The organism is Paenibacillus sp. FSL H8-0259 (genome assembly GCF_037963255.1).
GTDB lineage: Bacteria > Bacillota > Bacilli > Paenibacillales > Paenibacillaceae > Paenibacillus_AQ > Paenibacillus_AQ phytohabitans.
Genome location: NZ_CP150147.1, coordinates 2,652,891 through 2,768,233, shown reverse-complemented (window position 1 = coordinate 2,768,233; position 115,343 = coordinate 2,652,891). Strand labels below are relative to the sequence as shown.

Genomic DNA, 115,343 nt, shown 5'->3' with positions numbered 1-115,343 from the left:
TTCTCAGTCAGTGTAATGCTCTTGGCCTGACTGATAATGTTAATAGCTTTAGCCGAGGCATCTGCCTTCTCAACCGTTACTGTAGTGCCGGTGGAGAATAGTACATTGCCGTTATTATCCTTCACGGTATTGAAGGTGCTGCTGCCGTTCAGGCCATATTGGTAGGAACGGACCACTTTCACCTTCGGAGCTTCTTTGTTAATGTTCTTTACCGTGGCTTCGACGGTATTTGTATTCCCGGCCGCGTCCTTAATCTCAAAGACGAAGGTGCCATTTTCCTTGAAGGTGTAGGCATTTTTGCCGCCATTGTTAGTAATCGTTACAGGCTCAGAGGTGCTCTGAAGATAAGCAACCACATTACCGTTCGTACGCTCCATGTTCGAGTATTCAACCGTTCCCTCTGGAGGCGTACCGTCAATATTCTTTACAACCAGATACAGGGTATCTGTCCGGTCCGGATCACCGAGATCGGTCAGATCGAAGCTGTAATAGCCATTCTCATAGATCTTGAATGAGTTTCCGGTCCGCACAGGCACCGAAGGGTTAATCTTCGAAGGCATCACGCGGATACCCGGCGGAAGCGTGAACTCAATATCTGCCCCAACCGTGGCATTTACCGGACTGTTCACGCTGAGCGTTGCAAGCGCATAGACGGGCTGTTCGGTTGTAGAAGCGCCTTCGATATCAAGCTTGGCCGCTTCACTGATCAACCCGCCCGGTGTTCTGTACTTGACCCACACCTGCAGCTGTGTCGGATCACCAGTCGGAACCTTCACGGCTACGAAGTTGGTATAAGGCTTCCAGTTGATCCAGCTTGCACCGTTATCAGGTGATACCGAATATTCATATCCCGTTTTGTCCTCTGTCTCGAGGCTCAGCTTCACAATCGCTGTGTATCCATCCTTTGCATCACCGGACAGATAGATAAGAGAAGACTTCGCATCGGATACAGGTGCCTCCGGTTTGGAAGATGCTGATACCTTGAAGGTTCCTCCGCTTGCCGTCACAGAGCTGTTGCCTGCCCCGTCAACCGCGAGTACATATAACCGGTATTCAGCAATTTGTCCCGCGTCCAGCGATTTGTCGTCTATGGACACCGAACCGCCTGACGGAACGTCCTTCCATTCTGTAGAGGACTCTGTAGGTACTTCTGCACCTGTTTCTTGTTTGACCCATTTATATTTGCTGACAAGTCCTGTTTTGCTATAGAATTCCGACACGCTGATCCGCGTTTTCTGCTGCGGCAACGGGTAAGCAATAGCATCAGGGCTGAAATACACCACTGGTGCTTCATTGTCAAAATAATAAGCTTTCGAATAGTAATACGTTCTGTCGCTGTGCTTCACCATAAGATGAATGTATTGCGTTCCGTTCAGTTCAGATTTAGCCGGAATAACATAGCTATAGGTGGCTTCACTTACAGAAGCATTAAGTCCCATCGCTGACAGCCTGGAATCCGTGTTATCTTCTGTTGCCTCCGCTGCGGCATCTGCTGCCGGTTCAGTAGCGCCTGCTGAAGCAGCAGGTGTAGTTGCCGGCTCGGCACCGCTCTCTGGTGCCGGAGTTTGTTCAGCCGCCAGCGGGGTCAGTTCAGGCTGAACCGGTCCTTCGGACAGGAGCTTAAGGATAGCCACTGGTCCGATGTTTGCCGTAACTTCCGGTTCTGCCGGAGCATTCGGCTCTGCTGGAGCTTCAGGCTGGGGAGTCTCTTCCCCGCTGCCTAAAGAATTGTCCACGGACAGAGGTTGTATCAGCTCCGTACTTGCTTCAAGGCCTCTATATTCATTGTCGGACTCAGGATGAATAGAGCTGCTGCTGATGGCATAGCCCACATAATCCGGGGTCACTCCGCTGATCTGGAACATAACATCATGACTCCGAACGTAGTCAGGATTAGCTTCCGGTGTGAACTGCGTCGGAATCGTAGCCTCTGAACTCACGACAACCGCCTTTTCCTGTGGTGTCTTGACCGTTTCGTTGCCCGCATTATCGAGTGCCTTCAGATAGAGCCAGTAAACGCCATCCTCATCAATATCCTCATAGGTAGACCGGGTTACGGTATTCCCGGAGTATGATGTATCGGCCCACTTAATGTCCTGTGGTGAATCCCCGTCCTTCACCCATTGATACTGCACGCTCTTGACGCCGCTATGCGGGTCCTTTACAAGTGCTTGCACAGTGGTGCTGTCCTCGGCGGCCATTGTAATGGCAGGTCCCTGATTGTCCAGCTTCAGGATACCTACTTCATGGGTCCAGTTGGAATCATCCTGTTTGAAATCGTCAACCTTCCAGACACTCAGGTCGCCGTATTGTCCAACAGCGGCCAGCGCCTGATTGTCAGCATAGAAGATTTTATCTGCCTTCGAACCCGGTGCTTCTGCAATCCAGGCATCATACTGCGCCTGATGGCTCGCCACATAAGCTTTTTTCTTCTCGTACTGCATCAATTCTCTGGCTGAATCCCAGGTCATATCCGCTGTCCAGGTATGCAGGTACCATTCCCCGCTGTTTCCTTCCTCGAACGCTTCAGGCGGAGGAGAGAGCAGGTTGGTCTTGTTATTCACTACCGACAGCTGTACATTCTGGAATTCTCCGGGATACAGCTCTTCCGACGGTTGTTTGGCAGAGAGCGCGTAACGCTTGAGTGCCGCGTTATTGTCTCCGGATACAGAAGCAAACGGATCCGCTTTATCCTGACTCCACCAGTAGTAGACAAGTCCAACGGAAGGTGATGCTTCCGCACTCATATTCGAAGGCCGGTAGATTCCGCGGCTCGGCCGTTCTGCACCACGGTCTGCTTCAGTCGGATCAAGGTGGGGTACTTTAATCGAAGGATCATTGGCATCGATCGTTACCTTACCTTTTTTCGAATAGGCTACATCACTCGCGCCCTGTGCCTCGAACCGGTATCCGATAATCGGTTTTGTATTGTCGATGAACAGGTTCGCCCAGTCTATCTTAGAGTTGGCGAGCGAGAAGTCACTGCCGTAAGGATCAATTTTCTCTTCATGTGTTCCATCGAAGTTAGCGGGCTGAATCATCAGGTTGCCTGCGTAATCCTGGATTACATCCGTATCCATATTGATAGGCAAGCTGCCGCCCTTGGCATCATTAGATACGGCAACGGCCTTGAGCAACGGTGTTTCCACAGTTAGTCCGCCAGGTACTGTCATGCGGAAGGTCCAATTTCTTGTATTCTTGCCTGCAACATAATAGGCTTTCATTCCGTTATTGAAAAGAATAAAGGTTTTCTTCTCATCCCAGCCGGTTTTGGCAATTGCCTCTTCCGTCATCTGCAGGGTGAAATCAATAACATCTCCCTTATTCAGCGTAACACCGGTCAGAATCTCCGGTTGAATGCCGTTAGCAGTCTTGGAATACTTCGGACGCACCGCATCCACGATAACGCGGAAGCCGCCCCGATCGAAATCAAACGGGTTCCCGCTTTTATTGTTCAGCCAGGCATTGCTGCTCTTGCTCGGCACAGTGTTGAGATTTATAGTAGCTTTATTCCCTGCCGCATCCCTGAGCACGGCTTCTTTCAATTTATTCTCCAGTGACAGATCCATTGGTGCTCCGCCGGTAGTCCCCCCGGTAATTAGCGGTTTCAGGGGTAGATTGCCGCTGTTATGAAAAGGAACTCCGGTATATCTATAGGAAAGTGTTTTCTGATACGTAGTTAGATTGTCCTCATTAAAGGTAATATTCTGCAGATACTGCTGCTGTCCGGCAGCCGGAAGTCCGGTGTCCGGATCATTAATGAACAGCTTTTGCCGCAGGAAATAATCGGAGTTTGCTTTCACTACCGTAGCCGGTCTGACGGGCTCGTTGAAATTGTAGCTGAGTGTGATGTTCTCATCTCTTTTGACATAAAGCTCTTGCTGATTAATATTCTCGTTCAGCCGTTCTGCTCCGTTGCCGGTGAAGGTATAGCTGTCAATGACGGGACGCTTGAGATCCTGGAACTTGAGATAGAAGCCCCGTACCCCTGCTGCTTCACCGTCGTCATCGCCTTCACCATATACCCATACTTTAATTTTGGAGGTAGGTGTAATACGGGCTGTAGCCGTTTTGTTATATTTCTGGCTACTGCCGGTTCTTTCTTTGATAATATCCCTTCCGTCGATGGTCACCGTAATTGCCGAATGACGTGTCCACAGGAACCCGGAGTGACGCCGCAGAACCGCAAAACCTGTAATCATCTCTGCTTGTCCGCTCTCCGCCATGGCCTTCAATAACGGATTTTTGGCTACGTCAACCTCGAACGTGACCGTTGCTTCATTATCATCGAGACCGGCATAGATATCACCGGTTGTCCAATCCATTCTGGCATCTTTGTCCGTCTCAGTCTGGGCGAAGCCTTCTTCCATATTGTTGTAAAAGTTACCGAAGGCGTTCTCTGCAGGGTAGCTCAGATTCCCCACATGCGCTCCGTTCTTAAACGTTACTTCAAAATCATCACCCGCAGCTTCTGCCAGGCCACTAAAGGAGCCGGGTATTAACGACAACAACATGCTGAGAATCAAACTTAGCGAGGTATATTTCTTCAATCTCCTGCTTATTAACAATGTGATGCTCCCCCTTATTCGTTCATCATTTCCTGTCCGGCGTGTAGCAAGATTCGCTGCAGTTTCTATTAGCTCCCTTAGCTCCCGCATTCTCCTTTCGCTTGCCTTCCCGCGGACCAAAAACAATTAAATTCTAATTACTGCAATTATCATATCTGCGATCCATTCTATCAGGCCGCTCTAAACAATCTCTTAACAATTCTCGACAAAAGTCGTTTCAAATGGTCCTGAATAGGGTAAATGTCCCGAAAATATGAAAAAAGTCGCGTTTTCTTTAAAAAAAATGTCTAAAAACACAAAAAAAGCAGCCCCAGATGAACTGGTGCCGCTTCCTAACATCCCTATATCTTATCGATCCCACAAACCATCCGCTAAAATAAAACCTTTACTTCCCTACCGGAGCCCGGCCAATTGCCGCGCCTACCTTATGCAGGATATCCGCCATGGAGGCAGCATCCTTCACATCATATTCGTCAATGTTCAGCCGCAGCACCGGGCAGGCACTGAACTCGTTAATCCACTGGGAATACCGGCCATGCATATGCTCCCAGTAGGAGACATCGGTCTGAATCTCCATCTCGCGCCCGCGTTCATTGATCCGGGTCAGAATTGAAGGCAGACTGCCTTCAATGTAGATCAGCACGTCAGGATGCGGGAAATACGGAGTCATCACCATAGCCTCGTACAGGCTGGTGTAAGTTTCATAGTCGGTTTTTGACATCGTGCCCTGATCGGCATGCATTTTGGCAAAAATCCCTGTGTCCTCGTAAATCGAACGGTCCTGCACGAACCCTCCGCCCAGCTCGAACATTTTCTTCTGCTCCTTGAAGCGTTCCGCGAGGAAATAGATCTGCAGGTGGAAGCTCCACCGCTCAAAGTCATGGTAGAACTTCTCCAGATACGGATTATGATCTACCTGCTCAAGTGACGTCTGAAACTGCAGGCGTTCCGCCAGTGCTGCGGTCAGGGTCGATTTGCCGACGCCCACCGTGCCGGCTACCGTGATAATTGCATTGTCCGGGATGTTGTATGAGTTCATTTCATAAGCTCCTTTAATTGTTCCGCGATTGCGGCGAAGTCTTCCGGGTTCTCTACAAAGTCCACCTTGTTGCCATCGATGGTAATAATGACCGTAGAGGGTTCGCGGCGGGCCAGTGAAGCCATCGCATCGTCATAATCCTCGATCAGCTGCTGCAGATAAGCAGGCGCAATGATCTCTTCGAACGTACGGGCGCGTTTGGCAATTCTGGCCAGCAGCGTATCCAGATCGGCACGAATGTAGAAGATGATATCCGGCTTCGGAAAATCATCAGTCAGGATATGATAGATCTCCCGGTATTTGTCCCGTTTCGATCCCTTCAATGTCCGTTCCCCGAAGATCAGATTCTTATAAATATGATAATCCGAAATGACCGGCTTACCTTTATCTATGTACTGGGTCGTAGTGTCTTCAAGCTGCTTAAACCGGTTGCAGAGAAAAAACATCTCCAGCTGGAAGCTCCAGTCGTCCATATTCTGATAGAACTTGTCCAGAAACGGATTTTCATCCACGATTTCTTTAATGACCGGAAGCTGCATTTCGCTGGCGAGCATCGTGGCGAGGGTTGTTTTACCGGCTCCAATTGGGCCCTCCACGGCTATAAAAGGTGCATGTTTCATTAACGCTGATTTCCTCCTCAAATACGGACAATGCCGGGTACAGCTTATTAAATATCGGTGCACAAATCAAATTCCACAAAAAACAGACTAAATCATTGTAACACAGGAGAGCCGGCTATGAACGGTTAATTTTCAAAGAAACTTTCCGCCCTCATACAGCGTCTATATGGAAGGAAATATATTCTTTTATTTACCTATATCAGTAAAAATAACATTGAAGGTAGAGGGTGCTTTTATGAAAAAAAGAAATCTGCTTGTGAGCTTGATCATGGGTCTGACCGCGGTTCTGAGCATTGGTAATCCTGAGACGGGCTCAGCTGCAAGTGCTTCCGGGGTCGCCTCTTATGGAGCCAATTATCTGATTAAGGATGATGGTTCCCTCTGGGTCTGGGGTGACACCAAATCTGTCCCTACACAGGTTCAGGGGTTAAGTGATGTACAAGCTTCTTTTCCCCTGTGGAACAGCGCGCTGGTTACGGCCAGGGACGGCTCTGTCTGGAACTGGGAGACCAACGCCCGGACGTTGGAAATAGAAGTGACTCCGATCGCTGAATTAACGAATATGACGGACTTCTTAAGCCTGGATAGCCGCCGTGTAGCAATCACCGGAGAAGGCAAGGTGTTTATTGCTGTGACGACACCTGACGGTGCGGAGACGACTTCTTTTTCACCAGTCCCCGGTATAGATCAAGTTGCTGCTGTCTCCGGATACAGCGAGAGTAACGGGCAAAGCTCTTGGCGGCGTTTCCTGTTCTTGAAGACGGACGGTACGGTATGGACCACCTTTGACGAATTTGCCACCCTCACGCCTGTAGCTAGTCTGACGGACATCACCCAGCTTGAACAGAATTACGCACTCCGCAAGGACGGCAGCGTCTGGACGTGGCCTATCCAGAATTTTTATCAACCGGAGACTCTAGGCGATGCTTCTAAGCTTACAGCCACCCGCATGCCCGCCTTATCCAGCGTAAGTATTCTGCGCAACAACGGACGTACCCGGCTCGCCATTGACGGGCAATCCCGTTTATGGTTCTGGGGCTCAACGGTTACAGGATACTCCGATGGAACTACTTATGCGGATCAACCCGTTCCCGTCCTTTTCTCAGGAATCAGCAAGGTGACCGATGCTTACATCGTCGAACACTCTATTGTTGCGCTGACCTCAGACGGCAAGGTATATGCGGCTTCTACTGAGACGACCCGGATGTCCCCGGACGCTCCGTTCACTCAGCTCACTTCCGATGTTCAGTCCATGAAGGGCGGCGGAAGACATATTATTATGCAAAAGAAAGACGGAACGCTCTGGGGCTGGGGTGTGAACAAGAATGCTCAGCTCGGATATGGTACCTATGAATTTAATTACCCTGCTCCCGTCCCGATGCAAAAACCGATTTCTGTCACCCTGAATGGTGAATCCGTCGCCTTCACGAACGGGGTAATTACCCGGAACGGGCAGAATTTCATTCCGCTGCGCTCGTTGTTCAGCAAGATGGGGGCCACCGTCGGCTATTCTATGGATAAAGTAGCAACCATCACCGGCACTGCGGAGGGCAAATCGCCGCTATCCATTGTGATTAATACTAAGAGCGGAGCCACGACAGTAAACGGTAAAAGCGTTACGCTGCTTACCCCGCCTTTTGTAGTCAATGGTACAGTCTATCTGCCGCTGCGCTTCATCAGCGAACAGCTCGGGGCCACGGTTGAATGGCTGCCGCAGGAGAGCAGAATTACAATAAGTATGAAATAGGGGGAGCAGCAGTCTATGCAAGTTAACGAATGGTATGTTTATCACATTGTAACCCGGAACAAAATGGACCTTGGGCAAATCATCAGCTTTGACAGTAACCAAAAAAACACCTTATATCACTTCTTTTTTGAGAAGGAACAGATGAACTCCAAGGGTGAAGACTTTATGCAAATTTTGCACGGTCACTATACAAATGACGGATTAAGCATGGATAAAGAGAATGCAGATGTCGTTATTAGATATGCGGACCAGACCATCCGGGCGATAAGAGAAGCACTCATTGAAATGGTTAGATTGCAGGAATATCCTGAATATCCTTCCCGGTTGTCGTGCTTATATGCTGCGAAGAGCTATGAAGACGCTCTGAAATGGAAAGAAATCTTCGTATCTCATCATCGAAAAGTATTGCAGATCGTTCAACTTCGCGTGAACGGGAGGATCTTTGAAGGTGACGGTACTCTTTTGCCAAAGGAGGATGGCCTCCCTTTCTCCCGCAAAATCGAACAAGCCCGGGAATATTGGAAAGGCAATAACCATAACCAGCTTCCTGAGCTGCTGATTAACGGTATAATCAAAGTCGTCGAAATCATAGATGAATTCTAACGTAGTATAATGGTAGTTAAATAAAACAGCGACAGCCAGGACTTTAATTCCCCGTCCTTTGCTGTCGCTGTTTCAGTTTCCAGGTAAGCCTATTACTGATTTATCTGCTGACACCACTCAGCCGGGCCGGCCCGTTGTACAGGTCAGCTTAATTTCAGATTGTGCTTACCCGACAGGCCCGCCAAACCGCGAAGCCCTAGCCGCACATGCATTTGCCAGCCGGCTCCGCAGCGAAGTCAGCCAATCCGGCTCATTCTCTCCCAGCTCCGCTGCGGATCTCAAGATCCGTGCGTAGCCGTACAAATCGGCGAACCGTCTGCACGCTGCCATGGTGGGTCCGTCCTGCGGCAGCGGGCGGCGGCTGATATAGCCGTTCATGAATATTTGCTTCTTGCGCTCATATTCCTCCGGCGCTGCCTCTCCCTCCAGGCTATCCAGTGCCTGTTCAATATCCATAGCGTACCAGTGGTACATCGCATCATCGAAATCAATGGCGTTGATGTTATCCGAGGCCTCGTCATAGAACACATTGTCGGGCTCAAAGTCATAATGGATCAGCCCGTAATTCTCAGGCGTGACAGGTTGTCCGTCAAAATATTCTTCCAGCAACCTTGCCTCGGCCACAGCCGCTTCTTCCCCGGGAAAATCAGCCAGTACGGACAGAATCCATTCCAGCACAGCTTTGTGCGTCCATCTGCCAGGCTGTACAGGCGTATATTCATTGGACAATTGATGAAGCCGGCCCAGCGCTTCACCATATTTATATACGATGTGATCACTAAGCTCTGTGCTGCCCAGTTGTACCCCAGCTACCCGCTTAAACACGGAAGCGTAGTATGGCCCCCACGGGGTCTGTGCTTCAATAAGCTCCAATCCTGTACGCGAGGATACTGCTTCAAGCGCACCATACCCGTGCTCACGCAGGTAAGCGATGAACTCAAGCTCTGCCAGTATATTCTCCTTCTGCTTCTCAGTTACTGGCGCGAACCGCAGCAATTGGCTATGCCCTGCATTCTCAAACGGATACACCGCATTAGAAGATATCCGGTAATACTGGAACAGATGCAGCGACTCCGGATCATGTTCCCAATTCCCCAGCAGCATCGCCGCCAGTTCCTCATTCTTGTGTAGATATTGTAATTTCAGCATGCATAGCAGCTCCCTATAGGTTAGTCAACAGAGGAAGACGCAGCATTAACTTGAATCACCATTCTTGGGCTCGCAGTCTTCAGCTTTCTGTCTCTATCCTCTGTCCTTTATCTTTACTCATTGTTCTTCGCTGTTCCTTCTTCTGTCTTGCGCTTCTCTCACCGCATCTGCAGCAGCTGCCCGTTCGTATAACCCGGCTGATCTTAATCATGCCGCTCACTCCCTTCACGTTCAAATCATTCTCTGTTCAATGCTACGCCAGATGCAGATTAAGGGCAATGTAACAAACTTTTTTAAGTATGTTTTACAAGTAAATCTCGCCGAAAAGAAGCCAGAACACTTCACATCAGCAGTGTCCCTTCTCCCGCAGCAAAAACTCACTTTAGGGAGTTTTTAGGTTTTTTGTTTCCTTTGACTGTTTTGATTCTTTTGATTCTTTCACTTTCTTCGCTTCCTTCGCTTCCTTCGCTTCCTTTTGGAGCTCAACGGAGCTAAATTGTTGTACTTTTCGCAAGATTTTCGCCCATTTGGCGGCTGCATACAGAAATTGTTGTACTTTTTACAAGATTTGCGTCCATTTGGCTGTCGCATTCACGAATTGTTGTACTTTTTACAAGATTGTAAGCTGATCAGCCGATCTGAGCTTCAAAATGTTGTATTTTGTGCAAGATTCCCCTTATTTAGCCGATTCGCGCCGCGAATTGTTGTATTTTATGCAACATTTCCGGTAGGTCGGCGGATTAGGGGGCAGCAGGTAGTGGTGGGCTGTAAGTAGCGGATAGTACGCTGGGTTGTATTGATGTATTGTACGGTGAACAATATGGCGTGTTGACGCTGAGGTTTAACGTAGGTTGTATGTTGAGTAGTATAGTGTGTTGTATGGTGAGCAGTATCGCGTGTTGTACGCTGAGCTTTATCGTGGGTCGTATGGTGTGTTGTATGGTGGGCTGTATGCTGACCTTTATGTGGGTTGTATGGTGGTTGTATGGTGGTTGTATGGTGGTTGTATGTTGAGTAGTATCGTGGGTTGTATGGTGAACAGTATGGCGTGTTGTACGTTGAGCTTTATCGTGGATCGTATGGTGGTTGTATGTTGAGTAATATGATGTGTTGTATGGTAAGCAGTATGGCGTGTTGTACGCTGACCTTTATCATAGGTTGTATCGTGGGCTGTATGTTGGCTGTAAGTAGTAGTATAGTGAGCATTTGATGGGCAATACGCAGTGTGCAAACAGTAAACAGCAACCAGCAGATAGCAGGCTACCACAGCTGGCACCTGAGCCTCTCCCCCCTCAAACCGCAAAAAAGCGCCCCATCAGCCGCAGCTGATGGAACGCTTCTATACTAACTTAAGACAATCGTCTGCTGAAATCGCTATACTCGAACTCGCGGATGACCTTGATGCCTTCTTCCTCATTGTAGGAAGCAATGGCCGGCAGGTTCACGCCGTTGAACATATGGTTCTTCACCATGGAATAATGCGCCATGTCGAGGAAGATAAGCTTGTCACCGTATTTCAGCGGCTCCGGGAAGGAATAATCCCCGATTACATCCCCTGCCAGGCAGGTCATGCCACCGAGTCTGTAGGTGTGGGCGAATTCGCCCGGCATTCCGGCACCGATGATGCCTGGACGGTAAGGCATCGCCAGCACATCCGGCATATGGCATTCGGCCGAGGTATCGAGAATCGCGATATCCATACCGTTATGCATCGTGTCGAGTACTGTCGCCACCAGGTAACCGGTGTTAAGGGCAATTGCTTCGCCCGGCTCCAGGTAAATCTCCACGCCATAAGTTTCCTTCATATGCCGAATGCACTTGATCAGCGTCTCCAGGTCATAGTCGGGACGGGTAATATGATGCCCGCCGCCGAAGTTCAGCCATTTCATGCCGTGCAGATACTGGCCGAACTTCTCTTCCACAACCTTAAGCGTACGCTCCAGCGTGTCTGAATTCTGTTCGCACATCGTATGGAAATGCAGCCCGTCGATGCCGTCCAGCTCCTCCGGCCGGAAGTTCGGCAGGGTTACGCCCATACGGGAGTAATTGTAGCAAGGATCATACAGCGGAACTTCAATCTCGGAGTACTCCGGATTGACGCGGATGCCGCAGCTGATCTTCTTCGGTGCGTTCTGCACCCGTTCCTTGAACCGGCTCCATTGGTCAAACGAGTTGAACACAATGTGGTCGGTGTAACCGAGCAGCTCATCGAACTCGCGGTCTACATAAGCCGGCGCATACACATGGACCTCTTTGCCCATCTCCTCGAAGCCCAGGCGGGCTTCGAACAGGGAGCTGGAGGTTACGCCATGCAGGTATTTACCCACCAGCGGGTACATGGAATGCATGGAGAAGCCTTTTTGCGCGAGAAGAATCTTCGCTCCGCTCTGCTCCTGCACATAGTTCAGAGTTTCCAGGTTCTTCGTCAGCAGACGCTCGTCCACGAGATAGGCAGGGGACGGCAGCGCGCTGATATCAATATCTATATCTTTATTCTTCATGACTTAAGCCCTAATCCAGCAGCGTCGGCGAGAAATCTTCTTGCCAAGGCAGCCCGTGTTTGTTGAGTGCATCCATGAACGGATCCGGATCGAATTCTTCGATGTTGTGTACGCCCGGTTTGTTCCAGATGCCTTTGATAATCATCATAGCCCCGATCATTGCAGGAACGCCGGTAGTGTAGGAAATGGCCTGGGAGCCAACCTCTCTGTAGCACTCTTCGTGATCGCAGACATTGTAGACATAATAAGTTTTTGGCTGGCCGTCTTTGGTACCTTGAATGATACAGCCGATGTTCGTTTTACCTTTGGTTCTTGGTCCCAGGGAAGCCGGGTCAGGCAGAATGGCCTTCAGGAACTGCAAAGGAATGATCTCTTTACCTTCATAATTAATCGGCTCGATCGAGGTCATGCCAACATTCTCAAGCACCTTCAGGTGAGTCAGGTAGTTCTGCGAGAACGTCATCCAGAAGCGGATTTTTTTCACGCCAGGGATATTAACAGCCAGGGATTCCAGCTCTTCATGGTACAAAAGATAGATATCCTTCGGACCAATCTCCGGGAGATCGTAGACTTTTTTCTCGGACAGCGGTGCAGTTTCAATCCACTCGCCATTCTCGAAGTAGCGTCCGTTCGCTGTAATTTCGCGGATATTGATTTCAGGATTGAAGTTGGTCGCAAACGGATAACCATGGTCACCGGCATTTGCATCCACAATATCAATCGTATGAATTTCGTCAAAATAATGCTTCTGCGCATACGCCGTAAATACACCGGTTACGCCTGGGTCAAAACCGCTGCCGAGCAGCGCCGTAATTCCGGCCTTCTCGAATCTTTCCTTGTACGCCCACTGCCAGGAATATTCGAATTTCGCGGTATCCTGCGGTTCATAGTTAGCTGTATCTACATAATGCACTCCGGTAGCCAGGCAGGCATCCATGATCGTCAGATCCTGGTATGGGAGAGCGACATTAATCACGACATCCGGCTGGAAGCTCTTGATCAGTTCAATGACTTCTTCCGTGTTGTCAGCATCAAGCTTGGCCGTAGAAATCTTCGTCAGGCCCCCGTCCAGTTTCTCCTTCAGAGCATCGCATTTTGACACCGTACGGCTGGCAATGCAGATCTCTTCGAATACATCCGGGTTCTGGCAGCATTTATGAACAACAACGCTCGCTACACCGCCAGCGCCAATAATTAACGCTTTTCCCAAATTAATAACCCCCTAATTTTGCTTAAGTTATTAGTTATTAGCCTTGCTGCTCTGGATCCGTTTCGTTGTCAGTCGTTTCGTTTCATCAAGCTGAACAGGCTACATCCTATGAAAAATCAACAAGGCTGATTATACAGAAACCTTTTCAATAAATCAATAAAAAACGACAAAAATTGATATGTTCCGTGTAAAATCTGTTGGTTTCTCCATTAATACTCTGTAATTCACTGCAATACACTGGAATGCTTCGTTTTCCTGCGCTTATTAGCTTCATTCAATCACGGGCTCATCAGGAGCACCGGACGATTAACCATGTACAAGGCCAACCGGATAATTGTATCACAGCAGAAGAAATCTTCATACGATTTATTTTAAAATTAAGTGGAAACGGTTGGTCTGCCCTCTCTATTCCGATGAAATCCGCTCACCTCCAAGTGTTTGTGTAAAACTGCAAATACCGCACATTATAGTAACTTACCCCTTTTTCGCGCCGCACTAACTGCTTGACCGGCACAGCTGCGTCAGGAAGTGCCGGCAGCAGCTCCATGAGGTTATTATGTGTAACGCAGGTAATCCAATACTCTGAACGCAGAAATAAACCCCGCAGACCAGGAGTCCGAGGGGCATTATGCTTTTATATAAATTTGCCGTGCATGCGTAATTTCGCCCAACACATTTGTCGCCATAAGAAAAAGTACAACTGCAAAAGCCAGAGCACCGCAAGGCTGATGCCAATAGCAGATAAGAGAGTGCAGGACTGGAGCTTGGTGATCTTTTGAAGCTAACGCGCCAGACTATAACTGCATTTACTGCAACTAAATTCACCATCCGCTGTAAGATAACAAGTTTAATTGCACTCTATACAGTTATATTAGCTGACCTGTCTCAAAAAATCATCTTTCGCTGTTTTTAGTTGTACAGAATACAGTTAACCACCCAAATCCGGTTTTTATCCGTCTTTTAAGTGTACGAAATACAATTATCCGCTCCAAGCAAATAAGTACAGGAATAAAAAAAATAAGGAACGGCATCTCTGCCGTCCCATTCATCACAGTTATTATAAACAAGCAGGTCCGTCTGCCGCTTCACCCAGCGTTCCCCCGAACCGGATCGGCTTCCCCTCCGCCAAACAGCCACCTCAGCGCCGGCGGGAACTGCCGGCTGAAGAACATCAGGTCATGGGTCCCCTGCGGATCACACTCCAGCAGTAAATCACCGCCGCCGAAGCCTTGTTCCAGCAGCAGCTGATGCGCCGCCCTGGAGCGTCCGGCCATTTCCTTCTGCGCGTTGGTCTTATAGCAGCCTTCCAGCTCTCCGTAGTACATATATATCCGCTGCCCTGCTCTGTCTACCGGATGGTCGCGCATGTAATCCAGGATACCTTCATACCAGAAGGATGCCGATAACAGGCCTATCCGCCCGAACACTTCAGGATAGCGGTAAGAGGCATACAGCGAGATCAGTCCGCCGAGAGAGTATCCGATAATCCCCGTATACCGGGCTTCTTGTAACGTTAGATAATGGCTGTCGATATAAGGTTTGATCTCCTCGGCCAGTGCCCGCAGATAATCGTCTCCACCGCCGCCGAACGAAGGTGCTCCAGGAGTCACTTCCGGCAGCGGCCACGGGGTATAATCATGATTCCGGTCCTTGGATGCAACGCCGACAAGGATCAGCTCATTCAGCTGCTGCGATCTGAACAAATGGTCCAGGTAATTCGCCGTATGCTTCATTACACTGCCTTCGTCCTGCAGGTACGCTACCGGAAACCGCCTGTGCTCTGTACCGTAGCTGAATGGCAAACGTATAGTCAATTTCCAGCCGTGAACCTCTATGTGAATATACTTTATTCCCATCCTGTGACTTCCCCTTTAGGCCTCCGTCAGCAAGCGGTGCGTTTATCTGGCACGGTTTCTGAACAGCAGGAATATGAAATATGGCACACCGATGATGGAGATTACAATGCCTACCGGCAGCTGAACGGGAGCGAATACGGTTTTGCCGATAAAATCACCAATAATCACCATCAGCATTCCGATCAGGCCGCACAACGGCACGATGTACCTGTAGGTATTACCGATCAGCCGCCGTGCAATATGCGGAGCAATCAGTCCGACGAAGCCGATGCTGCCCGACACGGACACACAGGCGCTGACCAGTCCGACACAGCACAGCAGCAGAATCTGCCGTTCCCTGCCCACCGCCACGCCCACGCCTTTGACACTGACCTCATGCAGCTGCAGCAGATCGAGCACCGCCGCGCGGCGCCAGATTACCGGAGTCAGAATGAGCAGCCACGGAAGTGTGGAGAGCACCTGTCTCCAGTTCGCATTATACACGCTCCCGGCCAGCCAGACGGTAGCCATCTCGAAATTCTCCGGGTCCATTCGCAGGGAAACATATAGCGTTACCGCACCGAAACCGGAGGCCAAAGCGATCCCGACAAGAATTAATTGCTGCGGGTGGAACTCCCCCTGATTTCTTGCGAACAGGTAGAGAAGAACGATGGAGCACAGGCCCCCTATGAATCCGAACATCGGCATACTCATGACCGAGATCCAGCCGGGCGCTTTCATGGTACCGCCAACAAAGAACATGAACACGACGACAAAAGCCCCGGCAGCGGCATGAATGCCCAGAATTCCCGGGTCTGCCAGGGAGTTGCGGGTAATGCCCTGCAGTACAGCCCCGGCGATTCCCAGCCCGAAGCCGACCAGTGCCCCGAGCAGAATGCGCGGAAGCCGGAATTCGAAGATGACGAGATCATGATCCGCCACAGGATGAATCCGCAGCAGAGTGCGCACGACATCCTTCGCCGAAATATCAAAGGTGCCATTGGTCAGACTGACATACATCCCGCAGACAATCAGAACAGAGAGCAGCAGGAACAGCCCCCAGAAGGCCAGTGCCTTGGATTTGGGCTTCATTAACAGCGAGTTCTTCGCGTCCTTAGAATTGTTCGAATCCTTGGAATGTTTACGAATGATGGCCTCCCCCTCTCGTTTTGATCAGATAGAGGAAGAAGGGGACGCCGAACAATGCGGTAACCACACCGACCGGTGTCTCAAACGGAAAGTTAATATACCGGCTGATCAGATCGCACAAGGCCAGGAAGAGGGCTCCGGCAAAAGCAGTGAACGGAATGATCTTGCGGTAATCCTGCCCGACCAGAAAGCGTACAATATGCGGAATAATGAGGCCGATAAAAGCGATTTTGCCGGCTATCGCTACGGAAATCCCGGTCAGCAGCACCACACTCAGCATCGTCAGCATCTTGATGGTTCCCACCCGAAGTCCAAGGCCTGCGGCCGTTTCGTCTCCGAGTGAGAGCATCGTCACCGGTCTTGCCATCAGCAGTGCGAGCACCAGACCGGCGGCGGCAAACGGAAGCGCAAGTCTGATCACAGCCGGGTCCATCATATGCAGCCGGGCATTGTACCAGAAGCTGATATTCTGCGACACCTGAAAGTAGACAGCCAGCGCCTGCGAGACTCCGCCGAGGAAGGTGCCGATGATCGTGCCGAGCACAGCCAGTGTCAGCGGTGATACGCCGCCGGGAAGCAGCTTGGCCGTACCGAAGACGAGCAATGCCCCCAGCGCAGAGCCGGCCAGCGAATACACAATCATGGTCATGGAGGAAGCGCCCGGCAGGAATACCATGCACAGCGTAACGGCAAACACTGAGCCGTCGCTGATCCCCATAATGGATGGAGAAGCGAGATAATTCCGCGTCATCCCCTGCATCAGGGCTCCCGACACCGCCAGGAATGCCCCGATTAGCAGCGCTCCTGCTGTGCGCGGAATACGCGACGTCCGCACAATAACATGATCAATATTCTCAGGATCGGCGTGGAAAATGGCATTCAGCACCGTACCGAAACTCATTGGCTTCGTTCCGTAAGCTACAGATAACACGCTAATAATAATGATAAGGACAACCCCCAGCACCAGCAGGGAGGCCGTCTTAATTCCGCCTGTCCATTTCATGTCATCCCACTCTTTATGTACATTTGTATTGATAATGATTATCAATTACGAGTATAACGAAGCGGGGTCCCCTGCACCATGGACAAAATGCGGAACAACTATGGACGATTGGCCGGAAGCAGCTGAAGGATCTGCCGCAGCATCCGCAGCTGCGCATATGCGGAATCCTCACGCCAGGGATCAGAGCTCAGGACATGTACGTGATGCCGCTGGACTGCAGGAATCTTCATCCACTGGGGGTCGTTCTGCAGCTTCCTCCACTCCCCTAGCGTGTCATATTCCTGACGGATCAGCATCAGTAAATGGTCCGCTGGCAGCTCCGCGAGCATCGCCGGAGTGACCGGAACATTATATACCTCTGCCTCACACTCATAAGCCGGGTGCAGTTCCAGCTCACGGTACAATATGCTCGCCATTCCCTCGTTGCAGTGCAGGAACAGCTGGCTGCCCAGCATACGGATAACTGTAACCGTCTGCTGGCCCAGCCCTTCGTGCAAGCGGTCTTTAGCGGCGTTCACCTCCCAGTCGAAGGCAGCAAGCCATTGCTCGCGCTGCCACTCTTCACCCAGCAGCCGTGATAATTCGTGAAATTGCCCGCGCCAATCTGCGCTGTCGCTGGTCAGATAATTCACAGGAGCAACCTGCTCCAGCGCTGTCCGTTCATCATCTGCCAGACCTGCCGGGGCCAGGATAAGTTCTGCGTTAGACTGCTTAAGCACTTCAATATTGGCCTGCCAATCCTGATTGTTGCGGTAGGCGCTGATATGGACAGGAATATCGGCGCGGTAGTTCCGGTAGTAATATTCGGTCCATTTCGGATGCAGTGCCGCCGCATATGGAGTGATATTCAGCGGCAGCAGCTGTCCAAGCAGTCCGGGCGTGTAGGCGGCCAGCTTGCGCCGCCGGCTTTTCATATAGACTGCGGGCGGCATGCCGATCATCTTCTTGAATTTGCGGCTGAAATAGAATTCATCGGCATAACCAACCCTGTGGGCGATGTCCCGCAGCTTAACGCCGCTCTCCGCCATCAGGCGCTTGGCCTGCCCGATGCGCAGCTCGGCTGCGTATTCCAGCGCGCTTTTGCCATATTTCTTCTTATACAGGTCAACGAAATATTTGGCGCTGAAATCGGCGGACTGAGCCACCTGCTCTACGGTTAACGCCTCTGTATAATGGGCCTCTATGTACTGCTTCGCTTGCTCCAGCGCCGAATTCGTATCTCTGGGCCGGTGCAGGCTGCGCGCGCGGAGATCGTACAACAGCTCCTGAAAATCAAGCTGTGCCCGGAAGCCGATGCTCTGTTCACCCTGTTCAGAGAGCAGAAACAGCCTGCTGCATTTGGCCGACATCTCTTTCGACGGATGAAACGGCAGCCTGCCGTCCCCCTGGAATAACCGGGTATCCTTAACCGGCAGACAACTTCCGCTATCGCCTGATTTGCCATAACAGTACACATCGAAATAGAAAATATACATCTCCAGCCCCCCGGCCGGCTGCACCGTTCCGCAGGTCTGATCCGGCAGGCAGAGCACCGCTGAACCTGCCGCCAGCTCATACTGGTTGTGATCACTAATGAACTGGACGGAACCTCTGGTCACGACTGCAAGGGCATAAGAGAAAAGCAGCTGCTGAGCGAGATGGACCTCCCCCGTTCCCTTCAGCGCCTGTAAAGACAGAAGCCGGAAAGACAACCGGTCCCAATCGACCGGATCATCTTGGTTATCTATAGAAGTTCTCTGTTGGATAAGTTCCATTACAGTGCACACCACCAAATCTGAACGAATGTTATGAAAACTACCCTTAGTATATTGATAATCATTCTCATTGGCAATGTCACAGGAATTATTTTACCGGTAAGCATTATCCGCTCTTCCCTTGGTCTTGAGTCCGCATAGCCGAAGGCGGCTGCCCGTTCTGTTGTTTGAAGCTTTTGCTGAAGTGAAATTCGTCGCTGTAACCGCAGGCCGCTGCAATCTCCTTCAAGGTTAATCTGGTGTACAGCAGCAGCTTCCCTGCATGCTCATAACGGATTTCACTTAAGTAGCTTTTGGGGCTCCTGTGCAGATATTGCTGAAAAAGACTGCGTAAATACGAGGAGGAAATCCCGTAACGCACCGCCAGCTCGTGAATAAGCAAAGGTTCACTGTAACGGCGTTCAATATCATCCTTGATCCGCAAAAACAGCTCATAGCCCTGCCCCCGGCCCAGCTGGGCATTCGCCTGAACCTGCAGCAATTCGTACATGAGCTCATAGAGCAGGGACTGGGTCATCAGCTGGCTCCCGGTGCTTCCGGGGACCCAATCCGCAGCAATTTTATGGAACATATGACCAAGCTGTTTGCCCTGTTCCCCCTCCGGCTTCAGCATGAACTGCAGCGGCAGCACATCCAGCGGCTCTATCCTGCCCTGATTATCCGCCGAAGGCGACAAGGTATAGAGCGAAAGCAGGATCATTGTGATCCGCAGAGGCTCCTCCCTTCCGCAGCTCATGTCCATAGCCAGCCCCGGCTGCAGATAGAACAGCATTCCCGCCGATACCGGATAGTCTTGGTCCGTACGGAAGATCCCCTGACCTTCCTGAATCCAGTAGAAGCTATGTACATTGATATTCTGGCGGATATCCCTCCAGTGCGGGAACGTGATCTTATCGTGAATCCAGTGAATATCTATGGCCAGATTCTGTACAATCTTCTCCACCCTCTGACTCCCCCGTTTCTGCAGCATCTCTGAAATCAGCTTAAGATGTTGAAGCGTTTTTGACAAGCTAATCATGCTCTTTATGCCATGTCCCTTCCCTTCCTCTACTGCTACACTTAAGGAAATAATGACTTATGTTATAGAGGAGAGACTGAGATGTCCGAACAACGTTCCGCCTCACGGAAGGCGCTCGATTACATGCCCTGGATCGGCCCCTCCGCACAGGATCAGCAAGAGCAGATCCTATACCAGCAGCAGCTAACTACTGAATACTCCTGTACCTTCGGAGAAGCCTGTTATGTCTCACCGGAGGCGGTGGTATTGCCGGATCAGCTTCAGATGGGCGACCGGAGCTATATTGCCGGCGGAGCGATTGTCCGCAGTGCCCGGCTCGTCATGGGCAGCGACTGCTCACTCAACAGCTACAGTGTACTTTCAGGCGATATTACCATGGGAAACGGCGTAAGAGTTGCTTCACATGCAAGTATGTACGGGTTCAATCACGGATTCGCCTCCACCGATATCCCGGTCTTCCGCCAGCCCTGCACTGTCCAAGGGATTATCATCGGGGATGATGTATGGATTGGAGCCAATGCCGTTATTCTGGACGGTGTGCAGATCGGTTCGCACAGCATTGTCGCCGCCGGTGCCGTAGTTACCAGAGATGTGCCGGCCTACAGTATTGTGGGCGGCAATCCGGCCAGGCTCATCCGCAGCCGGCTGGCCGGGGATACAGCAGCAATTGCCGCGGCAGTTGAACAAAAGGAGGATATAGGGATGACAATGGATGCACAACCTGGAGGAACAGCAGTGAAAGGAGGTACGGGTACAAATGCGGCTGATACAGCTGTTACAGCGGATAAGGACACTGCCGTAAACACGAAACCAGTTACTGAAAGTGTACCGCCATACAGCCTGCTCTCACAGCAGCTGGCTGACTTCGGCAGGCTGGCAGGAGACCAGCTGATCCCGCTGCTGGAGTACTACTCAGAATCAACGGGGGAAGAGAACTTCTTCCGCGACCGGCCCGGATATAAGCGGACGGTTAGAGCTTACTGCGATGCGGTGGAGATTGCCGCGATGTTCGGCAGTCTGCCGCCCGGCTGGACGCGGGCAGAGCTTACCGCTGTATTGCAGGGATTCCAGGATGCCGGGACAGGATTGCTGCCCGACCCGTGGTCTCCGCCCGGACCGGAGGATCTGCCTGAGCTGTTAACCGACCACCTCTCCCGGTATCATCTTCTCGCTGTAGGGTACGCGCTGGAAGTGCTCGGTTCTGCCCTGCCCCATCCGGTTACCGTTGCTGAGAATATGGAAACCGCTGCGTTGTATCCATATCTGAATGACCTGCCATGGGAGGACAACGCCTGGGGCGGCGGAGACTGGATCGACTGCTATGCCACAGGTCTGTACCACAACCTGAAGACATTCGGCTCCCGCAAACGGCCGGATGATCTGTTCGGCTGGCTGGCGACCCATTGCCGCCGGGACTCCGGCCTCTGGGGCCTCCCTACCGCAGAGGAAGGTTGGCTGCAGCCGGTGAACGGTTTCTACCGGCTCACCCGCGCGACCTATGCGCAGTTCGGCCTTCCTCTGCCGTATCCGGAGCGCAGCATCGATACCGTGCTGGCCCACAGCAGGGACCGCCGGTTCTTCCGTGCAGAGGTGCTTAACGCCTGCAACGTGCTGGATGTGGTCCATCCGCTCTGGCTCTGCCTGAAGCAGACCGATTACCGCCGTGGAGAGATCCGCAGCTGGGCGGAGAATATGCTCAGCGAAGTGCTGAAATTCTGGGTTCCACAGCGCGGCTTCGCCTTCCAGTTATCACAGCAGCAGGACACGGGTCTGCAGGGAACCGAAATGTGGCTGAGCATCCTCTATCTGCTGGCTGACCTGTGCGGTGTAAGCTCATCGCTTGGATATACTCCCAAAGGTGTGCACCGCCTGGACCCTGCCTTCTCACTGCCCCCGAGATAGCGGCTTCCATCTCCGCTTCCGCTGTGAATGAACTTCCTCACCAGCTTCAGCCTTCAACACAAACAAACCGCCGCATACCGGAACATCATTCCGGTAAACGGCGGTTTGTTTGCGCTCTTGGGGACCCATCAGCTGATCCGGACCAGCGGCAGGAAGATATCATCAATAATACCGGTGATTGTCTCATCAGAAACAGGTTCATGGGTGGTAAGCAGCTCGTAGCGGAATAAATCGAGGGGAAGCAGAATTACCCGTTCAGGAATGCGGTCCAGACGCACCTCACCCCGTTTCTCGGCATTAGCCAGAATTGTCCCCATGATCGCGTTCAGCTTGCCTCCGGTTTTGGGAGGCATGATCTTCGGCAGCAGCGCAATCAGATCATCGCCGTGATAATCCACCAGCAGGCCGTGGATCGTCTCAGCGCCTAAGCCCTGCAAAGGCCGGGCGAAGCTCTGAAACAGCTGCAGCATATCCGTACGCAGATCGCCTGAATCGGGAGCGGCCAGAGCAGTCTTAGGCATATGCTTCTTAATCGCGGCTGCAACAATCTTGGCTTTATTCGGCCAGCGGCGGTAGAGTGCGGTTTTATTGGTTTGCGCCCGGACCGCAATCCCCTCCATCGTCAGGCGGGCATAACCCGCTTCGCCAAGCTCTTCCCAGGCAGCCTGCAAAATGGCTTGTTCGAGAACCTCCCCGCGGCGGCGTCCGCCTTTGGGCTGATTTTCTTGTTTGATATCGTCCATGTCATTTCCTACTTTCGGGATATTTCAGTATAGACGCGGCTTGCCTCTGGCGGACAAAATGGGCAGAAAATTCTCTTGTTGCATTCTGGCTGCTTTTACTCTATCTTATTCATATAAGGTACGCAACGTACCGTACCTTATTATGTTGAGAGGAGCAATTTTATGTCAGACCAAAGAACCAAGCCCAAGAAAGCACAGAAAGAGAAGCTTGATCCCGCCATTCTTAAAGTAGCCCTCATTCTCGTCTTCGGTGCACTCGCGCCGTTATTCGACTCCACGATGATCAATGTTGCCATCAGGACACTTACTTCAGACCTGCAAAGCTCCGTTGCCGTTATCCAGTGGGTCATTACCGGTTACGTCCTGACCATGGGTATGGCAATTCCGGTGTCCGGCTGGGCTGTCAACCGTTTCGGCGGCAAAAAAGTATACATGTTCTCACTCGCCGTATTCCTGGCCGGTTCGGTCCTCTGCTCCCTGGCCTGGAATCCCGGCAGCCTGATCGGCTTCCGCCTCCTGCAGGGCGTAGGCGCAGGAATATTAATTCCGACCCTGCAAACCGTGCTTGTCCAGACTGCCGGGGGCCGCAACATCGGACGGATCATGTCCATCATCAGCATTCCCACCCTGCTGGGGCCCATTCTCGGTCCCGTGCTGGGCGGGGTCATTATCAACAGCCTGGGCTGGCGCTTTATTTTCTACGTGAACATTCCCATTACCCTCATCGCAATACTGCTGGCCTGGCGCGGCATTCCGGCGGATGAGCCGTCCACACGCAAACAGACGCTTGACCTTACCGGTCTGCTGCTGCTGTCCCCTGCTTTTGCTATCCTCATCTACGGGATCGCCCAAATCAGCACCTATGGGGGGCTGCACAGCAGCAAAGTGGTGATTCCCCTGGTGATTGGCCTTGTCCTCATGGCCGCGTTCATTGTCTACGCTTTGCGGACGCGCATAGAACCGCTGCTGGATCTGCGTCTGTTTAAGTCGCGCATTTTCTCAGCATCGAATGTCACCGTATTCCTGTCCGGCATGGTCATGAACGGGGCTTTACTCCTGCTGCCATTATACTATCAGCAGGTACGCGGTGAAAGTGTATTGTCTACCGGAATGATGATGATTCCCCAAGGAATAGGTATGCTGCTCACCAGAAGCTGGATCGGCAGTCTGTCCGACCGCATCGGTTCGCGGATCATCGTCATTCTGAGCCTGCTGGTCACTATATTCGCGACACTTCCCTTTGCCTTCGCCGGTCCGGATACGAATCTGATCCTGCTCGCGGCCGCACTGGTAGTCCGGGGGGCTGCTCTGAACGGACTCCTGATTCCGGTAATGGTATCCGCATATGTTGGGCTGCGCAAGGATCAGATCCCCCATGCCAGTATCTCCATGAGGATCTGCCAGACGATCGGCGGCGCCTTCGGGGCAGCGATTCTGGCCACTGTATCCCAGCACCAGCTGGCCGGGCAATCAGCCTCAAGTCTCCAGAGCATTGCCGGGGCATACGATGCGGCCTTCTGGTGGTCGATTGGCTTTGCCGTGATCGCATTGATTCCTGCACTCATCCTGCCATCACACCGCAGCAGCCCTGCGGCTGGCTGAGGATAAACCTCAAGCAGATATTAAGGCCCAATATCAGCTTCAGCAGCAATATCAGCTTCAACTCCACTATGCCAAACCAAAAACCCCCGGTTCTCCCTGATAAAGCGGAGAACCGGGGGTTTAGATTGCTTTTACCAGGATGTACTGTCTACTGCCCGAAACCGACACGCGGACGTTCCCGTTCTTTGGTCTGCACGTCTACGGCGCGGATCGAGGTGATTGGAATGTAGAGGGTCTGGTACTCCGTGCTGTACTTCACGAACCTCTCATCCAGCTCCTCCAGAACTCCTCCTCTGACACTGGTTCCATCCAAAAAATGAATCGTTACTTCCTGCCCTTTCAACGCTGATAACATCTTAATCCGCTCCTTCGTCTACAGATGGGTAATAATCGTGTCGATGATCCCGTATTCCAGTGCTTCCTCAGCTGACATGAAATAATCACGGTCCATGTCCTTCTCCACCTTCTCCGCCGGCTGGCCGGTACGTTCCGCCGTAATCTGGACTATCTTGTGCCGGATTTGCAGAATACGTCTTGCGCTGATGGCGATATCACTGGCCTGGCCCTGTGCGCCGCCATGCGGCTGATGGATCATGATCTCGCTGTTCGGCAGCGCGGATCTCTTGCCTGTAGCTCCTGCCAGCAGCAGCAGCGAAGCGAAAGAAGCCGCAAAACCGGTGCAAATCGTATTCACCTGCGGTTTGATTACCTGCATCGTATCATAAATACCAAAGCCGGCGGTAGTCGAGCCCCCGGGACTGTTGATGAACATCTGGATATCCTTATCCGGCTCATCCGCCGCCAGGAACAGCAGCTGGGCAATAATGCTGTTGGCCAGCCCGTCATCGATTGCCGCACCCACGAACACAATCCGGTCCTTCAGCAGCCGGGAATAAATATCGTAGGACCGTTCGCCTCTGGAAGTCTGTTCAATGACATAAGGTATAATACTCATTAGGTTGTGCCTCCTCTGATCTGTCTTAGTGTATATATCCTGTAGACGGACCAGGGAAGCTTAAAGATACGGGCATGCGGAATTCGGCGGGTATACAAGGATAGCGTATCTTTTACAAAGTGCCATTCGTTTATATAATAGAAGCAATGGCTATATAAGCTGAATACAAGAAAATAACAAAAAAGCACAAAGGAGAGGGCCAAGATGACGATTCTTGAACATCACCGTATGCCGGACAGGGCGGATATGGATAAGCAAAGCCTGCAGGAGCTGGGGACTGCGCTGCACCGGTATTGCCTGTCGCTGACCCGTTCCCCATTCGACGCTGAAGATCTGGCCCAGGAGACCTGGACCAAGGCACTCGGATACAGCAAGTTCACCTTGAGTCCCAATCCTGAAGCCCTGCTGCTGCGGATTGCCAAGAATACGTGGATTGATGCCGCACGGCGCAAAGGCTCCCTGATCCGTGCGCTTGAACGTTCAGAAACCCCGGCAGATTCAGCCCTTGTACCGGCTGCGCAAGGAGATCGCACCGAAATCGAACTGGCCTTTCAGGCCTTGATCAAGCATCTCTCCCCTTTGCAGCGGACCGCCTTCGTACTCCGTGATGTTCTGGGCTATTCAGCCGCCGAGACAGCCGGAACCTTAAGCACTACCGAAGGGGCAGTCAAGGCGGCTCTGCACCGGGCACGCCTGGCTTTATCGAGGGTCCGGGAAGAACTGGCTGAGAATGAGGGGCCCGCTCTTCCGCCGGATGCTGATTACCGGGCTTATCTCCGGGCGCTGGCCCATGCCTATGAGCAGGGTCAAATTCCGTTGATGCTGGAGCTGCTCCGCCAGGAGACTGCTGCAGAAGTAACTGTTGCTGTAAGCACCACCACAGTGCATGCCCTGTATTCCGGAAGCGGAAGCTTCTCCTATCTGAATGGAAGCAGCACCTATGCCGGGCTGCGGATGGCAGCTTAACTTTATTCATTGGAATCTTAGCCCGCACACAAAACTTTAGGAGTGTAGCCAAATGAAGAAGGTACTTGTACTCGGAGGAACGCGGTTTTTTGGTAAAAGACTGGTGGAGCTGCTGCTCCGGGACGGGGACAGCCAGGTAACCATTCTGACCCGTGGTGTAACAGAGGATGATTTCGGTGACCGGGTAACCCGGCTAGCCGTGGACCGCACCGATGAAGCTGCGCTGGAGCATGCTGTAAGGAATATAGACTGGGATATCATCTACGATAATATTTGTTTCTCGCCGGATGAGGCTGCGGCTGCGGTACGGATATTTGCCGGCCGGGCGAAGCGGTATATTCTGACTTCAAGCCTGTCTGTCTATAATCCGCAGCCGGATATCTTAACTGAGGCGGATTTCGATCCTGCACACTATCCGCTGAAGCTGGGCGGGAAGGCCGATTTCAGTTACCAGGAAGGCAAAAGACTGGCCGAGACCGTTCTGCTGCAGACGGCGGACTTCCCGGTGGCCGCGGTGCGGTTTCCAATTGTGCTGGGCACGGATGACTATACGCGCAGGCTGCATTTTCATATAGAGCATGTACAGGCAGGGCAGCCGATCGGCATCCCGAATCCGCAAGCGGAGATCTCGTTCATCCGTTCCGATGAAGCCGCTGATTTCCTGCACTGGCTGGGCAGCTCCACGTTGACGGGTCCGGTGAATGCCTGCTCGGACGGTACACTGACCATCGGCGGAGTTATCTCCATTGTTGAAGCGGCAACAGGTAAACCTGCCATGGTCCGGCGGGAAACCGCAGATTCGGACAGTTCTCCCTTTGGCATCGAAGAATCATGGGTCATGGATACGGCAAAAGCCCGCTCCGCGGGCTTCAGCTTCCTGTCATTATCCGGTTGGTTCCCGGAGCTGGTCACATCGCTGAATCATTCACTTCGCCAGCACCAGTAAATCAGCCTCCGATTCACTCCGCCCGTCTGCGGATGCGGATTCCTCCATCACCCGTAATACTCCAGACTGAGGCCGGTGAATTCCGGCTCCGGTCTTTTTTTCAGTCTCCGCAAATGTTCCTGCTTCTGACTTTGGTTCCGGCTTCTCCGATGTCTGCTCCTTAGTCTTCTCCAAAGTCTTCTCTACCGTATTGTCCACTTCTTTCGTATACGTATTCGTCCTCGCAACTTCTGTCGCTTCTATCTTTGCTCCAGCCTTTATAGCTGTATTGTCGGCCACTTGTACTTCAGGCCCGTCCGCAATTTTGAACACATTGATCTCCCGGAACAGCCGCTGCGAGATTTCATGAATCTCCTCCGCCTGCCGTGCAATGTCGCTGATCGCCTGATCCTGCTGGGTGCTGGAGGCATTCACTTCCTGTACCCCGGCCGCTGTCTGCTCCGCCACGGAGGCTACGGAATGCACAGATTCGGCAAGGCGTGAGTTGATCGTACGCGTCTGTTCCACCTTCTGGTGAATCTGCCCGATCTGTGTGCTGATGCCCGCAATGGATTCATCGATCGCCCCGAAGGATGCCAATGTCTCTGCCACCTGGTGATCCTGCTGCTCCAGACTTTCTCTGGTCTCCATCATATATCCCTGGAAATCGGCCATGCCGGCCTGAAGCTCCTGGATAATCCGGCTGATATGCACGGAGGAATCATTCGTCTGCACAGACAGGTGTCTGACTTCATCGGCAATAACGGCGAAGCCTTTTCCCGATGCCCCGGCCCGCGCTGCCTCAATCGCAGCATTGAGCGAGAGAATATTCGTCTGCTTCGAAATCTCCGTAATTGAATTGGTGATGCGTGAAATATCCTTGGACTGGTTCACCAATTGCTCCAGCGCCACATAAACCTTGCTGATCGACTCCCGGGAACGCTGTGAAATCTGGCGCAGGGCAGTAACCGTATCTGAACCCTGCTGCGTATTCCGGTTAGCCGTTTCACTGGTCGCCAGCATCACATCTGTATACTCGGTAATATCCTGAACCCCGCGGGCCAGCTCCTCCAGCAGCAGCGTACTCTGCTCAGACTGAACAGCCTGCTGGTCGGCACCCAGCGAAATCTCCTGGATCGTCCGGACAATATCGCGGTTCGTATGCGCGGTAATCGCCGATGACTGCTGAAAAGAATGCGAATAGTCAGCCAGCGAACCCGCAGCAGACAAGGTCTGCCGCAGCATGCCCTGAACTCTGCCCACCATATGATCAAAGTGATGGCTCAGCCGGCCCAGCTCATCATTATACGGGGAGTTGATCTGCTGCCGCAGATCCCCGTCGGCAATCTGCCTGAGTGCAGCCTGCAGCCTGCCGACCGGCGACAGGAACGAGCGGATCAGCAGCCAGGCCAGCACCAGCATGAACAGGAACACTCCGCCTGCAGCATAGGCCACGATTGAGACCGTATCATCCAGCAGTTTAAAAGAAACCCCCTGCGCCTGCTCTGCATTGTCGGCGGCTGCCGTATACAGCTTACCATTTGTCTCAAGCATGGATTGATTCAGCGCAAGTGCCTTCGTATGTATATCATCAATCTGTTCCAATACAGTTAGTGGATCAAGTGTTTCATCCGACATTGCTCCGAGCAGTTCCGTAATGAATTTCCCATATTCTGCGGCCTGAGTGCCCAGAAGTCCAAGCATAGTGAATGCTGGTGTGTCCTGCTCAAATTCCACCTTGGCAAGTTCAGCCAACATCTGCTGCTGTTTCTCCTGTAATGGCTCCGCCAGCTCCAAATCACTGGATTCAGCGAAGGAAGTCTCCGCTCGGTTCAGCTCCTGCAGCAGCTGGGTGATGGTTGAGACTGTAATTCTTTTCTCCATTTCGCTCTTCTGCTGTTCCATAGATAGCTCTACCTGGTTAATTTTATGTCCTTGGTACAGAGCCACGCCCAGAAAAATGAGCGTAATTGCCGAGAAACTTAAGATTAGCTTCCATTTCATCGAAAAGTGCAGCAGGTTCCCCTTCAAAAGTATCATCCCTTCATATCTAGCTTGTCTTTACAATAGGTATATTCTGCTAATATCCTCATTGTAGAAGCCGGATATTAACTGTTCTCTTAGGTTGTGTATGCTGAGCGTAAAGAATATGTTGCGAAACTGTTAACAAAACGTCAATATTTAAGGAAATAGAACCATTGGACGGGGATGTATACCTATGAAACTGGAACGGCTGATCTCTATAATCTATAAGCTTTTGAATCACGAGGTGTTGTCTGCGGCCATACTGGCTGAAGAGTTTCAGGTATCACAGCGGACCATCTACAGGGATATCGATGTAATCTGTGCGGCGGGGTTCCCGGTCGTATCGTATCAGGGGATGAAAGGCGGATATGGTATGATGGACGGCTACAAAATGGATAAAAGTCTGCTCGGCACTTATGACGTCAACGCCCTGATTACTGTGCTCCGCAGTCTTTCTACCGTGTTTGAAGACGGGCGTGCGCAGGGGACTATTGAACGGCTGCAGACCATCGGACCGGAGCATCTGACGCAGAGTCTGTCCGTAGACCTCGACACCCTGCGGACGGAACCCGATGCGCTGCGCCATATACGGACTGCCATCACCGGGCGCATAGTGATCCGCTTCGATTATATCGACACCATGAATGAACGTACGGCCCGTGACATCGAGCCGCTGCGGCTTCATTTCAAATACCGGAACTGGTACATTTACGGATATTGCCGCACCCGCCAGGCTTACCGCGAGTTCCGCCTGTCCCGGCTGATGAATTTGATGCTGACCGGGGATACTTTCGGACCGCACCCGGAGGTGCCGGAAGAGACAGCTCCCTCAGAGCACGCACGGCAGAACCAACTGGAGGATGTAGTGATCCGGGTAAGGCCGGAAGCGTTAGCCGACGCGCTGGATCAGTTTCAGCAGATGGACAAACAGTTTCACGAAGACGGAAGTATGACGATGCGCATTCCGGTATATCAGCCGCTCAGTGCACGCTGGTTATGGGCCATTCTACTCAGTTTCGGCAGCGGTGCCGAGGTCCTCGAACCCATCCCCCTGCGCGCCATCATCAAAGAGCATCTGCAAAAAGCACTCAAACCTTATGAAGAAGTATGACACGCTGTTGTCAAACTTCTTTTTTTATGATGTAAGCAGACTTAAACACACGAGGAGGACATTATGTTTAATGTAATTCAAGAGATCAATGGGTTGGCTGTTGTGCTCGGGACGCTGGCGTTGTCTTTGGTGGGAGGCCTATGGTTCACTGTGGTTTGGGGCAAGGCGTATGCCTACGCTCTGGGAAAAGAGCATTCGCCAAGTGGAAACGGCGCTGCCGTCCTTAAGGAGGACGGTATCGGTTCAGCGGGAAATGGAAGGAATGTTAATCATACGAAGCAACATATGAACCCTTCTATTTCCAAAGAAAAACCGGCGCTCCGGTTCATCTTGGGTCCCCTCGTATGCGGACTGGTAACAACGGTGGCGATGGCGGTACTGTTCTATGCGTTCGAGATCGAAACCCTTGCCGATGCTCTCATCTTTGGCGGGATTGTCGGAGCAGGACTATTGGCGGCCACAACCGTGAATACCGGGATTAACCCCAACATCCCCCGGCCGCTGGTCTACGGACTGGTTAGCGGGAGCTACTTTTTCCTGTCCGGGCTGATTGTCAGTATAATTCTTGTAGCGATGAGTTGAAAAGTCGATGTTGTTGTACGTTTTGCAACATTAATTCATTGTTACTGGTGTAGCCGTAAGGATTCTTGTACGCGGTACAACAATTTCCCCGTTTAGCCGCTTGGTGAAGGACAATTGATGCCTTTTGTGCAACAGTTTTCGGTCAGGGCCGGTTTTGACGAGGGGAATGTTGTATTTCGTGCAGGATTACTTCAACGAACCACGATCGGTTCTCCAACACTGTTTCACCTTTAAGCTAAGCTGCCTGGTCTTCTTGTGAGAGCCAGGTTGAAATCTATTGTCTATTGCACTTCGTACAACAGAACTCTATGGAATAGGTGAATTTGGGCAGATAGCTGGAAATCAATTGTATGAAATACATCAGAATTGGTTTTAGCGCAGGATAACGCAGAATCTGTTGCAGAAAGTGCAATCAATTATGAGCTAGTTCTACCGTTCTCAAGCGGGTTACGCCTAGCGGATAGTTGAATATCTTGCAGGGACAGCTCGTTATAACTGTACAAACCGGATTAGGAGAAACTACAGTTAGCACTTAAGCGGGAGTCTTCCCGCCATACAAACTGCCATTCATGTAAATCGTCCGTGCAGGTTCCTGTTCGGGCTATACAGTTGTCAGAAGGGGGGGGACAGTAACTATGAGCACTGAAAATTGGATTGCGGCTACATCAAGGGAAGAGTTGCGGAACTGGCTGCTGGTGAACAGCACGATTGAACCCTTTTGCTGGGTCGAAGCCACTATGAAGCCAGTCCCGGGTACGCTGCTGTACCTGGACGCCGTTGAAGAAGCTTTGTGCTTCGGCTGGATCGATGGAGTGAAGAAGATGAACGCTGAAGCGAAGCTGGTCCAGAGATTGTCTCCCCGCAGCAAGCGGAGCTCATGGACTGAGCTTAATAAAGAGCGTGTCCGCCGCCTGGAGAAGCTGGGCTTGATGCGTGAGGAAGGACAGCGGGTTCTTCCTGATATGGACATCAATTCTTTCAGAATAGACAAGGTTATCGAAGAGAAGCTGAAAGAGGAAACGCAGGTGTATGAGAACTTCATGGCCTTTCCGGCGCTCTACCGGCGGGTGCGGATAGATACCATACAAAGCTATATCCATCAGCCTGAAGTGTATCAGCGCAGACTGGAGAAATTCATCGCCAACACCAGAGCCAATACAATGTACGGCCAATGGCATGATAACGGGCGCCTGCTGGAGTATTAGGTGAAGTCCTGCTGTACTAATTGTATTCGGAGAAGTTGTTGGGGGAGTGTTTTAGGAGGAGCTGATGGGGATTGGCGGGGACTGGGCGAGACTCGGTGGGGCTGGGCCGGGACTCGGCGTGGGCTGGGCGGGAGCTTGGCGTGAGCTGGGCGGAACTCGGCGAGGCCGGGCGTGAGCTGGGCGGGACTTGGCGAGGCTGGGCGGGACACGGCGGGAGCTGGGCGGGACTTGGCAGGACTCGGCAGGACTGGGCGGAACTCGGCGAGGCTGGGCGGGACACGGCGTGAGCTGGGCGGGGGATGAATAGCTTCACGATCGTGTACGCTCGTGAATAGGAATGAGAATCCGCTATTTGGGCAAAACAGGTGATTTTTCGGTCTTGCGGACTCAGAATCGCTTACATGGCTGCCAGCTCCACATTTTAGGCTCGAATGAACAAAATAACTGATTCTCCAGTCCGTTTGGGCGTTGAATGCAGTGTTTTGGGCAAAATAGCGTCTTCTCAGTCCGCATTCCCCTGCTGATCGCCATCTGCTGAGCTAACGGTCCTGCCACACTGGCGACCATTCGCTCCAGAACACCACCAGTAATCTGTCTTTCAGGTATGCCTCCGCCATTCTACAATGCCCGGCTTGGTACAATCTCAGAACTAATGAAATGAGTTCATTTCATGCAGCAATTTATGTGTTCGGTTTCAGCTTCAACTGGAAACTTAAAGGATAGTTGTACATTGTACAACTAAAAACCGCGAAAAGGCAGGCTCGCCTCCTATAACTGTATTCTGTACAACTATATCTGCCCGAAGCGGCGTAAATCATCTATAAGGGGCAGTTTAATTGCACGGAATACAACTAAACGAATAATTGGTTGAAAATCAGGCGATTTAGTTGTACAAAGTGCACTTAAGCATACCACGCACCGCATTCCGCATACCATAATAGCGTCACTGCCAACCTCAAAAGGTTCCTCGTATAAACGAACAAAAAACAAGCCCCCATCCGGAAGCCTGTCCTCATGCACACCTATATCCCACTATGCTATTGCGCGTTCTCATCCATATACATGACTTCCCACAGATGTCCGTCGATATCCTGAAAGCTCCAATTGTACATAAATCCATGGTCGACCGGATTATTGAACGGTTTGCCGCCGGCCCCAAGTGCCTTATGCACCAGCTCGTCTACTTCTTCTCTGCTTGCTGCGGAGAAGGCGAGGATGACCTCCGTGTGTCCGGCAGTATCCACAACTGATTTCGAAGTGAAGGTGTTAAAGAATTCCTTGGTCAGCAGCATGGCGAACGTATTGTCATTGATGATCATACATGTTGCGTTCTCATCCGTGAATTGCGGGTTGAACTCAAATCCGAGTGCGGTAAAAAAGTTGATCGAATCCTGCAGATTACTCACCGGCAAATTAACAAAAAGCTGGCCTGCCTTATATCCCACTTTCTAATCACCTCTGCATCCATGGAGTGTGTTCCGCACCATTATAGCATGAACTTGTCTCAGGCAAAAAGTTGCGGATGGCGGTGCGATCGCAGGGGCGGGTGCGATGCGAGGGCTGATGCAGGTGCAGGTGCGATAGCTAGTGCGGATGCAGATGTAGGGTCAGGTGCGTTAGCTAGTGCGGGTGCAGATGTAGGTGCAGTTGCGTTAGCTAGTGCGGGTGCAGATGTAGGTGTAGTTGCGTTAGCTAGTGCGGATGCAGATGTAGGTGCAGTTGCGTTAGCTAGTGCGGATGCGGGGGCAGTTGCAGATGCGTTAGTTAGTGCGAGTGCGGATGCGGGGGCAGGTGCGTTAGCTAGTTCGGGAGCGGGTGCTGATGTAAGTTAAGGTGCTGATGCAGATGCAATCGCGAGTGCAGGTGCGAGGGCGGGCGCAGCACCCCGCAGCACCTCCCGGCAAAAAAACTACCGCCGGGCATCAGCCCCGGCGGTACACCCATTCGCCGGCTTTGCAGAGCGCCGCCAGCGCCGGCCCCGCGCTGCCCCGGCGGAGCAGCGCAATATCCGCCGGCGCGCCGGCGGCCAGGCCCGCGGCCTCCGGCAGGGCCATGAAGCCTGCCGGGTGCACGGACGCCATGTCCCAGGCGTCCGGCAGATCGGCCAGGCCCGCGGCGCTAAGGCGCGCGATGTGGCGCAGCAGCATCTGCGCCGAACCGGCCAGCAGCCCGGGCTGGCCGGCGAGATGCAGCCGGCCCTCAGGGGTCAGCACCACGCGGCCGCCGACCGGCGTGTCGTAGCTGCCGGGCGGCAGGCCGGCGAGGGCAACGGCATCGCTGATCAGCAGCGCCCGGCTGCCCTTGACCTTCATCGCAACCTTCAGCACCTCATCAGGGAGGTGGAAGCCGTCGGCGATCAGGGTGCACCACAGCTCATCTTCCGCGAGCTGGGCCCACAGATAATTCGGATGACGCGGCAGCATGGCATGCGCCCCATTGCCGAGATGCGTGGACAGCCGTGCTCCGGCAGCGGCCGCCTCCGAAATCTGTGCCGGGCTTGCCGAGGTGTGCCCGATGGAGACCGTCACGCCCTGCCGCACGCAGTGGCGGATGAACTCCGCACTCCCTTCCCATTCCGGGGACATCGTCACGATGGAGATCCGCCCGCCTGCCGCCTCCTGCCACTGGTCGAACAGGGCCGTACTCGGCGGACGGATATGCTCCAGACTATGCGCTCCGCGCGGACCGTCTTCGGCTGAGAGAAATGGCCCCTCCAGATGGATGCCGCCAATCGTGGCAGCGGCGGCAGCATCCTCTTCACAGGCCCGGGCAATCGCCCGCATGGCGCCGTGAATCGTATACGCAGCACCGGTGATCACGGTCGGATAGCAGGTGGTTATGCCTTCGGTCCACAAGGCGCGGATGGCTTCCTTGACAGCCTCCGCGGTCAGCACCGGATGATTGAAGTCATGGCCTCCATAGCCGTTGATCTGCAGATCTACCAGGCCGGGCGCAGCTACCGGCAGCTCCAGCAGTTCGTCCGGCGGCAGCAGCAGCGGTCCATCCAACGGTTCAATGGCAGCAATAATGCTGCCCTCCAGATGGATACGGACCGGCTCGCCTGTACGGTAATGCAGCGCATCCACAATCATCGCACAACCGCTCCGAAGGAATCCGTGTCCACAAACAGCCGGCAATCCCCGTGGCTGCGCAGGATTGTGGACGGACAGGCCGTGGAGACAGATTCATGCAGCGTGCGGGTAACTGCTCCGCGCTTAGTCGGACCCGGGACCATGCAGAACAGCCACTTGGCGGAGAGCAGCACCGGGATCGTCAAAGTCAGCGCCTGCTGCGGGACCTCCTCCAGACTGGCGAAGCATCCGTCATTCACCTGCTGGGTGCGGCAGGCGGCATCGAGGGTCACCGCTTTGACCAGCCGGGGATCATGAAAATCCGCAACCGGAGGGTCATTGAAGGCCAGATGGCCATTCTCGCCAATGCCGAGGCAGACAATATCGATGGGAGCCTCCGCCAGCAGCCTGCCATAACGCTCACATTCAGCCTCAAGCTCTGCGGCAGGATTGATATAATGAACCCTGCCCGGCTTCACCTTGTCGAACAGCGCTTCCCGGAGGAAGCTGCCGAAGCTCTGCGGCGAGCCTTCCGGGAGTCCGAGATATTCGTCCATATGGAAGGCCGTAATCCGGCTCCAGTCCAGATCCTTGGCTGCGGCAAGCTCGGCAAGGAATTCATTCTGGGAAGGGGCGGCGGCGAAAATAATTCTTACGAAGGTCTTGGACGCCAGCAGCGCCCGGATCGCCGCGGCTGCTTCACGCCCTGCCGCAGATCCCAGCAGCTGCCGGTTCTCAAACACACGGACAAGCATGGAACCTGCCATTTCGGTATGGATTGGTGTCACTTTCAGCATGAGTAGTTCCTCCCTGTGCCTTGTGGTTGTCCGTTCCTTGTTCCTTCCTCACCCCGGAATTCACCCGGAGTGAAGCCTGTATGCAGCTTGAACAGCTTGGTGAAATAGCTTTTGTTCTCGTAGCCCAGCTGCTCGGCGACCTGCTCCACACTTTGCGGAGACTGGTCCAGCAGCTCTTTGGCATGCTCCATCTTGGTGTGGGTGACATAGTGAATGAAGCTCATCCCGGTTTCTTTTTTGAACAAGCGGCTGAAATAGCTCGAATTCAGATGAGTGTATTCGGCTACCTCCTCCAGCGTAATTTTACGGTTCAGATGCCGGTCCACATACTGCTTCACCTTCTTGATCTCATCCCGCCGTGTCTCCTGGTACATCTCCCGGATCACCGGCAGACGTTCAAAGAAGAATTGCAGGGACCACTCTTCCAGGCTGTCAATATGCTCAATGGCAGTGATAGTGTCATGCAGCATCTCCAGAGAGAAGGTCGACTGGAACTGTTGACGGGCCATCAGCCGCATCTGGTTATCATAGAGCAGCTTGAGCACCCATTCCTTGACCTGGCGCGGAGCAAAGCGCTTCACACGGATATAATCCATCCATTTGGACAGCAGCTCCTCCAGCCGCCCGGCCGATTCCTCCAGGAACGCATCCCGGATCTCCCGGGAGGCTTCGGTGTAATGCAGAAACAGATCCTCGCCGGTGAACGGCTGGAGCTCCTTCAGCCCGGTCAGCTCGCCCGGCTTCAGATAAAAGGCATTCTCCCGCCCCTGTGTAAGCAGCGTTATAATCCCTTCACGGAAATGCCCGCTGCCGGGCGGAATACACAGATATTGAAAGGATGCCCCTACCCCCGGCATGCTCTGAACCGCAGAACGCAGCTTGCCGAGCATGGAGATATGGCCGGCACTTGCGCCATTACCCATCCCTCCGGTGAAGACCAGCACGCAGTCCCGCCCGCTGTAGGGCAGACATACGGCGGCCGTTCCATCCTGAAGCACCGCTTCGGCGGCGGATTCCACCAGTGCCATTAGCGCAAGATCATCCCGGACCGGCTCCCCGGTACTGCCGCTGACCCGGCATAGAACGGCTACATTTGCCGTCAAATCGGGTACAATCCCCAGCTCGGCGGCATCTCGAAGCCATTCGGTGTCCGGCAGCTCCCGGGCGGCAATCCGCCGCAGCACACTCTGCTTCAGCAGCACCTTTTGATTCTCCGCCATGCTTTTCCATTTCAGCGTCTGGGCTTTGTCCGCATCCCTGCGCCGCAGCTCATCGCCAATCTCCTGCAGCAGACCGGTAATAAGCTCGCGGCTGATCATCTCCTTGAGAATGTAATCGCTCACCATCAGCTTCACCGCCTGCTGCGCATACGTGAAATCATCCATACATGACAGCACCACAACGCGTAAATCCTCGTTCATCAGCTTCAGCTCGCGGATCAGCTCAATGCCGTCCATATAAGGCATGCCAATATCCGTTATCACAATATCCGGCATACCGGCCTGCGCTTTCTCCAGGGCAACCAGACCATTTTTGCAGGCCGAATGAAGGGTCAGTCCAAGCTCGTTCCAGGGAATTACTGCCGAGAGAAAGTCCAGTACCGGATAATCATCATCCACCAGCATCACGCTATACATCGTTCCCACTCTCCCTTTCCTAACCTTGATCCGGAATTTCTTCAGGAAGCACAAACAGGAAGGTTGTCCCTTGTCCAGGGATACTGTCAATGGTAACCTGGAAGGCTGAACCGTATGTCAGATACAGACGCTCGTATACGTTCGACATTCCAATATGAGCCAGTCTGCTGGACGGCATGGCTTCCAGCTCCGGCGGCTCGGAGCCAACCTCTGCCCGCAGCCGGTTCAGAGTCACCTCATCCATGCCCCGGCCGTTATCTTCAATCGCTATGAACAGACGGCTGTCCTGAGTCCAGGTACGGATCAGAATGCGTCCGCTCTCCTGGCGCAGGCCGTGAATATAAGCATTCTCGATGACCGGCTGCAGCAGGAAGCGCGGGATTTTTACCCCAAGGCTCTCCGAGGTGCAGTCTGTATCCAGCGTAACTTCATCGGCCTGGCGGAAATTCAGCAGCTCCACATAACTCCTGACAATATGCAGCTCATCATGCAGAGAAGTATACTCATCGCGCTGTTGAATGGTCATCCGCAGCAGCCGGGACAGCGAGAACAGCAGCTCAGCATTCTCCTCATCCCCCCGCATCATAATGCGCAGGCGGATGGAATTAAGAATATTGAACAGGAAATGCGGATTGATCTGCGATTGCAGCATCGCCAGCTCGGCCTTGCGCTTCTGCGCCTGCTCCACCTTAATCTGTTCGATCATTTTCTCCACCCGGTCCAGCATATGGTCAAAGGACTTGCCAAGCCGCCCAATCTCGTCATACCCGCGCACGCCGGAACGGATGCCAAGCTCACCCTGCTCCACTCTGGCCGCTACGCTGTCCAGCCTGATTACCGGCTTCGTGAACTGACGGACCAGCAGGACCAGGATCAGCAGGAAGAACGCTCCCGATACGATCTGCACGGCTGTACTCCAGCGGTGGGTTGCACTGATCTGGCTGACCGCCTCGCGGTAAGGCGACAGGCTGACGATCCGGTAATTTCCATAGGGAATATCCAGGCTGCTGAGCAGATATTGTTCATTCCGGTAGTCCATGAAACGTGAATCCGCTGTACCACTCAGTTCATCCGCAAGCGCAAACGGCTGACCCAGGCGCGTCTTGTCCCGGGAGGCCAGTACCGTTCCGTCAGGTGCAATCAGCAGTGTCTCCTGGCCTTTACGGTTATCATTGAAGATCTGGCTGATCCGGCTCTCGGCGATACTGATAATGACCGTCGCATAAGTGGAATTGGAGGACAGCTTGAGATTGCGGGCAATCGTCAGCACCTGCGGGCTGGTCTGGGCAACGGTAGGAATATAGTTATCGAGCACACCTGCCCAGTAGAGATCGAAGACAGGCTGCTGACGGGCTTTTTCCATCCAGGGCTGCTGCAGCAGGGCGCCGACATCCAGCTTGGCGTAAGGATAATTCGAATAATATTGGCCGTCTGAGGTAAGCACGGTGACAAATGTTTTCTCCATCATGGAGGTCACGCTTTCGAGCTTTTCGGTAACCTCTTTGAATTCCAGTACATTCTTGGCTGTATCCGGCTGATGCAGCTTACTGCGCTGCCAATTTTCTTTGAGAATAAGCGTAATCCCGGGATCGAACTGAATGTAATTCGACACCAGCACCATATTGCTGAGAAGGTTCGAGATATACATGCTCTCCTGCTCCAGCGAACGGCGTTCATTCTGAATCACCTGGGAGCGGAGGATGTGCTCGGTATAGGAATTGGAAATATACAGGGTAATGGAGGCGGGAAGCAGCAGACAGAGCAAGGAAGCTACGAGCAGCTTGTTGCGAAAACCGAGTTTCCATCCTTTTGGCAGCAATGGCAATCCCCCCTTCACAATCAGACGATCGTTTTCTTTGCTTCTATCATATCAGCTTTCCGCCTCCAGCAATTCATTTCCCAGTAATATTTCGACAAAATATGACGGTTCGCTTTATTTACTTATTGGCATCCACGATCTTTTGCAGTTCAGCTTGCGCTTTGCTGATCGTAGTCTCCAGATCCTGCTGTTTCAGGATGTACAGCTCGGTTTCTTTGGTAAAAGCAGTTTCCAGCTCGCCCTGATAGGTCGGCGGTACACTCAGCGGAGCTGGCTTGGCATTCTTGATTACGTAGGCCAGTGAGGTTTCGTCAATCTTGTCCGGGCTCATGGCGGATGCCTTCACTCCGGCGATGTATTGATCGACATCCTGCTTCTTCCAGGCGGAGTATACATTCTGCATCTGCTCGCCCTCTGTAGAATACCAGCGGATGAAATCATAGGCTTCCTGCTGATGCTGCGATTTCTCCAGAATGCCCACATAGTTGCCGTTGGCAATACTGACTCCGGCAGGCTGTCCGGCGCTGTTGGAAGGCATCGGTGCAAAGGCAGTGGTGAACGTAGCCGGGAATTCCTCCGATCCGCCCGCTTCTCCAATCATCCAGTTGCCGGTCACAATCATCGCAGCATGTCCGGTGAAGAATTCAGAACGGTAAGCCAGCTTCTGGGAGATGGTATCTGCATAAGGTACAGCCACTCCGGATTCCTCTGCCTTGCTGCGCAGCTCCAGCGATTGGCGGATACCCGCACTGTCAATATTTACGATGCCGTTATTGACCAGATTGTTGTCCTTCTCCTGGTTGATAATGGCCAGCTCCCAGTACATCGCCCAGGTATGGAAATAAGTGCCGAAGGTCTTGGACGGCCCGGTACCGCTGGTCAGCTTGGCGGAATAGTCAAGATAGTCATCCCAGCTCCATTCCGTAGGCACAGCCAGTCCAGCCGCATCCAGCTTGTCCTTGTTCAGCAGGACGAAATAATTCTCCAGTGTATCGGGAAGTGCATACACCTGTCCGTCTACGGATGGATCAATCGTATATTCATCCGCCAGCGTGATGCCTTCTTTGCTTATCAGGTCATTCAGCGAAGCCAGCAGTCCGAGTCCCGCACGCTGTGAGTAGTCGGTTGCACCCGGCATGAACACAACGTCCAGGTTCTCGCCGGAAGCAACGAGGAGATCCAGCTTCTTCATCCCGGCCACGGAATCGCCGTTGTCAGCCAGCTCCACGTATTCCAGTGTAATTCCCGGATGGGAATCCTCGTACGCCTGCAGAATAGGTTCCATATCCGCCGCAGGTGACCAGTTGGCGACTTTGATCGTGACAGGTTCTGCAGAAGGTGCAGCACTCTCCGCCGCATCCGGTGCAGCAGTGCTGCTATTAGTGGGAGATGCATTATTAGTGTTGTTCGAATTGCCGCAGCCCGCCAGGGCTACAAGGAGCACGGTGATCCATACCAACGCGAATACATTCTTTTTCATTAATAACACCCCTTCTAATGTGAGTTCTCCCTGCCTATGAAGCTTGTCCGGCAGCTGTTCCTTATCGATGTGTATTTGCTGAACCAGTCTGTTAACTTAATGCTAAGCGTCACTACGGAGAACATTTGGACTTCCGGCCGCTGCCCGCCCCCAGATTTCTTCATTTAAACCGCTCTTCGCGGTAGAAATCCGGTGACTGCTGATGCTTCCGAAGCGAGCTTTCCATAGGAAAGCTTTCAGGCGGTCGCTAGCGCTCCTACAGTTCCAAATTTCCCCTACGATCCTTTCGCATTCTGTTGCTTTCTTTTGTTCAGCCCGTACACTCACTGACAGTCACGTCCGCTCCATCCACCTCCGGTTATGCAACTTCCGGGAACTTGCCAGCCTTCACCCCTTCACCCCCCCCAAGGAAATGCCCTCGATGACCTGCTTCTGGCCGAGGATGAACACTACGAGCAGCGGTACAATTGCCGAGACGGAAGCCGCCATGATGAGGGAGTAGAATGCGCCGTTCCGGTCAGCGAAGGCATTCATGCCAAGCTGAAGGGTATAGAGCGTCTTGCTGTTCAGGAAGACCAGCGGCGTCTGAAAATCATTCCAGGTCCAGATAAACCGCAGAATGGCATAAGTGGCAATCGCCGGCCGGACCAGCGGAAACAGAATGGAGAGGAAAATACGGATATGGCCCGCCCCGTCGATCTGCCCGGATTCGATATATTCATTCGAGAGTGAGGCGAAAAACTGGCGGAGCAGGAAGGTTCCCAGTACGCTGAACCCGCCCAGCAGAATCAGGCCCAGATGGGTGTCGTACAGGCCGATGGTGCGGAACATGATGAACAGCGGCACCAGCGTGGCTTCCGCAGGAATCATATAAGTGGCCAGCACCACCACAAATAATGCGTTTCTGCCCGGGAAGCGGATTTTGGTGAAGCCGTAGGCGGCCATGCTGGAGACGGCTACGGACAGGAGTGTCGTGAGTGCTGTGACTTTGATGGAGTTCCAATAATACAGGGTAAAGTTCGCTTTGCCAAACCACACAGAGTGGTAGTTGAACGCTGCCCTCCAGGTTTGCGGAATCCATTCGATCGGATATTTGAACACATCAGCCTCCGGCTTGAGCGAAGCGGACAGCATCCATATAAAAGGGAGCAGGAATACGATGCCCAGCAGCGCCATAAGTAGAGTGATAACCGCTTTTCCCCAGTCCAGATTCTTTAATTTCACAGGGGTCCCTCCCTTTCTAGTAATTGACCCAATAGCGCTGTCCCAGCCACTGCAAGCCGGTGATGGCGAGTACGATAACGAACAGAACCATGACCATAGAAGAAGCATAACCCGTCTGGAGATCCACAAATGCGGTCTGATACATGTCATAAACCACAACGGAAGTAGAGTTGGCCGGACCGCCCTCCGTCAGCACCTTGACCAGCGCGAAGGATTTGAAATTGCCGATAATTCCGGTCACCAGCAGGAAAAAGGTCGTCGGCGTCAGCAGCGGAAAAGTAATGGAGCGGAACTGGGCGAACTTCGAGGCACCGTCGATTGTCGCCGCTTCATACAGATCGGCAGGAATATTCTTGATTCCCGCAATGTAGATAATCAGCGAGACCCCGAGGTCTATCCAGATCATCAGCAGCATGACCGATGGAAGCGCATACGAAGGATCGGCCAGCCATTTGGGCGGATTGTCCACTCCGAGTGCCGACAGGAAACCGTTAACCGGACCGTAGGAGGGATGGAACAGAACCTGCCATACTACTGCGACAGCGACGACACTGGAAATCTGGGGCATGAAATAGATGACCTTGAACGCTCCCGGCGCGTAGACATGATTGGTGATAATCACCCCCAGGATCAGCGCTATAGCCATTCCCACCGGTACCGCCAGCAGCATAATGAAATTATTGCCCAGCGACTTCAGAAACACTTCATCCTGAAATAGCTGGCGGAAGTTGTCCAGTCCGTTCCAGCGGATCTTGTCAAACCCGGTGACGAACGACCACTTGGTGAAGCTGAGTATGAAGGAGAAAATCATAGGGATCAGCGTAAATACAATTACTCCGAGCAGCATGGGCCCGGTGAACAGATAACCCATCCATATTTCTTTCCATTTCCGTTTGTTTCGGCGGATGACCGGATTCTCCCGGGACTGTGGCAAGGCAACTGACGTCTTCAAGGCTCTGTCCCCCCTCTTGCGTGATGTTATCTCTCATTATAGAAAAGCAAAGAATTTTACATAAGTCACGATCCTGACCCGTTCAGAAAAATTTTTACCTGCCGTTGTCCCAATCAGCGATTTGTACACATCATGGCATGCTGCTGGCCAAATCAGTCAAAAACGGTGCGGATTTGCGCAAAATAGTTGATTTACTCCGCCTGCCCGCTTTGTTATCTTCTAGGCAAGCGGAAGCTTATGCTTACAAAACTTAAAGCGTATGCTTCCGAAGCCAGTTTTGCGAAGAGACTCAGGGGGCTTATGCTTACAAAACTTTTAGGAGGAATGTAAATGAACGCAAAGTCAGATATTATGTCCGCTTATATGGAAAGCATTGTGGAGCTGCTGAATGAGATACGGAGTGAGCCGAGGGAGAAGCTGGTGCAGGTGGCGGAGCTGCTTGCAGATCATATTGCAGAGGATAAGCTGGTCTATCTGTACGGTCCGGGCGGGCATTCCAACATGAATGCTACCGAGGTCTTCTTCCGCGCAGGTGGCCTGATGCATATCAGCGCTATATTAGATGAAGGCACGATGATCTCGAACGGCGCTCTGCGCTCGATGGCCGTTGAACGTACTCCCGGCTACGGAACACTTGTTATAGAAGATAACCGGCTGGGCGAAGATGACATCCTGATCCTTGCCAATGCCTACGGCATTAACACCGCCTGTGTCGATGCTGCCCTGGAGGCGCGGCGCCGGGGGGTTACAACGATTGCCGTTACCTCTGTCGGCCATGCCGAAGCAACCCCCAAGAATCATATTGCCCGCCATCCTTCGGGGCAGAACCTGTATGAGCTATGCGACTATGTTCTGGACAGCAAGGTCAAGCCGGGCGATGCTGCACTGCATATTGAGGGAATTGAACCGAAGATGGGCTCGACCTCAACCTTCGCCAACGCTTTCCTGCTAAATTCACTGATGATGACCACGGCTGCCTGTCTCGGGGAAAAAGGGATTGAGGTGCCGGTCTGGCGCAGCGGCAACGCTCCGGGCGGGGATGAATGGAATAACCGCTTCATTGAGCGCTTCAAGGGCCGGGTCCGCTGGCTATGAACATTCCATTGATTCCGCAGCCTCAGGTGGTGCAGAGCCGGGGACCGGAACCGGTCAGCGGCATCCGCGGCTGGTCGGTGCAGCTATGGAGTCCCGGGAATGATGTCCGGTTATTGGCGGCAGCGCAAGGAATATTCGCGGGGGTGACAGAGGTTCAGGAGCCTGGAGGCAGCGCAGTATATGCGCTGGTCTCGGAGGGAACCCGCTTCAATCCCCGCATGGCCCGGCGGGTAGAAGGCAAGCATGACGGATACGTACTGGTAACAGATACAGACCGGGTTGAACTATACGCACTTAGCGCTTCCGGGCTTTTCTACGGGATTAGAACATTGGAGCAGCTGCTGGATACCGGCGGAGGCGCCGTACCTGCACTGACGGTGGCCGACTGGGCGGATCTGCGGCTGCGCAGCGATTATCTCGATCTGCGCACCGTCTATCCGACCTATGAGCATATGCTGGAGTATATTGCGGAGCTGGCCAGCTACAAGATTAATACGCTGATCATCGAATATGAGGACAAGCTGCCGTTCCGCAAGCTGAGCTTCCTGCGCCATCCCGGGCTAGCCTTCACCGAGGAAGAGCACCGGGTGCTGCTGCAGATGGCGTATGACCATTTCGTTACGGTAATCCCGAAGCAGCAGTCCTTCGGACATCTGGAATATATTCTGAAGCATCCAGTCTATATCGGACTGCGTGAGGTCCCGGAGACAGTCTCGGAATTATGCCCGCACCGCGCAGGCTCCTTCGAGATGATGGCCGGCATTCTGGAGGAAGTGGCTGCACTTCATCCGCACAGCGATTATCTCCATCTGGGCTGTGATGAAGTCTGGACGCTCGGCACCTGTGAAGACTGCCGGAATTCCGGGCTTACTCCGGAGGCCTCCTTCATCCGCTTTGTCAATCAGCTGGCTGAGAAGACGCTCAGCCTCGGCAAAACACCAATGATCTGGCATGACATGATCATGCACGCCACTCTGAACGAGATCGCCGCACTCGACAAGCGTGTCGTAGTGGTGGTCTGGATCTACGGCGGGCACCGGATGAAGGCGGATGCCCGGCTCATTCTCCACAAGCTGCGCGACGCCGGCATCGAGACCATCGGCGCCTCCTCTGTCCGCTGCTGGGATGATAACGGCGACCAGAATTATCCGGTCATTCATAACCGGATCAAGAATGTGCTAGACTGGATTCAGCTGGCGCAATCGGAGCAGCTGGACGGGATCATTCATACGAATTGGGGATGCCCGTTCTCACTGGGCAGTCCCTACGGCCTGTTCGAGACCTCGCGTTATCCGGCGTTTTTTGCCGCAGAGCAGAGCTGGAATGCCAAGGCGGATATTTCATCCTTCCTGGCCCGTTTTCTGCACCAGTTCCACGGGCTTGATACGGCCCAGCTGAGTGGAGAAGAATGGGCAGATTATGCGGTAACCGACTATTATGCCCTGATTCCGCAGCTGCTTCCGGCTGTGAAGAAGAACCGCCTTACTGCCGAGCTGATTGATGCGATGATTCAGTATGAGATCCCGGCGCAGCGCCGCTCTCCGCTGCATACGTTCCTCTTCCGCGGAGCGATGTCGCCGGGCAGTGAGGAAGTCATTACCTTCCTCCGGGATAAGTACAGGAGCGGATACGGCGATTTATTCAGAGCCAAGCAGCGGATGCAGAGCGTGCTTGCAGAGCTGCTCCCGCCGCAGATGGCGGAGCTGTTCATCCGCTCCCGGTTCTACCGGCCGGAATTATTTGAAGCAGACCTGCGCGGGATGATTACAGATCTTGAGATAATTGAACAGAAAGCGGGGGATAGCTGATGCCTGATATGCTCGTTAAGTTATATGATCTGCCTGACAATAGTGCGCTGCTGGAACGTCTGCGGGGAGAAGGAATTGCCATCAAACGGGCAATGACCGGGGATAAGCAGGCCATTGTGGATTTTGTCGGCCGCCATTTCACGAATAGCTGGCGGAATGAATGCGAGACAGCCTTCGCGCATCTGCCCGTCCATTGCTACATTGCCGTGAAGCAGGGCGAAGTGATCGGCTTTGCCTGTCACGATGTTGTTGTGAAGAACTTCTTCGGCCCGACCGGCGTGCTGGAGGATTACCGGGGACTGGGCATCGGGAAGGCCTTGCTGCTGGAATGCCTGTCCGCGATGCACCGGAACGGCTACGGCTACGCAATCATCGGCTGGGTCGTGGACGCAGTGCCTTTCTATGAGAAGACTGTCGGCGCGATTGCGGTCCCTGATTCTTTTCCCGGTGTATTCCGCGACTTGATCAGTATCGACTAAACGCCCCTCTGATACAGCAAACAGCGGCAGCCAAGGACCTAAATGTCCCTGAACTGCCGCTGTTTCATTGTCATTGCAGATGACCTATTCCGCCGAGCTAGCAGAAATCGATAATCGGAAATCCTTTATTTTCTGCCCAAATGCAGGTCGATTGTATCATAAATAGTTAACACATCACCGGACTTCATAATCGCCGCTCTGATCTCTTCCTCAAACGGCTTTTTAATAGCAGACGGCATGCTTCTATGGTCTGAATATGTATTAAGCAGGGCAATGTAATCCGCCGAGGAGAAGCTTCTGGTTAGGTGATACAACTTGAACTGGATATCTTTGAACCCGTAGGTACGCAGATTCTGTGAGATGGCCTGGTATTTTCCCGTATCATGTTCGATCAATTTAGTGTTTGAAGGCCTGTACTTCTGATAAATACGCTGAATACGCTGATGTAATTCGTCATCCTCCCGCGCTGCAAAAGGCCGGTTCCAGAATAAGGCCACTGTTCCGCCCTTCTTCAACAATTCACGAACCTTCGGGTAACCAACGTCCTCTGGAATCCAATGAAATGCAGTAGCGGAGTAAATGAGGTCCGCGCTGTCGTCCGGGCCTGTGAATTCTTCAAAAGTCGTATTATGCACTCTGAAATTCTTGTGTTCCCGGAACTTTAGTTGTGAGTATTCCGCAAGGTCTGCCCCCAGTTCAATGGCCGCTAATTCGCAGCCCGTTTCCAGAAAAGGCCGGGTTGCCTGGCCCGTTCCGATCCCGATTTCAATGACCTTCCCGCCCTGCCCGATCCGGGAATACGCTATAATGTCCCGGAATAATTCCGCACAATAAGCCGGTCTCCATTTATCGTAATTCGCCGCATCCTCATTGAATGTTAACCGTTTATCCATACATCCTCCTCTTTCAGTAAATAACCGGCACCATTCCCCCATCCATACGGATTGGAGAGCCTTTAAATGCTGCCGCATAGGGACTGCATACAAAAGCAGCCAGCCTGCCGATCTCCATAGGCTTGATGAAACGCTGTAATTCAGATTGCGGTAGACTTGCAGCCATAAATTTCTTCTCTTTTTCTGCAAACGTCAATTTCTCGTCAGGATACATCCCGTCAATGATTTGCTGCACATTCTCAGACAGTGTAGGTCCAGGCATGATTGTATTAACCGTAACCTCAGTTCCTGCTGTCAGTTTGGACAGACTCTTGGACAAGGACAGCAGCATGGATTTGGTCATTGCATATTGAGGCATCTGTCCTGAAGGCATGACGGCTTCTTCACTGGCGATGAAGAGGATACGGCCGTAGTCTTGTTTCAACATTCCAGGGATATATAATTTCGTTAATCCGTTTGCAGCAAGCACATTCGTGCGGAAATACTTCTCCCATATGTCATCGTCAACATCCTCATACTGCATCAATTCATAAATGCCCATATTGTTGATCAGAAGATCAACGCTGGGGAATTTCGCGAATAAAGCTTGTCTTTGTGCAGCGTCCACTATATCAGCAGCGGCATTCTGAGGAGTGGTGGCCGGGAAATTCATCTTCAATTCACTGACGGTCCGCTCTGCCTCTTCGTAATTCCGTCCATTGACCAATACGTTAACGCCTTCCTTGGCAAGCTCTATAGCAATGGCTTTTCCTATGCCTTTCGTAGATCCTGTAACTAATGCTGTTGTGTTGTTTAATCCCATATCCATAATCCACTTCTCCTTATTCGAACATTCCTGTGTTCCGGATAGTGATTATTGTACCCCGCCGGGATTATTCAGTAACTAGCCCCATGTGCCAAACTTCTTGTTTAACACGCCAAAAAAATACTGCTCACAAAATGCCGGCATCCGGAAGATGCTCAGCACGCCACTTCGAAGGAGTGTCCCCCTCCCACAGACGGAAAGCACGGTAGAAGGAGTTCTGGTCCTCGTAGCCAAGCAGGTAAGCTACTTCTTTAATATCAAGCGAAGGGTCTGCCAAATACTCTCGGGCCTGCTCATGCCGTGCTTCTGTCAACAGCTGCTTGAAGGTCGTATTTTCGTCAGTCAGCCGGCGCTGCAGGGTCCGGCCGCTCATCTTAAGCTGCTTCGCAGCAGCCTGAATGCCGGGGCATCCTCCTGCGAGGGTGTGTTTAATGACCATTTTGACTCTTCCGGTAATAGAGCGGTTGTCATGCAGTTCAACGAGTGACCGGTCCAGAGCGGGTGTCAGGATCTCCAGCAGCTCTTCGTTATACGATACAAAGGGAAGGTCCAGATCACTTCGATGCAGCGTCAGCCGGTTACATTGCCCGCCTGCCTGGATTGCACAGCCGAAGTAGGCTTCGAGAACCCGTTCATCGCCCATGGACTGCGTAAATTCGACGGACTGTGCCTTCAAGGGGCGGCCTGTCCCCTTCCTCCCAAGCTCCAGAAGAAAGGCCAAAGTGATCCCCGCCAGCACCGGAGGACCGGATGCTTCGGTATTCAGCCATTCCAGTTCAACTGTACAATGCCCGTTCTCCTCCGTGATCCGCAGGCTTTCAGGAGGACACAGCTGCTTGTATCTGGCCATACGTTTCAGAGCATCGCGGTAGTCACGGGCGTGATACGTTGCTAAGACGGCGGGGGGATACTGCGTGGTTTCAAAGGCGGCTGCAAGCTTGATGATCCCCTCTGCAGTGTCCCCGGTGAGCTCGGAATACGCCTGCCAGATTGCGAAATATTGGGCAGTGGTGACTGAGGATTCCGTTGTTATCGATTCAGGCAGCTGTGCATGGCGGGCCACGTCGCGGGAGGCAATTCCTAAGTGATTTATGCCTGCCCAGAATCCCGGAGGTATTTTAATAAGGTCAGAGAGACGGGACTTCATACGTACGGACCTCCTTTTGCCAGTTGTAAATTCATAGCTGTGGTTGTATTAAAGCCATATAAGAATACTCTTATGCCCGTTGCGATGTCTAGAGATGGAATGAAATTCATCCACATTTCTCATTTTGTTTTAACATGCAGGCGTTACAATGGATTCAGATCATAACTAAGTGTGCTCACAAAACCTGTAGGAGGATTAATCATGCCCAATATCTGGATGCATCTCGAATACGGGCAACAGCTGGCCGGGGAATTCCGCAGCCGGTTCCCGTTCTTACATAATCTGCAGCAGCAGGAACAGTTGTATAATCTCGGCTGTCAGGGCCCGGATTTCCTGCTGTATCACAGTTTCCTGCCCTGGAGCAAGGATGCGGGGGCCCTTCATCTCGGGGATCTGATGCATACGCAGCACTGCGGGCCTGTGCTTATTGATTGCTGGGAAGCTGCGCGGACTCTCGAAGCGCCAGAGGCAGACCAGGCCCGGCTCTACTTCCTTGGCTTCCTGACCCATCATCTGCTGGACCGGAACCTGCATCCGTACATTAACTGGAAGGCAGGCTACAAATTCCGCGATCACCAGCGGTTCGAAATCGATTTGGATACCTTGTTCATGAAACGGCTGCGGGGCGTCAATACCTGGCAGAATGCCGCCTGGACAAGAATAGACGCAGGTCCCCGGCTGCCTGAGCCGGTTCATCATATTCTTCACAACACTGCACTCCGGCACTATCCGGAAGCCATAGGCAAGCTGCCCTCCGAGATCTGGCAGAGCTCCTACCGGGATATGGTGCTGGCTCACAGATGTCTTTATGATCCGAAGGGCTGGAAGAAGGCCCTAGCCTGGGGCCGTACCCGCCGTCTGTTCTCCCGGAAGCTGACTGCCCATGAAGAGCAGCTGGATTATCTGAATGACCGGCACTCCGAGTGGCGGCATTCCGCACTGTATTCCGAGGTCCGGACGGAATCTGTCTGGGAGCTGTGGGAGCAGGCGCTGGAGGAAGGCCGGACCGTGCTCACCGCGCTCGCCGATTGGCTGGAATGTACGGACGCCGCCGCGGCAAGGCACAAGCTCGATCAGTTCATCACAGTACTGGGCGACCGCTCTTATGATACGGGCAAGGAATGCAGCATGAACCTGCAGAACCAATATGCAGAGCCCATCTGGACCAGCCTGCCTGGCAGCTGATCGCAGTCAGCGTCTCATCCGGCTCTGCCGCCGCTTCAACCGGGCAATGAAGCCGCCCAGGGGGCGGCGCGGGGAACGGGTGGGCGCTTGGCAGAAACTTGGGCGCTCCCAGCGGCGCTTTGCAGTAACTTCGCCGCTCCCGGCGGCGCTTCGCAGCAACTTCGCCGCTCCCGGCGGCGCTTCGCAGCAACTTCGCCGCTCCCGGCGGCACCTCACAGTAACTTAATGACCCGTCAGCTGATGATGCGGACTGAAAATCCGCTATTTGAGCAAAACAAGCCGATTTCCCGCCCAACCGGACTCAGTCCGCATACTCTTCATATGGAGGTTTTTTGCTGAAATAACGGAATCTCAGTCCGCTTCAGCGAAAAGGACAAATCATATTACTGGCGCGAAGCAACTACAAAGTTTACTTTGGAACAACATCATCCCGCCCGCTTCCGGCGCCTCCAAACTGAGTTATCGCAATATTCCAAATGTATAATCTCCCAAGCAGCCAAAAAGCGCCCGGTTTCCCGGACGCTCCTTGTAATCCAACCTATATTTTTCCTATCATCACGTACTGTTCCTATTGTCACGTATTGTTCCTATCATCCCAATGTAATTCCTATCATCCAGATGTTGTTCCTATTATCCCAATGTCGTGTTTATCCCGATGCCGTTCCATGCCCGGCTTATATCAACAATTACAAAGGCTCCCTCGGAATAATCTCCGGCGGGGTCTGCGGAATAATTTCCGGCTGCTCCTGTGGAGGAACCTCCGGCGGAATTACAACCGGTCCCGGTTCAGGGATCATGTCCGGCTTCACTTCGGGTACAACCTTCGGTGGAACCTCTGGCGGCAGATCTTTATTCATATCCTCTTACCTCCTTCATTCCTGATACCTATGTATACCCGCTCCACCCCTTCTTGAAAAAAAGCAGATTCGAAACTCCCCAATCTTCCTCTATGCCAGATGTTTAACCTGCGGTTGATCTCCATGAAATATTCGCCTGCTAAGCTCAAGGCAACAAGAATACAGGGAGGGATTCCGATGCGTCTGGCTCTATTCACGGACACGTTTCTTCCGCAGACCAATGGTGTTGCCCGCACGCTTAGCCGGTTAACCGGCCATTTGCACCGCAGGGGGATTGAGCATCTGTTGTTTACCCCTAAGTCCGCACCGGAGAGCAGCTACCCAGATCCCGTCCGCCCCATCGCCAGCATCCCGTTTTTTCTGTATCCCGAGTGCAGGCTGGCCTTGCCGGGCATGTCCTCTATTCAAAGTGAGCTAACGGCTTTCGCCCCTGATCTGATCCATCTGGCCACCCCGTTCAACATCGGCTTATCCGGCCTCCGCTATGCCCGCAAGCAGCAGCTCCCTCATGTTGCCTCATACCACACCCACTTCGACCGATACTTGGAATATTACAAAATGAGAAGAATTGTCCCGCTCTACTGGAAATATATGAAGTGGTTTCACCGTTCCTGCGATGCTGTGCTGGCACCTTCCCAGGAGACATTAGCCTCGCTGCGCGCAGAGGGCTTCATGAGACTGCGCCTGTGGTCCAGAGGCGTCGACTGCACTCTCTATTCTCCTGAGAAACGAAGTGAAGAGTTGCGGGAGCGGTATGGTATGCGCGCGCCTCTGGTTATGCTCTATGTCGGGCGGATTGCCCCGGAAAAAGATATAGCCACCCTGCTGCTCGCCATGCAGCTCCTGCCGGAATCCGTACGCTCCGGTGTGCAGCTGCTGATTGTCGGAGACGGGCCGCTCCTGCCTGAGCTCAGATCACAGGCACCGGACAACGTAACCTTTACCGGTGCGAAGCATGGCGAAGAGCTGGCGGAGCTGTACGCTTCAGCCGACCTGTTTGTCTTCCCTTCCTGCACGGAAACCTTCGGGAATGTCGTGCTTGAAGCCATGGCTTCGGGGCTGCCGGTCATCGCCGCAGATGCTGGCGGTACCAGGGATCTGGTCGTTCCCGGTATCACCGGGAATCCGTTCGAACCCCGTAATCCGGCAGCGCTGGCACGCGGGATTAGTATCCTAGCCGCCCAGCATGCACTGCGGGCGTCTATGGGCCGGGAAGGGCGGCGCCTCGCGCTCGGACGTTCCTGGGAGCATATTTTCGACGGATTGATCAAGGATTACGAAGAGGTGATCGAGAGCCGGAAGAGCAAAGGAGGGGCGGGTATTTTCACTGCCTAGTCCAGCTTCGGAAGCTAAGCATCTCTTACCACCATCTGCAATAATTCGGGAGAGCGTTCCTGTTACATTGGGGATGCTTTTTCCTGTTGTTCACTGTTTCTACCAATCACACTCTTGACCGGTGGTATAATGGCGCATATTATACACTTATAACATTAAGGACCTAAATTATGGTATTGGATTGGTGGTGTTTCTTTGGAGCCTGCAGCCACGATTCGCAGTCATTTAGAGGCTTATCTCTCTGCACAGCATATGTCCATTAATCAATTCTCCATACAGACCGGCATTAATTCGGGAACGCTCAGCCGTTTGCTTAACGGCCAGCAGCCGATCGCCATGAGTCATTTGGAATTGATTACCCGGGGGATGGGAGTACCGGAGGACCATTTCTATAGTTTGTATGTGGACGAATGCTTCTATCATTCAGCACCAACCTGGCGGCGACTGCGCCCGTTCATTCTGAGTTCAGCAGCGCTTGGGCGGCTTGACTGTATTGAACTTGTGGTTAGGAATCTGCTCGACAATTTAATCTATGCACCCATGCTGTTTGAAGTGGCCGAAGGCTTGTTTCAGGAGGGCCAATGGCAGGCAGCAGCGGTTCTGTACAAGAATGTGAGTGCAAGTGAGAAGTATCAGCATTCCGAACGGCTTGCTATATGCCAATACCGCTTATTCCGCATTTCCATTGGTGACAGCCAAGTCCTCAATCTGCAGGCGGCTCTTCTTTTTGAATGCTATATTGAGCGGTTAGAGGTAGCGGATCAGCTGGATGGGCTGAAACACCTGATGCATGTCTATTATTCACTGCACAAGTGGGACAAGGTAGATGAGCTGGCACTGGAGATGCTCCGTTTGGCTACGCTCAGCTACAATTTCCAGCATCCCTCCGGCCGCAAGGACAGAAGCGAGAAAGCTCCTGAGAAACCGTTATACTTCTACATTCTATATTCCTATCTTATGCGCTCCAGTGTGCAGGAAGAGTATGGGGACTATACAGCGGCTCTGAATCTTATTCCACAATATATGGAGGCAGACTGGATACAGGAAGACAGTGATGAGGTCCGGGAGACGTTAGCTCAATTTAAGCTTTGGGGAACGGCAAACACCCACCTCTACCGTGTAATGGCCGGGCAATATGAGGGGCTGCAGGATTATGTAGACTATATCTCTAACCACGAGGGGCAGGTTTTTACAGCTGTCTATAATATTATTAAATCAGCAAACCGCTACGGATGGAATATAGATTACATTCTTGCCAGGTTTTCCAAGCATGTTCCTTATGAACCTTACAACTCCGGCTTCGGCAAATATAATCATCAGATTATTGCAGACCAGCATGCCAGATTCCTCACTGAGCTAGCCATGTATAATCTGCACAACAAACGGCACGATGGAATTAGCGTAATACTCAAAAGTTTGGAATCATCCGTTAGAATCAATAATGAAAGCCTAATCATTAAATGTGTAAATTTGTTTGAGCAGCACCGGCATGAGGCCAGCGAAGAAGAGCAAGTGCAGTATAAATTTCTAATCAGAGAGGTGCAGGATCCAAATGACCAAAAAGTTTATCACGTTTCTAACTTCGTTTAGTCTTCTACTTGTAATTATGTTACCGGTTGGAGGTATCGGATTCACAACAGATCTGAATAGCTCCCAATTAATTTCTACTATGGGCCATGGTGCGGGTGAGGGTTAGGTCTGTATATATTTGAATATTATTATTAAGAAAATAGTATAACGATACTCCTAAGATGCTCCCGGACCCGGGAGTGTCTTTTTTGCGGAAATAGACTTAAATTTAAAGTATAGTGGAACTGCCAGCAACTAATCAACCGGCGGAGCTCGTTCTGACATCCCTCCTATCCGCGCGGACTTCCCGTTCGACTCGCATTACGCGGAAGTGACAGGCCACCGTCTCCACTATATTGACAAGAGCAGCCGCAGGCAGTAGGTGAAGCTATATTTGACTGGATTCAGAAGCTCGATGCCCTATAAAAGCTAGGCTCAGCACAATCCCATAGGGTTACCTGCATCGGGGTCCGGCTGGCCTTTCAGGATTGTCTCATACCGTGACAGCTTCATATTTACCGCTGTAAAAGCCCGGTCCAGCTCCTCCTGTCTGCGCTGAAGCTCGAGCTTGTGGGCTTCCAGAATTGCTTGCCTTTCGGGTATCGTGGAATCTCCTTCTGCGGCTAGGTTAACGATCTGCTTCAGTCCGGCCACTGGCATTCCTGTGGCCCGGAAGCAGGTCATAAGCGAGATCCAGTCCAGATCACCCTGTTCAAAAACACGGTTCCCCTGCCCGTCCCTCTGTAGAGAAGGCAGCAGCCCTTCTTTCTCATAATAGCGGATGGTATGGGCGGGGAGCCCCAGCTTGGCCGCAGCTTCTTTGATCAATATACTCAAAGCAGTCACTTCCCTCAGATCACGGCAGTGATCAAGTTTTTCTTATAGTATAGGGGTAAAAATGCACTTTAAGTCAAGCTGAGCGTTTGAGTACCTGGGTGCCCTGAGCCAGCGTTGTGCTTCCCCTAGCTTCTCAACTGCGGATCGTCCGCTGAATTCCTGCAGCAGAATATCCGCTTAAATCGCGAATCCCACTCCCGTCAGCTTCTCGCTGAGCGTCCACAGCTGCTCCGCATTCTCCCGGTCTACCGCCCAGGGCCATACCCCGGAGCCTTGCACACTGCCAGCCGGGACAGCTTCGGACACATCAACATCCTCACAGTAGACTCCCCCCATACCTGCCAGTTGTTCACTTACTGCGCACCAGATGCCGGTTGCCGCGCCCTGCTCCACTGTCTTCATCCGGTCTGCTCCGGCACTGCCAGCCGGCTGTTCATGCTTCACATCCTGCGCCTCCGGGACCGGCTTGACGCCAAGCTCTTCCGCTTCCAAGAAACGCCCGATGCCGGAGGATGGAATTAATCCCGGGTGCACTGCAAAGGCCCGGATTCCCTGACCCTTAGCCTTCTCATCCAATGCTATGGCGAACAGCACATTTGCCGTCTTCGACTGGGCATAGGCGGTCCATTTGTCATATTCACGGTGGATGAAATTAGGATCGTCCAGATCGACACCGCCCAGGCGGTGTGCCCGCGATGTTACGGATACAACGCGGGCATTGCCTGCCTGCTTCAATGCCGGCAGGAGCCTGGCCGTAAGCTGGAAATGCCCCAGATGGTTGGTGGCAAACTGGGATTCATAGCCCCGGGTATCCCGCGCCAGCGGTGCAGCCATAATGCCGGCACTGTTAACCAGTATATGCAGCGGCCGTCCTGAATCCAGGAAACGCCGGGCGAAGCTGTCGATGGAAGCAGGGTCCATGAGATCAAGGGCTTCAAGCTCCAGACGCGGAATTCCGGCGACTGCAGCCTTGGCCTTGTCCGGTGTCCGTGCCGGTACAATGACTGTAGCTCCGGCACCGGCGAGTACACGTGCAGTTTCCAGGCCAATGCCGGAATATCCGCCGGTTACGATGGCTATTTTTCCGCTCAAATCGAGGTTGCCGATTACTTGTTCCGCCGTAGTCCCGGCACCAAAACTGCTCCCAATCGGAGCTTGGGGTGTTGCGCTGCTATTTATATACTTGTGCATAGTTGTACCTCCTAAGTAAAGTTTCTTTCCAGGCGCATGGCCGGCTACCCGCTCTACATAACTAATAGGAACCGACAAACTCACCTGCCTCAGCGCCTTCGCCTTCATGAACCATCATAATCCTTAAAGTGCACTTTAAAGCAAGCATTCATTTATCCCCTACATTTCCGCCTCCAGCCCTCTCCCCCCAAGATAACGGTGCTTAATCTCCAAAGTAATAACAAAATCGCCCGGAGGACGAATCAAGCGGCACCTCAAAAGTAAAATAACTCGGCTCATCTACCCTATCGTCGGCACATTGTATTCGGTTTTTCGCATACATTCGGCTCATCTCCACTACCATTGGCACATTGTATTCGGTTTTTCGCATACATTCGGCTCATCTCCACTACCATTGGCACATTGTATTCGGTTTTTCGCATACATTCGGCTCGTCTACTCTACCATTGGCACATTGTATTCGGTTTTTCGCATACATTCGGCTCATCTCCACTCTCGTTCTCTTAAGCCCCTAATCAAGGCGTACGAAGCAGCAGATTGTACCCAGGGTCGGATGCTCCAAATCGCTTCTAAAAAAAAGACCCTCCTCCACCCCATAAGGGATGGAAAAAGATCTTTATTGCTTATAGCTTATAGCCTTTTGCTTATTTCATACCGCCAACCTACACATACGAAGCCAGCGCCCCCTCAAAATAAACAATCTGCGCAATCCGTATATGCAGCGGACGGTCCTCCAGATTGATCTGTATAACTTTAAAATATCAGTAATTTCTATGCGGGGTGATCCGGTTCTTTTCGCTATTCACTATTTGCCAATCCATGACCGGTCATCCTGCCAGCTCGCTGGTATACCGCTCGGCGATTTCCTTGAATTTATGCTTGTTCTTCATGAATACCTTCACGATGTCAGGATCGAAATGTATTCCGGCATCGCCTACTATAATACCGACCGCCTCCTCATGCGGCATTGCATCTTTATATACCCGCTTGCTCGTAAGCGCATCGTAGACATCGGCTACCGCCATCAGCCGGGCTGACAGGGGAATCTGTTCACCGGCAATCTGCTCGGGATATCCAGTTCCGTTCCATTTCTCATGATGGGAATAGACAATTTCCTTGGCGAAGCGCAGAAAAGTCTCCGGCTTGTCCATAAGCCGTTCTGCCCGCAGAATGGCTTCCCTGCCGAGTGTCGTGTGCGTCTTCATCACTTCGAATTCCTCGCGGGTCAGCGCCCCCGGCTTCAGGAGGATGTGGTCAGGAATGCCTACCTTGCCGATATCATGCAGCGGCGCGGAAGTCACAATCAGGTTAATATGCTCCGGACTCAGCACCTCCGCATATTTTCCCGTCCGGCTTAGCTGGGTGGCCAGCTCTTCAATGTAGAGCTTCGTCCGTTGAATGTGATTGCCGGTCTCCGAGTCACGCATTTCGGCAAGCGCCGCCATCGCCATAACCGAGACTTCCTGGATGAGCGAGATTTCCTTAATCCGCCGGGAGATTTCCGCCTCAAGGAACTCATTCTTGTCCGCAAGGAAATCCTTGGATTGCTTCAGGGTGAGATGCGTTTTGACACGGGATAGCAGAATCGGCGAACTGATCGGTTTCGTAATATAATCTACGGCCCCCAGATCAAATCCCAGATTCTCATCCTCCACCTCTTCCTTGGCCGTCAAAAAGATTACCGGAACCTCTCTCAGCTCCCCGTCTTCCTTAAGCCGGCGGCAGGTCTCATAGCCATCCATAACCGGCATCATAATATCCAGCAGGATCAGATCAGGAGGTGAGGCTTTGGCCACCTGCAATGCTTTTTCCCCGTTGGTGGCTACCTTTACTTTGTATTGCTCCTTCAGCAGCCCGCTGAGAAGTGCGATATTGTCCGGCGTGTCGTCAACTACCAGGATTACAGGTCTAGTGTCCAGCATTTATATCAACCTCTGTTCATAATTACTTTCTTGTATTACCGTTTCAATCATTTCTATGGCGGCCTCATATTCGAACCGGTTCAGACAGTCAGCCAGCTGAACCAGCTGCTCTGGCTGCATATATCCTGCAAGCTGGCTACGCACCGAAATGAAATAATCAACGGCTTCGCTGTCACTGTCCATCAGCATTCCGAGCAGCTTCCCGGCCATAGGAGCCAGCGGCTGTGCAACCGATTCCGGATCAAGCTCAGCCATCAGGGCGGCAGAAGGCTCGTCAGACCCCCATTGCCCGCGAATCGCTGTACAGCTCTCCAGCACAGCCGCCTCCAGCCTCAGCACCAGCGCCTCAAGCTTCTCAGGCTGCTCATGATAATTCGGCAATCTGCCCAGCGAATCGGCAAGCTTCTGCACTTCTTTTACCCCCAGGTTCCCGGCAACTCCCTTCAGACTATGAGCCAGCATATACACGGCTTCCTCATCCCCCTGCTTAATGAAGCTGCGGAGCTTCCGGGCGGTATCGCGCTGGCTCTCTGAATATTTCAGCAATAGCTGTATATATAACGCCTCATTATTTCCGACACGTCTCAGGCCGTTCTCCGTATCAATACCTTCTATGCGGAATCCGGAAGTCCCTTGCGCCTCCTGCGGACGGCCGTGCTCACGTTCATCGTAATCCGGCTGCTCCTCCCTGGAAGCATCCGATGTCCACCTGCTAATCTTGGCAAAAAGGATATCCGGATCGACCGGCTTCGCCACATGGCCGTTCATGCCAGCCGCGAAGCTTCGTTCCCGCTCCTCCTGCATGGTCCTAGCGGTCATGGCAATGATCGGCAGCTCAGCTTCTGCCGCCCTGATCCTCCGCGACGCTTCGAACCCGTCCATGACCGGCATCTGCAGATCCATCAGCACCAGCTGATAAGGCTGATCCGCGGACATCTCCTCAATCTTCTGCACGGCTTCCGCTCCGTTGCCGGCAATGTCGATAATCATTCCCTGGCTTAGCAGCAGTTCTTCCGCAATCTGCTGATTAATCTCGTTATCCTCCACCAGCAGTACCCGTACACCGGACAGGCCGTAATCCTTGTCCTTCACACCAGTTGCTTCATCTCTCATTGCCCTTGCCCCTGAGTCTTGCACAGCAGAAATTCCGAACCAGGTGGTGAAGGCGAAGGTACTCCCTTGCCCTTCCTCACTCTCGACCCACAGGCTGCCGCCCATAATCTCCACCAGCTTCCGGCTGATGGCCAGACCCAGTCCTGTGCCTCCGAACCTTCTTGTAGTAGAGCTGTCCGCCTGCGTGAACGCCTGGAACAGCTTTCCTTCACTCTCCTTGCTCATGCCGATCCCTGTATCCCGCACACTGAATTTAAGCTTCGTCATGCTGTCGATCATGCTGATTCTTTCTACCAGAATAACCACTTCACCCTTCTCGGTGAATTTAACGGCATTGCTCAGAAGGTTGGTAAGAATCTGCCCCAGCCGCAGCGGGTCGCCGCTGAGCTGGCGCGGAACATCCGGAGGGAGCTGAACGGACATCTGCAGCCCCTTGTCCAGTGCAGTCTGTCCTGAGATATCCACCACATTCCCGATCACATCCGGGAGCTCAAAATCAATATTCTCCAGCTCCAGTTTCCCCGACTCCACCTTGGAGAAATCGAGGATTTCATTAATAATACCGAGCAGTGAGGTTCCGGCATTATGAATCTTGGAGATATAGTCACTTTGCCTGGGGTCCAGCTCTGTCTTCAGCGCCAGGTAAGCCATCCCGATAATGGCATTCATCGGCGTCCGGATCTCATGGCTCATATTCGCCAGGAACTGCGATTTGGCAGCTGTCGCCTCTTCCGCCAGATTAAGCGCATATTTCAGCTCCTCCTCCTTGCGCTTCACTTCAGTAATATCCTCGGACACACTAAGGAGATAGAGGGGCTTCCCCTCTGCATCCAGAATCGGCACCTTCGAAGCCAGCACATATTTCAGATTGCATAGCTCGGCATCATCGGTAACAATCTCAATTTCGCTGAAGAGCCTGCCCGTCTCCAGTACCTTCCGGTCACTGCCGTTCAGCTTGCCCGCCAGCTCTTCAGGGTACAAATCGTAATTATCCTTGCCTTCCAGCTCCTCCGGAGTCATACCGAGGAAGGACGCTCCCGCCTGATTTGCCTTGAATATCTTCAAGGATTGCGCATCCTTGACGTTAATCATGACCGGAATATGGTTAATAATCGCATCCAGGAAATTGCGGCTGTTGAGCAGCTCCTTCTCTTTATGCTTCAGATCACTGATATCTGTCAGAATCCCCAGGTAACCGCCCACTGTACCGTCAGATAACCGGTAAGCAGACAGGGAATAGAGAATATCATGCTCTTCCCCGGTGGCGAAGTTGCGCTGGATCTGCCGGGTCGCCGGCAGTCCGCTGGCCGTCACTTCATCCTTCATCTCACTCAGAATTCCGAAGCCCTCCTGCGAGAGATGCGGCAGCCGGCTCATTGGCGTTCCCGTAAAGACCCTGCGGGATACCTGGAACGCTTCCTCATAGGCCGTATTACAGCCGAGAAAGTTCCCTTCGGCATCCATATAGAATAGCGGATGCGGTAAAGTATCCACCAGCTGGGAGGTGAAATACAGCTGGTCCGACAGCTCTTTTTTGATCCGCTTATATTCCGAGACGTTCTCCTTAATGCCCACATAATGCGTGGTCTGGCCCCGTTCATTCTTAATAGAAGAGATAATGACGGCTTCCGTGTACTCTTCCCCGCTCTTCTTACGGTTAATGAATTCCCCTTGCCATTTGCCTTCAATTATCAGCGTCTCCCACATATTCCGGTACGTTTCAGCCTGGTTCTTGTCCGACCTCAGAATCGACGGTTTGTTGCCGACGGCCTCCTCCTTGGAATAACCGGTAACTTCCGTGAAATAAGGGTTTATGTATTCTATGAGGCTATCCATATCGGTGATTACTATAGACAATGGGGATTGTTCAACCACATCCATGTACAGCCGCAGCTTCTCGCTGTACTCCCTTTCGGTGTCCAGCAATTTTCTCGTATAGGCGATCTGTTTGGCATACAGCCGGACGATGAAATAAGCCATGATAATGATGGTGAAATATAGAAACACATATACAGAGAATCCTTTGAGTATAAAAATCAGTGCCGGATACGCCATGAACAGCACTCCGCTCTTCAAGGTCCGGCTTTCCGTTACGGGCTGGGGTTCGGCAAGCCCTTGCTCCGCTTGTATCGGATACTGGCGCACCAGAATCCAGCTTGCGGCTATGCACACAATGGATAATTTATAGAGTCCGTCTATGAGGTAGCCGGACATAATCCCATTATTCAGCGCCTGGACCAGATCCACGGAGGATACCAGGGCAATGGAGGCAATCAGCAGCTTGAAGCCCGTTGTACGGTATTCCCGCTTCATGTACACCCAGATCAGCATCAGTGAGGCCAGGGTCAGCAGGGGGGCCAGCAGATAGAAGAAGAGGATCAGGGTACGGTAATTCATATCCGCCAAACGGAATGACCCGTCCTGAAAAAAAACAAACCAGATACTGCCCACAATGCATTCCAGCGTTGTGATCTGATCCCACAGCACCTGTAATTTATTGATGCCCTGTCTGAAGATTCCATACATCTGCAGGACTGCAACAAGAATAATCGTTCTTGTAACCGAATAGAGCGTAAGTGCGGTAAGGGTAAAAGTTGACGTGTCGTCAGCTGAGAAATGGAAGCCGTATAACCCTGTCAGCAGCAGTGCATCACAGATCACCCACAGGAAGAACCCGTAACTGATCAGCCGGAAGGGCCTTCTCAGCAGCGCGGGAGGCGGTCCGGATATCCGGTAATACAGACAGGCCAGCATAGGCGCTATGACTGTGACGATTCCAAACATCAGATGATTATCCAGCAGCACCGCTGCCAAATAGGCAACAATGTAGACGGCCAATCCTCCTAACCATGTGTTGGCTTTATGTGTATCCATCTGACGTTACCACCCTTGCCTCAATCAATTTATCATTCTGCAAAAGAAATCTGCGCTTATCTATTCTATACGCAGATGTCATCGTAGCTCTACTCTTTTTTTCGACATTGTTCAGCAAAAAATTTAGCCCTTCCTGTACTCCAAAGGGGAGACAAAAAGGGCTGAGACAAATAATACTATTCATTTACTTTTAATTGGATCTTTTCAGATAATAATCGCTATAGCCAAAGCTTCCGTTCAGCTCTAAGCGGTGGTACCCCTCCTGACGCAGCACACGAATCCGCCGTTCTGCCTGCGGCACTGCTTTGGTCACAATCCCGCTGAATTCAAACCATTCACGGAAACGTTCTCCTGCTAGAGAGATAAGCTCGCACAAATTCTCTTCTGTCTCATAGCGTGAGGCCAAATCCAGCCGCAATACGCCTGTACTCTGCTCATCCCCGTCCACTCCGCTTCTGCAGAAAAATTCAACGGTCCCTGCAGTTGTGCCCGCTAATTTATCCACAACACTGAAGCGTATATAGGCTCTTTTCTCATATTCCCCGAGCCATACCCCGATAATATTCTGCATATCCTTCAGGGTGTTCAACCGGAAATCTGAGCGGCAATTGTCACTGTTAAACAGCAGGCTGGCTTCAGGGTCACTGTAACAGCCCAATAAATCCTCTGCATCCTTCAGTTGCACCTGTCTGAGCCGGAACCGCTTGGTTTCAAACACCGGACTGGTTACGTAAGGATCTGATATTTCTATTTTCATGCTAAGCTCTCCTTATGATATGGAATAAATCCATTATAGAGGGCTATATTAGACAGCATTATGTCGCCATTCAGCTATAGGTATCCAGAATTATTCTGGCCCTGGCCAGCAGCTTCTCCCGGAGTGACTCCGGTTCCAGAACAGTGACTTGATGGCTGTGCTGCAGGATAATGCCGAACCAGCCCTGCTCCTCCCCGGGTACCGTAAAGCCCATCACCAGCTTCTGCCCGCGTGTTTCCAGCAATCTGGCATTCGGCAAAGCCTCTTCCAGCAGTACCCGGTACTCTACCGGACAGAGTAGCTTAATATGTATATAGACCCGGTTGTCACCATGCCCAGCCAGCAGCAGCTCCGCATCCCGGTGAACCGCATTGAATGGTTCAGGCAGAGGCAAGATATCACGCATCCGCGACAACCGGAACAGGCGGTAATCCTCCTGCTCACAGCAATAGGCAAATAAATACCAGGCATACCACTTGTACGTCAACAGCAGCGGTTCTACCCGTCTGCAGGAAGCCTTGAGATGGGCATTCGTATACAGGAACTGGACAGCATGTTTCTCACGGATGGCTTGTTCAAGTACAGCGATGGTTTCGCCGGTCCCCACACCCTCCTGAAGCACCCCGAGATTCAGCTGAAAAGCTTGCGGAACCGCCGCATTATCCGGCGACAGCGCAACCATTTTCTCCACCGTATCCTGAGCCTGCCTGCTGTCATAGCCGGACACGAAACCTCTCAGCGCTGCCAGAATGTACGCATAGTCCTGCGGCTGAAGCAGCTGCCTGTTCATCTTGAAGCTGTCCATGATGTAGTAGCCCCCGTTCAGCCCCTGCAGCGAACCTACGGGAATCCCGGCAAGACTGATCGCTTCAATGTCCCGCTGAATGGTCCGCGCCGAGACCTCGAACTTCCCGGCCAGCACCCGCCCGCTGACGGTCTCCCGGTTGAGCAGATAGACTACGATGCCCAGCAAACGATTAATCTTCATGGTCAGCTCCACGCTCCATCCTCATCTTCATATGTCCCTTGTAGCTTATCCTGAAGCCCCGGATTTTTCCATGATGCATCTAACCGCTCCCATTAACGGCGAGAGGGGTGTCCAGAAGCCGCTTCACGGCCTCTAAACACCCCTCAGGAATCATTTAAAATGGTTTATTACTGCACTGCTTTGAGCAGTTTGGCTAACATATGCGCCGTTTCCTCACGTGTAGCGGCTGCCTTCGGTGCGAAGCTGACACTGCCGTCAGCGCTCGCCTGACCGGAAAGAATGCCGGCCTGCACTGCAGCAGCTGCGGCTTCCACTGCATAAGGGCTAATCGTCTGCTGATCTGCAAAGGCCGCTGAGCCGCCGTTTGCCGGCAGACTCCATTTTAATGAATCTGACAAACGGATCATCATCACGGCAAGCTGCTCGCGTGTGACCGGTGCCTTGGGCTCAAATCTTCCGTCTCCCGTTCCTTGGACAATTCCGCTCTGATTCGCCCAATCCACAGCGGCCGCATAATAGTCCCCCGGCTTCACATCTGTAAAGCTGCCGGCAGCTGAGGACTCCAGCTCTGCCCCGGCCAGACGGGCCAGGAGCAGCGCGGCATCGCCGCGGCTCAGCTTGTCTTTCAGGCCAAAGTTCTTGGCGGAGACCCCGGTAACAATGCCGCGTGCCGCAAGGTACGTAATGGAATCCTTGGCATAACTGCTAGCCGTATCCGCGAATGCAAGCTTATTGTAGCCAACCGCGTACACCGAGAAATGATTCGTGCGGAAGGAGAGCAGGCCGTTCCCCGGATCATAGCTGCTGCCCGGAAGGACAACCAGCTCGCCGCCTGCGCTCACCTGATAGGCAGCAACCGCATTGGCATCTTCACCGGACGCCAGTGTATAAGGGATGCTAACTTCCACCTTACCTTCACCGAAGCTCGAAAGCGTCTGCGTTCCGGCCTGAACCATCAGACTTAGCACCGGCCGGCTGCCAATGATGCTGGCTGAACCTGCCCCTTCCTGACCGGTCAAGGTACTGCCGAGCTCGGCTTTGGCAAGGGTCAGGCTGATATCTTCGTTGCCTGCCGCCGCATGAATGGCGGAGAAGGCAGCCCGGTCGAAGGTAACTGTACCGGGTCCTCCGGTCACACTCACTGCCTCCAGTGAACTGCCGGCAATCTGAGCCCATGCTGCGGCTGGAATCTTCAGCAACACCGCTTCGGCCGCATGACCCGAAATGATATGCAATACAAGCTCCCTTGCACTTGAAGTCTTCAGGGTCTCAAGTGCTGCTGCCACTTCAGCAGCGGTTACCGACAAGCTGAGTTTGCCTTCTGCATCAGCTTGTCCCTTCAGTTCCATGACAGCTTTGCCGCCTTCTATAGTAACTGCAGCAGTTGCGTTTGCAGCCCCTGCTGCAGCTGGTGAGGCTCCGCTTCCACCGGAAGAACCCGCCCCCGGTAAGCTGGCAACCGGACCAGCAGCCGCAACCGTCACCTGAGATTCAGCTACACCGTAGCCGTCTGCACTGTACACCGAGACAACAGCTGTTCCCGCGGCATGCGGTGTTACTTTGCCTGTCTGATTGACAGAAGCGACAGCAGCATTGGAAGAGCTCCAGCTGAGCGCGCCCTCCGTGCCTCCGCCGGCCTGGGCCGTCGCCTTGAGCACTGCTGCCGTTCCTCCGGCTGTCAGAGACAGCGAGGACTGGTCCAGTGTAATTTTCGTCACGTTCAGCTGGTAGACGGCAACCGTTCCCCCAACCTCGTTGGCGACCAGCACGAGCGGCAGTCCGGTCGGACTGGCCGTTGCCGGGATGAAATCAATCCCTTCCGGCCCGGTGTCGGTCTCCAGATTATTCTTAGGCGTGAATTCACGGGAATTGATATAATTCACAAACTGCGGCTGCCCGGGATTGGTTACATCGTAGGTCATCAGACCGCCGATACGCTCTAGTCCGGTGAAGGCCAGCGCCCTTTTCCCGACCATGCCTACCTTGACATATTCAGGTTCCGGCCCTTTTTTGGAGCTGCGGCTGTCAAGTGTCGTGTTGCTGTTGCTTGCATTGAAATAGCCGGGCAGACGTTCCGCAGTAATCTGCTCAAAATCGCTGCCGCTGTCATAAACCTGCGTCATGTCCGCCGCATCCCATACTGAGAAAGAACGGCCTCCGTACAGATAGATGTCCTCATTGCCCATATCCGACATCACTTCTACCCCGTCATATTTCGTGGTGCCGTTCAGGAACTTGGCCGCAGCAGAATCCGGATTCAGCAGGCCTTTCACTTTGCTGATCTTGGTTGCATTCTCCTTGCTGTCCCATTCGGTGGCATCCCCTTCGTTGGCTGTGAACAAATAGGTTTTGCCGTTTACTGTGTATTGGCTGATGCCGTCCGGCATGTAGACCCCTTTAAACGGCACATTCTCCAGACGGATCGTGCTGTCATTTAACAAATCAAGCTTATTCTCCGGCTTGCCTAAATCCTTGAATCCAAGGCCCTTGACCCACAACAGCTTCCCGGAGACAACATCAACCGCGGCAATCGCGTTATTCTCCTGAAGCGAGACATACGCTGTTGCCTGATCCCCGGACAGCTCGATGAACTCCGGCTCCAGATCGCGTATGGCATCCGCCTTGCTCCCTTTCCCGGTAATCAGCTTGGTCTTAGGGTCAACAGCACCACGGATATGCACAAGGTCATCAATAACCGCGGGGTCGTCGAATTTCACAAGGTTCACTGCTTTGGTAGCCGTATTGATGATCGTTACACTGCCTTCGGGATCACCTGCAAGTGTACGGGGCTCGGCCTCGTCTGCCGTAAGAATATAACGGCCGTCTTCCGTATATTTGAGCATATCCGGCTGTACGCCGGTTTCATATTGTTCCAGCAGCCTGCCGTCATAATCCAGCACAAGTACTTTACCGTTCTTCAGCGCATCTTCTTCCTGTACAGCAACAGCAATCCGCTTGGTGGCCGTGTTGATATCGACACTCGTCAAGTCACCGTAGCTGAAGCCCCCCGTTTCTGACAGCTGCTCCACATTGATGCTGGTTTCCTTCTCCGGGTGAATGCCATCCTTCAGATTCACGATGTCCACCGATGCCGGATGGGTTGAGCCGTTGACAAGGTAGAATCTCCCGTTATCACGGTTGTACTTAATGATCTCGGCTACACCGCCATCCTCACTGGTCGTACCAACCGCATACCCGCCAATTTTGGTGATGCTGATGACATCCTCCGTAGGCGGAGCAGCCTCAGGTTGGACCGTCAGCGGGAGCATCGCTTCAGCCTTGTTGGAAGGAGCTGCACTGTCGTATACAGAGAAACTCACCGTTGCCGTTCCGGATTTCAGCGGAGTACCGCTAACTGCACCGGATACGGAGTCTATGCTCAGCCCGTCAGGCAGGCCCGCTGCCGTGTAGGAATACGGCTGTGTTCCGCCATATACCGAGAGCGATACGGAATAGGGCGCCCCTGCAGTCGCCTGAGGCAAGGAAGCGGTCGCTATGCCCAGGGCAGGAGCCGTTATCCCCCAGGCGCCATCGGCACTGTTATGCGGCTTCAGCTGATTCATCGCTGCCCCATCCAGCTTATCGAATGAAATCTGCGCAAAATCCGCTTTATTGTTGTCCGTGTCCACGTAATCCGTACGTCGCACTGACTTTTGCTTGGAGGTCCCGCCGGTTTTGCCCGTCGGATAATCCGCCTCATAGCCATCGATCGTAGCACCGTTGTCATTGCCAGCTGTGCCGATCATATCTACATAAGCCGGCGACTTGTCCAGGAACGGATTAGCATTCTCCAGCAGAGCGGAACTGCTAAGAAGGACCACCTTCATGCCTTTATTATTAAAAAGAAGTTCGTCCCAGCTCTGATCCCCCTTGCCGCTGAGGTCACTTTGATAGACGGGATTCACTTTACCGTCCGTAATAAGGTAGGAGGCATGTGCTTTAATGGTACCGGTCAGGGCAAGCTTGCTCCAGGCACCGTTCATGCCGGGATCGGAATACTGCACCGACCAGCCGCTCAGATTCACATCCGCATCTGTAGGATTATATAGCTCAATGAAGCCTTTGGAGAAGTAGCCTTCTGTAGTTTCGGCATCACCGCCGCCGTAAATCTGGTTGACGACAATGTGCGGAACGGCAACATCATAGCTGCCGGAAGCATTATAAGGAGTGCCTGGCTGTATCGAAGGGGCGGCGGCTACCGGGCCTGCTGCCCATGCGGATCCGGCCGCAAGCTCTGCGGCGAGGAGAAGAGAAAGGATGGCTTTACTGGATGAATTCAAGTGATTGTCACTCCTGTACTCTATAGTTTATTTTTTAACTACTTTTTTAACTACTATAGGAGACGAGTATTTGCTCACTTGAAGATTTACATAAACTGAATGTAAAGCCGCTGCCGTATACGTGAAATAGCCCCACACAGTGGGGCTGTGGGGGCTATACTTCGAAGATTTTGTAAAATCCTGCACGTAATACAACATTCTCCTCACTATACCAGTCCAAAAACCAATATTGTTGTAGAAAATGCAACATTTCTCCCCCACTTGGCGGTTTAGCAGAACTATTGTTGTATTTCATACAACAATCCTCCCGAACACCCAGATATTCAGGAATCAAAACTGCACAATGTACAACATTTATGCCAAGAGTGCTTACTTAAGAGTCTCTATCCTGCTGGAAACGAATCTAGTATAGGGAATGAACGTATCCCGCCAGCCTCACAACGATCTGCCGGTAACATCATCCCTTTGGTTCATACTCATCCACTCACTCCCAAGCAAACCATAGGCATAGGTATCATGCCATCCCGGGTTGCCCTGTTCATCAGGCTTGAAATAACCTGTCTGCAGAAAATGCCCCTCCCGGCGCAGCTTCAGCCGCTCCAGCAGCCGCCATGACGGATGATTATCCGGATCACAATGCGCGGTCACGCGTCTGATTCCAAGCGTACCGAAGCCGTACGCCAGCAGCTCACGGCAAGCCTCTGCCGCATAGCCTTTTCCTTGATAGTTACTGTTGAACACATAGCCCAGCTCCCAGGTCTGAAACTGCGGCGGGTTCTGCTGTTGGAAATACAAGTTCCCTATCAGTCTGCCGCTGTCCTTCAGACATACGGCCCAGAAGGCGTGATCGGTTGCCCGCCGCTCTGCCTCGGCCTTACTTGCAGCCTGGTCATATACGCCGTAAGGCTCGAATCTCACAACCTCTTCCTGCGAGAGATAGGCATGCAGATCGTCCCCGTCTTCTGCTCTGAAGCTCCGTAAGAGTAACCGCTGCGTTTCTAATACATCCATCTTTGTTTCCCCCTGCATGCAGTGTATACTTTCCCTAATTTCAACTTTCGGGTATCTGATCCATATCCATATAGAGCACATTCCAGCGGTGTCCGTCGGGATCAGCGAAGCCTGCGCCGTACATCCAGCCTCCGCCCGCCGCCTTCGGCCTGCCAAAAACATGTCCGCCCGCCTCCTCCGCCTTACGGACAAGTTCGTCTACTTCCTCCCGGCTGGCAGCATCGATTGAGAAGAGAACTTCTGTCCCTTGAGAGGTGTCAGCAATCTCCTGCCCGGTGTATCTGCGGAACGTTGCTTCCGGAACCAGCATTACCAGTACTTTCTGATCCCCGATGACTAGTCCCGCCATCTCATCACTGCCTTCATGCCGCGGATGAAACGCAAATCCCAGCTTGCCGAAGAATTCCCGCGAACGGTTAAGATCCTTTACAGGGAGATTAAGCCAAAGCTCTTTGGTCATATGATTCGCTCCTTTTCGGATGAAAGCGCTATTCTGCCACTCTAAACAACATAGTAGCATATCCACAGGAGACTAGGCATACTCAATATCACTTCGTCCATATTTTTACAAACACCCGAAACCTTCCATGGTTATATTCGTCTATATATTCGTCTATATGGAACAGAAGATTAATGCCAGAGCCATGGCAATTACGCTTTTATTGAAAGGATGGGAACGATGAAGATTACCCGGCAAATATTACTCCTCCCCGCACTTGCGCTTGCAATGGCAACGGGCACACCGGCAGTCCCGGCTTCCGCCAAGTCTGTTTCTGAGGTAAAGATCTACTTTACCTATAGCAGTGAGAGCGGTATATCGGGGAGTTCAGCGGGGAACGCACAGATCAAGAATGGAATCTCCTACATGCCTGCCAATCTGGTGAAAGCTACCGGAATTGAGATCCTGTGGAACAATGCGGCTAAAACTGCGGCATTCAGCGGCTGGAATAAAAGCTTCAGTGTGCAGCTGGGCAGCTCCACCGGTGTGCTCGACGGGCAGAAGGTTCCGCTAGGCGGCACTCCGTATATGTCAAAACAAGAGCTGTATGTACCTGTTAAATTTATTGCAGCGGCACTTGAAGGGGGACCTGTCCGGTGGGACTCTGCAAAGAAGACTCTGCTGATCAATCATCTGCATATGTACCGCAGCTATTCGGAAACCTTCGAGGGCGGAGTGTATTCCCTATCCCTTGACAGCGGTGAGTTGTACCTCACCACCAAGCAGAACACGAAGCACAAGCTTGCTACGCTGGGCAGAGGTCTGGATGTTATTGACTTCACCTTCGAGCATACACCTGCAGGCCTGACTTTGCTGCGTGTAAGCAATGTTTACGGCGAACCGCATCTGCATGCCGGGTACTACACCTATCTTTTGAAAAATGGCAGTGTCATTCGTCAGGGGCATATAGATACCTACACCTCCTTCGGCACAGCCGCCCAGTGGTCTGAGGAGAAGCTGGTATTGAATGACGGGCAGACTTTGCGGCTGATTGAGGATGGAACGGGAGCGGTCAGTGAAACAATTAATTTACCGCACCTGATGGGTGCAACCGTCACGAAAGATGTCTACTATAATGTCGAAGCTGTCTTCAAGGATGTCCTGCTGGTCCGCCCTCTGGATACAGCCCTCCTGACACTCGTCAATCGTACTACCGGCGAGCAAACCCTGCTGTACAAAGAGCTGCTTAGTGCTGAAGGGCAGCTTGATGTGGAGCAAATAGATTATATGTTCCCCGGGGACCATATTAAGTTCACCAAGCGTGAGGGCAATGTGTTCACCTTCACTGTTAACTATCTGGACGGCAGCAAAGAAACTGTGCATACCTATACACTGCCTGACAGCGAGAGTGAATAAAACAAATTCAAGACAAGCTAACAAGTGGATAAACGTCAACTAATTCCGGGGAAATCTTCCTAAATGGAGCTGCAGTTGGATAAACAACACTTAATTTAACCCATCTTGCGGGATATCGGAGATATGGGCAGAATTAAGTGATGTTTTTCCAGTTAATGTTACTGTTTGGGTATCGCCAAGATAATTAAGTGACGTTTTTCCATCTAAAAGCTTACTGAAAGGAGTAAACCAGACGAATGAAGAAGTTCATTGTTGCCGCAAGCGTAATTTTCCTCGCTGCCTGCTCATCTGCCGGCCAAGAAGTACAAACCCCGCAGCCGGGTCCCTCTAGTCAACACGTAGAGGTCCGCACTGCGGGGTCCATTGCCTTTCCATGTGTCAAATGGAATGACCGGATTTATCAAATTACGAAAACGCAGGTTACTGATGTAGGGGAACAAATCGGCGAAATCACATTACAGTCCCTGGAGCCTATCGCAGATACTCCCAACAACTTCTCCACTACTTTCTCTGAAGGCAGCAAGTTATACGCCATTAATGATATCCCTACAGCAGAAGCAATCGCCGTCTTAAACAGTGAAGGTGAATACATTAAAGTCGAGGTGCCCGTCAGGGAGTAAGCCCCATTCTATCCCCGTATACCGCCCAGGCTGGCTCCGGGAGCAAATACCCGCTGTATATTCTTCTGCACCTCAGGATCGGGGATTAACGGCGGCGCCTGATGCGGCTTCACCCGGGCATCGATAATGATATTATCGCAGGCCCAATGTTTATGCTCTACCCTGCTGTTCACCCCGTGGATATCATGGGAAGGATTGCTCCGCGTAAAGGTCGCCCACAGGAAATTGTTCAGATGCTCCGACATGAACCCGCTATCGTCGCACAGAATGATCATCGGGCAGGAATCGGGCGGCCCCTGCTCTGCAATGGCGGCACACAGGCCGGCGATTTCCGCTGCTGCTGACTGGTAATCCGCGAACGGCTTGCCTTGCAGCGCCACAACACCCGGCATAATCATCGCCGCCGGTCCCCAGCTCTGCTGTGCCTGCAGAATCCCAGGCACCTCCGTGCATAGCCTCCGCTTCTGCTCGCCTACCGCAGCGAACACCACCTTACTGCCGCTGTTGATTCCCGTGCCGGAGTAATCCAGTGTATCTATGGTGGTATTCGTCTGGAAATGAATATCGCGGTGCAGATTAATCCGCTCCAGGATATACGTCAGGAAACCTTCAATATCATGCGTGCTGACCGGCTGGTCCTCTTCTGCGGTGATGAACAGATATTTCGCCAGACTGAGCTGTCCGGTTCCGAGAATGCGGTTGGCGATGGTCAGCAGCTCCGCCGGCTGCTTAAGCTGCTGATAAGGCGTATAGCGTTCACTGCCGATGGCGAATAGCAGCGGATGCACTCCTGAGGCATCTACGGCATGAACTTCCTTAACGCCGGGAACCTCAGACTGAATTGCCCCGCCCGTCAGCTCATGAATCAATTCTCCGAAGGCGGTGTCTTCCTGCGGCGGACGGCCGACGACCGTGAACGGGAAGATGGCCCCTCGCTTGGCGTAGACCTTATGCACTCTCATCACAGGAAACGGGTGGGTCAGGCTGTAGTAGCCCAGATGATCCCCGAACGGACCTTCCGGCTTCGTCTCACCGGGATGGATCTCTCCGGTAATTACGAAATCGGCATCACTGCTGATGCAGAATCCGTCCACATAGGTGTAGCGGAAATGGCGTCCGGCCAGCAGCCCGGCAAAAGTCATCTCGCTGAGGCCCTCCGGCAGCGGCATCACCGCCGAGAGCGTATGTGCCGGAGGCCCGCCGATGAAGCAGCTCACCTTGAGCGGCTCGCCGCGTTTATTGGCCTGGGACTGATGTATGCCGATGCCGCGGTGAATCTGGTAATGTACACCGACCTCTTTGTTCATCTCGTACTCATTGCCGCTAAGCTGAATCCGGTACATCCCGAGATTGGAGTTCATGATCCCCGGCTTGTCCGGATCTTCCGAATACACCTGCGGAAGCGTGACAAATGCCCCTCCGTCTCCCTGCCAGTGCTTGATCTGGGGAAGATCGGAGATTTGAATCTCCTCGAAACCGGCAGGAGCACTGCCCTGTTTCTTCAGCGGAAGTGCTTTTCTGGCTGCAAGGGCGGTTCCAATGTATTTAAAAGGCTGCTTTAGCGCCTTCATGGGATTGCTGCGCAAAGCGATAACATCCTGGGAGGATTGCCAGGTATCCCGGAAGATGAATTTGCTGCGCTCGATCGTTCCGAACAGATTCGATACCGCGCGGTACTTCGAGCCCCGGACATTCTCGAACAGCAGCGCGGGACCGCCCGCTTCATAGACCTTCATATGGATCGCAGCCATCTCCAGATGCGGGTCAACTTCCTCATGTATGCGAATTAAATGTCCGTGCTTCTCCAAGTCAATAATGCATTCTTCCATATTACGATATGACATGCTTCTACCCCGATCCTGTAAAGAATATGAACCTCTATATTATCCGTGAGAGCGCAGCCCAGGTCAATTGCTGCCGGAATGAACCATGGTTAATCCACCTGCTGTCTTGCCTTCTTCTATCCAGAGCCTTTATTATACTTGTTAACCGGACTGCTCCGGTAAACATACGGCAAAGGAGACTTGCAGAATGATTATCAAAAAAGTAACCTGGCTGGAGCTCTTCTATGATTTGCTGTTTGTCGCTGCGGTCTCCAAGGCCAGCCATGTGCTTCTGCATGTAGAAGACGAGGTTCTCTCTCTGGAGACACTGGGCAAATTCGTACTGATCTTCATTCCGATTTGGTGGGCCTGGGTAGGCCAGACGCTTTTCGTCAACCGTTATGGACAGGATACGGTGGCGCACCGGATTTTTCTGATCATCCAATTATTCTTCGTGCTGATTATGACAGCCAGCCTGTCAGTGGATTTCGATGCCAACTATCTGCCGTTTCTGATTGGCTATCTCGGACTCCGGATCATGACCGCCGTCCAGTATCACTACGCACATTCCAAAGAAAGCGGCCATCTGCGGAATACTGCCCGTTATTTGGGAACACGCTTTTGGATCGGACTGGTGATTTCGGCGTGTTCGCTGTTCTTCGATTCCTGGCTCCGGTATGCCGTGCTGTACGCCGGGATTACGCTGGACATTATCCTCCCGCTGACCGGCCGGCGGATTCTTGTGAAGACTCCCGCCAATACGCATCATCTGCTGGAGCGGTTCTCACTGTTCGCTTTAATTCTCCTGGGTGAATCTGTCGTCAGCATTCTTGCCGTACTGCAGTCCAGTACCTGGACCGGACAATCTGTCGGCTTCGCCGCCCTCACCTTCGTGCTGATTATCGCGATGTGGTGGCAGTATTATGACAACCTGGAGAAGAAGGTCGATATGCATATTCAAACGGCCGGACAGACCATTATCTACGGACATCTGTTTATCTATCTGTCGTTATGTATGCTTGCCGCATCGATCCAGCTGCTCTTCCTGAATAAGCTTCATTATGACCTGATGCTGAATCTGCTCTTCGGCTCAGTCCTGCTCTACTTCGCTTCGACCACACTGGTCTTCCATGTCTACAGACATAAGCAGCACCGGCTGGGGGTTAAGCATCTGGCGCTGCTCACCGCTATCCTGATCTGCTTCTACGTGCTGGATCACGTAATCCATGTTCCGAATGTGCTGATCATGGGCGAGCTGGCGCTGTTCTTCGCGGTGTATGCCAGGATCACAACCTAGACCCGGCTGCCAGGCAGCAGCATGTAAGCACCAGGCCACTTCTCTGGACACGCTCCACAGCACAAAGGCTGTACCAAAGGTCTTCCTGACCCCCGGTACAGCCTCTTCTTGTATTATTTGCCGGTAAACTCAATCTCGTCGTAATCATAATACGCCTGCAGGGTCTGCTGGCGGTCATCCATGAACAACTGGTCGGCTACACCACAGACAAGCTTCGGTATCGCATTCTTCAGGCCGGAGATCGCCGATGCCGATAAGCCGCAGCTGGCCAGGGCCGAATAATTGAAGATGAATATTCCATGCAGCAGCTTGCGGTCTGCCTCATCCCGGCTCTGCAGCGCAAACCCCGGGCTGAGGTACGGATGCGCATCCAGCAGCGCATTCGCCGCTCCGGCCGGCGCCTCATAGCGGTCGCGCCAGCGGGCAATATGAGCTTGGACCTGCTGCAGCTCCGGCCGCAGGGCGGGATCACTGAGCAGCCCGGTGCTGACAATCAGGAAGTCGAAGCTGAATTCACCCTTAGGCGTAGTCACTGCCGCTTCTTCTCCGGAAGCCGCCACACTAAGCCAGGGAGAATCGAGATGCAGCCGGAAGCCGGGCCAGGCCGCCGCCCGTGCAAAGGTGTCGTTCGTTGGCGGCTGATTATAATTGAAGAAATGCGAGATCACCGCATATTTATCTGCATCCGCTAAGGCATGGAACCGTTCAATCATGCCCGAAACCTCCATCTGCCGGATCGGATTGACATTCGGCAGCTGTTCGCGGCGGACAAACACATGCGCTTCCGCCGCTCCTTCAGTAAGGACGAAGTTAGCATTGTCGAAGGCCGAGGCCCCGCCGCCGAGAATCGCTACCCGCTTGCCACGGAGAGCGGCGAAATCAATCTTCTGCGAGGTATGTGCATACAGATGCTCCGGCAGATGCTCCGCAATCATCGGCGGGACATGCCACTCGCCTCCGCCCTGGATACCTGTGGCCAGTACGATCTTACGCGCCAGCAGCAGACCGGACGGGGCACCCGCTCCGGCAATCCGCAGCCGGTAGATCCCGTCCTCACCAGGCTCGATCAGCTTAAGCTGCACCTCATTGATCACCGGCAGCTGCAGAATCTGCCGGTACCAGCGCAGATAATTCATCCAGTCGCCGCGGGGGATTTTGCCTAATTCATCCCAGGCCGCTGTTCCCTTCTGCGCTTCCCACCAGGAGCGGAAGGTGAGCGATGGAATGCCCAGATCAATGGAGGTCAAATGCTTGGGTGTGCGCAGAGTCACCATCCGCGCGTACGTTTCCCAAGGACCTTCCAGCCCGTCACTGTTCTCATCAATAATCAGAATGTTGGATATCCGTTCACGCAGCAGGCCGAAGGCTGCGCCTAATCCGCTCTGCCCCCCGCCCACAATCACAACATCATAGACATGGCCTTCGGGATGCTCCAGAGGGCGTACCCAGTCCGTGCCGCCATAGGCAAGGTAGGAAAGATCGGTCTTCACACGTTCATTCAAGGCTTCCAGGCTCATCATCCTCAGACCTTTCGCTGGCATCTTTAGGCTGCGTAATTACGGGCATTTCCGCACTGTATCATACCTATACCTATGGCCACATTATATCTTTAATGCACCGGCTTTGAAATGTTCGTGGCAGGTTTATTGTCATTATAGCTAAAATTTGCGGATTGGTTTGTATAATCGAACAATATTTTATAAATATTACGCATTAAATCTTGACAAAAGATACAACAGCCCGTGCAAGCCGCTTATTCGCGGCATGAAATCTGTCATAACAAAAAGAAGCTGCAACCTCAGCCTTTATGGCCGTGATAACAGCTTCTATAATTATCATATTGCTATTCCGCATCCCTAAGCGTTGTCGTGCCGTTAATATCTACCGTAACCTTAAGATCGAGCTCTGTACTCCCGATGATATTCCGGCCGGCGAGCTTAGGATATTTCCGGTCAAACTTCTCCTGGATATCAAAAATATCGGTCCCTTTGTCCTTCCATCTCTGAAACAGCGCCAGACAATCGGCTCTGATCTTCGCTGCCATGGACGCCTCCAGCTTCGCAATATTCTCCTCATTCAGCTTCAGCTTCCCCTGGATTAAGGATACATCGGTGTTCAGCTTAAGGATGATCTCCATCTTTAGTATGCCGTCTTTATAATCGAGCCTGGACTTGTAGCGGTTATTCTGCAGCAGCAGGCTCACCGTCTTCGTCCGGTCCTCGGGATTCTGTGTATTGATATTGCCCGATACCTCGTTATCGAGCAGGAAGTTGAAGTAGATGGACTTCTCGCTGCTCAGTCTGCCTACCATTCTATATTCTTTAATCAGCGCCAGTCCGTCCAGGAAATATTGACCCTTGGTATCCTTATCCTTGGACACATTCATGATCGACATGGAATTCACATGATCGCCGATAATCTTCTGATTCATGAACTCCTTGATGTTCAGCTTGACGCCATAGGAGGTTACGGATGCTTTGTTGCCCAGCATGTCATAGAGATAAAGGCCGGTCATAACCTCTTCCTCGTGGTTGGGCTTGATGAAATCCTCTGTCTCTCCTACATACACGCCCAGAAGTGTACGTGTGCTGGATTCCTGCCACCGGTCAAAAATATCAAATGCCTGGTCCAGCCCGCCCGCCGCAAAGCGTTCCGTGAAGAGGATTACTTTGTTGTGGGCAAGGGTAACCGGGGCACTGGTGTGGGTCTCCAGCCGGTTGATTGCATCACCCGGATTCTGGGTCGCTATTTTATATACAATACGTTCCTCCTGGTTCGCCTCTTTGGAGGAGTTGCGGATGGAGTTCAGCGTCTCAAAATAAAAAACGAGATTCTCCTCCTCATCCTGATCAATCAGAATGGAGGTCACGAATGCGATGTGGTCAAGATCCCTGTAGCCCAAGCAGGAAGCCAGCAGGAGGGGCAGCACCGCCAGCATCAGTGTGACGAGTACTTTTCTGCGGAGCGCCTTGATCATTTTCTGCCCCGGTACAGGAAGGGTTTCGATACTTTGCTCAGCGGTCCCCGGACCAGCACATCCAGATTGGCGGCGCGGAACGATTTCTCGGTGCCCAGCGGGAACAGATACGGATAATCACAGGATCTCAGCGATCCCAAATGGGCCACCAGCAGGATGAATCCCAGATAGAAGCCGTGCAGCCCGAAACAGGCAGACATGATGATAGAGAACACTGCCCATACAGAAATGGCCGAGGTCAGACGCGGATTAATGAACGAGGTAATGGCATAAATCCCTGTCACGACCACTGTAGCCTGGGAAGCCAGTCCGGCGCCGACAGCGGCATCGCCCAGAATCAGGGCACCTACAATGCTGAGCGCTTGTCCGATCTGATGCGGCAGCCGCCGTCCCGCTTCCCGGGAGAGCTCGAAGAACAGGAACATCAGGACCGCTTCCACCACTGTCGGAAAAGGCACTCCCGAACGGGACACGGCAAGCTTGAACACAAACGCAGAAGGAATCAGCGAGAAGTGATGCGTTGTCAGCGCCACATAGAATCCCGGCAGAAGCAGCGATACCAGCACCGAGCCGAATCTCACACAGCGCAGCAGCGTAACAAACAGCCTGTTGGTGGCATAATCATCCGGGGACTGCAGGTTCTCAAAAAAGAAACAGGGCGCGGTCAGTGCAAACGGCGTACCATTCACAATTACGGAGATTCTGCCCTCAAACAGCTTGGCGACTATCGCATCGGGCTTCTCGGTGTATCCTATGGTATCGAACAGCGTCTTGCCCGGACTTAAGGCTTCCGCAACATACTGTGCGCCCAGCACGAATTCATTGTCCATAGCCTCCAGCTTCTGGCGGACAGTCGCGACAAGATCCTCCGGAGCCGTCCCCTCCACATAGAGCAGAACCGCCTGCGTCTTCGACTGCTTGCCCAGAATATGGCTTTCGATCTTCAGCGTCTGCGTAGCCATCCGTTTGCGGATCAGGCTGACATTGTTGACCAGCAGCTCATTGAAGCTCTCGTTCGAGCCGACGAGCGACGCTTCGAACTGCGATTTCTCAACCGGACGGGATTCCAGCTTGCGGGCGTCACAATAAACAGCATACTGGAGCTGCTCAAAAATCAGCACCGGATCACCTGCCAGCAGATGCTCAAGCGCCTCGTCCGCATCCCGGACCTCCCCGAATTTAGCGGCATAGATGGCCTTACCCACCTCTTCCCTGCTGGTAATCCCCCCTGACGCCTGCGACAGCGGCTCGATAATATATTGGCTGATATAGGTAGAATCACAAATAGTCTCTATATAAAAGAGAGTAATGACAGCATCGTTCATCACGATATCCCGCTTAATGAAATCAAAGCAGCCGCTTAGTATAGAGGAAAGCTCACTCGCCTGTACGGTCATCCGGGTTCCCGCCCTTCTTAAGTGGTAGGGATAGTATGCCGGATTCCCGGAATAATATTCCTTACAGCGGACCATACTAGAGGTTAAGTCTAGATTTTTCTGAGAGAAGGCGTACTAGTGGGAAGTATGAACTCCAAACATCTGTTTTTCATCATCTGCAGTCTGGCGATTGTCACTCTTAAGACCTTCCCCTCGTCATTCATCCGGCTAGGCGGAAGAGATACCTGGATTGCGATGATTGCTGCTTCAGCCTGTATTCTTGTTTACATGTGGGTTATTCTGACGATTAAGAAGAGGACTAAAAATTATAACCTGCTCGACATCTATGCAAAATCGCTCGGCAAATGGGGCGGCGGCTTTTTTTCCGTGCTGTTTTTGCTGACCCTTCTATTAACTATATTTGAGAGTGCGGGCGCCGAGGCCAGTGTCATTCACACCGGTTTCCAGCTGTTCACGCCTGTATGGGTCTTTATACTGGTGACTGCGGTAGCGACGGTCTATGTGGTCAAAAAAGGGATTGCTTCCGTAACGATTACGACAATTGTGGTGATCTTCTTCATCAGCCTGTCCGGTATGCTGCTCGCCTTCCTGACTCATAAATACAAAGACATGAAGTATATCTATCCGATCCTGGAGCATGGAGTAACCCCTGCACTGCTGCTGAGCACCCTGAAGATTCTCGGCGCACTGAGCTGTGTCACCATTATGATCCCTTACCTGGACAGTGTGCGGGACAAATCCAAGCTGCTCCTGCATACGTCGATTGCCCTGTTGTTCATTATCCAGATGCAGATCTTCTCGATGCTTGGCGTCATTACTACCTTCGGGCCGGACCGTGCGGTCAACCTGCTGTTTCCCAAGCTGACACAGACCCAGATTATCAGCGCCTTCGGCTTCCTGGAGGCCGGTGAGCTATTCGTCATGCTGCAGGTGGTCGCCGGCTGGTTCATCCGTTATATCGTCTGCTTCTTTGCACTGATGGAGCTGATCCGGCTGTCGGGCCTGAAGATCCGGTTCAAGGAGCATTATGTCTGCGCGCTGACGATACTTTTCTCGTACCTATTCTCACGGGATTTGTTCGATATGTTCAAGCTGCTCGACTATCTGCTATATATTCAGCTGGCCAATTTCCTGGTCATTCCGCTGATCCTCTATAGTATTTATTATTTCAAAAAGACTTCAGCTCACGGTTGATTGTCTCCAGCATTCTGCCAATCGTATTTGTATCAAAGAATAAGCCCACACCAGCCGGTTTCGGCTCAGCGGTAAGGTGATTGAAGCGGGCAAAATCCCCGTCCGGCAGGATATGGTACACCCGGGCCTCTTCATGCAGATCAGCCCAGTTCTCAAGCTTGGCCTGCTTGCTTAGATCGACTACATATACGAGCTTCCTGCCGAGATCCAGATACAGATAATCCCCATTCCTGCGCGGCGGCTTAGGCCATCCCGAGCGCAGCAGAACCGGACGGCTGAATTCCTCCTGGGACAGATGAATGCTAATGACTTCCAGGGTGCCGGAATCCACAGCAAGCGTCAGATGCGGTGTGAATCCTGCCAGGAAGCGCAGCATCAGGGAATCCTTAAGGGAATCCTCAAACTTCCAGCCCAGCGGGGCCAGCCCAAAGTCCTCCCCTGGCGGATCAAGATACAGCTTATGCAGCAGGGCTTGCAGCTTCTCTATTTCCGGACCTTCACAGGGTTCAAGCTCCGCACGGTTAACGGTATAATTCACAATACTCCGCTTGCCGGCATCCCATACACTGATATCATGATGCCGGTACAGATCTTCCATTAACGGCAGCGCTGCGGTGCGTGCAGCCCCGAAGAGTGCTTTGGACGCCGGCTTCAGCTTCTGCAGAACCATCCCACTTCCTCTGTCCGCAGCAGTGTACTGCAGAACCTTGTTGAAATGCGGGCTAACCTCTTCCAGCACCCGCTTCGCGGCTTCTTCATTGCGCATAGGGATCGTAATAGACATATTCTCCGTTAGCCAGGCACTGGCAGCTATGAAATATTGCGCGAGTGCAGTCATTTCAGCAGGCTGCTCCTGCGGCTCCATTCTGCGGATACGCTCCTGCTCCGTCACGCTGCTGAAATCGAAAGGCTCCAGCTCCGTGATATACTCAAGTCTCGTATAATTCTGGATCCAGTTAAACACAGACTTACCTCCTCTTAGCGAAAAGTCTCAGACATACATCTCTCAACCTCAGCTATATACTTCGCCTGCTCTTCATCCGGAATCATATGCCCGGACTGTGTAAATTCGACTACAGTGCAGCAGGGCACCAATGTGCGGTACTTCTCCATTACTTCATCTGATATATCCGATGGGATCATAGATTCCGGATTCCTGCCGGCAAACAGCGTGACGGGAATTGCAAGCTGCGGCAGTTGTGCCGAGAAGTCCACTTCACGGGCTTCCCGCCCCATTCCCTGCAAAGCCTCCCGGCGGATATAGTTCAGAAGAGGCACCTGCTGATAGACAAGGCTGCTCCAGAACTCCAACGTTTCAAGGGACATGGCCCTGTGAACCGGCGGTTGATCAACCAGGATAAGGCCCCTCATCTGATCCTGATGCCTTAGGCTCCAGCCAAGAGCATAGGCAGCGCCCCGGGAGAAGCCGAGTACAATATAGTTTGTAAGAAGGCTATGGTTAACTACAGCCTCAATATCGGATAAATGATCTTCCAGATCATAACCTGAATCCGGTGTAGAGCTTAAGCCGCGGCCGCGGAAGCTGAAAGCCACTACATGACCCGGTAAATGGCTGAGCAGCGGAATCGCCCGCTCCGCCGGCTCCCACAATCCGCTGACCACGAGCAGTGACGGTGTTTCAGCACCCGGCATCCCGCTCTCCATCACATGCAATAAAGCAGTTCCATTATGAACAAAATAGCTTTTCATCGTTGTTCCCCCTGCTATGTATGATAAAACTCTTTTTTCTATAATTTCACATTTCGCTTAAACGTACAAGGAATCATCTCTATTATTCTGTATAGTAAAAGGCACGCCCCGTATAGAACAGGACGCGCCGGCCTTTTAGAAACGGGCTACAAAGAACTCACGGTTGGCAGGGACGAATTTCTGAGTACGCTGAACATTATCCGCATCAATAATTCTAAGGGTGTAGCTGATAGTTGTCAAAGTGCTGATTGTGTTAAATTGGGCTACACCGAATTCATCGAACTGTGCGGTGGTAACCGTGCCTGAGCTTCTGGTCAACGTAGCCGTCCAGCCTTGCGTTTCATAAGGAACATTGTTGTTATTTACTGCGAGCACGATGAAATTGGTGAGAACCTGTTTGATCCGCCGTCTCTTGGGTCTTACTACCGCCGATGCTTTTGCTTTTTTGGCCATGAGGAGACGTTTTGCCATGAGTGCTTTCTTCTCTGATTCTTTCAATTGCTTCACCACTTTCTGTTGGAATACAGTAGTAAATGCAACTGAAGAACCGGCTGACACGCGTTATTGCCTGGTATTCATAGAAATGTAGCACTGTCCTATATTAATAGATTCGTACCCACTGATCACCCGGCCGCATACTATGCTTCCATAGAGGTGATCACATTAATGACTGATATGTTATGGGTTCAGCATCATGCCGCCAAGCTTAACCGTCCGCTGAAGCAAAAGATCCGCAAATCCTATACATCCACCGTGAAACCGGCTGCCATTCCGGTCATTATACAGTTCAAGCATCCGCTGACTCCAGCCAGAATGAAGGCTCTGCAGAAGCATCTGGGGACACACGCTTTTCCGGTTAAACATCTGTTGCCCCTGCACCGTGCAGTTGCCTCACATATTACGCTGAAATGTCTGGAGCAGGTATGCTGCTGGAACGGGGTCCATAAGGTCTATCTCGATGGCATCAAAAAAACCACCTTAAATATCGCTACCCCGTCCATTGGTGCCACCACCGTGCAGCGTTCAAGAGGGCTTACCGGCAAAGGCATCAATATCGCCGTGCTCGATACCGGTGTGTATCCGCATCCCGATCTGACCCGGCCTGTGAACCGGATTATTGCCTTCAAGGATTATATCAATCACCGGAAGTGTCCGTATGACGATAACGGGCATGGCACACATATTACCGGCGATGCCGCAGGGAACGGCTGGTCCAGCAAAGGTAAATACAGAGGGCCGGCACCTGAAGCAGGGATCGTCGGAATTAAGGTGCTGGACAAAAACGGAGACGGTTATGACTCCACCATCATTAAAGCCATTGAATGGTGCATTGCCCGGCGCAAAAAGCTGAAGCTGCGCATCCTGTCCATGTCCTTTGGCGGACCGTTAAATCCGTCAGCTAAAGACGATATTCTCGTCCAGGCCGTCGAAAAAGCCGTCAAAGCCGGACTCACAGTAGTCATCGCAGCCGGCAACAGCGGACCCGGGCGCAGAACGGTTGAGTCGCCCGGAATCAGTCCCTCCGCCATCACCGTCGGAGCCGTGAATGACCGCCGGACGGTGACGCAAAAGGACGACCGTATCGCCGTCTACTCCAGCCGAGGACCGGCTCCCGGCGGTAAGGTGAAGCCTGATCTTGTTGCCCCCGGCGATTCGGTGATCTCCCTGCGTGCACCCGGCTCCCAGCTGGTCCGCGAACTGCCGGGAAACAAGGTTGGCAGGAAGTATTTCAAGCTCTCCGGCACCAGCATCTCTACGCCGATCGTGTCCGGTGCAGCGGCGCAGCTGCTGCAGCTCCGCCCTTGCCTGACGCCCGGCCAGGTGAAGTCCTTGCTGAAGCGGAACGCCTTCTCCCTTGGCCTGAAGCCTAATACTGCTGGCAGCGGCGAGATCGATGTGCGCTTCCTGAAGCGCTGCGCTAAGCCTGGCGGCAAGTAGAAGCAGCCCTTTAGCGTACGGAAGCAGCCTTTTAGCGTAACGGAAGCAGCCCTTTAGCATAACGGAAGCAGCCTTTTAGCGTAACGGAAGCAGTTCTTAAGCTTACGGAAGCAGCCCTTTAGCTTACGGAAGCAGCCCTTTAGCATAACGGGAGCAGCCCGCTTCCGTTTTGCTTAAGGGCTTTTTTTATCCCAAAGCAACAGTGAACGGCCCGCGGTTAAACGGGAGGTAGCTAAATGTTGTACGGATTACAACTCGAATGCTGAGTCACCTGAGAGTTTAGGAGAATTGTTGTACGAAATACAATAATCTCCCCGTTAATTAGCTTGGCGGAAAGAAAGTTCTGTATTTTATACAACAATTTGGGATTTGGGTCGATATTCTAGCGGAAATGTTGTATTTCGTGCAGGATTTTAACTTATACAACCTACAGACGGTTCAATCCTTTCACTTAATTATTTCATCCGTTAACGTATTTTCAGAACCATTTCTTTCTCCAAATGCTTAAACCCTAATTTCTCGTACAGCATTCTCCCGTCTGCGGTGTAATCGAGGAATATTTCAGCTATACCGAGGCGTTCAGCCTCTTCAATTAGTGTATGGAGCACACGGGTAGACAAGCCTTGTCTCCTGAACGCTGCAGCAGTATGCACATTATAGAGATATCCTTTTTTACCGGAGGGGTTGCTGACTGTGGGCAGAACTTCATAGGTGCTCATGACTGCAATGGAGATGATTCTGTCCTGCTCAGTAGCGATATAACAAACCAGCCTCCCATTGGCGAGATTCTCCTGAATATAAGCATAAGTCTCTTCCTTGAAATTTGCCGGCAATACGGCATGCGTAACCTCCTCAATAAAAACAAGCCTATTCTCCAAAATGACCGCCGCATCAGCTACAACAGCTTTTCTTATTTCCATAGGTCCCTCCTGAGTATGTATTTAACATCCGCAATTTCTGTCCGGCATTCCGCTGCAGGCTTCGTTATAATTGTAGATAATTCTATTAGCCAACTGGAGTGAGGGTCTATGATTAATATTCGCAAAGCTATGGCCGAAGATGCCGAACAACTGGCTGCGGTTATGAAAAGAACATTTGACCGGGAAATGCAGCGCTGGCTGCCGGGGGAAGCGCTGCAGGACAACAATCTCCGCCCGCCGGGTTATGATTCAATTGAGCAACACAGGTATGCCATAAGAGAAACTGATTATTATGTAATTGAAGACGGCTCGCAGATCATTGGTGGTGCAAACGTACATATAGTAGGCAGACATGCCCGGGTTGACAAAATATACATCGATCATTCCTATCAAGGCCGGGGTTATGGTTCGAAGATTCTCTCCTTCCTTGAAGAGCAGTATCCTGCAATGCGTACATGGAAGCTGGAAACCTCAAGCAAACAGCTAAGCAACCACTATTTCTATGAAAAATCCGGGTATATGCGAATCTACGAATCCCCGGATGAATACGGCTATATGAATATAACCGGATCCCTGCCAGCTCCAGAGGAGCAGGGAATCCAGTTTGAAGATCAGCGGCTCTCCGGAGCGGAGTTTGAGAACTGTGCAATGGATAAGGCTGATTTCTACAACATAAATCTTGCGACGGCCAGCTTCAATAACAGCAATCTGCACGGCAGCCTGTTTAGTGACTGCAACCTGAGCGGGTCCCGGTTCACCAATCTCAATCTGACCGGCGTCCTGATTGCCGACTCCAGATTAAGCGGCAGCGAAATTGCGCTGGTGGCACTGGATGGTGTGCATTTCCATGATACGAGTCTGGGTGCTTCCGGTAATCCCGCCCGGTTCGAACGCTGTGATCTGGCAGGAAGTCAGTTCAGCGGCTGTGATCTGTCCGGCGTAAATATCTCGCAATGTGAAATATCCAGCCTGCGGATTAATGATATCCCTGTGGAGAAATTGCTGGAGGCTTATGCGCTTGTGCATAAGTGAGGCCAAAGCTCCTGCACCCAAGCCAGCAGTGTCTCGTCCTCTCCATGGGTGCCGATGCACTGGAAGCCGAGCGGCATACTCCCGATCATTGCAGCCGGCAGACTGATTGACGGCGATCCGGCGAATCCCCAGATGGCAGGCATTCCTGCCCAGCCTGTATTATTCTCCTCTACCTTGGGTGCCGTGCCTCCTTGGGCTGGCGACACCCACAGGTCGATGCCCTCCTGAACCATAAGTTCCTTCAGATCACGCCGCAGAATCATCTGCTGTCCCCGGTACTGCTCCAGCTCCTCATCCGGAATCTGCCTGCCTCTAACGATAGCTTCCTGAACTGGAAGTCCGTATTCCTCCCTATGCTCCGCGAACCAATGCTCATGCTCCCGCGCCAGTTCTCCCTCGATAAACCGAATCATGGCATCTCCATAGATGAATTCATCCTTCCAGGGCATATCCACGTGGCGGACTTGGTAGCCCAGCTGTTCGAGTATCCCTATCTGAGCGATGAAGACAGCTTTTACTTCCGGACTCATTAACTCCATGTACACCCCGGCGGGAACGCCAAGGACCGGCTTGCGGTCAGATATAGCGGGAATGGCTTCCCAATCCGGTACAAGCAGAGCTGCGGCGGCCTCCATACCAGGCAAATCTTGAGTGAAGAAGCCGATGGTGTCAAAAGAAGGCGAGAGCAGCAGCACCCCGTCCAGCGGAACCCGGCCATAGCTCGGCTTGAATCCGACCACGCCGCAGAAGGATGCAGGAGCGATGACTGAGCGCAGTGTCTGGGTACCGACCGCCAGCGGGCAGATTCCCGCAGCAACCGCAGCGGCTGAGCCTGCACTTGACCCGCCGGGAGTATGCGCGGTGTTATGCGGATTACGCGTTGCAATAGGCCCGTTATAGGCAAATTCCTCGGTTACCGTCTTCCCGGCAATCAATGCGCCAAGGAAGCGGAGTCTTAGGACCAAAGAGCCCTCTGGTCCGGTCAACAGATCAGCGGGTAGCTGCGAACCGGCCCGGGTAGGCAATCCCTTCACATGCAGCAAGTCCTTAACTGCCACAGGAATGCCGAATAAAGGCAGTTTGCTGTCAGCTTCGCTGTAAGTATGCAGCAGCAGCGCTTTTTCCCGGCCAAGCCGTTGTTCAGCGTACGCTTCAGGAACAAAAGCGCGGATCTGCGGCTCAAGCTGACCGAACCGCTCCAGGTACAAATTAAGTGATTTCTCAAGCCGGACTTCTGGCTCACCCGTACCATTCATCATCTCTATCAGTGATGATCTGTTAAGCAGCATGATATCAGCTCCATGGAAGATTATGTATAACACCGTCTTAGTTACGCTTAATTTGCAGAATGGTAACAGGATTTTTGTGTTCTCTAAATACAATAAACCAAATAAAAAGCCTCCCTGGCAGATCCGGCACCAAGGCGGCTTTCGAATATTCGCTTATAAGGCTGCACGTGTGGAGGCTATCTGCTAACTTCTTACTGCTTATTTATCCCCGTCCTTCTTATACTCCTCCAGCTTCTGGTTCAGCTGCTTGGCTTCCCTTTTACCGTCAATGTGCATCATTGTGTAAACCATGGTTTTGACTACGAGAATTACGATGACGAACGGCACCAGTACTCCGTTATCGAGCAGCCGGGGACCTGTAGCGAACAGCCACAGCCATAGAATCACAAAAACATCGGCGAGGATAAAACAAATGTAGAAGCTGATTGTCTGTACTTTTTTATCAACCTCATAGGTATTCACCAGTGCATAGCGGAAGCAGGTAAATGCCAAGGCCCCCAGGAACAGCTGCATAAACAGCGAGCCGTTGATCGTCTCCGTAGAACTCAGAGCCAGCACAACCGCCGCAAGTACCGTCAAAAATCCGCAGGCCGTTAACAGATCTTTCACGAAAAAAGATATATATTTACCGGTTGTAATCATGATATTCCCTCCCGAATATTAAGCAGCTCATTTCTTCCAGCACGAATCATCCGCTACAACCCTAATTTTTGTTTAAGCACAGGGACATATTGTCTGGAGATATAGACCTTTTCACCGTTTTGCAGCAGCGCTTCGTATCTTCCATAGAGTACCGGGCTGAGTGATTTGATTCGGGCAACATTCAGGATGGTCGATTTGGATGCTCTGAAAAAATCCCCATGCTCGTAATCCATCTCCAGCTCATACAGCTTCAGCCGGGATTCGTACACCTTCTCGTGGCAATAAATGAACACCTTATGATCCACCGCCTCGAAGTAATACACATCCCTTGGACTAATGATATGCAGCTGCAAATCGCTCATCCCGATCAGCTTTCTGGAGCTGGAGTTCACAGAGTAGATCAGCCTCAGCAAGGAATCATCCGGGTCGTTGCACCTTAGAATAATTTCAGGCTCACCGCCCTCCGGAACGTTCTCAATTGTAATTTTCATCGCCCATCGCCTCCTGCGCTTCTCCTTACAGTTACAGTATATTTTTGCTAAAAGACTTATACAATGGCCTTTGCGCAAGCTGCGCTACAGCGGCTTCAAGCTGCAATTTCTGCAGGTCAGGATACTATATACAAAAAAGAAACGGCAGCACCGTCCTTTGGATTAGGATAGTGCGCCGTTCAATCTCGGCTTCCGCTGCAATTGCTAATGTACCGCCCAGAGAACGTACGCTATTGCGGTAATTTAGCCCATGTCTCGTTCAGCCACTGTGCAAACTTCTCTTTCTCTTCAAACTGCGGATAATGTGCCGACTCGTCGAACACCACGAACTCCTTATACGGCGCCTCCAGCTCATCCAGGTATTTGCGCGCCTCGCTCACCGAGGTCATCAGATCAAATTTCCCCATGACAAAATAAACGGGTATATCCATGTGATCCACCAGCTCCGTCATATCATGCTCTGACAATTCTGGCTGCAGTTTAAGCTCCGAGATCGAATTCCCCTTGAAAAAGCGGACGGCGTCCAGCAAATTATACTCCGTTCCGAACAGTAAACCTTTGAAAAGATCGGTGATGTCGTCAATCTGTCTTACTGAACCGCCGTATTTGCTGATTTTGTCACGGGGACTGATCGCGTCTCCTGTTCTAACCGGTTCCCTCAAGTGCTCCAATTCCTCCGCCTCTGCGTTATTGCCGGCAAGCCTCGCCTGATCGATCATGAATTGCAGACTTTCCAGCTCGCTGTTAACCCAATTGGCCGTCTGGCCAATCCCGATATAGGCACTGAACTTGTCCGGCGCCTTGCTTACCGCCTGTGTTGCTATGTATGTACCGTAGGAGTGGCCGATCAGCAGCACTTTCTTCTGGTCAAACTCCCGCTCAAGATATTCAGTGAGGGCCAATAAGTCCTCAACCAATAACTCTGAAGTCAAATTCGAATAATCCTCGGAGAAATGATAGGACTTCCCGCTGCCCCTCTGATCATACTGGACAACCGTGAAATTCTGCTCCAGCAGATTCTGATATTTCCTTACATACGGAGTCTCCGGGACCCCTGGCCCGCCATGTACAAAAATCACCAGCGGATTGCTCCGGTCCTTCCCCCGTATCATCACTTCCTGCCTGGCGCCGTTAATCTTAATCTGCTGCAGAGTACTTATACTGTTGCTTCCTTTAATACCTGGAGTCCATGTCGGAAAGACGAATCCCACTCCAATTAGCAGGACGATTAGCAGCAGGCCAATCATCAATATCCGCAAAGCGGTTCTCCGCTTGCTTCTGTGTTTCTTCAATCTTGAATCCTCCTTAGTATTTTACCAAGTCCTGATTTCCCACCTTATCACATCATTGGAAGATCAAGTATGATCCAAGTCGCTTTCTGGCCTGAATATGGGGAGGTATAATAACCATTATAGGTCGTGAAGCACACGCCGCCGCAATAGAACGTTTGTCTGGAGCTAGCCTACCGGATACGTTGTATTGCGGCGGCTTTTCTTGTTTTTCGGATCGGATCAGCTCAGCTCAAACTCAGGGGACAAACTATTCGCAAGGGGAGATACGGCAATGTCGAGATTTTATGAAGAATGGCTGCAGGAACAGATTCATGCGGAGACAGGTGCAATACGCTTGGAGCTGCTCCAAAAAGGCCTAGGGCACGGAACCAGAGAATTTCTGCGCACTGTCTGGTTTCCCGCTATCGGAAATTTCAATCATCTCTTTCCGGAATGGGAGGTCCGGGATTTCAATAACGGCTACCGCTATTTGGATCTGGCGTATATGCCCGGTGGAGCAAAAGGCGGAATCGAGATCCAGGGCTTCGGCCCTCATGCCAGGATGTCAGAAGATTCAAAGACCTGTGCAGACGGCATTGTCTACTCGCACTGGATGGCATTCAGTCCGCGAACAACCCAAAACCGTCCATAAATCCAAAATAACGGAATCTCAGTCCGCGACTCTCCGCGGCTTTCGGCGGCTTTCGGCCACTGTACAAATTCAACTACTGTACTCTCTATATATGATTTTCAGCTCGGCTACAACCGCTAAGTGGCGCCAGATACCCGTCCCTGCCCCGCTGAACATCTTGACTGTTTCAAATCCCGTCTTATCAAAGGTTATCCTACAATTGAGCCTGGGCTGCAAAAGTCTCCCCAGGAGAGAGTCCACACTATTCTCCCTAATTTCATTCCTGCAATTTCATTCCCGCATTTTCACCCGCGTTGTTTCTCCCAGATGGTCATCTCTTCCTCCAGCGCAAAGCCAATCCTCCGGTAAAAGGGCTGCATAGGCCCCGTATACGCTTTGACCATGCCCAGCGTCCGCAGACGGTTCAGGCCTTCATATATCACGGCTCTGCCCAGCCCCTGTCTTCTGTAATTCACATGTGTTCCAACCGGTTCGAGCATGCCGATCCTATTCGCTTCATCCACAAAAATATTGCAGAAGGCCACGACCTCTCCCGCAGCGTTCACCAGCGACAGATCCAGCCCGGGAAGGTACCCCGGTGCTTCACGAAGTCCGCCATAATGCTGCAGCGTCTGCTCCGCTTTCTTCGTGCCTGCATAGTCAAAAGCCATAATATGCCCCTGCGCCTTCGCACGGTCACTGACTTCATCCCCGCAGCAAAGGGTGAAGCCATAGGGAAGGTCTGCCCGGAATTCCTGATCCAGCGCGACCGAAATGATATTATCACTTTCATTGCGCAGCAGCTTATATCCCCGGCTGCGCGCCATCGCTTCCAGCGCGGGCATGAATTTTGGAATAGCCAGCTTAGGGCTGTCCGGACTGGAACTCTTTTCTATGAATCCGAACATTTCGCTCAGTAACTCCTCCTGCGGCTCCAGCGTATCCAGCTGAAAATAGTAGTCCCCGTCACGGCAGACAACGGCGGCCAGCTCACCCGCCTCATCTTCCCACAGTCCTATATGCTGCTCCCAGCCGGGCAACATGCCCGCTCTCTTCTGAATAAAGAATACTTCAAATTCCCAGCGGGCAATGGACCAGCTGTTCGGCCGTTTCAGCCTGGAGTAGACCCGCGAAATATACTCCCGCACCTTCATCATATCTTGCGGAGTATAGGCTCTATATTCTGCTCTCCCTGTTCTCTTAGTCATTTCGTCCTCCAGAGGCTCTGTCATGCCTTCATTCTACGGAACAGGCAGAGAACATTATATACCAAGCTCTTCTAGAATTGTTTTATCTCACAGCAAGAACCCGCAGATCAGCTCTGCGGGTTCTTGGAATATACGATTTTTCGGATGCTGTCTATGGATAATCCATATTGCTCACACAACTGGCTCATGTCCGCGCCTTCACGGAAGCATTTGCGTATCTCCCCGTTCCGGATCTTATAGTAACCGGCTGCACCGGAGCTTTCGCCCCATTTTCTGCGGCTGCTCGGACGGGTGGGGATATACAAGGCTTCCCCATGAATATATTGCTGAATTTCCTTCAGCAGGTGATCTGGCAATAACGTTGCTGCATTTACACATTTCATCTTTGGCCCGCTCCTTAAAATAAAATTGATCTTTTAAGGGCAAAGCCTGTATGAATAACTGTACCTATCTGTTACTTCAGGCGAATACTATCCGCTCCATGCCAAGCTTTCGCCTTAGTTATTCCACAGGCTTTGCATGGAGCGTGCCGTTCACATAGTGGTTCATTCTAAACATGGTCCTTCACCTCCCAGGGCAGCGCTGAGCGCCGCCGTAACAGTTACATTTTATGGATGCAGATCATTACTATTCTAAAATAATACTATCCGTAACACAACGTGGAAGTTTCACTGTCCTTTCGCCTTGAGAAATTAAATATAATTAAACTTTACTGTCTAAAAGTTGGTTTTTTGCGGGAGTCGATTATATAATGGGGTTTATATGGTAAAGAAAGGGTGCTGATAATCCAATGAAATTCTCAGAATACCGTTATGAACGTCCGGATGTGGAGCAATTTAAGACCGATTTCACAACCTTGCTGAAAGGCCTGGAGAATGGCAGTCTGGAGGAGCAGAAGGCTGCGGTTGCCGCCATGAATGAGCTCCGCAGCAAATTTGGTACGATGGAGACACTGGTCAGCGTCCGCCACTCGATTAATACCGAGGATGAGTTCTACAAGGCTGAACAGGATTACATGGACGAGATCGGTCCGGTGGTCCAGGAGTACATAACGGATTATTACAGAGCACTTGTAAATTCCAGGTACAGAGCCGAATTTGAACAGGAATGGGGAACGCAGCTGCTAAGCTTGGCCGAAATTTCCTTGCGTACCTTCAGCCCTGAAGTTATCGGAGACTTACAGCTTGAGAACAAGCTGTCCTCCGAATACGCCCAATTGATCGCCTCAGCCAAAATTAGATTTGACGGTGAAGAGCGTACCCTGGCCCAGCTGATCCCTTATGATTCATCGACTGACCGTTCTGTGCGCCAGGGAGCTTTTGAAGCCAGATATGCCTTCATGTCAGAGCATGAACCGGAACTCGACCGGATTTATGATGAGCTCGTCAAGGTACGGGCCAGCATAGCTGCCAAGCTTGGATACAGCAGCTTTGTGGAGCTGGGGTATGAACGGATGATGCGTACGGATTACAATGCCGGGATGGTTGCTAATTTCCGCAAGCAGGTGCTTGAGAATATCGTTCCTCTTGCAACGAAGCTGAAGCAGCGCCAGAAGGAGCGTCTGGGTCTGGATGAATTGAAATTTTACGATGAGGGCATTAGCTTCAATTCCGGGAATGCTACACCCAAGGGCGATGCTGACTGGATTGTGGCAAACGGAGCGAAGATGTACAAGGAGCTGTCACCGGAAACCGATGAGTTCTTCACCTTCATGCTGGACAACGGGCTGATGGATCTGGTCAGCAAGAAGGGCAAGCAATTCGGCGGTTACTGTACCTACTTCAGCGACTATCAGGCACCGTTTATTTTCTCCAACTTCAACGGAACCTCAGCGGATATTGATGTGCTGACCCATGAAGTGGGGCACGCCTTCCAGGTGTATTCCAGCCGCAACTCCGGTGTTCCGGAATATGCTTTCCCAACCTTTGAAGCCGCAGAAATCCACTCGATGAGTATGGAATTCTTCGCTTGGCCGTGGATGGACCAGTTCTTCGAACAGGATGCGGACAAATACCGCTTCAACCACCTGGCAGAGAGTCTGTTGTTTATTCCTTATGGTGTATCTGTCGATGAGTTCCAGCATTTTGTCTATGAGCACCCGGAGGCGACTCCGGCTGAACGTAAGCAGGCCTGGCGGGAAATCGAGCAGAAATATCTGCCCCACCGTGATTATGACGGCAACGTCTATCTGGAGCAGGGCGGCTTCTGGCAAAAGCAGGCGCATATCTACCGTTCCCCGTTCTACTATATTGACTATACGCTGGCCCAGCTATGCGCCTTCCAGTTCTGGAAACGCTCGAATGAGGATTTCAAATCCGCATGGTCGGATTATCTGCGCCTCTGCAAGGCTGGAGGAAGCCAGTCCTTCACGAAGCTGGTAGAGCTCGCCGGACTGATCTCACCGTTCGAGGACGGCTGCGTCAGCTCCGTCATCGGGGATATTGAGAGCTGGCTGAACAGCATTGATGATAAGGCGCTGTAAGCAGGGAATCTCCTATGGCAACAAAGCCACTGAACAATTAACTTAAATAAAAGATTCTAATAACGAGCCTCTGGAATCACTTCCAAGGCTCGTTTTGCATTCCGGGAAAATGTGCTCCCCCATTTTTCAATTTTTAGAATAGGATTGTTTATCAGTGGCTCCGTTGTCTTGAGTGGTTTGCTTACTTCACTGAAGATGTTATGCTTACTCTCAAAAGTCCTTAAGGACAGGGGGAAGGCGAGGCTGCGTTTGGACATCAACGATCTAATCACTCTATGGAATCAGGCGAATTGCAAGGTCATAGATATCCGCCGGGTCACAATCAGGGCTGGTGAATCCCCGCTCTCCTATAAAGTGCCTTCCACCCTGTACCGCCAGAGCCAAAGAAAAGGTGCTCCAAGTCATACCTGCCGACAGCACCTTCTCCGTTATTGAATCGGGCGACAATAGCCTGATGGCCGTCGGAACCTCTTTCGGCAAAGGCGGCCACCCGATATACAACGGATTCGGGTTCAAGCCGCCTGCGGAGATTGCAGCGGAAATGGCCGATCCCGGCTGGGCTTCATTCTCTGCGGAGGTCCTGCCCAAGTATGCGGGAGATTATATTATTCTGACCTCCGATTCGGAAACGCTGGATGAACTTCAGGCGGACCCGATCTGGGGAGCACTTCCCGCAGTCAAGAATAATCATGTGTTCTTATGGACAAGCGAACGTTCCGGTTACTGGGACCCGATAGCTATTCTTAGCCAGACCGAAGAATTGGCCGCATGGCTTGCAGGCTTATAATTTATTCGGGAAACAGGTAGCCAAGCTATACCCCAAACCCCAAAAAGCACTCCCGGCCAGTACCAGCGTCGGAGTGCTTTTTGGATGTAATCTATGTATAACAGCTCTATTCCAGCGGCGGCTCCTGCAGGGCAAACAGAGTCTCCACCGGCTTGAAGTAGAGATGGCCGTCCGGCCATGGCTGGAAATGCAGATCCATCCGCGAGTCCGCCCACACTTCCGGAGTTCCGGATGTAGCCAGCTTCCCAAGCAGTACGGGTACCTCCACCACTGCCGGGAACTCCTGATAGCCGAACAGGAGGTTCTCATGTATTCCGATCACCTCGTATTTCGGTCCATGGAAAGCCTGTTCCTCCTGCAGCTGATAGTGGTAATAGACATAGCTCGCTACCCTCTCCGGCTTCAGATGCGCCACTCTTCCGACCATCTGCTCAGGCTTGGTCTTGCGCCGCCAGTGCGCAGCATCCGCTGGCGCATTGAAGTGAAACACATCGGTCAGGGGAATCCATTGGCGGGGCTGAGCTTCTCCCGGCCAGTCGGCCAGATACTGCGCCGCCTGCGGCAGCAGTTCTTCCGGCAGGATCGCTTCCTCCATACATTCATAGTAGAGGAACACATTGTGATTCCAGCAGAATCCCGCAGCCGTCATCAGGCGGCCCTCCCGGATCAGCCTTGCCGCTTCGCCGCCGGACCGCAAATAATCCTTGCCCGCTTCGCCTGAATCCTTCAGGCATGCTCTTGCCATTACCCTGATCATATGTTTTGTTCAGCCTCCCGTTCTGCCTGAAACTACTTATTTCTTCTTCTGTGCCTTACCCGCTGCCTGCTGCTGATTTTCTTCCACTCTGAATTTAACGATCCTCGTAATGAGTTCATACGGAAGCGGCTCATGAATCGGAAATTGCACAGAGCCTTTGGCCCCTTTATATTTCGCAAGTTCCTCTTTGAACGCTTCAATTCCCTGCGGTGCCGGATAGAATCCAATGTGATTCTTGAATGCGGCGAAATGCACCAGATTCTTATGCAGGAAGAAGGTCGGCATCTGATAGCTGATCTTCTCTTCTGCCTCAGGCGCTGCCTCCCGGATGACCTTGCGCAAGGTCTGGAGAATCTCCTGGACCTCTGGTGCATAGGCGGAAATATATTGATCGACAGATTCATAGGTGACTTTATTCTTTTCCATCGGGGCCCAACTCCTTCTAGTTCATACTTAAGTTCGTAAGCCATTGCAGGCAAAGCGGAATGAACGCTTCATAATCCTTCAGCGCCTGCAGCGTAGGCAGCACCTGGCTTGTCCCAAGCTCCCGCTCCGCTTCATCCGGGCCTTCCAGCCCCAGCGACCGCCGGATGCTGTAATCCAGCCAGCCCAGCTTCCCGTGGTAACCGCTGCTTAGCACCTCCGGCCAGGGGTCACGCGTCTCTCCCCCATGATTACGGTAAGCCTGAATCAGCGTACAGAAGGCCTCCTTGCGGATGTGACCACTCTCAAAGTCTGACCAATAGAGTGCCACTTCAACCAGCTCCTGCGCCGGGTTGATCCAGCCCGCAGCCTCCCAGTCAATAATAACGGGCCGGCCGTCATGATCCCATAGCACATTCTTCGGGTCCAGATCCCGGTGGCTGATAATCCTGTTGCCATTAAGGATCGGCATAGCAGCATTCACCAATTCCTCATAGCGGTAGAGCTTGTCCAGAGCATCCATAAGGGAAGCGGACCATGGAAGATCCATCACTTGACCTTGTACGGCATACCCTTTCCAATCGGTCTGCAATTGTTCCGCTGTGCTATCCCTATGGAGCTCATTATGGAGCGGAGAGAAGTCTGTGGCATGTATAGCCGCGAGAGCTTCCCCCATAGTGCTGCAGTGCTCCAGCCCCGCGTTGCCTGCAGATATAGAGCGGCCTTGAATCCATGGAAACAGCAGATAATACTGCCCGTCCACTTCATGCATACAGCTCCCCTCATGCAGCAGAGCCGGGAGAGCATTGATTCCATGTCTGCTTGCGAGCTCCGCGGCCTTCTCGGCGGCTGTCAGGTTATTCATCACCGATTCCCGCAGCATAATCTGCGGATTCAGCGCTTTCACTGCGTACTCTGCCTGATCCGTGGTCATCCGGTACATCCGGTGCAGGAACCCGCCGAAGATTTGCTCCGGCTCAGTGCGCAGTGACCCCAAGTTATATGTAGCACATAGCTTTTCAAAATTCAATTTATAATTCGTAAGCATCATCGTCAGTTAGTCCTTCCGGCATAAAAAATCAAATACTCATCCAGGTGGGCTCTCCAATACTCCCCGTCATGTTTCCCTGCTCTTAAGTGATATTCAACCGGCACGCCCTTATCCTTAAGCAGTGTATATAATTGCTCTGCACCTTCATAGAACCGGTAGCTGTCCTCTTCCCCGCAATCCAGGTATACTGCCAGACCCCTTAAATCCCTATCCTTCGCCAAAATAAGCGGATCACGCTCCTGCCGCTCCGCTTCTGTCGGATACAGGAATCGGATCAGGCCGTATTCACCGCCCACCGAAGACCAGTCATCCAGAAACAGCGCCGGACTATGCCCGCCTGCCCTGCTGTAGACATCGCTGTGCAGCAGCGCGGCATGCAGGCTGACAAAGCCGCCCATTGAAATACCGCCAATATAGCGCGAATCCCGCTCAGCTATCGTGCTGAAATGCGAATCCACATAATTCACAACATCCTTCACCAGATAATCTTCATACATCCCGTTATAGGTCGTCAGGGGATCACCCGGATCGTTCACTGCATAGGTAGGAGAAGAATTCAGCCCATAGCTGTTATCCATCTGCGGGGAGACGATAATGAGCGGATGGATCTGACCGGCTTGGTCCAGCCTTTCTGCATTCAGATGCAGCCCGAGGCCAGCGATCATATCCGTTTCTTTGCCGCCATAGCCGTGGATGAGATAGAGGACCGGGTAATGCTGCTCCGTGCTGTACCCTACGGGCAGGTAAATACTGAGCCGCATCTTCTGATCCAGCGCCTCACTGTGGAATGTTAAATTTTGAATTCCGGGGGTCTGCAGCGGTGCTGCTGACGCAGTCCCTTCGGCTGCGGCTGCGGACGCTTCCGGGGAAGCTGTCTGGACGGCCGCTGAATCTGTACCGGAAGAACAACTCACAAGCGACATGCAGCATATTAGCATGATTAGCATCGTTAGCACCTTTAGCTTAGACCTGGCATTTCCGCGGCTTTGCATAAATCGCCTCCAATATTCCATTTATCCCACCGAATAATAACGCTTACAATAAACATTATCATATCAATGAATGTTTGTGGTATGACTATTCTGCCGGCTGGAGCTGGATCAAGCCGGAACTTAGTCCGCTTCAGCAAGAATATCCGCTTTGAATAATATTATTCTAGTACAAGCACGTACAAGCATATACAAGCACGAAAGACCGCAGCTTCCGCGGTCTTTCGTACCCCTGTCAATAATCTCCATTCGCATCCCGGTCTGATGAGCGGGAAGATGGTATAAGCCTTAGAGTTATAGCCAGGCTACCCTAGTTAATCTTGGTAAGCAGCCACTTCTGGGCATCTGTTCCGTTGTCGGTCCATTGCTGTACTGCCGCACCATCCGCTGTAGAGGACGAGGAGACATCCATAGCCAGCCCGCTCGCTTTGGATATAAGCTTGTAGTAGCCGCCGCCTACATCGATGATGCTCCAGCGCTGGGCATTGCTGCCATTGTCATTGGCCTGCTGCAGCTGGACTCCGCTCGAAGTAGAGGCATTCGGAACATCCAGCACCTTGCCGCTATGCATCGCAGTAAGCTTGTAGAAGCCATCCCCTGTGCTCTCCACTCTGAACTGCTGGTTGCTGGCAGTATAATTAGTCCACTGGTGCATTTTGGCCCCGTCTGCCGTGGAGACATCCTTCACATCCAGCACTTTGCCGCTTACTTTGGACATTAATGTGTATACTCCGCCGCTGACAATGCCGCTCGATGGAGCGCCTTCCTGATACACACGCACATAGTCAACCAGCATTTGTGCCGGGAAGCTGGTAGCACTGTTCGGTGCGCCCGGCCAATTGCCGCCTACCGCAAGGTTCAGCAGCAGGAAGAACGGTTTCTGGAATTCCTCTGTATTGCCTGTTCCGTTCTCAATATAGAATTGATTGAACTGGTTGCCGTCCACGAACCACTTGATATATTTCGAATCCCACTCCACGCTGTACACATGATACTGGGAGAAATCCAGACTTCCGGACACCTGCCCATATTCGGCATGCCCGCCTGCATCCCAATGCACTGTACCGTTGACGAAGGCGTTATTATTCACCCGTTCCATAATATCCGTTTCCCCGGAGGCCGGCCAGCCGGCCGTGGTGATATTGGAGCCCAGCATCCAGAATGCAGGCCATAATCCCTGACCTGAAGGCAGCTTGATTCTGGCTTCTATTTTGCCGTAGGTGAAATTCTTGAGGCCCTGAGTCTTGATCCGTGCTGAGGTATAATTCATGCCGCCATAGGATTCCTTCTGCGCTGTAATTACAAGGTTGCCGCCGGTAACCTGCAGATTCTGTGCCCGGTTCGTATAATATTGCAATTCATTGTTTCCCCAGCCGCCGCTGCCGGTGCCGGTCTCGGCAGTCCAGTTGGCGGTGTTCAGGGAAGAGCCGTCGAACTCATCGCTCCAGGCCAGATTCCAGGTTGAAGCTGCGCTGGAATTCCCCGTAGGCACCAGTGCGATCAAAAGCGTGAACAGCAGAAACAAACTTAAGACTTTTCCTCTTCTCAACATCGTTGTCCTCCTCTTTGCTATTCAAGGTTGCCCATCCTATTTCAATGCACGCGTACGTTCGTGCAGTTGAAACCTAACCCAACCGGTTTCGAAAATGGCATTTGAGAACGTCTTCATCCGCTACACCCCATATATATCGTTTTTACTCCCGGTAAGAACTGTAATTTTGACAATTCAGCGAACCCGGCAGAAACGGAAGGAGAAGTGACCGTATGGAACCTATGCAATCTTATCTTTGCAGCAAAAGACCGCTTCCATAGAGGAGCGGCCTGTGCTTATCTTATGCTCTTACCTGCATTTCTACTCCATTCCGTGCTCTTCACGGATTTTGTACAAGCCCTGCAGCAGCAGCTCCGAAGGATCGCGGTTCAGCTGCAAATGCGTCAGCAACAGATGAAGCGGGATCGCGCATACGTTGTTCCCGTCAGTGATTGCAGGGAATCCTGCTTCAAAGACCGGGCCGTGCTCCGGGTTAAAGGCGAGGCCTGCATGGACCTGCTCCGGTGCGAACTCTTCACGGACAGCGGCGATGCACATGGGAACCAGCACATTATCAACAACGGCCTTGGCTTCCTCTTCATTCGGAAGAGGTTTAGGCAAGGAGTTGCCTCCCTTGGTCTTCATCAATTCGTGGAAGAAGGAGGCCATCCAGATCTCCGGACTGCTTCCGGACTGGAATCTGCCGGCCAACTCACGAAGGAAGAACCCGCAGTAATAATCATCATTGGCACTGTCCTTGACACGATACACAAACACCGGGCCGTAAGTATCCAAATTCAGAACCTGGCCTTCCACTTCACTGAAACTCATTTTTAGAGCTACAATGCCGTTATGAAAAACAGCCTTCAGCAGCTCGTTCCATTTCTCTTCGGTCATGACCTTCTCGGCAGCTTCTGCTTCACCGTTTGTTGCCTCATTAGTTGTCTCACTGGCTGTCTCATTGGTTGTTTCATTTGTCATAATTATTTTCACCCCGCTTCCTATCATACCATCCTATTGAACAAGGTAACATACCATATCTCTCAACTCAAATGGAAAGCTCTGCCGGCTCAAATGTATGTCCCCAACCAAAAGTGCTATACTAAACAGATGGAGTCACCATTTCATTTCGTAGAAGGGAAGGACAAATATCCATGAATACGAAACAATTGGACAGAATTCACACAGGCAAGGGCTTTATAGCTGCTCTGGATCAGAGCGGGGGAAGCACACCCAAAGCGCTGCTGCAATACGGCATTAAGGAAGACCGCTACTCCGGTGACGAAGAGATGTACGCGATGGTCCACGGGATGAGAACACGCATTATTCAGAGTCCCGCATTTAATTCGGAGCATATCCTCGGCGCTATTCTTTTTGAGAACACGATGGACCGTTTCATAGACGGACAATTAACCGCCGATTATTTATGGGAACAGAAAGGCATCGTGCCTTTTTTGAAAATCGATCAGGGACTGGCCGCGCAGGAAAATGGGGTTCAGCTCATGAAGCCCATTCCCGGTCTTGATGACCTGCTGGAACGGGCAGTCAAGAGGAATATCTTCGGCACCAAGATGCGCTCAGTAATCCATGAAGCTAACGCGGAGGGTATCCGGCAAGTCGTAGAACAGCAGTTTGCTGTCGCGGGGCAAATCGCCGGTTACGGGCTGGTTCCGATTATCGAACCGGAGGTAGACATTCTCAGCCCGGACAAAGCAGAGTCCGAGCTGCTGCTGAAGCGCGAACTAGCCACCCAATTATCCGCTCTGGAAGAGGGCGTCAAGGTCATGCTGAAGCTGTCTCTTCCAACTGAAGATAATCTGTACAGCGAACTCGCCGCAGATCCGCATGTAGTCCGCATCGTGGCATTATCCGGTGGCTATACCCAGGCAGAAGCGAATGAGAAGCTGGCCCGCCAGCATGGACTCATCGCCAGCTTCTCGCGCGCCTTGTCCCAGGGCCTCAGCGATCAGCAGAGTGACGATGAATTTAATAGCATACTTGCTGCGTCCACCCTTGCAATCTACGAGGCTTCCATAACTTGAAGCCTCCGCTGCTCCGCCTTTTCTCTTAAGTTTCCCACCCAATCTATAGAGTTGTTTGATTAGCAGACGAAGACCCCGGGACTAATGTCCCGGGGTCTCTTTGTTAAATAAGCCAAACATACGACTAGACTAATCCCAAAGCAGTAACCGCCCCATCGCTAAAGGTCCATCGGAACGGAATAAATCTAAAATGTTGTAAGGATTGCAACTTTGAGCCTGCGATGCCTGGGGCTACGGGTGAATTGTTGTATGAAATACAGGAATTCTCCCGCTAAACCGCTTGATGGAGGAGTAATGCTGTATTTCATACAACATATTCCGATTATGGCCGGGTTAGTGAAGAAAATGTTGTACTTTGTGCAGGATTTTGCGATCAATGAGAAGTTTCTCGCGGAAACAGCAGCTATACGTTCTTCAAACGAGCGGCTTCCGCCCGCACAAGTGGCGCTACTTCAGTTCCGAAGAGGCGGATCGCCTCCATGACCTCCGCATGCGGCATGGAGCCATGCGGCACATGCAGCAGGAACCGCGTGATCCCCACGTGCTGGTACAGGTGGATGATTTTGCGGGCAACCGTCACCGGATCGCCAACATATAACGCTCCGTCAAAGCTGCTCGCCGCTTCATAATCCGCACGGTGATAAGGCGGCAGCCCCTTCTCCACCGCCCGGACATTCGTCCGCGCGTGAGTGGACGGGAAGAACTTCTCTAGCGCCAGCTCATTGCTCTTCGCAATGAAGCCATGGGAGTGCGAGGCAATCGGCAGCTGTGACACATCATGACCGGCCTTGGCCGCTGCTTCCTTGTACAGCCGTACATGCGTGGCATAATCCGAAGGATTCACATTGCCGATAATCGCCAGGGCAAACGGCAAGCCCAGTGTGCCGGCACGGACCGCAGACTCCGGACTTCCGGCACTCGCAATCCATACAGGCAGGAGATTCTGCTCCGGACGCGGGTAAATCCCCAGATTATGTATTGCTGGGCGGTGCTTCCCGCTCCAGGTCACCTTCTCCGACTCGCGGAGCTTCAGCAATAAATCGAGCTTCTCGTCAAACAGTGCTTCATAATCCTTCAGATCATAGCCGAATAACGGGAATGACTCCACAAATGAGCCACGGCCTACCATAATCTCGGCACGGCCGTTCGAAATCCCGTCCAGTGTGGCGAAATCCTGAAATACACGCACCGGATCAGCTGACGAGAGAATCATGACTGCACTGGTTAGACGGATTCTGTTCGTCAGCGGTGCAGCAGCAGCCATTAGAACCGCAGGCGATGAAGCTGCAAAATCAGGCCGGTGATGCTCACCTACGCCGTATACATCCAGTCCCACCTGATCCGCGAGCACGATTTCCTCCACCACTTCACGCAGCCGCTGCGCGTGGCTCAGGGTCTCACCGGTATTCACATCAGGCGTTGTCTCGACAAAGGTGCTTATTCCAAGTTCCACTTGTTGTTCCTCCTAAAAGTTATGTTAGCATCTGCTCCATGGGAGTCCCCTTAGCAAAACTTGCTTCGAAAGCATACGCATAGTCAGTAATCCTTATATTTTAAATCTAAATAGTTAAATATTCAAAAACTAAATTTCCGCGCGGCAAAAAACCCGAGTCCTCCGCCGCCTTGGGCTGCCTTACTGATTAACCTAGGGCGAGTCCGGCATAACCGGTGGTCTGTAATAGCCTTCTGGAGATACATCACCGCTACTCTATAACCTGAAAACAGTCCCGGTTATGTTAACCGGGACTGCAGAAGAATACGCCAATTACTTCACCAGTTCCTCCAGGCTGCCGAATAGATCGCGGACCGATTTCAGCTTCGACTCATTGCCGACCACACAGAAGTAATTCTGCTGCGTCACTGCCTGAAGCAGGCCGGCATATTGCCTGATATCCCCTGAGGTTGTTGACAGAATTTCATTCCGTTCCTGCTGCAGGTCTGCAGCGGTAATCTGCTCGAAATAATGCCGGTCCGCCTGCCGTCCTTGTGCACCGGGACTCAGCGGCTGGTCCACCATCGCCAGCGTACCGATGATCGCCTTCGTCATCTCCTCTTCATCTGCTGCAAATTCCCCGGCAAACAGATATGCCCGGTCATAAATCTCCAGTGTCTCCTGCAAATTCGGATCACGGTAAGAAGTAAACAGGAGCACACCGTCTCTGCGCAGAACGAGATTGCCGCCATAAGCTCCGCCCTTGACCCGGACAGCATTCCACAGGTAGGTCAGGCTGAGGATTCTTTTGAGCACCTGCAGCTTGCCGGAATAAGCAAACCCCAGCTTCGTGAAGTCATACCCTTTGACCACATACTGCACCTGGCTGGCAGACATGAACCCTTCGTTGCCCGCCTGGTCCAGCGCAGACAGCAGCGGCAAGAACTGAACCTGCTGGTCCCGCAGATCCAGCTGCGCCAGGTGTGCAGTGAATTCCGCATACGTATCCAGCGTTCCGGTTACGGACAGTGTTACATTCTGCGTATTGAACAGAAGCCCGCAGATTTCCTTCAGAGTGTCAGCAAGCAGTTCAGCCTGCTGGTCAATCCGGCTGGCCAGCTCTTTGATGAAGCGGTAATAGGCCATACCGCCGAGCTGCTCCTCATACATCCCTCTATCCGTGAAATAAGAGAGCACCCGGCCGGCTGCGATTTCATTGCCTTTCTGGTTCAGCATTGCTTCCATGAAGGAGGCTTCCCGGCGGACAATCTCCTGCAGCTTGGATAAATTATTCAAGTTGCTATTGTAGAGCAGCTCGTGCAGCAGCTTCAGGGAACCGCCGATGTTGCCTTGCATGACCTTGATGCGGGCGCTGAATTTGGGCTGGTAGCTTCCTTCGCCAGCTTTGCCGGCCCCAAATATCTCATTCTGAAAGCGGATGCCGCCGGTTGTGATCCCGATTTCACTGGTCAGCTCTTCAATGCTGTAAGCCGCAGTCTCCAGTTGCCCCAGTACCCTCGCCAGCAGTTCCAGATAAGGAATCTGTTCTGCCGCCAGAACCCGGGTGTCCCAATACAGCTTAATATAGGCGATGGTTCCCGCAGCCGCTTCATGATGCAGCACTTTGATTCCATCCAGTCTATGCTCCTTAGTGGGCACCCCGGGCGGAGCGCTGCGGTCAATGTCCTGAAGGGACAGCTTCGGAAGCTTCTGCAGATCCTCCGCGGCATCCGGACGGTTCTGCCGGGCCAGCAGCTTCTCCGTATTCAGCACCAGCTCTTCGCGCTGTACCGGCGTCAACGAGGCTTTATATTCAGCCAAACGGCTTCGGGCCGCCGCTTCCTTGTCTGCCGCAAGGGTCTGGGAAGGCTTCAGGACAACGACGCTGCAGTGATCGCTATTCAGCAGGTAGGTCTCGATCAGCCGCTCGAAATACCGGTTAGCACTTTGTTCGCGGATAGACGCAATTGCAGCTTCATACTCCAGATACGTGGACGGCAAGCCGTCATACAACCAGGCCTTCATCACTTCCATATTATAGGTCAGGCCCTTCGGGTACTGGTTGAAGTCTGCTTCGCGCAGTTCAAATTCCTTGCTGTTCACCGCAGCCAGCACCAGCTTCTCATCCAGGCCGTCCGCGGCAAGGCGGCTTAACGTCGTTCTGACCAGATTCACGAAGGCCTCCTTGGCGGAGGGATTAGAATGGGTCAAGGCAATGCCAAGCATAGGCTGGACCATACTGTCGGAGTAAAAAGAAACCACATCCTTGCCGAGTCCGCTCTCCAGCAAAGCCTGTTTCAGCGGAGCGGCGTTGCTGTCCATCAGCATGCTTTTCAGAATGGCAAAGGCCAGATTCAGCTCCCGGTCCAGGGAGGTTCCGATTACATAGTTCAGGCTCACGTAAGTCTTGTCAGCGGCGGTTTCGGTCTCCAGAATGGGATACTCCGCCGTAAGCCCGGTTATTCCTGTCGGCTGCTGCAGGGCAATCCCCGTATCGATATCCTTGCGGTTATACCGGCTGAGATATTCCTCGTGGATTAATTGCAGCCTCGCTTCGATATTCAAGTCTCCATAGAGATAGAAATAACTGTTGGACGGGTGGTAATAACGGCTGTGCGCCTCCAGGAACTGCTCATAGGTCAGCGCAGGGATATGTTCCGGGTCTCCGCCGGAGGAATGCCGGTATACCGTATCCGGGTAGAGCGACTTTTTGATCCGGTCGATTAATACCGTGACGGGTGAGGAATAAGAGCCCTTCATCTCGTTGTAGACGACACCCTTATAGATCAGCTCATCCCCGGAGCGCGGCAGCTCGTAATGCCAGCCCTCCTGCTCAAAAATCTCCCGCTGGCTGTAAATGTTCGGCTGGAACACGCTGTCCAGATAAACCTCCATCAAGTTGGCAAAATCCTGTTCATTCCGGCTGGCCACCGGATACATCGTCTTGTCGCCAAAGGTAAAGGCGTTCAGAAATGTTTTCATTGAGCCTTTCAGCAGCTCTACAAATGGTTCCTTTACCGGATATTTATCCGAGCCGCACAGGACCGAATGCTCCAGAATATGGAACACTCCCGTGCTGTCTGCAGGCGGAGTCCGAAAGCTGACACTGAACACCTTGTTATCATCCTGATTCTGTACGTATAGCAGCCTTGCGCCGCTCTGCTGATGCTCCAGCGTATATACCGAGGATTCGATTTCCCGGATATACTCCTGATGCATGACTTGAAACCCGGAATAGACTTGGCCTGTGATTAAGCTGCTCATATATTTCCCTCCTTGGTTCAGGGCTGGCCTGATGCCATGAGCTTATCATATCCGGGCTTTCGGGTTCCACTGGGGAATGTGCAGACGCCTCTTTTAACGGAGCCATTCCTCCAAATGCGCTGCCACGAATTCATCATCCGTGAGATGGGGGTAATCCCTGGTGACTCTGCTGATCTCCTCCAGCTGCCCGGGTGAGAGCTGCTCCTCCGGATTCAGGCACCATAAGCCTTCAAGCAGTCCCTGGCGGCGCAGCGCCTCATGAATGCCCGGAATACAACCGTGAAATTGATGGGCCGGATCAAACAAGGCCGCGTTGCTGTCGGTCACCTCAATGCCAAGGGTCAGCCAGCTGGATGACAGGGTAGCCTCATTGCGCATTTTCCGGATCGTATCCAGAAGCTGAACCGCTTTGCTTGTCCAGACCGCCCAGTGACCGAGAAGCCCGCCGACAATTTTCTTCTCCATGGGTTCCCCGTTAACCTTGAAGCGGTAGGTGGTGAGCAGATCCGTAACAATATTATCGTCATTGCCGGTATAGAGAGCGATTTCGCTGCTGCGGCTGGACTCCATCACCGCCCGGACCACATCGAGGCTCTGATAACGGTTGAACGGTGCCATTTTGATCGCGATAACGCCTTCAATCTCTGCAAAGCTCCGCCAAAAGTCAACGCTTAATATCCGGCCGCCCACGGAAGGCTGCAGATAGAAGCCGAAGACGGGAATCACATCCGCCACTCTCCTTGTGCGTTCCAGCAGCTGCTCCTCGCTCCAGTCCTGCAGTCCGCCCATGCTGAGAAGTCCCGCCTCATAGCCCAGACCTGCGGCGAGCTGCGCTTCCCGGACAGCCTGCTCCGTGTCTCCGCATATGCCTGCCACCTTCAGGAAAGGACGGGTAAGGCCGGCACGCTCCACTTCTTCCGCAGCCAGCCTGAGCACCGGCTCCAGCAGCCCGATCCCGGGGTCCCTGATTTCGAACTGCGTGGAATGCACGGCTACAGCAACTCCGCCTGCCCCGGAGGCGATATAATAACGGGTCAATGCCCGCTGGCGGCGCTCATCCAGCTTGCGTTCTGCCGTAAGGGCCAGAGGATGCGCCGGAATCGCCAGACCTTCATGCAGCGCTTCATAGAGCTCCGGAGTTAACGGTTGTCTGCTCGCTCCCATTAATAGTTGCCCTCCCGTTCCTGAAAATGTGTCGGCTTGTTCCAGGTCTCACTGCCCGCAGCCACCCAGTCCGCCACCCAATCGATCATCTGTGCCAGCGATACCCGGGGATATCCGAAGGAAGCCGCGGCCTTCGCAGCATTGCTCAGCAGGGCTTCCGGGGCTTCAGCACCCGTGAAGACAGGCTCAGTTCCCAGCCTGCGGCCGATTTCCGCGGCCGCCCAGCGCAGCGACACCGTCTCCGGTCCGGTGATGTTCATGACATTCGGCGGCGAGCTGCAGCGGAGCAAGGCGCGCAGGGCAAGCTCATTGGCATCCCCCTGCCAGATGACATTGGCGTGTCCCATCGTCAGATCGATGGGCCGCTGCTCCTTAACGGATCGGGCAAGCTCCAGCAGAACGCCATAGCGCAGGTCTATGGCATAATTGAGCCGGTAGATGAACATCGGCGTATTGTTCTTATGCGAGAAATGCTCGAAGATCCGCTCACGCCCCAGACAGGACTGTCCATACTCGCCGTTCGCATTCGGTGAGGTGCGTTCTGTTGCTCCGCCTTGGCCCACCGGCGTGAACGGGTAGACATTGCCTGTCGAGAAGACGACAATCCGCGAATCGCGGAAGCGCTCCGCCACACGCCCCGGCAGATAGGCGTTCATCATCCAGGTGAAATGCTCATTGCCTGTTGTGCCGAATTTATTGCCGGCCATGTACAGGATATTCTTCGTGTCAGGCAGTGCCCGCAGCGCGCTGTCGTCAGACAAATCCGCCGCGATCACCTCCACTCCGGCTTCAATTAATTCTTGCTTCAATGCCTCATTCGAGAAGCGGGAGACGCCTATCACCTTCTTGTCCAGCCCTGCCTCCCGGATGGCATTTACGGCCAGCCTGGCCAGACTCGGGCCCATTTTGCCGCCTACTCCGAGCAGCATGATATCCCCGTCGAGCCGGGCGAGCTCCTCCAGCAGTGCGGCAGACGGACGGGCCAGCCGGTCTTCCAGCTCCTGAACAGACCGGATCACAGCTTGCGTTGGCATTTGCATAAGAATTCTCCTTTAGGTGGATAAAATTTATGGTTAGTCCTGCTTGGCTCCGTCCAGCAGCTCCCGGCGAAGCTCTGCCGGCAGCAGGAAATCGAAATCACAGCCCAGATTCGCCTGCAGCACGCGCTCATGGAACAGCAGGCCGTAGCCTCTGTCATAATGGGGCTCCGGCGCCTTCCAGGAAGCCCGCCGCCGGGCCAGCTCCTCATCCGGCACCTTCAGGACCAGTCTTCTCGCTGCAATATCCAGCTCGATTTCATCGCCGTCCTGTACCAGCGCCAGCGTTCCTCCTACAGCCGCTTCCGGCGCCGCATGCACGATCAGGGCGCCGTAGGAGGTGCCGCTGATCCGTGCATCAGAGATGCGGACCATGTCTCTTATGCCGCGCACCAGCAGCTTCTGCGGAATCGGGATCTGCCCGATCTCCGGCATCGCGGGTGCACCTTTGGGGCCGGCGTTCTTGAGCACCAGTACACTGTGCTCATCTACCGCAAGCTCCGGGTCGTCGATCCGCAGCTGAAGATCCACCGGGCTCTCGAACACCACGGCGCGCCCGGTGTGCCGCTTCAGATGCGCTGATACCGCAGTCTGCTTAATCAGCGCGCCATCCGGGGCCAGATTGCCGCGCAGCACGGCAATTCCGCCCTCTCTGTCCAGCGGCTCCGCCACGCTGCGGATCACCTCCCGGTCCAGCGTGACCGCCTGGACCAGATTCTCCGTAACCGTCCGCCCGGTTACGGTCAGGCAGCCGCCATGCAGCAGCGGCTCCAGCTCCTTCATCAGCGCAGGCACGCCGCCTGCTTCGAAATACTCCTCCATCTGATATTTGCCCGAAGGCCGCAGATTCAGAATGAACGGCGTCCGGCGGCTGATGTCATCGAATGTCTCCAGCGGCAGCTTCCGGCCCAGCCGCTGGGAAATCGCCACCAGATGGATGATGGCATTCGTGGAGCCGCCGCTGGCCATCGTGACCGTGATGGCATTCTCCATTGCCTCTGCCGTCATGATGTCGCGCGGGCGGATATCCCGCCGCACCAGCTCCACAATCTGCTTGCCGGTCCGCTCGGAGAGATGCCTGCGGCGGCTGTCCGGCGCGGGGATCGCCGCGCACCCCGGCAGCGCCATGCCAATGGCTTCGGCAATCGAGGCCATGGTGCTGGCTGTGCCCATCACCATGCAGTGCCCGTCGCTGCGGCAGATGGCGTCCTCCGCCACCGCCAGCTCCTCGTCCGTAATATTTCCCGCTTTATGCTCCAGCGTGAAGCCGTAGCAGTCGGTGCAGGCACCCAGGCTGCGTCCGCCCAGGCGGCCGTTCAGCATCGGCCCGCCCGTGAGCACAATGGCCGGAATGTTCACACTGGCGGCGGCCATCAGCTGGGCAGGCACTGTTTTATCACAGCCGCCGAGCAGTACCACCCCGTCTATGGGATGGCCCTTCATCATTTCCTCCGTGTCCATCGCCATCAGGTTGCGTAGCAGCATCGTCGTCGGCTTGACATAAGGCTCGCCGATCGATATCGTCGGGAATTCCATCGGCACCCCGCCAGCCTGCCAGACCCCGCGCTTCACATAATCCACCAGCTCATTAAAGTGCGAATGGCACTTGTTCAGCTCACTGAAGGTATTGCAGATGCCGATGACCGGCTTGCGCAGATCCTCCTCGGTATAGCCCATCGACTTCGTAAACGAACGGTGAATGAAGCCCCACAGATCTTTTTCCTGGAAATAGGCTTCACTCTTCAGTCTGCGTCCGGCAGCACCGCTCCCGGCGCTGTCCGCCCGGCTGGTTTCCGTATGCTCCTCCATGCTCCATCTCCCTTTGGCTTCCAGCCTGCTGTTGTACAAATTAGACCAGCCCGAGGATTTCCGGTGTCGGCCGGTGAATAATGTCTTCAATGAAATCCTCCGCTACACGCGGCAGCCTGGTTCCCTCCACCGGATCATTGATCCGGTACAAGGCATCCAGCATCTGCTGCGTACCGAAGAACGGATAATCCGAGCCGAACAGCAGCTTGTCCTGCACCCCGTATTCCGCAGCGGAGACCAGTGCATTATAGAATTGCCACGGACGGCTGCCGAGTGCAGACACGTCCATGTACAGGTTAGGATGCTTGCGCACCAGCGAGATGCATTCATCCACCCAGGGGTGACCCATATGGGCTACGATCATTTTCAGCTTCGGAAAAGCCCTGGCAATTGGATCAAGCATCGCCGGGCGGGAAGCATCCAGATATCCCTCCGGGACAAAGGATGTTCCCTGATGCCATAGAACCGGAACGTTCAGTTGCTCCGCCTTAGCATAGAGCGCCATATGCTTCGGATCCTCCGGATAAAAGTTCTGATAGATCGGGGCCAGCTTCAGTCCCTTCAGCCCCAGCTCGCGGACAGCCGTTTCGAACTTGCCTACACAGTCCAGATCATTCGGATCCACGCTGGCAAAACCAAACAGCCTTCCCGGGTCCGTACGGCAGTATTCCGCCACATATTCATTCGGCACCACCAGCCCGGTGGCAGACGCCGCCATCGCCAGTACTATGGCTCCCGAGAATCCTTCCAGGTTGCCCCGGTGCTGCTCCGGTGTAGCCTCAATATTCATATCCGGGCCCCAGGCGCGCTTGATCGCGGCATCCGTAGGTCCGGCCACCATTCCCGGTCCAAACAAATGAGTATGGGAATCAAAAATCATCTCTGCACCTCCTTCAAGCTATAATTCACTTCCGTTAGCCAGATGTCCGCCATCTACACGGACCGTTTCTCCCGTCACATACGAAGCTTCGTCTGAGGCCAGGAAGAGAAACACGCTGGCAACCTCCTCTGGAGCCGCTGCCCTTTTCATCGGAGTATGCTCCGAATGGGACGGCAGTCCGCTTTCCTCGCGCAGCCTGCGGTCCAGCGGGGTATCCACGAAGCCCGGTGCCACTGCATTGACCCGGATTCCATACGGAGCCAGCTCTACCGCCATAGACTCTGTCAGCAGGATAACGGCTGCCTTGGAAGCATTGTAATGGGCAAGCTCCGCGCTGGCCGATATCCCGTTTTTGGAGCTCATATTAATAATTGCACCGCCGCCGCCCTGGCCAATCATCTGCCTCGCAGCCAGCTGGCCAAGCCTGTACACCGCACGGACATTGATCTCGAAGACTGCATTCCAGTGCTCCAAGGAAATATCGAGAAAGGATTCTCTATAGGCAATTCCTGCATTATTCACAACGATGTCAATTCCGCCAAAATGCGCGAAGGCCCTGGCCGCAGACGCCTCAAGCTGTGCCGGGTCGCGCAGATCGCAGACCTCCGTGGTCCAGCTTCCGCTGTAGTCTGCCAGTTCATCAGCGGCAGTAAGCAGCTCTGCTTCGCTGCGGTCCAGCAGGACCACGCGGGCCCCCTCCTCCAGGAATCGGCGGGCAATCGCCAGCCCGATGCCCCGCCCCGCGCCGGTTACCAGCACTCTTTTTCCAGCCAGCCTCATGATGTAGACACCCCGCCTTCGTGGTTTAGAGTACTCCGTATTTATCGTAGACCTGCCGCAGCGTAACGCCTGCCAGCAGCTCATCGCGTGTATGATTCTCGCGTGTCGCCTTATCCGTCGCCAGTGCGAACACTTCATCAATGATGGCGCCCGGTATCACCACGACACCGTCACGGTCGCCAAAGATAATGTCGCCGGGCTGCACCAGCACACCTCCGCACTGCACGGGAATATCGTAGTCGATAACGATCCCGCGTCCCTGCGAATCTACCGGCTTGGTGCCGGTAGCGAAGACGGGGAAGCCCAGCTCCAGAATTTTGGCTGTATCCCGGATTAAGCCATCCACGATCGCTCCCCGCCCGCCGCGCATCTTGGAGGCCGTTGACAGCAGCTCCCCCCACAGGCCATTCTGCCTGGATTCATTCGTGCAGCCGATCACAATTTCTCCCGGCTTGACGCTGTCTACCGCTTCAATTTCCTTAGTGTAGGGATCTTCGGGCAGATGGTGGATATCCACCGACAGAATGGTTTTGGCACGTCCGGCCACCACCCAGGAGGGATCGACCGGATTGATATTCTCGCGCATCACCTGATTGCGGTAGCCCAGCTGATCCAGCGTATCGGAGATAACCGCCGAATAGAGCGTTTCACACATCGTATCGAATAGCTTCTGATCGTCCATTGTTCATCCCGCCTCTTTAATATGGTTACATACCTTCAAATCCTGGCATTACCTGTGCAGCTTAACCGGTTGTCCTTCCTGTACGGAACGGTAGGCATTCAATGCGACCTCCGCCGATCTGAGACCATCCAGTCCGGTCACCGGTACCGGCGTGCCTTCCAGCAGTGCCTGCACGAATGCCTGCAGCATCAGTCCGTTCATATCGTCTCCCCAGAAGGACCAGCTGCCTTTGCCGGATGCTCTGCCATACACATTGTTCTTCTGATTGAAGGCATCGATGGAGATGACTCCCTCTGTCCCGATGATCTGCAGGGTTACATCCCCCCAGGTGGGAAATCCGGGATTACGCGACCAGCTCGGGTCCAGAACGCCGAACACGCCATTTGCAAAAGTGACATGCACCATGCCGGAATCATCAATCGTCCGCTTGTGCTCAGGATCGAATAAGGTTCCCGCATAGGCATAGACCTGCTCGACCGGTGAGCCGGTGAACCAATTCATCAGATCCATCACATGTACTGTATGATCCAGCACAGCGCCACCGCCCGAAAGCGAAGGCTCGGCGAACCACGCCGGACCCGGGAACGAGCCTCTGTTGGTTCCTTTAAAAGCTATAATCTCTCCGATCTCCCCCCTGTCAAATGCCTCCTTGGCCCGGACCACCGGGGTTAGAAAGCGGCAGGGAAAAGCGGTCATCAGCTGGACCCCTTTGGCTTCGCAGTCTGCAATCATCCGCTCCATCTCCCCGGCAGAGAGGCCAAGCGGCTTCTCGCAGAGAACATGCTTGCCTGCTTCAGCAGCGGCAAGGGTATGCTCCGCATGATGAACATTCTCCGAGCATATGATCACCGCATCTATCGACGCATCGGCCAGCAGTTCGCGGTAATCGCTGTAGTAAGGGATGGCATGGCGCCTGGCCAATTCCTCTGTCCGCTCCGGCACGGGATCAGCGATTCCGCCTACCGTCACCTCCGGCATCTGTTGAAGACAGACCAGATAATCATAGGCATGGGCATGGGCGAAGCTGAGCATTCCCACATTGAGACGTCTCATCTAATCCCTCCTTTGGCATCGAGCTTAACGGGAAGTCCGGTTGCCCCTGAGCTCACGGCAGCTTCCGCCCAGCGTACAGCCTGAACGGCATCTTCTGCCGTGACCTTAGGCTCCGCACCGCTGGCAATGCACCGCAGGAAATGCTCCAGCTCTTCATAGTAGGGGTCTTTCAGCAGCACGCTTGCCGGAGTCTCCACGAACCCCGGAGCAGACCCCGAGGCAGCTGCCCGCCGGATATGCACGCTTTCCCCGTCCGGGGTTCCGCCCGAGATAATGACTTCTGCACCGGCATATTCAAACGCAGTATGAAACGCGCCAGGATACCCCCAGAAGGCCTCCAGCTGAGCAAGCGTTCCGTTCCCGAAGCGGAAGGTCGCGGAAGCATAATTCATCGTCTCCGTCCGGTGCTCGAAGGCATACACCTCCTCCGCTTCGCCAAAGGTCCCGCGGATATAATCAATATCGTGAATCATCAGGTCCACAATCACGCCGCCGCTCAGCTCCGGGTCGCGGAACCATTCCTGAACCTGGCCGGGATGCGAGCCTGCTCTCTTGGCATGGAAGATGCCTCCCCCGCCTCCGCCATGCTGCCTGATTCCTTCCGCAAGCTGGCTGTAGGCGGGGAAGAAGCGGACCACATGTCCGACAAATAACCGGACACCTTTACCGTTACAGTATTGGACCGCCTCCTCGGCTTCCGCGGAGGTCAGCGCCAGCGGCTTCTCGCAGATCACATGTGCACCGTAGTCCGCTGCCAGCCGTACCATCGGCACATGCAGATAGGTGGGTACAGCTATACTGACCACCTCCGGTTTCTCCCGTTCGAGCATTTCCTGTGCCGACAGGTAATACTTCACACCTGCCAGCAATCCAAGCCTCTCGGCCGCTTCCCCGTTGATATCGCATACCGCGATGAGCTGAGCCTCAGGCATGGACATATATCTGTCCGCATGAATGTTCCCCATACCGCCGCAGCCGATCACTGCTGTCTTGAGCATTCCGTTTCTCCCCTTTCCGAATGTAACTCCTTATTACAAAAGAACAGCCTGTCCGTATCATCGGGTACGATTAAGCTCCTTACAGAAGCACGGTCTGCCCCGTTACCCTGCTCTCATTGGCCGCTTCCAGAAAGCGGATCAGCTCCAGCGTCACCGCCGGGCTTACGGGCGGAGGCGCTCCCCCCGCCATCAACAGAAACTGCCTTAGCAGATTCTGATGGCCTGCTTCATAGTGCCCGCCCAGCGCATTTACTGCTGTGCTGCCCCGTTCCCTGTGCAGCACAGCAGTGAAATCGGTGCCTCCGGTTACGTTGCCGCGCATGGTGCCGATCCGTCCGTCCCTCCACTGCCCGACTGCCCATTCCTGGGTTTCATTACTCTGGGCTCTCACCGATATGCAGCCTCCGCCAAGTGCCGCGTACAGCATCTCTGCGGTATGAATGCCGTACCAGAATAATCCCGGCTGGGTCGGCTGCAGCTCGAGCGGACCGCAGCAGTCTGCTCCTACAATGGAGCCTGCACTCTCATCCTTCAGCGCCTCATTCAGCG

At 52.9% G+C, this 115,343-nt stretch carries 92 protein-coding genes and 1 pseudogene (2 of these 93 cut by a window edge); 25 read left to right on the top strand and 68 right to left on the bottom strand.

Features of this window, described 5'->3' with window-relative positions:
- The 3 genes from NSU01_RS11620 to NSU01_RS11610 form a co-directional block, all read right to left on the bottom strand.
- A protein-coding gene (locus NSU01_RS11620; RefSeq protein ID WP_144026226.1) for a hypothetical protein crosses the window boundary here: on the bottom strand, positions 1–4,568 show its 5' portion. Its footprint begins 1,003 nt before the window's first position; only the first 4,568 of its 5,571 coding nucleotides appear in the window; it begins with the start codon at positions 4,566–4,568; the stop codon falls past the left edge of the window.
- Positions 4,569–4,953: 385 nt separating this feature from the next.
- Positions 4,954–5,607, bottom strand: a complete 654-nt coding sequence (locus NSU01_RS11615) for a deoxynucleoside kinase (protein ID WP_042135585.1) — start codon at positions 5,605–5,607, stop codon at positions 4,954–4,956.
- The gene (locus NSU01_RS11610) at positions 5,604–6,227 is read right to left on the bottom strand and encodes a deoxynucleoside kinase (protein ID WP_039303946.1); all 624 of its coding nucleotides are present in this window, start codon (positions 6,225–6,227) and stop codon (positions 5,604–5,606) included. Before NSU01_RS11610 ends, NSU01_RS11615 begins: the two co-directional genes overlap by 4 nt.
- 235 nt (positions 6,228–6,462) lie before the next feature.
- Between NSU01_RS11610 and NSU01_RS11605 the strand changes: the two genes are divergently transcribed.
- Positions 6,463–7,974: a stalk domain-containing protein gene (locus NSU01_RS11605; RefSeq protein WP_076248721.1), complete on the top strand. Its 1,512-nt coding sequence runs from the start codon at positions 6,463–6,465 to the stop codon at positions 7,972–7,974.
- Positions 7,975–7,989: 15 nt separating this feature from the next.
- Complete coding sequence (locus tag NSU01_RS11600) at positions 7,990–8,577, top strand: DUF2441 domain-containing protein (protein ID WP_076248718.1); 588 nt, start codon at positions 7,990–7,992, stop codon at positions 8,575–8,577.
- A gap of 165 nt (positions 8,578–8,742) precedes the next feature.
- On the opposite strand, the gene NSU01_RS11595 is transcribed toward NSU01_RS11600, so the two are convergent.
- The 8 genes from NSU01_RS11595 to NSU01_RS11560 form a co-directional block, all read right to left on the bottom strand.
- Positions 8,743–9,726, bottom strand: coding sequence for a phosphotransferase (locus NSU01_RS11595; protein WP_042135578.1), 984 nt, complete (start codon positions 9,724–9,726; stop codon positions 8,743–8,745).
- A gap of 1,349 nt (positions 9,727–11,075) precedes the next feature.
- Positions 11,076–12,212, bottom strand: a complete 1,137-nt coding sequence (nspC, locus tag NSU01_RS11590) for a carboxynorspermidine decarboxylase (RefSeq protein ID WP_083705765.1) — start codon at positions 12,210–12,212, stop codon at positions 11,076–11,078.
- A 25-nt stretch (positions 12,213–12,237) separates the two neighbouring features.
- Positions 12,238–13,437, bottom strand: a complete 1,200-nt coding sequence (locus NSU01_RS11585; RefSeq protein ID WP_036702452.1) for a saccharopine dehydrogenase family protein — start codon at positions 13,435–13,437, stop codon at positions 12,238–12,240.
- A 1,085-nt stretch (positions 13,438–14,522) separates the two neighbouring features.
- Positions 14,523–15,293 (bottom strand): alpha/beta hydrolase-fold protein, encoded by a 771-nt coding sequence (locus NSU01_RS11580; protein ID WP_076248713.1) that lies wholly within the window; start codon positions 15,291–15,293, stop codon positions 14,523–14,525.
- Positions 15,294–15,335: 42 nt separating this feature from the next.
- Complete coding sequence (locus NSU01_RS11575; RefSeq protein WP_076248711.1) at positions 15,336–16,364, bottom strand: iron ABC transporter permease; 1,029 nt, start codon at positions 16,362–16,364, stop codon at positions 15,336–15,338.
- A 49-nt stretch (positions 16,365–16,413) separates the two neighbouring features.
- Complete coding sequence (locus NSU01_RS11570; protein WP_039303966.1) at positions 16,414–17,424, bottom strand: iron ABC transporter permease; 1,011 nt, start codon at positions 17,422–17,424, stop codon at positions 16,414–16,416.
- A 98-nt stretch (positions 17,425–17,522) separates the two neighbouring features.
- Complete coding sequence (locus NSU01_RS11565) at positions 17,523–19,178, bottom strand: helix-turn-helix domain-containing protein (protein WP_063779791.1); 1,656 nt, start codon at positions 19,176–19,178, stop codon at positions 17,523–17,525.
- 106 nt (positions 19,179–19,284) lie between these two features.
- Positions 19,285–20,121 carry an AraC family transcriptional regulator gene (locus NSU01_RS11560; RefSeq protein WP_179093655.1) on the bottom strand — a complete coding sequence of 279 codons (837 nt, stop codon included), beginning with the start codon at positions 20,119–20,121 and terminating at the stop codon, positions 19,285–19,287.
- 156 nt (positions 20,122–20,277) lie between these two features.
- Here NSU01_RS11560 and NSU01_RS11555 point away from each other — a divergent pair, with 156 nt between their 5' ends.
- Positions 20,278–22,098, top strand: coding sequence for an acyltransferase (locus NSU01_RS11555; RefSeq protein WP_042135567.1), 1,821 nt, complete (start codon positions 20,278–20,280; stop codon positions 22,096–22,098).
- A 128-nt stretch (positions 22,099–22,226) separates the two neighbouring features.
- Here the strand turns inward: NSU01_RS11555 and NSU01_RS11550 are convergent, their stop codons facing one another.
- Positions 22,227–22,841, bottom strand: a complete 615-nt coding sequence (locus NSU01_RS11550; protein WP_042135566.1) for a TetR/AcrR family transcriptional regulator — start codon at positions 22,839–22,841, stop codon at positions 22,227–22,229.
- A 162-nt stretch (positions 22,842–23,003) separates the two neighbouring features.
- Between NSU01_RS11550 and NSU01_RS11545 the strand changes: the two genes are divergently transcribed.
- Entirely contained in the window at positions 23,004–24,443 is a 1,440-nt protein-coding gene (locus NSU01_RS11545) for an MDR family MFS transporter (RefSeq protein ID WP_042135565.1), read from the top strand.
- A gap of 148 nt (positions 24,444–24,591) precedes the next feature.
- Here the strand turns inward: NSU01_RS11545 and NSU01_RS11540 are convergent, their stop codons facing one another.
- Positions 24,592–24,798: a hypothetical protein gene (locus NSU01_RS11540; protein ID WP_042135564.1), complete on the bottom strand. Its 207-nt coding sequence runs from the start codon at positions 24,796–24,798 to the stop codon at positions 24,592–24,594.
- 18 nt (positions 24,799–24,816) lie between these two features.
- On the bottom strand, positions 24,817–25,434 hold the full coding sequence (gene clpP, locus NSU01_RS11535) for an ATP-dependent Clp endopeptidase proteolytic subunit ClpP (protein ID WP_256704061.1): 618 nt from the start codon (positions 25,432–25,434) through the stop codon (positions 24,817–24,819).
- Positions 25,435–25,602: 168 nt separating this feature from the next.
- On the opposite strand from clpP, the gene NSU01_RS11530 reads away from it, so the two are divergent.
- Both NSU01_RS11530 and NSU01_RS11525 read left to right on the top strand, forming a co-directional pair.
- Positions 25,603–26,364 carry a sigma-70 family RNA polymerase sigma factor gene (locus NSU01_RS11530; protein WP_052421782.1) on the top strand — a complete coding sequence of 254 codons (762 nt, stop codon included), beginning with the start codon at positions 25,603–25,605 and terminating at the stop codon, positions 26,362–26,364.
- Positions 26,365–26,416: 52 nt separating this feature from the next.
- Positions 26,417–27,310, top strand: a complete 894-nt coding sequence (locus tag NSU01_RS11525; protein WP_076248707.1) for an NAD-dependent epimerase/dehydratase family protein — start codon at positions 26,417–26,419, stop codon at positions 27,308–27,310.
- Here NSU01_RS11525 and NSU01_RS11520 read toward each other — a convergent pair.
- On the bottom strand, positions 27,290–29,320 hold the full coding sequence (locus tag NSU01_RS11520) for a methyl-accepting chemotaxis protein (RefSeq protein WP_076248705.1): 2,031 nt from the start codon (positions 29,318–29,320) through the stop codon (positions 27,290–27,292). The two genes, NSU01_RS11525 and NSU01_RS11520, sit on opposite strands and share 21 nt — an antisense overlap.
- A gap of 187 nt (positions 29,321–29,507) precedes the next feature.
- On the opposite strand from NSU01_RS11520, the gene NSU01_RS11515 reads away from it, so the two are divergent.
- From NSU01_RS11515 to NSU01_RS11505, 3 genes are all read left to right on the top strand, one after another.
- A complete protein-coding gene (locus tag NSU01_RS11515) occupies positions 29,508–30,425 on the top strand; it encodes a YafY family protein (RefSeq protein WP_076248704.1) in 918 nt (305 codons plus the stop codon).
- A 63-nt stretch (positions 30,426–30,488) separates the two neighbouring features.
- Positions 30,489–31,007: a DUF1761 domain-containing protein gene (locus NSU01_RS11510; protein WP_076248702.1), complete on the top strand. Its 519-nt coding sequence runs from the start codon at positions 30,489–30,491 to the stop codon at positions 31,005–31,007.
- A 635-nt stretch (positions 31,008–31,642) separates the two neighbouring features.
- Positions 31,643–32,212: a YdeI/OmpD-associated family protein gene (locus NSU01_RS11505; protein WP_076248700.1), complete on the top strand. Its 570-nt coding sequence runs from the start codon at positions 31,643–31,645 to the stop codon at positions 32,210–32,212.
- A gap of 1,037 nt (positions 32,213–33,249) precedes the next feature.
- Here NSU01_RS11505 and NSU01_RS11500 read toward each other — a convergent pair.
- The 8 genes from NSU01_RS11500 to NSU01_RS11465 form a co-directional block, all read right to left on the bottom strand.
- Positions 33,250–33,657 carry a VOC family protein gene (locus NSU01_RS11500; protein WP_076242802.1) on the bottom strand — a complete coding sequence of 136 codons (408 nt, stop codon included), beginning with the start codon at positions 33,655–33,657 and terminating at the stop codon, positions 33,250–33,252.
- Between the two features lie 477 nt (positions 33,658–34,134).
- A complete protein-coding gene (locus tag NSU01_RS11495; protein WP_076242800.1) occupies positions 34,135–35,304 on the bottom strand; it encodes an amidohydrolase family protein in 1,170 nt (389 codons plus the stop codon).
- Positions 35,301–36,080 carry a glucosamine-6-phosphate deaminase gene (locus NSU01_RS11490; protein WP_081969917.1) on the bottom strand — a complete coding sequence of 260 codons (780 nt, stop codon included), beginning with the start codon at positions 36,078–36,080 and terminating at the stop codon, positions 35,301–35,303. Before NSU01_RS11490 ends, NSU01_RS11495 begins: the two co-directional genes overlap by 4 nt.
- Complete coding sequence (locus NSU01_RS11485; protein ID WP_042135549.1) at positions 36,074–37,717, bottom strand: helix-turn-helix domain-containing protein; 1,644 nt, start codon at positions 37,715–37,717, stop codon at positions 36,074–36,076. The genes NSU01_RS11490 and NSU01_RS11485 overlap by 7 nt, the downstream gene beginning before the upstream one ends.
- Before the next feature lie 19 nt (positions 37,718–37,736).
- A complete protein-coding gene (locus NSU01_RS11480; RefSeq protein WP_052421780.1) occupies positions 37,737–39,536 on the bottom strand; it encodes a histidine kinase in 1,800 nt (599 codons plus the stop codon).
- A 118-nt stretch (positions 39,537–39,654) separates the two neighbouring features.
- Positions 39,655–41,016, bottom strand: coding sequence for an extracellular solute-binding protein (locus NSU01_RS11475; RefSeq protein WP_042135545.1), 1,362 nt, complete (start codon positions 41,014–41,016; stop codon positions 39,655–39,657).
- A 387-nt stretch (positions 41,017–41,403) separates the two neighbouring features.
- Entirely contained in the window at positions 41,404–42,192 is a 789-nt protein-coding gene (locus NSU01_RS11470) for a carbohydrate ABC transporter permease (RefSeq protein ID WP_076242874.1), read from the bottom strand.
- Between the two features lie 64 nt (positions 42,193–42,256).
- Positions 42,257–43,192: a sugar ABC transporter permease gene (locus NSU01_RS11465; protein ID WP_039305228.1), complete on the bottom strand. Its 936-nt coding sequence runs from the start codon at positions 43,190–43,192 to the stop codon at positions 42,257–42,259.
- Positions 43,193–43,522: 330 nt separating this feature from the next.
- On the opposite strand from NSU01_RS11465, the gene NSU01_RS11460 reads away from it, so the two are divergent.
- From NSU01_RS11460 to NSU01_RS11450, 3 genes are read left to right on the top strand one after another with little or no spacing between them, the layout of a single operon-like run.
- Positions 43,523–44,287 (top strand): SIS domain-containing protein, encoded by a 765-nt coding sequence (locus NSU01_RS11460; RefSeq protein WP_042135543.1) that lies wholly within the window; start codon positions 43,523–43,525, stop codon positions 44,285–44,287.
- Positions 44,284–46,095, top strand: coding sequence for a family 20 glycosylhydrolase (locus tag NSU01_RS11455; protein WP_052421779.1), 1,812 nt, complete (start codon positions 44,284–44,286; stop codon positions 46,093–46,095). The genes NSU01_RS11460 and NSU01_RS11455 overlap by 4 nt, the downstream gene beginning before the upstream one ends.
- Positions 46,095–46,574, top strand: coding sequence for a GNAT family N-acetyltransferase (locus NSU01_RS11450; protein WP_042135541.1), 480 nt, complete (start codon positions 46,095–46,097; stop codon positions 46,572–46,574). The genes NSU01_RS11455 and NSU01_RS11450 overlap by 1 nt, the downstream gene beginning before the upstream one ends.
- A gap of 125 nt (positions 46,575–46,699) precedes the next feature.
- Here the strand turns inward: NSU01_RS11450 and NSU01_RS11445 are convergent, their stop codons facing one another.
- The 3 genes from NSU01_RS11445 to NSU01_RS11435 all read right to left on the bottom strand — a co-directional run bounded on the left by NSU01_RS11445 (position 46,700) and on the right by NSU01_RS11435 (position 49,419).
- The gene (locus NSU01_RS11445; RefSeq protein WP_042135539.1) at positions 46,700–47,467 is read right to left on the bottom strand and encodes a class I SAM-dependent methyltransferase; all 768 of its coding nucleotides are present in this window, start codon (positions 47,465–47,467) and stop codon (positions 46,700–46,702) included.
- 13 nt (positions 47,468–47,480) lie between these two features.
- A complete protein-coding gene (locus tag NSU01_RS11440; protein ID WP_042135537.1) occupies positions 47,481–48,275 on the bottom strand; it encodes an SDR family NAD(P)-dependent oxidoreductase in 795 nt (264 codons plus the stop codon).
- Positions 48,276–48,399: 124 nt separating this feature from the next.
- Positions 48,400–49,419 carry an AraC family transcriptional regulator gene (locus NSU01_RS11435; RefSeq protein WP_076242799.1) on the bottom strand — a complete coding sequence of 340 codons (1,020 nt, stop codon included), beginning with the start codon at positions 49,417–49,419 and terminating at the stop codon, positions 48,400–48,402.
- A 201-nt stretch (positions 49,420–49,620) separates the two neighbouring features.
- On the opposite strand from NSU01_RS11435, the gene NSU01_RS11430 reads away from it, so the two are divergent.
- The gene (locus NSU01_RS11430) at positions 49,621–50,604 is read left to right on the top strand and encodes a zinc dependent phospholipase C family protein (protein WP_076242798.1); all 984 of its coding nucleotides are present in this window, start codon (positions 49,621–49,623) and stop codon (positions 50,602–50,604) included.
- 686 nt (positions 50,605–51,290) lie between these two features.
- Here NSU01_RS11430 and NSU01_RS11425 read toward each other — a convergent pair.
- The gene (locus NSU01_RS11425) at positions 51,291–51,461 is read right to left on the bottom strand and encodes a hypothetical protein (protein WP_160311840.1); all 171 of its coding nucleotides are present in this window, start codon (positions 51,459–51,461) and stop codon (positions 51,291–51,293) included.
- Positions 51,462–51,638: 177 nt separating this feature from the next.
- On the opposite strand from NSU01_RS11425, the gene NSU01_RS11420 reads away from it, so the two are divergent.
- Together NSU01_RS11420 and NSU01_RS11415 are read left to right on the top strand one after the other, a co-directional pair.
- The gene (locus tag NSU01_RS11420) at positions 51,639–52,796 is read left to right on the top strand and encodes a glycosyltransferase family 1 protein (protein ID WP_076242797.1); all 1,158 of its coding nucleotides are present in this window, start codon (positions 51,639–51,641) and stop codon (positions 52,794–52,796) included.
- A 195-nt stretch (positions 52,797–52,991) separates the two neighbouring features.
- Positions 52,992–54,386 (top strand): helix-turn-helix transcriptional regulator, encoded by a 1,395-nt coding sequence (locus NSU01_RS11415; protein ID WP_256703757.1) that lies wholly within the window; start codon positions 52,992–52,994, stop codon positions 54,384–54,386.
- Positions 54,387–54,800: 414 nt separating this feature from the next.
- Here NSU01_RS11415 and NSU01_RS11410 read toward each other — a convergent pair whose 3' ends face one another.
- The 10 genes from NSU01_RS11410 to NSU01_RS11365 all read right to left on the bottom strand — a co-directional run bounded on the left by NSU01_RS11410 (position 54,801) and on the right by NSU01_RS11365 (position 69,798).
- Positions 54,801–55,202, bottom strand: coding sequence for a MerR family transcriptional regulator (locus NSU01_RS11410; RefSeq protein WP_042135528.1), 402 nt, complete (start codon positions 55,200–55,202; stop codon positions 54,801–54,803).
- A gap of 177 nt (positions 55,203–55,379) precedes the next feature.
- Complete coding sequence (locus NSU01_RS11405; RefSeq protein ID WP_076242796.1) at positions 55,380–56,393, bottom strand: SDR family NAD(P)-dependent oxidoreductase; 1,014 nt, start codon at positions 56,391–56,393, stop codon at positions 55,380–55,382.
- Positions 56,394–57,220: 827 nt separating this feature from the next.
- Positions 57,221–58,315, bottom strand: coding sequence for a two-component system response regulator (locus NSU01_RS11400; RefSeq protein WP_076242795.1), 1,095 nt, complete (start codon positions 58,313–58,315; stop codon positions 57,221–57,223).
- A complete protein-coding gene (locus NSU01_RS11395; RefSeq protein ID WP_083705190.1) occupies positions 58,316–62,302 on the bottom strand; it encodes a PAS domain S-box protein in 3,987 nt (1,328 codons plus the stop codon).
- A gap of 190 nt (positions 62,303–62,492) precedes the next feature.
- Positions 62,493–63,059, bottom strand: coding sequence for a hypothetical protein (locus NSU01_RS11390; protein WP_076242793.1), 567 nt, complete (start codon positions 63,057–63,059; stop codon positions 62,493–62,495).
- A 70-nt stretch (positions 63,060–63,129) separates the two neighbouring features.
- Complete coding sequence (locus NSU01_RS11385; protein ID WP_076242872.1) at positions 63,130–64,047, bottom strand: YafY family protein; 918 nt, start codon at positions 64,045–64,047, stop codon at positions 63,130–63,132.
- A gap of 167 nt (positions 64,048–64,214) precedes the next feature.
- Complete coding sequence (locus NSU01_RS11380) at positions 64,215–68,327, bottom strand: choice-of-anchor I family protein (RefSeq protein WP_076242792.1); 4,113 nt, start codon at positions 68,325–68,327, stop codon at positions 64,215–64,217.
- Between the two features lie 154 nt (positions 68,328–68,481).
- Positions 68,482–68,622 (bottom strand): hypothetical protein, encoded by a 141-nt coding sequence (locus NSU01_RS11375; RefSeq protein WP_179093430.1) that lies wholly within the window; start codon positions 68,620–68,622, stop codon positions 68,482–68,484.
- A 140-nt stretch (positions 68,623–68,762) separates the two neighbouring features.
- Positions 68,763–69,338, bottom strand: a complete 576-nt coding sequence (locus tag NSU01_RS11370) for a GNAT family N-acetyltransferase (RefSeq protein WP_076242791.1) — start codon at positions 69,336–69,338, stop codon at positions 68,763–68,765.
- 40 nt (positions 69,339–69,378) lie between these two features.
- Positions 69,379–69,798: a VOC family protein gene (locus NSU01_RS11365; protein ID WP_042135519.1), complete on the bottom strand. Its 420-nt coding sequence runs from the start codon at positions 69,796–69,798 to the stop codon at positions 69,379–69,381.
- Between the two features lie 219 nt (positions 69,799–70,017).
- On the opposite strand from NSU01_RS11365, the gene NSU01_RS11360 reads away from it, so the two are divergent.
- Both NSU01_RS11360 and NSU01_RS11355 read left to right on the top strand, forming a co-directional pair.
- Positions 70,018–71,193 carry a copper amine oxidase N-terminal domain-containing protein gene (locus NSU01_RS11360; RefSeq protein WP_256703756.1) on the top strand — a complete coding sequence of 392 codons (1,176 nt, stop codon included), beginning with the start codon at positions 70,018–70,020 and terminating at the stop codon, positions 71,191–71,193.
- A gap of 236 nt (positions 71,194–71,429) precedes the next feature.
- Entirely contained in the window at positions 71,430–71,813 is a 384-nt protein-coding gene (locus NSU01_RS11355; protein WP_076242790.1) for a hypothetical protein, read from the top strand.
- An 8-nt stretch (positions 71,814–71,821) separates the two neighbouring features.
- Here NSU01_RS11355 and NSU01_RS11350 read toward each other — a convergent pair whose 3' ends face one another.
- Positions 71,822–73,657, bottom strand: a complete 1,836-nt coding sequence (locus NSU01_RS11350) for a UbiD family decarboxylase (protein WP_076242789.1) — start codon at positions 73,655–73,657, stop codon at positions 71,822–71,824.
- A 187-nt stretch (positions 73,658–73,844) separates the two neighbouring features.
- On the opposite strand from NSU01_RS11350, the gene NSU01_RS11345 reads away from it, so the two are divergent.
- A complete protein-coding gene (locus NSU01_RS11345; protein ID WP_076242788.1) occupies positions 73,845–74,933 on the top strand; it encodes a low temperature requirement protein A in 1,089 nt (362 codons plus the stop codon).
- Between the two features lie 113 nt (positions 74,934–75,046).
- On the opposite strand, the gene NSU01_RS11340 is transcribed toward NSU01_RS11345, so the two are convergent.
- The 3 genes from NSU01_RS11340 to NSU01_RS11330 all read right to left on the bottom strand — a co-directional run bounded on the left by NSU01_RS11340 (position 75,047) and on the right by NSU01_RS11330 (position 79,307).
- Complete coding sequence (locus NSU01_RS11340; RefSeq protein ID WP_076242870.1) at positions 75,047–76,450, bottom strand: NAD(P)/FAD-dependent oxidoreductase; 1,404 nt, start codon at positions 76,448–76,450, stop codon at positions 75,047–75,049.
- Between the two features lie 326 nt (positions 76,451–76,776).
- Positions 76,777–77,910, bottom strand: a complete 1,134-nt coding sequence (locus NSU01_RS11335; protein WP_076242787.1) for a Ger(x)C family spore germination protein — start codon at positions 77,908–77,910, stop codon at positions 76,777–76,779.
- The gene (locus tag NSU01_RS11330; protein ID WP_076242786.1) at positions 77,907–79,307 is read right to left on the bottom strand and encodes a spore germination protein; all 1,401 of its coding nucleotides are present in this window, start codon (positions 79,305–79,307) and stop codon (positions 77,907–77,909) included. Before NSU01_RS11330 ends, NSU01_RS11335 begins: the two co-directional genes overlap by 4 nt.
- Before the next feature lie 126 nt (positions 79,308–79,433).
- Here NSU01_RS11330 and NSU01_RS11325 point away from each other — a divergent pair, with 126 nt between their 5' ends.
- Positions 79,434–80,501: an endospore germination permease gene (locus NSU01_RS11325; protein WP_076242869.1), complete on the top strand. Its 1,068-nt coding sequence runs from the start codon at positions 79,434–79,436 to the stop codon at positions 80,499–80,501.
- Here NSU01_RS11325 and NSU01_RS11320 read toward each other — a convergent pair.
- The 3 genes from NSU01_RS11320 to NSU01_RS11310 all read right to left on the bottom strand — a co-directional run bounded on the left by NSU01_RS11320 (position 80,476) and on the right by NSU01_RS11310 (position 82,682).
- Entirely contained in the window at positions 80,476–81,465 is a 990-nt protein-coding gene (locus NSU01_RS11320) for a hypothetical protein (RefSeq protein WP_076242785.1), read from the bottom strand. The genes NSU01_RS11325 and NSU01_RS11320 overlap by 26 nt on opposite strands.
- Positions 81,466–81,479: 14 nt before the next feature.
- A complete protein-coding gene (locus NSU01_RS11315) occupies positions 81,480–82,211 on the bottom strand; it encodes an alpha/beta hydrolase (protein WP_042135508.1) in 732 nt (243 codons plus the stop codon).
- A gap of 135 nt (positions 82,212–82,346) precedes the next feature.
- A complete protein-coding gene (locus NSU01_RS11310; RefSeq protein WP_052421773.1) occupies positions 82,347–82,682 on the bottom strand; it encodes a hypothetical protein in 336 nt (111 codons plus the stop codon).
- 195 nt (positions 82,683–82,877) lie between these two features.
- On the opposite strand from NSU01_RS11310, the gene NSU01_RS11305 reads away from it, so the two are divergent.
- Entirely contained in the window at positions 82,878–84,149 is a 1,272-nt protein-coding gene (locus NSU01_RS11305) for a S8 family peptidase (protein WP_256703755.1), read from the top strand.
- A gap of 467 nt (positions 84,150–84,616) precedes the next feature.
- Here NSU01_RS11305 and NSU01_RS11300 read toward each other — a convergent pair whose 3' ends face one another.
- The gene (locus NSU01_RS11300) at positions 84,617–85,069 is read right to left on the bottom strand and encodes a GNAT family N-acetyltransferase (protein WP_083705179.1); all 453 of its coding nucleotides are present in this window, start codon (positions 85,067–85,069) and stop codon (positions 84,617–84,619) included.
- 108 nt (positions 85,070–85,177) lie between these two features.
- Here NSU01_RS11300 and NSU01_RS11295 point away from each other — a divergent pair, with 108 nt between their 5' ends.
- A complete protein-coding gene (locus tag NSU01_RS11295; RefSeq protein ID WP_076242784.1) occupies positions 85,178–86,101 on the top strand; it encodes a GNAT family N-acetyltransferase in 924 nt (307 codons plus the stop codon).
- On the opposite strand, the gene NSU01_RS11290 is transcribed toward NSU01_RS11295, so the two are convergent.
- The 4 genes from NSU01_RS11290 to NSU01_RS11275 form a co-directional block, all read right to left on the bottom strand.
- Complete coding sequence (locus tag NSU01_RS11290; protein WP_083705176.1) at positions 86,080–87,390, bottom strand: amidase; 1,311 nt, start codon at positions 87,388–87,390, stop codon at positions 86,080–86,082. The genes NSU01_RS11295 and NSU01_RS11290 overlap by 22 nt on opposite strands.
- Before the next feature lie 198 nt (positions 87,391–87,588).
- Entirely contained in the window at positions 87,589–88,032 is a 444-nt protein-coding gene (locus tag NSU01_RS11285; protein WP_042135502.1) for a hypothetical protein, read from the bottom strand.
- A 53-nt stretch (positions 88,033–88,085) separates the two neighbouring features.
- Positions 88,086–88,523: a LytTR family DNA-binding domain-containing protein gene (locus NSU01_RS11280; protein ID WP_076242783.1), complete on the bottom strand. Its 438-nt coding sequence runs from the start codon at positions 88,521–88,523 to the stop codon at positions 88,086–88,088.
- Positions 88,524–88,753: 230 nt separating this feature from the next.
- Positions 88,754–89,770, bottom strand: a complete 1,017-nt coding sequence (locus NSU01_RS11275; RefSeq protein ID WP_042140972.1) for an alpha/beta hydrolase — start codon at positions 89,768–89,770, stop codon at positions 88,754–88,756.
- Positions 89,771–90,086: 316 nt separating this feature from the next.
- On the opposite strand from NSU01_RS11275, the pseudogene NSU01_RS11270 reads away from it, so the two are divergent.
- A pseudogene (locus NSU01_RS11270) lies at positions 90,087–90,412 on the top strand (transcriptional regulator); the annotation flags it as partial.
- Between the two features lie 318 nt (positions 90,413–90,730).
- Here the strand turns inward: NSU01_RS11270 and NSU01_RS11265 are convergent.
- Both NSU01_RS11265 and NSU01_RS11260 read right to left on the bottom strand, forming a co-directional pair.
- Positions 90,731–91,633: a GNAT family N-acetyltransferase gene (locus NSU01_RS11265; protein ID WP_076242782.1), complete on the bottom strand. Its 903-nt coding sequence runs from the start codon at positions 91,631–91,633 to the stop codon at positions 90,731–90,733.
- A gap of 107 nt (positions 91,634–91,740) precedes the next feature.
- Positions 91,741–92,016 (bottom strand): CD3324 family protein, encoded by a 276-nt coding sequence (locus NSU01_RS11260; protein WP_039305165.1) that lies wholly within the window; start codon positions 92,014–92,016, stop codon positions 91,741–91,743.
- Between the two features lie 407 nt (positions 92,017–92,423).
- Here NSU01_RS11260 and NSU01_RS11255 point away from each other — a divergent pair, with 407 nt between their 5' ends.
- Positions 92,424–94,115: a M3 family oligoendopeptidase gene (locus NSU01_RS11255; RefSeq protein ID WP_076242781.1), complete on the top strand. Its 1,692-nt coding sequence runs from the start codon at positions 92,424–92,426 to the stop codon at positions 94,113–94,115.
- A 391-nt stretch (positions 94,116–94,506) separates the two neighbouring features.
- Positions 94,507–94,902 (top strand): ABC transporter substrate-binding protein, encoded by a 396-nt coding sequence (locus NSU01_RS11250; protein ID WP_052421770.1) that lies wholly within the window; start codon positions 94,507–94,509, stop codon positions 94,900–94,902.
- Positions 94,903–95,008: 106 nt separating this feature from the next.
- On the opposite strand, the gene NSU01_RS11245 is transcribed toward NSU01_RS11250, so the two are convergent.
- The 6 genes from NSU01_RS11245 to NSU01_RS11220 all read right to left on the bottom strand — a co-directional run bounded on the left by NSU01_RS11245 (position 95,009) and on the right by NSU01_RS11220 (position 100,634).
- The gene (locus NSU01_RS11245; RefSeq protein WP_076242780.1) at positions 95,009–95,659 is read right to left on the bottom strand and encodes a hypothetical protein; all 651 of its coding nucleotides are present in this window, start codon (positions 95,657–95,659) and stop codon (positions 95,009–95,011) included.
- A gap of 36 nt (positions 95,660–95,695) precedes the next feature.
- Complete coding sequence (locus tag NSU01_RS11240; protein ID WP_042135495.1) at positions 95,696–96,085, bottom strand: DUF1801 domain-containing protein; 390 nt, start codon at positions 96,083–96,085, stop codon at positions 95,696–95,698.
- Between the two features lie 16 nt (positions 96,086–96,101).
- Positions 96,102–97,079: a phosphotransferase gene (locus tag NSU01_RS11235; RefSeq protein WP_179093429.1), complete on the bottom strand. Its 978-nt coding sequence runs from the start codon at positions 97,077–97,079 to the stop codon at positions 96,102–96,104.
- 56 nt (positions 97,080–97,135) lie between these two features.
- On the bottom strand, positions 97,136–98,125 hold the full coding sequence (locus tag NSU01_RS11230) for an alpha/beta hydrolase-fold protein (protein WP_339303096.1): 990 nt from the start codon (positions 98,123–98,125) through the stop codon (positions 97,136–97,138).
- A 307-nt stretch (positions 98,126–98,432) separates the two neighbouring features.
- Positions 98,433–99,674, bottom strand: coding sequence for an RICIN domain-containing protein (locus NSU01_RS11225; protein ID WP_076242778.1), 1,242 nt, complete (start codon positions 99,672–99,674; stop codon positions 98,433–98,435).
- Positions 99,675–99,974: 300 nt separating this feature from the next.
- Complete coding sequence (locus tag NSU01_RS11220; RefSeq protein ID WP_042140967.1) at positions 99,975–100,634, bottom strand: hypothetical protein; 660 nt, start codon at positions 100,632–100,634, stop codon at positions 99,975–99,977.
- A 173-nt stretch (positions 100,635–100,807) separates the two neighbouring features.
- On the opposite strand from NSU01_RS11220, the gene NSU01_RS11215 reads away from it, so the two are divergent.
- Complete coding sequence (locus tag NSU01_RS11215; protein ID WP_076242777.1) at positions 100,808–101,695, top strand: fructose bisphosphate aldolase; 888 nt, start codon at positions 100,808–100,810, stop codon at positions 101,693–101,695.
- A gap of 403 nt (positions 101,696–102,098) precedes the next feature.
- Here NSU01_RS11215 and NSU01_RS11210 read toward each other — a convergent pair whose 3' ends face one another.
- From NSU01_RS11210 to NSU01_RS11160, 11 genes are all read right to left on the bottom strand, one after another.
- The gene (locus tag NSU01_RS11210; RefSeq protein ID WP_076242776.1) at positions 102,099–103,148 is read right to left on the bottom strand and encodes an Atu2307/SP_0267 family LLM class monooxygenase; all 1,050 of its coding nucleotides are present in this window, start codon (positions 103,146–103,148) and stop codon (positions 102,099–102,101) included.
- 312 nt (positions 103,149–103,460) lie between these two features.
- Complete coding sequence (locus NSU01_RS11205; protein ID WP_076242775.1) at positions 103,461–106,391, bottom strand: insulinase family protein; 2,931 nt, start codon at positions 106,389–106,391, stop codon at positions 103,461–103,463.
- 93 nt (positions 106,392–106,484) lie between these two features.
- Complete coding sequence (locus NSU01_RS11200) at positions 106,485–107,555, bottom strand: dihydrodipicolinate synthase family protein (RefSeq protein WP_076242774.1); 1,071 nt, start codon at positions 107,553–107,555, stop codon at positions 106,485–106,487.
- A complete protein-coding gene (locus tag NSU01_RS11195) occupies positions 107,555–108,571 on the bottom strand; it encodes an NAD-dependent epimerase/dehydratase family protein (RefSeq protein ID WP_076242864.1) in 1,017 nt (338 codons plus the stop codon). The genes NSU01_RS11200 and NSU01_RS11195 overlap by 1 nt, the downstream gene beginning before the upstream one ends.
- Positions 108,572–108,628: 57 nt before the next feature.
- A complete protein-coding gene (locus tag NSU01_RS11190; protein WP_256703753.1) occupies positions 108,629–110,491 on the bottom strand; it encodes an IlvD/Edd family dehydratase in 1,863 nt (620 codons plus the stop codon).
- Positions 110,442–111,281: an amidohydrolase family protein gene (locus NSU01_RS11185; RefSeq protein WP_052421767.1), complete on the bottom strand. Its 840-nt coding sequence runs from the start codon at positions 111,279–111,281 to the stop codon at positions 110,442–110,444. The genes NSU01_RS11190 and NSU01_RS11185 overlap by 50 nt, the downstream gene beginning before the upstream one ends.
- An 18-nt stretch (positions 111,282–111,299) precedes the next feature.
- Entirely contained in the window at positions 111,300–112,061 is a 762-nt protein-coding gene (locus NSU01_RS11180; protein ID WP_076242773.1) for an SDR family NAD(P)-dependent oxidoreductase, read from the bottom strand.
- Positions 112,062–112,086: 25 nt separating this feature from the next.
- A complete protein-coding gene (locus tag NSU01_RS11175) occupies positions 112,087–112,743 on the bottom strand; it encodes an RraA family protein (protein ID WP_076242772.1) in 657 nt (218 codons plus the stop codon).
- Positions 112,744–112,791: 48 nt separating this feature from the next.
- Positions 112,792–113,796, bottom strand: a complete 1,005-nt coding sequence (locus NSU01_RS11170; RefSeq protein ID WP_076242771.1) for a Gfo/Idh/MocA family oxidoreductase — start codon at positions 113,794–113,796, stop codon at positions 112,792–112,794.
- Entirely contained in the window at positions 113,793–114,794 is a 1,002-nt protein-coding gene (locus NSU01_RS11165) for a Gfo/Idh/MocA family oxidoreductase (protein ID WP_076242770.1), read from the bottom strand. The genes NSU01_RS11170 and NSU01_RS11165 overlap by 4 nt, the downstream gene beginning before the upstream one ends.
- Before the next feature lie 79 nt (positions 114,795–114,873).
- Positions 114,874–115,343 carry the 3' portion of a Gfo/Idh/MocA family oxidoreductase gene (locus NSU01_RS11160; RefSeq protein WP_076242769.1) on the bottom strand. Its footprint extends 436 nt past the window's final position, so 470 of the gene's 906 nt are visible here — the last part of the coding sequence; its start codon lies off the right edge, out of view; it ends in the stop codon at positions 114,874–114,876.

Excerpts from the sequence above, each read along its gene's own strand:
- NSU01_RS11615 (WP_042135585.1), bottom strand. The coding sequence starts at position 5,607 with ATGAACTCATACAACATCCCGGACAATGCAATTATCACGGTAGCCGGC.
- NSU01_RS11610 (WP_039303946.1), bottom strand. The coding sequence starts at position 6,227 with ATGAAACATGCACCTTTTATAGCCGTGGAGGGCCCAATTGGAGCCGGT.
- NSU01_RS11605 (WP_076248721.1), top strand. The coding sequence starts at position 6,463 with ATGAAAAAAAGAAATCTGCTTGTGAGCTTGATCATGGGTCTGACCGCG.
- NSU01_RS11600 (WP_076248718.1), top strand. The coding sequence starts at position 7,990 with ATGCAAGTTAACGAATGGTATGTTTATCACATTGTAACCCGGAACAAA.
- NSU01_RS11595 (WP_042135578.1), bottom strand. The coding sequence starts at position 9,726 with ATGCTGAAATTACAATATCTACACAAGAATGAGGAACTGGCGGCGATG.
- NSU01_RS11580 (WP_076248713.1), bottom strand. The coding sequence starts at position 15,293 with ATGGGAATAAAGTATATTCACATAGAGGTTCACGGCTGGAAATTGACT.
- NSU01_RS11575 (WP_076248711.1), bottom strand. The coding sequence starts at position 16,364 with ATGAAGCCCAAATCCAAGGCACTGGCCTTCTGGGGGCTGTTCCTGCTG.
- NSU01_RS11570 (WP_039303966.1), bottom strand. The coding sequence starts at position 17,424 with ATGAAATGGACAGGCGGAATTAAGACGGCCTCCCTGCTGGTGCTGGGG.
- NSU01_RS11565 (WP_063779791.1), bottom strand. The coding sequence starts at position 19,178 with ATGGAACTTATCCAACAGAGAACTTCTATAGATAACCAAGATGATCCG.
- NSU01_RS11555 (WP_042135567.1), top strand. The coding sequence starts at position 20,278 with ATGTCCGAACAACGTTCCGCCTCACGGAAGGCGCTCGATTACATGCCC.
- NSU01_RS11550 (WP_042135566.1), bottom strand. The coding sequence starts at position 22,841 with ATGGACGATATCAAACAAGAAAATCAGCCCAAAGGCGGACGCCGCCGC.
- NSU01_RS11545 (WP_042135565.1), top strand. The coding sequence starts at position 23,004 with ATGTCAGACCAAAGAACCAAGCCCAAGAAAGCACAGAAAGAGAAGCTT.
- NSU01_RS11540 (WP_042135564.1), bottom strand. The coding sequence starts at position 24,798 with ATGTTATCAGCGTTGAAAGGGCAGGAAGTAACGATTCATTTTTTGGAT.
- NSU01_RS11530 (WP_052421782.1), top strand. The coding sequence starts at position 25,603 with ATGACGATTCTTGAACATCACCGTATGCCGGACAGGGCGGATATGGAT.
- NSU01_RS11525 (WP_076248707.1), top strand. The coding sequence starts at position 26,417 with ATGAAGAAGGTACTTGTACTCGGAGGAACGCGGTTTTTTGGTAAAAGA.
- NSU01_RS11515 (WP_076248704.1), top strand. The coding sequence starts at position 29,508 with ATGAAACTGGAACGGCTGATCTCTATAATCTATAAGCTTTTGAATCAC.
- NSU01_RS11510 (WP_076248702.1), top strand. The coding sequence starts at position 30,489 with ATGTTTAATGTAATTCAAGAGATCAATGGGTTGGCTGTTGTGCTCGGG.
- NSU01_RS11505 (WP_076248700.1), top strand. The coding sequence starts at position 31,643 with ATGAGCACTGAAAATTGGATTGCGGCTACATCAAGGGAAGAGTTGCGG.
- NSU01_RS11495 (WP_076242800.1), bottom strand. The coding sequence starts at position 35,304 with ATGATTGTGGATGCGCTGCATTACCGTACAGGCGAGCCGGTCCGTATC.
- NSU01_RS11490 (WP_081969917.1), bottom strand. The coding sequence starts at position 36,080 with ATGCTGAAAGTGACACCAATCCATACCGAAATGGCAGGTTCCATGCTT.
- NSU01_RS11485 (WP_042135549.1), bottom strand. The coding sequence starts at position 37,717 with ATGTATAGCGTGATGCTGGTGGATGATGATTATCCGGTACTGGACTTT.
- NSU01_RS11475 (WP_042135545.1), bottom strand. The coding sequence starts at position 41,016 with ATGAAAAAGAATGTATTCGCGTTGGTATGGATCACCGTGCTCCTTGTA.
- NSU01_RS11470 (WP_076242874.1), bottom strand. The coding sequence starts at position 42,192 with ATGGCGCTGCTGGGCATCGTATTCCTGCTCCCTTTTATATGGATGCTG.
- NSU01_RS11460 (WP_042135543.1), top strand. The coding sequence starts at position 43,523 with ATGAACGCAAAGTCAGATATTATGTCCGCTTATATGGAAAGCATTGTG.
- NSU01_RS11455 (WP_052421779.1), top strand. The coding sequence starts at position 44,284 with ATGAACATTCCATTGATTCCGCAGCCTCAGGTGGTGCAGAGCCGGGGA.
- NSU01_RS11450 (WP_042135541.1), top strand. The coding sequence starts at position 46,095 with ATGCCTGATATGCTCGTTAAGTTATATGATCTGCCTGACAATAGTGCG.
- NSU01_RS11445 (WP_042135539.1), bottom strand. The coding sequence starts at position 47,467 with ATGGATAAACGGTTAACATTCAATGAGGATGCGGCGAATTACGATAAA.
- NSU01_RS11440 (WP_042135537.1), bottom strand. The coding sequence starts at position 48,275 with ATGGATATGGGATTAAACAACACAACAGCATTAGTTACAGGATCTACG.
- NSU01_RS11435 (WP_076242799.1), bottom strand. The coding sequence starts at position 49,419 with ATGAAGTCCCGTCTCTCTGACCTTATTAAAATACCTCCGGGATTCTGG.
- NSU01_RS11430 (WP_076242798.1), top strand. The coding sequence starts at position 49,621 with ATGCCCAATATCTGGATGCATCTCGAATACGGGCAACAGCTGGCCGGG.
- NSU01_RS11425 (WP_160311840.1), bottom strand. The coding sequence starts at position 51,461 with ATGAATAAAGATCTGCCGCCAGAGGTTCCACCGAAGGTTGTACCCGAA.
- NSU01_RS11420 (WP_076242797.1), top strand. The coding sequence starts at position 51,639 with ATGCGTCTGGCTCTATTCACGGACACGTTTCTTCCGCAGACCAATGGT.
- NSU01_RS11405 (WP_076242796.1), bottom strand. The coding sequence starts at position 56,393 with ATGCACAAGTATATAAATAGCAGCGCAACACCCCAAGCTCCGATTGGG.
- NSU01_RS11400 (WP_076242795.1), bottom strand. The coding sequence starts at position 58,315 with ATGCTGGACACTAGACCTGTAATCCTGGTAGTTGACGACACGCCGGAC.
- NSU01_RS11395 (WP_083705190.1), bottom strand. The coding sequence starts at position 62,302 with ATGGATACACATAAAGCCAACACATGGTTAGGAGGATTGGCCGTCTAC.
- NSU01_RS11390 (WP_076242793.1), bottom strand. The coding sequence starts at position 63,059 with ATGAAAATAGAAATATCAGATCCTTACGTAACCAGTCCGGTGTTTGAA.
- NSU01_RS11385 (WP_076242872.1), bottom strand. The coding sequence starts at position 64,047 with ATGAAGATTAATCGTTTGCTGGGCATCGTAGTCTATCTGCTCAACCGG.
- NSU01_RS11375 (WP_179093430.1), bottom strand. The coding sequence starts at position 68,622 with ATGAAATACAACAATAGTTCTGCTAAACCGCCAAGTGGGGGAGAAATG.
- NSU01_RS11370 (WP_076242791.1), bottom strand. The coding sequence starts at position 69,338 with ATGGATGTATTAGAAACGCAGCGGTTACTCTTACGGAGCTTCAGAGCA.
- NSU01_RS11365 (WP_042135519.1), bottom strand. The coding sequence starts at position 69,798 with ATGACCAAAGAGCTTTGGCTTAATCTCCCTGTAAAGGATCTTAACCGT.
- NSU01_RS11360 (WP_256703756.1), top strand. The coding sequence starts at position 70,018 with ATGAAGATTACCCGGCAAATATTACTCCTCCCCGCACTTGCGCTTGCA.
- NSU01_RS11355 (WP_076242790.1), top strand. The coding sequence starts at position 71,430 with ATGAAGAAGTTCATTGTTGCCGCAAGCGTAATTTTCCTCGCTGCCTGC.
- NSU01_RS11350 (WP_076242789.1), bottom strand. The coding sequence starts at position 73,657 with ATGTCATATCGTAATATGGAAGAATGCATTATTGACTTGGAGAAGCAC.
- NSU01_RS11345 (WP_076242788.1), top strand. The coding sequence starts at position 73,845 with ATGATTATCAAAAAAGTAACCTGGCTGGAGCTCTTCTATGATTTGCTG.
- NSU01_RS11340 (WP_076242870.1), bottom strand. The coding sequence starts at position 76,450 with ATGAGCCTGGAAGCCTTGAATGAACGTGTGAAGACCGATCTTTCCTAC.
- NSU01_RS11335 (WP_076242787.1), bottom strand. The coding sequence starts at position 77,910 with ATGATCAAGGCGCTCCGCAGAAAAGTACTCGTCACACTGATGCTGGCG.
- NSU01_RS11330 (WP_076242786.1), bottom strand. The coding sequence starts at position 79,307 with ATGACCGTACAGGCGAGTGAGCTTTCCTCTATACTAAGCGGCTGCTTT.
- NSU01_RS11325 (WP_076242869.1), top strand. The coding sequence starts at position 79,434 with ATGAACTCCAAACATCTGTTTTTCATCATCTGCAGTCTGGCGATTGTC.
- NSU01_RS11315 (WP_042135508.1), bottom strand. The coding sequence starts at position 82,211 with ATGAAAAGCTATTTTGTTCATAATGGAACTGCTTTATTGCATGTGATG.
- NSU01_RS11310 (WP_052421773.1), bottom strand. The coding sequence starts at position 82,682 with ATGGCAAAACGTCTCCTCATGGCCAAAAAAGCAAAAGCATCGGCGGTA.
- NSU01_RS11305 (WP_256703755.1), top strand. The coding sequence starts at position 82,878 with ATGACTGATATGTTATGGGTTCAGCATCATGCCGCCAAGCTTAACCGT.
- NSU01_RS11300 (WP_083705179.1), bottom strand. The coding sequence starts at position 85,069 with ATGGAAATAAGAAAAGCTGTTGTAGCTGATGCGGCGGTCATTTTGGAG.
- NSU01_RS11295 (WP_076242784.1), top strand. The coding sequence starts at position 85,178 with ATGATTAATATTCGCAAAGCTATGGCCGAAGATGCCGAACAACTGGCT.
- NSU01_RS11290 (WP_083705176.1), bottom strand. The coding sequence starts at position 87,390 with ATGCTGCTTAACAGATCATCACTGATAGAGATGATGAATGGTACGGGT.
- NSU01_RS11285 (WP_042135502.1), bottom strand. The coding sequence starts at position 88,032 with ATGATTACAACCGGTAAATATATATCTTTTTTCGTGAAAGATCTGTTA.
- NSU01_RS11280 (WP_076242783.1), bottom strand. The coding sequence starts at position 88,523 with ATGAAAATTACAATTGAGAACGTTCCGGAGGGCGGTGAGCCTGAAATT.
- NSU01_RS11275 (WP_042140972.1), bottom strand. The coding sequence starts at position 89,770 with ATGATTGGCCTGCTGCTAATCGTCCTGCTAATTGGAGTGGGATTCGTC.
- NSU01_RS11265 (WP_076242782.1), bottom strand. The coding sequence starts at position 91,633 with ATGACTAAGAGAACAGGGAGAGCAGAATATAGAGCCTATACTCCGCAA.
- NSU01_RS11260 (WP_039305165.1), bottom strand. The coding sequence starts at position 92,016 with ATGAAATGTGTAAATGCAGCAACGTTATTGCCAGATCACCTGCTGAAG.
- NSU01_RS11255 (WP_076242781.1), top strand. The coding sequence starts at position 92,424 with ATGAAATTCTCAGAATACCGTTATGAACGTCCGGATGTGGAGCAATTT.
- NSU01_RS11245 (WP_076242780.1), bottom strand. The coding sequence starts at position 95,659 with ATGATCAGGGTAATGGCAAGAGCATGCCTGAAGGATTCAGGCGAAGCG.
- NSU01_RS11240 (WP_042135495.1), bottom strand. The coding sequence starts at position 96,085 with ATGGAAAAGAATAAAGTCACCTATGAATCTGTCGATCAATATATTTCC.
- NSU01_RS11230 (WP_339303096.1), bottom strand. The coding sequence starts at position 98,125 with ATGCAAAGCCGCGGAAATGCCAGGTCTAAGCTAAAGGTGCTAACGATG.
- NSU01_RS11225 (WP_076242778.1), bottom strand. The coding sequence starts at position 99,674 with ATGTTGAGAAGAGGAAAAGTCTTAAGTTTGTTTCTGCTGTTCACGCTT.
- NSU01_RS11220 (WP_042140967.1), bottom strand. The coding sequence starts at position 100,634 with ATGACAAATGAAACAACCAATGAGACAGCCAGTGAGACAACTAATGAG.
- NSU01_RS11215 (WP_076242777.1), top strand. The coding sequence starts at position 100,808 with ATGAATACGAAACAATTGGACAGAATTCACACAGGCAAGGGCTTTATA.
- NSU01_RS11205 (WP_076242775.1), bottom strand. The coding sequence starts at position 106,391 with ATGAGCAGCTTAATCACAGGCCAAGTCTATTCCGGGTTTCAAGTCATG.
- NSU01_RS11200 (WP_076242774.1), bottom strand. The coding sequence starts at position 107,555 with ATGGGAGCGAGCAGACAACCGTTAACTCCGGAGCTCTATGAAGCGCTG.
- NSU01_RS11185 (WP_052421767.1), bottom strand. The coding sequence starts at position 111,281 with ATGATTTTTGATTCCCATACTCATTTGTTTGGACCGGGAATGGTGGCC.
- NSU01_RS11180 (WP_076242773.1), bottom strand. The coding sequence starts at position 112,061 with ATGAGGCTGGCTGGAAAAAGAGTGCTGGTAACCGGCGCGGGGCGGGGC.
- NSU01_RS11175 (WP_076242772.1), bottom strand. The coding sequence starts at position 112,743 with ATGGACGATCAGAAGCTATTCGATACGATGTGTGAAACGCTCTATTCG.
- NSU01_RS11170 (WP_076242771.1), bottom strand. The coding sequence starts at position 113,796 with ATGAGACGTCTCAATGTGGGAATGCTCAGCTTCGCCCATGCCCATGCC.
- NSU01_RS11165 (WP_076242770.1), bottom strand. The coding sequence starts at position 114,794 with ATGCTCAAGACAGCAGTGATCGGCTGCGGCGGTATGGGGAACATTCAT.